Origin of the sequence: Streptomyces scopuliridis RB72, from assembly GCF_000718095.1 — a bacterium.
Taxonomy (GTDB): Bacteria; Actinomycetota; Actinomycetes; order Streptomycetales; family Streptomycetaceae; genus Streptomyces; species Streptomyces scopuliridis.
The window spans coordinates 1-87,510 of sequence record NZ_JOEI01000026.1; the positions used below are offsets into that span (position 1 = coordinate 1).

77 protein-coding genes and 17 pseudogenes are annotated in these 87,510 nt (G+C 68.2%); 49 read left to right on the top strand and 45 right to left on the bottom strand.

Annotation, left to right across the window (positions count from 1 at the left end; translation table 11 throughout):
• Positions 1–94: 94 nt before the first annotated feature.
• Positions 95–583: a hypothetical protein gene (locus IF11_RS0127820; RefSeq protein WP_030354500.1), complete on the bottom strand. Its 489-nt coding sequence runs from the start codon at positions 581–583 to the stop codon at positions 95–97.
• 122 nt (positions 584–705) lie between these two features.
• On the opposite strand from IF11_RS0127820, the gene budC reads away from it, so the two are divergent.
• From budC to IF11_RS0127850, 6 genes and pseudogenes are all read left to right on the top strand, one after another.
• Complete coding sequence (gene budC, locus IF11_RS0127825; protein ID WP_030354501.1) at positions 706–1,482, top strand: meso-2,3-butanediol dehydrogenase; 777 nt, start codon at positions 706–708, stop codon at positions 1,480–1,482.
• Between the two features lie 188 nt (positions 1,483–1,670).
• Positions 1,671–2,734, top strand: a pseudogene (locus IF11_RS37045) (serine hydrolase domain-containing protein).
• A 449-nt stretch (positions 2,735–3,183) separates the two neighbouring features.
• Entirely contained in the window at positions 3,184–3,891 is a 708-nt protein-coding gene (locus IF11_RS42375; protein WP_078490963.1) for a nuclear transport factor 2 family protein, read from the top strand.
• Positions 3,892–4,091: 200 nt separating this feature from the next.
• Positions 4,092–4,463: a nuclear transport factor 2 family protein gene (locus IF11_RS0127840; protein ID WP_030354503.1), complete on the top strand. Its 372-nt coding sequence runs from the start codon at positions 4,092–4,094 to the stop codon at positions 4,461–4,463.
• Positions 4,464–4,549: 86 nt separating this feature from the next.
• Positions 4,550–4,852 carry a putative quinol monooxygenase gene (locus IF11_RS0127845; protein ID WP_063759251.1) on the top strand — a complete coding sequence of 101 codons (303 nt, stop codon included), beginning with the start codon at positions 4,550–4,552 and terminating at the stop codon, positions 4,850–4,852.
• Between the two features lie 460 nt (positions 4,853–5,312).
• Positions 5,313–5,690, top strand: coding sequence for a DoxX family protein (locus IF11_RS0127850; protein ID WP_051746297.1), 378 nt, complete (start codon positions 5,313–5,315; stop codon positions 5,688–5,690).
• A gap of 242 nt (positions 5,691–5,932) precedes the next feature.
• Here IF11_RS0127850 and IF11_RS0127855 read toward each other — a convergent pair whose 3' ends face one another.
• Positions 5,933–6,400 (bottom strand): MarR family winged helix-turn-helix transcriptional regulator, encoded by a 468-nt coding sequence (locus IF11_RS0127855; protein ID WP_030354506.1) that lies wholly within the window; start codon positions 6,398–6,400, stop codon positions 5,933–5,935.
• 530 nt (positions 6,401–6,930) lie between these two features.
• On the opposite strand from IF11_RS0127855, the gene IF11_RS0127860 reads away from it, so the two are divergent.
• From IF11_RS0127860 to IF11_RS42380, 4 genes and pseudogenes are all read left to right on the top strand, one after another.
• Positions 6,931–7,239, top strand: coding sequence for a GNAT family N-acetyltransferase (locus IF11_RS0127860; RefSeq protein WP_030354507.1), 309 nt, complete (start codon positions 6,931–6,933; stop codon positions 7,237–7,239).
• A 31-nt stretch (positions 7,240–7,270) separates the two neighbouring features.
• Positions 7,271–7,681, top strand: coding sequence for a (4Fe-4S)-binding protein (locus IF11_RS0127865; RefSeq protein WP_030354508.1), 411 nt, complete (start codon positions 7,271–7,273; stop codon positions 7,679–7,681).
• Between the two features lie 53 nt (positions 7,682–7,734).
• Positions 7,735–8,655 (top strand): alcohol dehydrogenase catalytic domain-containing protein, encoded by a 921-nt coding sequence (locus IF11_RS0127870; protein WP_030354509.1) that lies wholly within the window; start codon positions 7,735–7,737, stop codon positions 8,653–8,655.
• 456 nt (positions 8,656–9,111) lie between these two features.
• Positions 9,112–9,396: pseudogene (locus tag IF11_RS42380) on the top strand (IS630 family transposase); the annotation flags it as partial.
• Positions 9,397–9,427: 31 nt separating this feature from the next.
• On the opposite strand, the gene IF11_RS0127875 reads toward IF11_RS42380, so the two are convergent.
• Positions 9,428–9,841: a MarR family winged helix-turn-helix transcriptional regulator gene (locus IF11_RS0127875; RefSeq protein ID WP_030354510.1), complete on the bottom strand. Its 414-nt coding sequence runs from the start codon at positions 9,839–9,841 to the stop codon at positions 9,428–9,430.
• A 111-nt stretch (positions 9,842–9,952) separates the two neighbouring features.
• Here IF11_RS0127875 and IF11_RS0127880 point away from each other — a divergent pair, with 111 nt between their 5' ends.
• Entirely contained in the window at positions 9,953–10,867 is a 915-nt protein-coding gene (locus IF11_RS0127880; protein WP_030354511.1) for an alpha/beta hydrolase, read from the top strand.
• A gap of 205 nt (positions 10,868–11,072) precedes the next feature.
• On the opposite strand, the gene IF11_RS43290 is transcribed toward IF11_RS0127880, so the two are convergent.
• Both IF11_RS43290 and IF11_RS43295 read right to left on the bottom strand, forming a co-directional pair.
• Positions 11,073–11,243, bottom strand: coding sequence for a hypothetical protein (locus tag IF11_RS43290; RefSeq protein ID WP_425315199.1), 171 nt, complete (start codon positions 11,241–11,243; stop codon positions 11,073–11,075).
• Between the two features lie 20 nt (positions 11,244–11,263).
• Positions 11,264–11,458, bottom strand: a complete 195-nt coding sequence (locus tag IF11_RS43295; RefSeq protein ID WP_425315200.1) for a MerR family transcriptional regulator — start codon at positions 11,456–11,458, stop codon at positions 11,264–11,266.
• 187 nt (positions 11,459–11,645) lie between these two features.
• On the opposite strand from IF11_RS43295, the gene IF11_RS0127890 reads away from it, so the two are divergent.
• From IF11_RS0127890 to IF11_RS41065, 8 genes and pseudogenes are all read left to right on the top strand, one after another.
• Positions 11,646–12,563, top strand: coding sequence for an NmrA/HSCARG family protein (locus IF11_RS0127890; RefSeq protein WP_030354512.1), 918 nt, complete (start codon positions 11,646–11,648; stop codon positions 12,561–12,563).
• Between the two features lie 621 nt (positions 12,564–13,184).
• Positions 13,185–13,631, top strand: coding sequence for a MarR family winged helix-turn-helix transcriptional regulator (locus IF11_RS0127900; RefSeq protein WP_051746298.1), 447 nt, complete (start codon positions 13,185–13,187; stop codon positions 13,629–13,631).
• Positions 13,632–14,021: 390 nt separating this feature from the next.
• Positions 14,022–14,265: pseudogene (locus IF11_RS39430) on the top strand (hypothetical protein); the annotation flags it as partial.
• Complete coding sequence (locus tag IF11_RS0127905; RefSeq protein WP_030354515.1) at positions 14,262–15,215, top strand: DUF5996 family protein; 954 nt, start codon at positions 14,262–14,264, stop codon at positions 15,213–15,215. The pseudogene IF11_RS39430 and the gene IF11_RS0127905, both read left to right, overlap by 4 nt.
• Positions 15,216–15,321: 106 nt before the next feature.
• Positions 15,322–15,786: pseudogene (locus IF11_RS39435) on the top strand (transposase); the annotation flags it as partial.
• A 404-nt stretch (positions 15,787–16,190) separates the two neighbouring features.
• Entirely contained in the window at positions 16,191–16,916 is a 726-nt protein-coding gene (locus tag IF11_RS0127920; RefSeq protein ID WP_030354517.1) for a flavodoxin family protein, read from the top strand.
• A gap of 464 nt (positions 16,917–17,380) precedes the next feature.
• On the top strand, positions 17,381–20,179 hold the full coding sequence (locus IF11_RS0127925; protein ID WP_244888256.1) for a LuxR C-terminal-related transcriptional regulator: 2,799 nt from the start codon (positions 17,381–17,383) through the stop codon (positions 20,177–20,179).
• Positions 20,180–20,390: 211 nt separating this feature from the next.
• Positions 20,391–20,630 (top strand): hypothetical protein, encoded by a 240-nt coding sequence (locus IF11_RS41065; protein ID WP_030354519.1) that lies wholly within the window; start codon positions 20,391–20,393, stop codon positions 20,628–20,630.
• 494 nt (positions 20,631–21,124) lie between these two features.
• On the opposite strand, the gene IF11_RS0127935 is transcribed toward IF11_RS41065, so the two are convergent.
• The gene (locus tag IF11_RS0127935; RefSeq protein ID WP_030354520.1) at positions 21,125–21,748 is read right to left on the bottom strand and encodes an NADPH-dependent F420 reductase; all 624 of its coding nucleotides are present in this window, start codon (positions 21,746–21,748) and stop codon (positions 21,125–21,127) included.
• A gap of 33 nt (positions 21,749–21,781) precedes the next feature.
• Entirely contained in the window at positions 21,782–22,516 is a 735-nt protein-coding gene (locus tag IF11_RS0127940; RefSeq protein ID WP_030354521.1) for an SDR family NAD(P)-dependent oxidoreductase, read from the bottom strand.
• 144 nt (positions 22,517–22,660) lie between these two features.
• Between IF11_RS0127940 and IF11_RS0127945 the strand changes: the two genes are divergently transcribed.
• On the top strand, positions 22,661–23,272 hold the full coding sequence (locus IF11_RS0127945; protein WP_030354522.1) for a TetR/AcrR family transcriptional regulator: 612 nt from the start codon (positions 22,661–22,663) through the stop codon (positions 23,270–23,272).
• Between the two features lie 815 nt (positions 23,273–24,087).
• On the opposite strand, the gene IF11_RS0127950 is transcribed toward IF11_RS0127945, so the two are convergent.
• Positions 24,088–24,999, bottom strand: coding sequence for a LysR family transcriptional regulator (locus tag IF11_RS0127950; protein WP_030354523.1), 912 nt, complete (start codon positions 24,997–24,999; stop codon positions 24,088–24,090).
• A gap of 181 nt (positions 25,000–25,180) precedes the next feature.
• On the opposite strand from IF11_RS0127950, the gene IF11_RS0127955 reads away from it, so the two are divergent.
• The 3 genes from IF11_RS0127955 to IF11_RS0127965 all read left to right on the top strand — a co-directional run bounded on the left by IF11_RS0127955 (position 25,181) and on the right by IF11_RS0127965 (position 27,577).
• Entirely contained in the window at positions 25,181–25,813 is a 633-nt protein-coding gene (locus IF11_RS0127955; protein WP_030354524.1) for an NADPH-dependent F420 reductase, read from the top strand.
• Between the two features lie 91 nt (positions 25,814–25,904).
• Entirely contained in the window at positions 25,905–26,840 is a 936-nt protein-coding gene (locus IF11_RS0127960) for an SDR family oxidoreductase (protein ID WP_030354525.1), read from the top strand.
• Positions 26,841–26,917: 77 nt separating this feature from the next.
• Positions 26,918–27,577, top strand: a complete 660-nt coding sequence (locus IF11_RS0127965; protein WP_037728786.1) for an NADPH-dependent F420 reductase — start codon at positions 26,918–26,920, stop codon at positions 27,575–27,577.
• 135 nt (positions 27,578–27,712) lie between these two features.
• Here the strand turns inward: IF11_RS0127965 and IF11_RS0127970 are convergent, their stop codons facing one another.
• From IF11_RS0127970 to IF11_RS0127980, 3 genes are all read right to left on the bottom strand, one after another.
• Positions 27,713–27,934, bottom strand: coding sequence for a hypothetical protein (locus tag IF11_RS0127970; RefSeq protein ID WP_030354527.1), 222 nt, complete (start codon positions 27,932–27,934; stop codon positions 27,713–27,715).
• On the bottom strand, positions 27,886–28,407 hold the full coding sequence (locus IF11_RS0127975; protein WP_030354528.1) for a hypothetical protein: 522 nt from the start codon (positions 28,405–28,407) through the stop codon (positions 27,886–27,888). Before IF11_RS0127975 ends, IF11_RS0127970 begins: the two co-directional genes overlap by 49 nt.
• Before the next feature lie 223 nt (positions 28,408–28,630).
• Positions 28,631–29,239, bottom strand: coding sequence for a TetR/AcrR family transcriptional regulator (locus IF11_RS0127980; RefSeq protein ID WP_030354529.1), 609 nt, complete (start codon positions 29,237–29,239; stop codon positions 28,631–28,633).
• A gap of 69 nt (positions 29,240–29,308) precedes the next feature.
• Here IF11_RS0127980 and IF11_RS0127985 point away from each other — a divergent pair, with 69 nt between their 5' ends.
• The gene (locus IF11_RS0127985; protein ID WP_030354530.1) at positions 29,309–30,241 is read left to right on the top strand and encodes a DMT family transporter; all 933 of its coding nucleotides are present in this window, start codon (positions 29,309–29,311) and stop codon (positions 30,239–30,241) included.
• Between the two features lie 13 nt (positions 30,242–30,254).
• Here the strand turns inward: IF11_RS0127985 and IF11_RS39445 are convergent, their stop codons facing one another.
• Together IF11_RS39445 and IF11_RS39450 are read right to left on the bottom strand one after the other, a co-directional pair.
• Positions 30,255–30,470 (bottom strand): hypothetical protein, encoded by a 216-nt coding sequence (locus tag IF11_RS39445; protein WP_157848451.1) that lies wholly within the window; start codon positions 30,468–30,470, stop codon positions 30,255–30,257.
• Between the two features lie 290 nt (positions 30,471–30,760).
• A complete protein-coding gene (locus IF11_RS39450) occupies positions 30,761–31,264 on the bottom strand; it encodes a hypothetical protein (protein ID WP_051746302.1) in 504 nt (167 codons plus the stop codon).
• Between the two features lie 373 nt (positions 31,265–31,637).
• Here IF11_RS39450 and IF11_RS41070 point away from each other — a divergent pair, with 373 nt between their 5' ends.
• From IF11_RS41070 to IF11_RS41075, 3 genes are all read left to right on the top strand, one after another.
• Entirely contained in the window at positions 31,638–32,054 is a 417-nt protein-coding gene (locus tag IF11_RS41070) for a hypothetical protein (protein ID WP_157848452.1), read from the top strand.
• A 510-nt stretch (positions 32,055–32,564) separates the two neighbouring features.
• Positions 32,565–34,295: a pyruvate dehydrogenase gene (locus IF11_RS0127995; protein ID WP_030354531.1), complete on the top strand. Its 1,731-nt coding sequence runs from the start codon at positions 32,565–32,567 to the stop codon at positions 34,293–34,295.
• A gap of 154 nt (positions 34,296–34,449) precedes the next feature.
• Positions 34,450–34,617 (top strand): hypothetical protein, encoded by a 168-nt coding sequence (locus tag IF11_RS41075; RefSeq protein ID WP_157848453.1) that lies wholly within the window; start codon positions 34,450–34,452, stop codon positions 34,615–34,617.
• A gap of 29 nt (positions 34,618–34,646) precedes the next feature.
• Here the strand turns inward: IF11_RS41075 and IF11_RS41670 are convergent.
• The 5 genes and pseudogenes from IF11_RS41670 to IF11_RS43300 form a co-directional block, all read right to left on the bottom strand.
• Positions 34,647–34,836: pseudogene (locus IF11_RS41670) on the bottom strand (IS5/IS1182 family transposase); the annotation flags it as partial.
• Position 34,837: 1 nt separating this feature from the next.
• Positions 34,838–35,161, bottom strand: a complete 324-nt coding sequence (locus IF11_RS0128005; protein WP_030354532.1) for an IS110 family transposase — start codon at positions 35,159–35,161, stop codon at positions 34,838–34,840.
• Positions 35,104–36,333, bottom strand: a complete 1,230-nt coding sequence (locus IF11_RS39455; protein WP_280521090.1) for a DNA methyltransferase — start codon at positions 36,331–36,333, stop codon at positions 35,104–35,106. The genes IF11_RS0128005 and IF11_RS39455 overlap by 58 nt, the downstream gene beginning before the upstream one ends.
• The gene (locus IF11_RS0128015) at positions 36,334–36,570 is read right to left on the bottom strand and encodes a hypothetical protein (RefSeq protein WP_030354533.1); all 237 of its coding nucleotides are present in this window, start codon (positions 36,568–36,570) and stop codon (positions 36,334–36,336) included.
• A gap of 4 nt (positions 36,571–36,574) precedes the next feature.
• Entirely contained in the window at positions 36,575–36,700 is a 126-nt protein-coding gene (locus tag IF11_RS43300) for a hypothetical protein (RefSeq protein WP_425315201.1), read from the bottom strand.
• Positions 36,701–36,813: 113 nt separating this feature from the next.
• Here IF11_RS43300 and IF11_RS0128025 point away from each other — a divergent pair, with 113 nt between their 5' ends.
• A complete protein-coding gene (locus IF11_RS0128025; protein ID WP_030354534.1) occupies positions 36,814–37,764 on the top strand; it encodes an NmrA/HSCARG family protein in 951 nt (316 codons plus the stop codon).
• A 242-nt stretch (positions 37,765–38,006) separates the two neighbouring features.
• On the top strand, positions 38,007–38,474 hold the full coding sequence (locus IF11_RS0128030) for a MarR family winged helix-turn-helix transcriptional regulator (RefSeq protein WP_030354535.1): 468 nt from the start codon (positions 38,007–38,009) through the stop codon (positions 38,472–38,474).
• A 24-nt stretch (positions 38,475–38,498) separates the two neighbouring features.
• Here IF11_RS0128030 and IF11_RS42775 read toward each other — a convergent pair whose 3' ends face one another.
• Together IF11_RS42775 and IF11_RS0128040 are read right to left on the bottom strand one after the other, a co-directional pair.
• Positions 38,499–38,816 carry a DoxX family protein gene (locus tag IF11_RS42775; protein WP_078490968.1) on the bottom strand — a complete coding sequence of 106 codons (318 nt, stop codon included), beginning with the start codon at positions 38,814–38,816 and terminating at the stop codon, positions 38,499–38,501.
• Between the two features lie 147 nt (positions 38,817–38,963).
• Entirely contained in the window at positions 38,964–39,452 is a 489-nt protein-coding gene (locus tag IF11_RS0128040) for a carboxymuconolactone decarboxylase family protein (RefSeq protein WP_030354537.1), read from the bottom strand.
• A gap of 122 nt (positions 39,453–39,574) precedes the next feature.
• On the opposite strand from IF11_RS0128040, the gene IF11_RS0128045 reads away from it, so the two are divergent.
• From IF11_RS0128045 to IF11_RS37075, 4 genes and pseudogenes are all read left to right on the top strand, one after another.
• A complete protein-coding gene (locus IF11_RS0128045) occupies positions 39,575–40,564 on the top strand; it encodes a pirin family protein (RefSeq protein ID WP_030354538.1) in 990 nt (329 codons plus the stop codon).
• A gap of 22 nt (positions 40,565–40,586) precedes the next feature.
• On the top strand, positions 40,587–40,925 hold the full coding sequence (locus IF11_RS0128050; RefSeq protein ID WP_030354539.1) for a GNAT family N-acetyltransferase: 339 nt from the start codon (positions 40,587–40,589) through the stop codon (positions 40,923–40,925).
• A 182-nt stretch (positions 40,926–41,107) separates the two neighbouring features.
• A pseudogene (locus IF11_RS37070) lies at positions 41,108–41,832 on the top strand (RNA-guided endonuclease InsQ/TnpB family protein); the annotation flags it as partial.
• A gap of 436 nt (positions 41,833–42,268) precedes the next feature.
• Positions 42,269–43,445 (top strand): annotated as a pseudogene (locus IF11_RS37075) (IS110 family RNA-guided transposase).
• On the opposite strand, the pseudogene IF11_RS42400 reads toward IF11_RS37075, so the two are convergent.
• Together IF11_RS42400 and IF11_RS0128075 are read right to left on the bottom strand one after the other, a co-directional pair.
• Positions 43,442–44,067, bottom strand: a pseudogene (locus tag IF11_RS42400) (IS5 family transposase); the annotation flags it as partial. The pseudogenes IF11_RS37075 and IF11_RS42400 sit on opposite strands and share 4 nt — an antisense overlap.
• 77 nt (positions 44,068–44,144) lie before the next feature.
• A complete protein-coding gene (locus IF11_RS0128075; protein ID WP_030354542.1) occupies positions 44,145–44,774 on the bottom strand; it encodes a TetR/AcrR family transcriptional regulator in 630 nt (209 codons plus the stop codon).
• Positions 44,775–44,844: 70 nt separating this feature from the next.
• On the opposite strand from IF11_RS0128075, the gene IF11_RS0128080 reads away from it, so the two are divergent.
• Complete coding sequence (locus IF11_RS0128080; RefSeq protein ID WP_030354543.1) at positions 44,845–45,717, top strand: ketopantoate reductase family protein; 873 nt, start codon at positions 44,845–44,847, stop codon at positions 45,715–45,717.
• Positions 45,718–45,952: 235 nt separating this feature from the next.
• Here IF11_RS0128080 and IF11_RS0128085 read toward each other — a convergent pair.
• The 3 genes and pseudogenes from IF11_RS0128085 to IF11_RS0128090 form a co-directional block, all read right to left on the bottom strand.
• Positions 45,953–46,849: pseudogene (locus IF11_RS0128085) on the bottom strand (aldo/keto reductase); the annotation flags it as partial.
• Positions 46,846–46,987 (bottom strand): annotated as a pseudogene (locus IF11_RS41675) (IS5/IS1182 family transposase); the annotation flags it as partial. The pseudogenes IF11_RS0128085 and IF11_RS41675, both read right to left, overlap by 4 nt.
• Before the next feature lie 83 nt (positions 46,988–47,070).
• Positions 47,071–48,000, bottom strand: coding sequence for an SDR family NAD(P)-dependent oxidoreductase (locus IF11_RS0128090; RefSeq protein ID WP_037728769.1), 930 nt, complete (start codon positions 47,998–48,000; stop codon positions 47,071–47,073).
• Between the two features lie 113 nt (positions 48,001–48,113).
• Here IF11_RS0128090 and IF11_RS0128095 point away from each other — a divergent pair, with 113 nt between their 5' ends.
• Positions 48,114–48,809 carry a TetR/AcrR family transcriptional regulator gene (locus tag IF11_RS0128095; protein WP_051746305.1) on the top strand — a complete coding sequence of 232 codons (696 nt, stop codon included), beginning with the start codon at positions 48,114–48,116 and terminating at the stop codon, positions 48,807–48,809.
• A gap of 380 nt (positions 48,810–49,189) precedes the next feature.
• On the opposite strand, the gene IF11_RS0128100 is transcribed toward IF11_RS0128095, so the two are convergent.
• The 10 genes and pseudogenes from IF11_RS0128100 to IF11_RS43305 form a co-directional block, all read right to left on the bottom strand.
• Positions 49,190–50,386, bottom strand: a complete 1,197-nt coding sequence (locus tag IF11_RS0128100) for an ROK family protein (protein ID WP_030354547.1) — start codon at positions 50,384–50,386, stop codon at positions 49,190–49,192.
• A gap of 127 nt (positions 50,387–50,513) precedes the next feature.
• Positions 50,514–53,630: an alpha-mannosidase gene (locus IF11_RS0128105; protein WP_030354548.1), complete on the bottom strand. Its 3,117-nt coding sequence runs from the start codon at positions 53,628–53,630 to the stop codon at positions 50,514–50,516.
• Positions 53,623–55,614, bottom strand: a complete 1,992-nt coding sequence (locus IF11_RS0128110) for a DUF2264 domain-containing protein (RefSeq protein ID WP_030354549.1) — start codon at positions 55,612–55,614, stop codon at positions 53,623–53,625. The genes IF11_RS0128105 and IF11_RS0128110 overlap by 8 nt, the downstream gene beginning before the upstream one ends.
• Complete coding sequence (locus IF11_RS0128115) at positions 55,611–57,242, bottom strand: extracellular solute-binding protein (RefSeq protein ID WP_030354550.1); 1,632 nt, start codon at positions 57,240–57,242, stop codon at positions 55,611–55,613. The genes IF11_RS0128110 and IF11_RS0128115 overlap by 4 nt, the downstream gene beginning before the upstream one ends.
• An 8-nt stretch (positions 57,243–57,250) precedes the next feature.
• Positions 57,251–58,192, bottom strand: coding sequence for a carbohydrate ABC transporter permease (locus IF11_RS0128120; RefSeq protein WP_030354551.1), 942 nt, complete (start codon positions 58,190–58,192; stop codon positions 57,251–57,253).
• The gene (locus IF11_RS0128125) at positions 58,189–59,163 is read right to left on the bottom strand and encodes an ABC transporter permease (RefSeq protein WP_078490969.1); all 975 of its coding nucleotides are present in this window, start codon (positions 59,161–59,163) and stop codon (positions 58,189–58,191) included. The genes IF11_RS0128120 and IF11_RS0128125 overlap by 4 nt, the downstream gene beginning before the upstream one ends.
• Positions 59,164–59,288: 125 nt before the next feature.
• The gene (locus IF11_RS0128130) at positions 59,289–60,245 is read right to left on the bottom strand and encodes a hydroxyacid dehydrogenase (RefSeq protein ID WP_244888258.1); all 957 of its coding nucleotides are present in this window, start codon (positions 60,243–60,245) and stop codon (positions 59,289–59,291) included.
• Positions 60,246–60,380: 135 nt separating this feature from the next.
• The gene (locus IF11_RS0128135; protein WP_030354554.1) at positions 60,381–63,416 is read right to left on the bottom strand and encodes an alpha-mannosidase; all 3,036 of its coding nucleotides are present in this window, start codon (positions 63,414–63,416) and stop codon (positions 60,381–60,383) included.
• 69 nt (positions 63,417–63,485) lie between these two features.
• On the bottom strand, positions 63,486–64,589 hold the full coding sequence (locus IF11_RS0128140) for a Gfo/Idh/MocA family protein (protein WP_030354555.1): 1,104 nt from the start codon (positions 64,587–64,589) through the stop codon (positions 63,486–63,488).
• Between the two features lie 144 nt (positions 64,590–64,733).
• A pseudogene (locus IF11_RS43305) lies at positions 64,734–64,916 on the bottom strand (ThuA domain-containing protein); the annotation flags it as partial.
• Positions 64,917–65,759: 843 nt separating this feature from the next.
• Between IF11_RS43305 and IF11_RS0128145 the strand changes: the two are divergent.
• Entirely contained in the window at positions 65,760–67,550 is a 1,791-nt protein-coding gene (locus tag IF11_RS0128145) for a glycosyl hydrolase family 28-related protein (protein WP_244888259.1), read from the top strand.
• A gap of 191 nt (positions 67,551–67,741) precedes the next feature.
• A pseudogene (locus tag IF11_RS43310) lies at positions 67,742–68,096 on the top strand (transposase); the annotation flags it as partial.
• Positions 68,097–68,289: 193 nt separating this feature from the next.
• On the opposite strand, the gene IF11_RS0128150 reads toward IF11_RS43310, so the two are convergent.
• The 3 genes from IF11_RS0128150 to IF11_RS0128165 all read right to left on the bottom strand — a co-directional run bounded on the left by IF11_RS0128150 (position 68,290) and on the right by IF11_RS0128165 (position 73,303).
• Positions 68,290–69,348 (bottom strand): vWA domain-containing protein, encoded by a 1,059-nt coding sequence (locus IF11_RS0128150; RefSeq protein WP_030354557.1) that lies wholly within the window; start codon positions 69,346–69,348, stop codon positions 68,290–68,292.
• 387 nt (positions 69,349–69,735) lie between these two features.
• Positions 69,736–70,320, bottom strand: coding sequence for a type 2 periplasmic-binding domain-containing protein (locus IF11_RS43025; protein ID WP_051746307.1), 585 nt, complete (start codon positions 70,318–70,320; stop codon positions 69,736–69,738).
• A gap of 250 nt (positions 70,321–70,570) precedes the next feature.
• Positions 70,571–73,303, bottom strand: a complete 2,733-nt coding sequence (locus IF11_RS0128165; protein WP_078490970.1) for a LuxR C-terminal-related transcriptional regulator — start codon at positions 73,301–73,303, stop codon at positions 70,571–70,573.
• A 395-nt stretch (positions 73,304–73,698) separates the two neighbouring features.
• Here IF11_RS0128165 and IF11_RS37955 point away from each other — a divergent pair, with 395 nt between their 5' ends.
• The 6 genes and pseudogenes from IF11_RS37955 to IF11_RS0128195 all read left to right on the top strand — a co-directional run bounded on the left by IF11_RS37955 (position 73,699) and on the right by IF11_RS0128195 (position 78,170).
• Positions 73,699–74,433, top strand: a complete 735-nt coding sequence (locus IF11_RS37955; RefSeq protein ID WP_051746308.1) for a hypothetical protein — start codon at positions 73,699–73,701, stop codon at positions 74,431–74,433.
• Between the two features lie 884 nt (positions 74,434–75,317).
• Positions 75,318–75,728, top strand: coding sequence for an ester cyclase (locus IF11_RS0128175; RefSeq protein WP_030354561.1), 411 nt, complete (start codon positions 75,318–75,320; stop codon positions 75,726–75,728).
• Between the two features lie 283 nt (positions 75,729–76,011).
• Positions 76,012–76,209, top strand: coding sequence for a hypothetical protein (locus IF11_RS0128180; RefSeq protein ID WP_051746309.1), 198 nt, complete (start codon positions 76,012–76,014; stop codon positions 76,207–76,209).
• 104 nt (positions 76,210–76,313) lie between these two features.
• Entirely contained in the window at positions 76,314–76,496 is a 183-nt protein-coding gene (locus tag IF11_RS0128185) for a hypothetical protein (protein ID WP_157848454.1), read from the top strand.
• Positions 76,497–76,976: 480 nt separating this feature from the next.
• Positions 76,977–77,390, top strand: a complete 414-nt coding sequence (locus tag IF11_RS0128190; RefSeq protein WP_030354564.1) for a hypothetical protein — start codon at positions 76,977–76,979, stop codon at positions 77,388–77,390.
• Between the two features lie 296 nt (positions 77,391–77,686).
• Positions 77,687–78,170, top strand: a pseudogene (locus IF11_RS0128195) (helix-turn-helix domain-containing protein).
• 74 nt (positions 78,171–78,244) lie between these two features.
• Here IF11_RS0128195 and IF11_RS0128200 read toward each other — a convergent pair.
• Together IF11_RS0128200 and IF11_RS0128205 are read right to left on the bottom strand one after the other, a co-directional pair.
• Positions 78,245–78,787, bottom strand: a complete 543-nt coding sequence (locus IF11_RS0128200; RefSeq protein ID WP_030354566.1) for a DUF1707 SHOCT-like domain-containing protein — start codon at positions 78,785–78,787, stop codon at positions 78,245–78,247.
• Positions 78,788–78,935: 148 nt separating this feature from the next.
• Positions 78,936–79,466 (bottom strand): helicase associated domain-containing protein, encoded by a 531-nt coding sequence (locus IF11_RS0128205; protein WP_157848455.1) that lies wholly within the window; start codon positions 79,464–79,466, stop codon positions 78,936–78,938.
• On the opposite strand from IF11_RS0128205, the gene IF11_RS37960 reads away from it, so the two are divergent.
• Complete coding sequence (locus tag IF11_RS37960) at positions 79,449–80,078, top strand: hypothetical protein (RefSeq protein WP_051746311.1); 630 nt, start codon at positions 79,449–79,451, stop codon at positions 80,076–80,078. The genes IF11_RS0128205 and IF11_RS37960 overlap by 18 nt on opposite strands.
• Positions 80,079–80,165: 87 nt before the next feature.
• On the opposite strand, the gene IF11_RS0128215 is transcribed toward IF11_RS37960, so the two are convergent.
• Positions 80,166–81,164, bottom strand: a complete 999-nt coding sequence (locus tag IF11_RS0128215) for a helix-turn-helix transcriptional regulator (RefSeq protein WP_030354568.1) — start codon at positions 81,162–81,164, stop codon at positions 80,166–80,168.
• A 62-nt stretch (positions 81,165–81,226) separates the two neighbouring features.
• On the opposite strand from IF11_RS0128215, the gene IF11_RS0128220 reads away from it, so the two are divergent.
• Both IF11_RS0128220 and IF11_RS0128225 read left to right on the top strand, forming a co-directional pair.
• Positions 81,227–81,814, top strand: coding sequence for a DinB family protein (locus IF11_RS0128220; RefSeq protein WP_030354569.1), 588 nt, complete (start codon positions 81,227–81,229; stop codon positions 81,812–81,814).
• Positions 81,811–82,272 (top strand): VOC family protein, encoded by a 462-nt coding sequence (locus IF11_RS0128225; protein WP_030354570.1) that lies wholly within the window; start codon positions 81,811–81,813, stop codon positions 82,270–82,272. Before IF11_RS0128220 ends, IF11_RS0128225 begins: the two co-directional genes overlap by 4 nt.
• Positions 82,273–82,351: 79 nt before the next feature.
• On the opposite strand, the pseudogene IF11_RS43315 reads toward IF11_RS0128225, so the two are convergent.
• Positions 82,352–82,630, bottom strand: a pseudogene (locus IF11_RS43315) (IS5/IS1182 family transposase); the annotation flags it as partial.
• Positions 82,631–82,645: 15 nt separating this feature from the next.
• Positions 82,646–82,894, bottom strand: a pseudogene (locus IF11_RS43320) (transposase); the annotation flags it as partial.
• Between the two features lie 365 nt (positions 82,895–83,259).
• Here IF11_RS43320 and IF11_RS0128240 point away from each other — a divergent pair.
• The 3 genes and pseudogenes from IF11_RS0128240 to IF11_RS0128250 all read left to right on the top strand — a co-directional run bounded on the left by IF11_RS0128240 (position 83,260) and on the right by IF11_RS0128250 (position 86,472).
• Positions 83,260–84,135 (top strand): aminoglycoside phosphotransferase family protein, encoded by an 876-nt coding sequence (locus IF11_RS0128240; protein ID WP_030354572.1) that lies wholly within the window; start codon positions 83,260–83,262, stop codon positions 84,133–84,135.
• 180 nt (positions 84,136–84,315) lie between these two features.
• A pseudogene (locus tag IF11_RS37085) lies at positions 84,316–85,778 on the top strand (NF041680 family putative transposase).
• Between the two features lie 118 nt (positions 85,779–85,896).
• On the top strand, positions 85,897–86,472 hold the full coding sequence (locus tag IF11_RS0128250; RefSeq protein WP_030354573.1) for a hypothetical protein: 576 nt from the start codon (positions 85,897–85,899) through the stop codon (positions 86,470–86,472).
• Here the strand turns inward: IF11_RS0128250 and IF11_RS0128255 are convergent.
• Together IF11_RS0128255 and IF11_RS42780 are read right to left on the bottom strand one after the other, a co-directional pair.
• Complete coding sequence (locus IF11_RS0128255) at positions 86,420–87,214, bottom strand: IS5 family transposase (RefSeq protein WP_030354574.1); 795 nt, start codon at positions 87,212–87,214, stop codon at positions 86,420–86,422. The two genes, IF11_RS0128250 and IF11_RS0128255, sit on opposite strands and share 53 nt — an antisense overlap.
• Before the next feature lie 94 nt (positions 87,215–87,308).
• Positions 87,309–87,510 (bottom strand): annotated as a pseudogene (locus IF11_RS42780) (PEP/pyruvate-binding domain-containing protein); the annotation flags it as partial.

The following is an 87,510-nucleotide window of genomic DNA, read 5'->3' on the forward strand; positions in this document are numbered from 1 at the left end:
GAGAGCTACCTCGCCGGCCTCCACCTCCGCGCCTCCATGATCTGGATCAACGACCTGCTGAAGGCGACTGATTGATCACGACATCACACAGGCCCTAGGAGGCGTACCTCGGCGGCGTCGGCGTGACCGGCGACTTCCCGGCCGCCGAGTAAAAGGAGAAGGGAGCAGCGGGCAATACGATGCACTGCGCACTCGTGTGGGGCGGGAGAGCGAAGTGATGCATCCGCGCGGCATGCCGGAGCAGGAAACGTCCCGCCACCACGGTGTGCTCCACACTGTTTCGCTTGCTGCCCAGTGCCCAGGCTCCGCTGTGCACCAGCCATAGGCGCACCTGATCGGCGTCATGACTCGGTCCGTCCGCCGTCTGCGCTGCCGACGCCCCGTCCACGCTGGTGATCGCCACGTCGCGCACCCTGGTGGCACGGAAGCGTAGCCGGAAGTCGGTCGCTGTCGCCGCGCTGAACCGGGGGAGGGGGAACTCATTTCCGACGTGGGTACGCCAGCTCCGCTCGAAGTCGTCCCGACCGGTCGTGGCTGCACGGCGTGAGTCGAGCGAGAAAGATGCCGTCTTGTTGTCGTCCATAGTCCTACGAGTCTGCTCCCAGGATGTGTGTGTCGCCGATGTTCCGGTCGGTTGTCGCCCTGATACATGCGGAGACTTCCGTGATCTTCCTAGTGTTCGAAGTACCCACACATCAGGAGGACATGGTGAACGACCAGAACAGCCGCGTGGCCGTGATCACCGGTGCCGGGGGCGGCCTAGGCGTCCATATCACGCACCGCTTCGCCGCCGACGGATACACCACAGTACTGGTGGGGCGCACCGAATCGACCTTGCGCCAGGCCATCGAGAGCGGCCCGGACGGGGGCGACATGCACCCGTGGGCCGGCGACGTCTCCGACCTGAGCGCCGTCACCGCACTCATGGACGGGGTGGCCGAGCGGTTCGGGCATCTGGACGTCCTCGTCAACAACGCGGGGCTGGCGCAGCCGGGCACCGTGGAGAGCACTAGCGAGGATGCCTATCGCGCCATGATGAGCGTGAACGTCGACGGCCTGTTCTTTGCCTCCCGCGCCGCCTTGCCCCACCTGCGCGCGGTCCGCGGGTGCATCGTCAACATCGGATCCGTTGGTGGCGTGCGCGGTGACTGGACGCAGGCCGCTTACAACGCGACCAAGGGAGCGGTGGCCAATCTGACCAATGCGATGGCCCTCGACCACGGCCGGGAGATCCGGGTCAACGCGGTCCATCCCGGTGTGACGACCAGCCGCGAGGAGATCCGGATAGCGCTCGCCGAAGGCACGCCGCTGCGCGACCGGTTCGACGACCGCGTGCCCATGGGCCGGCCCGGCGATCCCGCCGAGGTGGCCGCTGTCGTGGCGTTCCTTGCCAGCTCCGGCGCCTCGTACGTCAACGGCGCGCACATCGCCGTCGATGGTGGCCTGACCGCGTCGAACGGCCAAACCAATCTCTTCCGCTGACGCGACGCGACCACGGCTTCAACCTTGCGAGGGGGGCAGCGTCGCCGCGACCGAATCGGCGACCCGCGCCGTCGGCGTGCAGCTGCGACGCCTCGAATCCACACCAGCAGGTCACCACACGCGCGAGGGTGGGAGCCGGTCGACATGAAGGGGAAGTAGTGGTCTTCAAGCTCGATGTACCAGGCCGCATGGTTCGCGGTGACGTGGATGAAGGCTATGGCGCAGTGGCCGACGCCTTTCGCGAGACCTTCGCCGTACGTAACGAGATCGGCGCTGCCTGCGTCGTCTACCACGGCGGGCGGAAGGTCGTCGACCTCTGGGGCGGCTACCGGGGCGGCCGCAACCATGTCCCCTGGGAGGCGGAAACGATGGTGCCGGTCTTCTCGACGTCCAAGGGTGTGGCAGCAGTGGCGCTCGCGGTGTTGCACGCACGTGGTCTGCTCGACCACGATGAGCGTGTGGCGGCCTATTGGCCCGAGTTCGCTGCCGCCGGTAGGGCGATGTCACCGTCCGTCAGCTGCTTGCCCATCAGGCAGGGCTGGCGGTGATCGACCGGCCAGTTGGGCTCGGCGACCTGACTGGCTCCCGCACCCTCGCCACGGCTCTTGCCGAGCAGCGTCCGGCATGGGAGCCGGGCACCCGGCACGGCTACCACGGCCAGTCGTTGGGCTGGTACGAGAGTGAGCTCGTAAGTCGGATCGACCCTGGGAAACGTCGTATCGGCCGGTTCTTCGCCGACGAGGTCGCTACGCCGCTCGGCCTCGACTTCCACTTCGGCCTGCCGCAGGACACTGATCGCGATCGGGTCGCCCGTATCCACGGATTTCGCTCTTGGGAGATGACGCTGCACCTGAGGGCGATGCCGGCATCATTCGTCCGGGCATACGCGAATCCACGGAGCTTGACCTCCAGGGCGTTCGGCAATCCGCGGGTCCTGGGCACCGTGGAGAACTTCAACCGGCCGGATGTGCAGGCCGCGGAGACGAGGTTCTCCCTGGGGTACGTCAAGCCGTTCCCGGCGTTCAGGTTCGGCTCCGAGTCGGACCGGGCCTTCGGGACGATGGGCCTGGGCGGGTCATTCGCCTTCGCAGACCCGGATACCGGTACGGGCTTCGCGTACGCGATGAACCGCACTGGATTCCGGCTTTGGGACGATCCTCGTGAAGTGGCGCTGCGGGAGGCGCTCTTCGCGCGGGTCCTCGGCGAGCGGCCTCAGCGGCCCGACCTGGCCTCCGGGCGTTCTGGCCTCTGATTCGCAGGGTGTGCGCCTACGGCGCGAACAGCGTCTGTCGAAGGGGTGGCCGGAGCCGGTGCGGCACCGGAGGCTCATCTCGTGTTGCCGAAGCGCCCTCCTCAACGGGCAATGCTCGTGCGAGAGAAGCATCGACGGCACGGCAAGTCAATGGGTTTGAGCAGACCTTTGGCAGTCGGCGAAGAGGTGGATGTCACCGCAGGGCCCGCGCAGCGCTCAATCGAGCGGCGTGCATCGCTCAGCGCGGGGGTCGGCAACCTCATGGTGCCTGTGACGGAGGATTGCCAACCAGGTCGAACGCCGCTCGCTGCGGGGGCCACCGTCCGACGCGAGCGGCTCCACAAGCACTTGAGTGTGTTCCACGTCTCAGAGGCTTGCGTAAACACCGACTGCGAGTTGAAACTTCAACTCGTCAGTGAGGATGTGATCCTCTGCCTGAAGGACGTGTCATGACCAGGCAACTAACCGGCCGCAGCTACCGCTTCGACCTCGGTGATCTGAAGGTGCGATTCACGTTCGATTCGCCGACCCAGGGCAGCTTCGTGGTAGTGCACGGTGCGGGGCTCGCCCCTGACGGTCACGCCGAAACGGTGGCTCTGAACCTGCAAGAGATCCGCGAAGGCGTCTATCTGAACTCCTGGACCGAGGCGAGCGGGGCCACGGTGACGCACCTGGAGGACTTCGAAAACGGGACGCTGTACTCCAACGTGACCGTCGACGGCAAGCTCTACCACTTCACCGGAACGATTAAGGAGTTGACCATGACCCAGCACACCGACGCGCAGGACGATCAGGCAAAAGGCAACGTCGACATCGTACTCACCGCGATGCGGGAGTTGTTCGCCGACAAGGACCTCACCGCGATAGATCGATACTGGGCTGAGCCCTACATTCAGCACAGCCCGCAGATGCCCAATGGGCTCGACACCCTGCGCAACGTCGTTCCAAACCTGGAGGGCTTCTCCTGGGAGCCGCAGCGGATCGCCGCCCAGGGCGATCTGGTCTTCACCCACAGCATCGTCCACGGCTGGGCCCCGAACCCCGTGGCCATCGTCGACATCTTCCGGCTGGACAACGGACGCATCGTGGAACACTGGGACGTCGTCCAGGACATCGTCTCTGCCGAAGAATCTGCCAACGGCAACACAATGGTGTAGACCCGGCGGGTGGACATCTCGATCTCATCGTCTCGTAGCACCGGTCCTGCGCTCATCGTTCCAGGACACCGAGCGCCGGTTACGTCCCTAAGCGTCCAGGTGGGGCGGCGCCCGTACGGCGCCTTCTTGCGCCGGCAGCGCCGCCCGACGCCGGCCTTGCCGCCGCCTGCGCGGATAGCGCCAGAGAATGGAGACCTCTTATGTCGGTCAACAGAGAAACCGCGCGCAAGGCCATGGATGAACTACTCAACCAGCGGGACTTGACGGCATTGGATCGTCACTTCGCCGAGAACTACATCCAGCACAACCCGGCGATTGCCGACGGTCGTGAAGGCCTTCGGGCAATCGTGCCAACTCTCCCCGACGACTTCCGCTACACCATGCTGCGAACGTTCGAGGACGGCGACCACGTCATCGCGCTCGCCAGAGTCAGCGGCTTCCTTCCCGAAGGCGATGCCGCTGTGGCAGACGTCTTCCGTTTCGAGAACGGCCGCATAGCCGAGCACTGGGACATCCTTCAGCCGTACGTGCCGGACGGCCAGACCGCCAGCGGGAATCCAATGCTGAGCTGATATGGCTGCTCGGCGAGGACGACGGATCCCTTGCAGCCAGCCCATCGAACCACCAGGCATGCAATGGAGAGACCATAAGCGCAGTCGTGGTTGTTGTAACGATCATTCCCGTCCCGGAACACAGATCAGAAGTGATCGCTGCCCTCGAACGGGCGATCACCCGCGCTCACGTCGAAGATGAGGGCTGTCTCCTCTACGCGCTGCACGAGGGTGACGACCGCCTCGTCGAAATCGAGAAGTGGTCCAGCCCTGAGGCGCTGGACGCGCACCTCAAAGGACCCGCAGTAGGCCAACTTCTGAAGGAGATCGAGGGGAAGATCGTCGGCGAGCTGGACGGGCAGGTCTTGCGACCCCACCCGGCCGGTACGCCGCAGCAGGGAGCGCTCTGATTGTCGTTGACAGCCGAGCATCAACGTGGGTACGTAGCCTGAGGCTGGGGGAGCCGACGCGGTTGGGCTGGACCCTGGCCGGCCTGCCGCCGCCAAGGGCGGCCGACGGGCGCGGTGCTGGCCGCGACCGCCGTCACTACCGATCAACTACGCTGCGGCGTAAGCCAGTTGACGCACCACGGAGGCTGGTAGCCTGGCGATCCTGAACGTGATGGACTCGGGATACGACGTCGCCTACCTCCCCGGCGCCCCTGGTCGGACCAACGATCGTACTGGTCGGGCGCACCCCGTGTGGCTGGTTTGTCAACTCCAACGGTGAACGTGATGCAGGGTGCGGCTACTTCTATCCTGATCATCAGAAGTTGACAAGTCAACCATGTCGCCCTAGGGTTCTGGTTGCAAGCTCAGCTAACCCTGCGCCCTTCCAGTCCTGGCGTGGGAGGAGTGGAGGGAGACCCCCGTGTACATTGCTGCGGCCATCCTCAGTGTGATCCTTGCTCTCGTGAGCCTGGCCGCGGGTGCACCCAAGGCGCTGCTCAAAGGTGATGTCTCCGCCGGGCTGCAGTCCCACATGGGGTTGAGCGCCGGGTTCGTCCGGTTCATCGGGCTAGCCGAGGTCGTCGCCACCGTCGGCCTGGTTGTCGGACTTTTCTGGCAGCCCCTGGGTATTGCCGCTGCTGTCGGTGTGACCGTCACGCTGGCCGGTGCGGTCGTCTTCCATGTCAGGGCGCGGGACTATGCCAACCCCGAAAACAGGGGGAACGCGAGCGCGCCCGTCCTGCTGGCCCTTGTCTCGGTCGCGACCGTCGTGACCCTGACCCTGACCCTGGCCATGTGATCCGGCCCGCCCGGCCTGCGTCCCAAAATCCGCCAGATCGTCTGGAGCGTCTCCATGTCGTGTTCTCCGGCTCGCGCCGACCCGCAGGGCCTCCTGGCCGGCTCTCGGATCCCTGACGGGTAGTTCAGCGGTGAGCGAGTCTGCCGCGAAAATCGGCCGGCGGCCCCGCGCACCAGGACATCCCTCCGGGCTGGCACAGGGCTGACCTCCCGTGATCCAGGCAGTCGCATCCCTTCGCCCGGTCAGTCCGGCTGCTTCTCCATGTGGTCCAGGATGCGCTTGGAGATCCGGCCGAGTGTGCTGAGCTGGTTCGGGGTCAGGGCATCGATGAACAGGCGGCGGACGTGCTCGACGTGCTGGGGTGCGGCCTCTTCGATCGCCTTGTAGCCGGCCGGGGTGGCGACGATGAATGCTCCGCGTCCGTCGTCGGGGCATTCTTCCCTGGCCACGAGCCCGCGTTTCGCCATCCGCGTGACCTGGTGGGACATTCGGCTCTTCTCCCACTCCACGAGTTTGGCCAGATCCAAGAAGCGCATCCGCCCGTCGCCCCTTTCGGTGAGGTTGTGGAGCACGATGTAGTCGGAGGCGGACATTCCGGACTCGGCCTGGACGCGTCGGGATAGCCGTCCGATGAGTGTCTCCTGCATTCGGATGAAGCTGTCCCAGGCGGCCTTCTGTTCTGGGTCGAGCCAGCGTGGCGGTGCGTCCATGAGGGCAGTCTAACGAAATCGTTGACAGCTCATCTACTGGCGGTGGCGGCGATGCGACCCTCGGCGAGGCCGCGTCCGTCGTGACCAAGATGCTTCGGTTCGGACCCGGCCCTGGTGCGCGAGCCGGAAGGTGCCGGGATCGATGCCCGTCGGACGGGTGGAGAACGTACCAAATTTGTCCGGTTTGGGGTCAAGGGTGAGTGGTGCGAGCCGCGTCTCCTGCAGGTCGAGTTCCGGGAAATCGCCGACCGTGAGGTCGGGTGGTGCCAGAACTGGTCACAGCGGATCGTCGTGTCACCACCGGTGTCGTTCCTCCGGAGAACTCGGCTTTCCCTACGTGGAAGCTCTCGCGCCCACCGCGGCCATGCCGGGTCGTGTCGCCGAATTCTCCGGCACCCCGTGCTCGCTCTGCACTACGGATGCCCTCGTCGAGGGTTAAGTTGATGCATCAACCTAGTGGGGCTAGGGTGATGTCCTGGCTGACGGGATTCTGCCGAGTTGAGCGGGATCAGATCCTACAAGGAGGACACATGACCGTCGAAGTGAGCGACGTGCCCGAGGCGAAGCGCTACGAGGCCCGCGTCGATGGAGAGTCCAAGGTGGCGGGCGTCGCGGAATACATCCGTACGACGGAACTCGTCGCGTTCGTACACACCGAGGTCGAGGCGGAGTACGAGGGCGCGGGAGTCGGGTCCGCGCTGGTCCGCACCGCCCTTGACGAGGCACGCGCCGCGAACCTGCGGGTGCTGGCCACCTGTCCCTTCTTCGCGGGCTGGATCAGCCGGCACCCCGAGTACCAGGACCTGCTGTACCAGTCCCGCAGCAAGGTCAGTGACTGAAAAGCAGAGCACGGCAGTGATGGAGGCGGGCATGAGCGGCGAACTTGAGCAGAAGGCATACCAGACGGAGTCGATCACGGTGACCTTCGAGGCCAGGCGCTGCCTCCACGCCGCCGAATGCGTCCATGGCCTGCCCGAGGTGTTCGACACGAGGAAGCGACCGTGGATCCAGCCGGATAAGGCTACGGCCGATCGCCTGGCGGAGGTGGTGCGGCGCTGTCCCTCGGGCGCGCTCCAGTACGAACTCGTGGACGGCGGGACGGAAACCCTTGACCGGCCCACCACGATCACGCGCAGTTCCACCGGGCAGCTGACCGTGCGCGGTGAGCTGAGTGTGGACACGCCGCAAGGCCCGCGCGCCGAGACCAGGGTCGTGCTGTGCGGCTGCGGGAAGAGCCGCCTCCAGCCGTACTGCGACCACGCGGGGCCCTGCGGTCAGTGACGCGGCCGTGCCCGCTTCCCGCATGTAGCACCCAAGATCCTGGAGTCGAGCAAATGTCCCTTGCAGTGCAGTTCTCCGAGTACGGCACCCCTGACGTGCTGCGTATCGTCGATGTTCCGCCGCTCACCGCGGGCCCCGGGCAGGTACGGCTCGCGGTGCGCGCCGCAGGCGTCAATCCGATCGACTGGAAGATCCTGCACGGCTCCATGCGCCAGGTGATGCCCGTCGATCTTCCGGGCGGCCTCGGCTCCGATGTGGCCGGTGTAGTCGACCAGGTCGGCGAGGGCGTGACCGCCTTCAGCGTCGGTGACGAGGTGCTGGGGGCTTCCATTACACCCTCCTACGCACAGTCGGCGCTCGCTGACCCCGCTGCACTGATCGCCAAGCCGGCCTCCGTCCCGTGGGAGGTTGCCGCGACCCTGGCCGGTGCGGGTATCACCGCCTGGGAGGTTCTTAACAAGCTGAAGATCTCTACGGGGGAGACTCTGCTGGTCCATGCCGCAGCCGGTGGCGTGGGCACGTTCGCTGTACAGCTGGCCGTCGCCCGCGGTGCGCGTGTCATCGGCACCGCGAGCGAACGCAACCACGAACAGCTCCGCTCTTTCGGTGTGGAACCGGTCACCTATGGCGAGGGACTGGTCGACCGCGTACGAGCGATTTCCCCCCACGGAGTCGACGCGGTCCTCGACGCCTCCGGTCGCGGTGAAATCCCGGACTCGATCGAACTCGCCGGCGGTCCGACACGCGTCCTCTCACTCGTGGCCTTCGGCGCCGCGGACACCGGAATCCAGATGCACATGGCCGAGCCGGGAGCGGGGGGTCCAGAAGCGCTCGGTGACATCCTCGCCCTCATCGAGGCGGGACGGCTGCAGATGCCTATCGCGGGTACCTACCCCCTCGACGAGATTGCGGCGGCACTGGCAGTGAGCCAGTCCGGGCACCTGAGCGGCAAGCTCGTAGTACTCCCGGCGTAAGGTCACGACCTTTCGCGCGAGTAGCGTGCGTCACAGCCCCGCGGGGACCGTATTCAGTGGCCCTCTCAAGTCTGGACGCGGATCGTCCTGGTGAGCAGGAGGCCCGCCACGTTGTCGGATGACGCCACGACCTGTTGCGGGGTCCCGTGGTTACGATGCGGCCGCCCGTTGGGCCCGCCGTCAGATCCCACGCCAGAGACGTGGACGGCAGTGGCGATGAGGTCGAGGTCGAGGTCGAGGTCGTGGTCGTGGTCGTGGTCGAGAGTTGTGGAGCGCCGTCACACCCATGCACCGTTCGGTCGCACGCATCTCCCGAGGGCACACTGCACGCCGTGGAGTCGCCTCGGCGCGGCGAGTGACCCGGGCTGTCTCGGTGAGGCGCTCGCGCAACGCACGTACGGCGGCCTGGGCCTGCGTAGTCAGACCTCCGCCCAGTCGGCCGAAGGTTCGGCGCGCCTGAACAGAGGTCCAGCCCGGGGCAGCACCAGTTCGGTCGGTACCGGCGCGCGCTGATGTTGCTGGCCTCGGCCGGCGGAAACCGGATCCCGATAGTCGCGAAGCTGGTCCAGGCCGACGAGGACACTGTTCACCCGCTGGTCCCTGCGCAAGCTCGTCACATACCTGCGCCAGGTACACGGCCTGGGCATCCGCATCGGCCGCGAGACGTTACGTGGCCTGCTTGCCCGTCACGGCGTCACGTTCCAGCGCTTCACCCCGACCTTCGCCTCGTGGGTCGATCCAATCGCGGCACACTTCGGACCACTTCGCCATTTCACCCGGGCGAGAGCATCTGCTGAAGGATGCGCTGCAGCTCGGTGCGGTCCTGCGGGGTGATCCTCGCCAGCCTGCGGTCGTACTCCGCCGCGAGGGCTGCAAGTGCACGATCTCGCGCCTCTGCACCCTCAGTGGTCAGTACGAGGCGGTGACGCCGCAGGTCCGCGTCGTCGATCTCGCGCCGGATGAACCCCTTGGCGACGAGGTTGCGGACGTAGACCGTCACGCTCGCTTTGGGCAGCAGCAGTGCCACCGCGATCTCCGCAGGGTACGGCGACGCGGCCACCTCCGCCAGGACGAAGAACTCCTTCGTCTCCAGCCCGAGATCAGCCAGCTCCTCCGTGCAGGCATCCATCACGACGCTCAGCAGCCGCTGGTTCAGCGTCCACAGCTGTGCCCCATCGACTGTCATGCGAGCCCCCATCCAAGTGGTACGGTTCTGTATTAGTTCCAAGCTGTACCAGTATCGGTTTTGTACTGGACGTCCATGGAACAATAACCTCACGAAGGGTGCGTGCCATCCATGCTTCAGCACATCACGATCCCGCGCGGACCGATCGAGCTCGCGGCCGACCTCCACCTGCCCGACAACGCTGACAGCACCGCGCCGCTGCGCGCCGTGGTTCTCTCCACGCCCGGCAGCAGCGTAAAGGAGCAGATCGGCGCCAACTACGCGTCCCGCCTCGCCGCCCGCGGCATCGCAGCGCTCGTCTTCGACCCCGCTCACCAAGGGCAGAGCGGCGGCGAACCCCGCGACCTCGAAGACCCCTACCGCCGCGGTGAGGACATCTCCTACGCCATCGACGCGCTCACCACGACCCCCGGCATCGACCCGCAGCGCATCGGCGTCCTCGGTATCTGCGCCGGCGGCGGCTACGCCGTGCACACCGCCCGCACGGACCACCGCATCAAGGCGGTCGGCACGGTGGTCCCCGGCAACATGGGCACCTCGTTCCGCAGCTTCCAGCCTGACGGCCCGGCCGCCGCACTGGACGCCCTCGCCGACGCGCGCATCGAGGAGTCCCGCTCGGGCGAGCTCACCCGCGTGAACTGGCTGCCCGACACTCTGGAGGACGCCGCAGCAGCCGGTCTGACCGACATCGACACCACCCAGGCGATCACCTTCTACCGCACCGAGCGCGGCGGCAACGAGCACTCCACCAACCGCCGCCTCTCGCGCAGCGACTCCCTCCTGCTGGGCTACGACGCGTTCCACCTGGTCGACCAGCTCATGACCCAGCCACTCCAGGTCATCCTCGCTGGACGCATCGGCAACACCGGCACCTACGACGCCGGCATGCAGCTGTGGAAGCTGGCCCCCAACCCGGTCGACCTCATGGTGATCGAGGGCGCCGGCCACTACGAGATGTACGACGAGCCCGAATACGTCAACGCCGCCGTCGAACGGCTCACCGACTTCTACGTCAACAACCTGTAGGCATCCAAACCGGCGAACCTATGTGATCACAGCGCTAGCGGGCGACCCGGAGACCGGCGTGCGCGGCTGTTGGAAGTCGTCCACCGGAGCCCCGTCGCACCCGTTGATCGCTTCTCCTGAGCCAGTAAGGGAAGTGGTCGCTTCCCGGACACGCCCCTGGCGCCGCCGACGTATCAACTGCCCACTCGGGCCGCCGCCCCCTGCTTCAGGATGAACTTCCTGTTCCGTCATGCTTGCGCGCCTCGGTGATGCAGTCGTGCAGCCGCCTGCGCACGTCCCGCAGGTCCGTCATCTGCCGGTCGAGGCGGTCACGTTCGGCCGCGAGCAGCTCCAGCAGTTCCGGTGACGCCCCACCGGAGTCAGCGAACGGCAGCACCTCGCGAATGGTTCTGCTGGTCAAGCCCACGGGTAGAGCTGTTGGATCAGCCTGACTCGTTCGACGGCACCGTCCGGATACCGGCGCTGGCCACCCGGATTCCGGGAGGAGTGGAGCAAGTCCTGCTGCTCGTAGTAGCGCAGCGACCTGACACTGACGCCCGCCTTCGCGGCGACCTCTCCGATCCGCATCCCGACCTCCTGACTCGACTCCACGTCCCGCTTGCACCTGACGTTGGCGTCAGGTTTTAGCGTAGCGGACACCGGTGCGAACCCTCCCATCCGAATCCTGGAGCACGCCTATGACCAGCACGTCTCCGACTCACTTCTCAAGACCTCAGGGAAAATCAGCAATGTTCATCAGGATCACGGTCATGATCGCCGAGAGCGCAGCGTGGTCGGCATGACCAACATCAACAAAACCGTCGTCGTCCTGGGCGCCACGGGGCAGCAGGGAGGATCGGTCGCCGCGGCGCTGCGGGCCGACGGCTGGGGGGTGCGCGCGGTCGTGAGGGACCCGTCCGGCCACCGGGCCCGGTCCCTCTCCGCCGCCGGCGTCGAAACCGTCCGCGGTGACCTCGGCGATCCGGAGTCGCTCCGCGCTGCCTTCTCCGACGCCCACGGCGTCTTCAGTGTCCAGCCGAACTCCGGCCAGGCCGGCGCCGACGTGACCAACGAGGACGAGGTCCGCTTCGGCGCGGCGGTGGCCGAGATCGCCGAGCGCTGCGGCGTAGCCCACCTCGTCTACAGTTCGGCCGTCACCGCGGGTTCGACAACGGGCGTGGACCATCTCGACACCAAGAGCCGTATCGAGGCCCATGTCCGGAATCTGGACATTGCCAGCACCATCATTCGGCCGGCCACGTTCATGGAGCTCCTGGTGACCCCCGAAATGGGCCTCGACCGGGGACACCTGTCCTTCCTGATGCGCCCGGACCAGGCCATGCAGTTCATCGCAGTACGCGACATCGGCCGCATCGTCGCCGCGGTCTTCGGCTCATCCGATCGCTACGCCAACCGCACCATGGAGATTGCCGGTGACGCTCTCACCGGCAAGGCCCTGGCCGAGGATCTGACCCAGGCCGCTGGCCAGCCGATCAGCTACAGCCGCCTGCCGACGACGCTGCTGGCACAGGACGAGGTCCTCGGCAAGTTGGCAGCACTCGTAGACGACGGCAGGCTGGCGGGAAACGCGAACCTCGACGCGTTGCGCGCGGAGTTTCCCTTCCTGCTGCGCTTCGACCGCTGGCTGGCAGGCCCTGGTGCGGGCCTTCTCGATGAGACACTCCGTTCCTCGGACACGGGCATCGCCCCGCGCTGACGGGGCCCTTCCGGGCGAGCTCGGCCGTGGTGGGCGGACGGTGGCCGTCCGCCCAGTTGGCCGCGACGGCCTCGGCGGCGTCCTGCGACCAGTCGGCCAGGACCTCCCCGAGCAGCCAGGCCAGGTTGTCCAGGTGGTCCTTATCCGCCCGGCGGGGACGGCGCTCGGTGAGGACGTGCAGCCTGCCCTCGGCCCAGTGCGCCTGGTCGAGAAGCCGCAGCACCCCGACGGCGAGGTGTATCGGTGCGCCGTCAGAGGCGCTTTCTCGGACCGATCGTGAGCTATCGCATCGGCGCCCGGATGCAGTACCGCCTCGCTGTGGCCGCTTCGGAGCCCGCCGTCGCCCTCCGTGGTTGGGTGACCCGCGCGGTGCTTTGGGATCGTGGTGCGCGGTTCCGGCCACGGGACAGCTGAGTTGGCATGACTAGACTTCTCTCGGCAGGGCGGTTGCGCTAGTGAGTTGAACCCACAACTCGCTATAGGGCCCACGGTACGAAGGCTTGGCCGTTTGGCGAGCCGGGGGAGGTGGATGACCGATTGTCTGATCTCACATCGCCGCGGCCGAGCGGGCGAGGGCGGGCCCGCTCTCGTGCCGAATCCGTCGAGGTCGCTACGCCCCGGGTGCCGCAGGAGCAGCGGGAGAACTGGCAGTCACTGGTGATTCTCGCGCACTTGGTCGAAGCCGAGCTGGAGCGAAAGACGCAGGACGATGCCGGCATCCCGCACAGCCACTTCAAGATTCTCGCGTTGCTCGCCGGCGCGGATCGGTACACGATGGGCCTCACCCGACTGAGCCGGGCGCTACGGTTCCACAAGAGCCGACTGTCACATGCACTCCGCTCACTTGAGGCCGCCGGATTGCTCCGCCGCGAGGACACTCCTGAAAAGGGCCGTGCCTACCAGGCCGTCCTCACGCGTCGTGGTCTCGACCTCGTGGAGCGAGTGCTGCCGCTGCAGGACGCCTTCGCCCGTGACGCAGTGCTCTCCGGCCTCACCGCGACCGAGGTCACGCAACTGCGCACCATCGCCGAGAGGATCATCGCGAACCTGGATGATCGGGGGGAATGACCCGACCGGTGTCCCCGTCGGTGTCCTCGGGGCGGGGCGCTGTGCCAGTAATATCGTGCGGTCAAGCTGCGGTGTCGCACGGCCCGTGCCGCAGGCGGCAGCGCAGTCGGCGTCGTTCCGGAATTTGTCTAGAAGGCGATCGCGCTGCGGTGTCCGAGTCGATAGCGGCCGTGGCGGGTGCTGTAGCGATGCAGCCAAAGGGCGCGTCGAGGCGGGTCGCGTACTTGCTGGACAGTGCTTGCGGCCTTGGGGTACCTCGCGCTTGAACGTGGCGTTGAAGGACTCGGCGAGCACGGATAGGCGTCTAGTTGACACGTCAAGTTCCGATGCTAATGTAGATAATGCATCATCTACGTGGCAGCGGCGGACGTTACTGTCCCTGTTCGTCGCCCCTCCTGCCTCGACGAGGGTTCTGGCGGTCCCGGACAGCGACTTCGCCGACCGCAACATCTCGTTCATGACCTACAACCTGCTCCACCTCGCGTCGATGATCCGTTGCATCGGTGGCTTCCCGGCCTTTGGCAACCGGCGCTCGGCCTGGGACGCCGGCTGCTGCCCCGGCAACGATCGATATCTACGTGTCTCAGCGACCGACACCCTCTCAAAGCGCTGCCAAGGATGTGAGAAGCGATGACCACACCAGCGACGAACTGGCCGAGCCTCCGGGTCTCGGACTGGACCGCCACCCGCGACACTCTGCACATGTGGACCCAGATCGTGGGCAAGATCCGGATGGCCCACGCACCCCTGATCAATCACTGGTGGCAGGTGACCTTGTACGTCAGCCCCCGCGGGTTGACGACGTCGACCATCCCGTACCGAGCCGGGGCATTCGAGATCGAATTCGACTTTGTCGGCCACCAGCTCGAAGTCCGCAGCAGCGACGGCGGCGCGCGAAGCTTCCGGCTCCGGCCCATGCCAGTCGCCGAGTTCTACACCCGGATCCTGCACACGCTCGATGAGCTCGGGATCGAGGCCCCGATCCATCCGCACCCCAACGAGGTCGAGCCGGCGATCCCCTTTGCCGAGGACCACGACCACGCCTCCTACGACGGCGAAGCGGCTGCCCTGTTCTGGCGACAGCTGCTGCAGGCCAATCGGGTAATGGGCGAGTTCCGGTCGCACTTCGTCGGCAAGGTCAGCCCGGTGCACTTCTTCTGGGGCGCGATGGATCTCGCCTGCACCCGTTTCTCCGGGCGGTCGGCTCCTCCGCACCCCGGCGGCGCACCCAACTGCGGGGACTGGGTCATGGTCGAGGGCTACTCCCGGGAACTGTCCAGCTGCGGGTTCTGGCCTGGCGGTGGAGAGGAAGGTGCCTTCTACGCCTACGCCTACCCCGAACCCGACGGGTTCGCCGATTACCCGGTCGGCCCCAAAGGCGCCTACTTCAGCTCTGAGTTCAAGCAGTTCCTTCTGCCCTACGAGGCCGTCCGCGCCGCGCCCGACCCTGACCGCGCTGTCACCGAGTTTCTCCACACAACCTACGAAGCCGCCGCAGTGCGCGGACAATGGGACCGCTCCGCGCTGGAAGATGACCCCTTCCGGTGGGACGGAACTTCTTCGCCTCGTCGGGCTTCGAAGTAACCAAGATCGAGAAGTTTTCCAGCCTAACTGATCGTTTCAGGATGAGTTGAGCTGTGGGCCTTGCGTTCGGCGATCCTGGTCGGCAGGGTCTCCGGAATGCGTGCCGATCTGGCCGCGCCTGCACGCCACCCTGCTGAGCGAGCTGCGCCGCATGAACGTGCTGGACCTGGACGGCTGCGCCGTGGACAGTGCGCACGTCCGGGCCCCCAAAGGGGGGATCACGTCGGATCCTCGCCCACCGACCGTGCACGCCCCGGCTCTCACCACCACCTGATCGCGACCTTCACGGAACTCCACTCGTCGTCACGCTCCCCGGCGGCAACCGCCACGACATCACCCAGCTCCTGCCACTGCTGGACGCTGTCCCGCCGATCCGGGGCCCGCGAGGTCGCCTCGCCGTCGTCACAAGCCCCGACACCTGTACGCCGACCGGGGCTACGACTTCGACAAGTACCGCCGACTGCTGTGGAATCGCGGCATCAAACCGCCCATAGCCCCGTCCGGAGTCGGCCACGGCTCCGGACCGGGCAAGATGCGCTGGGTCGTAGAGCGCGCATTCGCCTGGCAGCACCGGCTAGCGTGCTCGATCAGAGTAAGGCTGGCTCAGACGCCGTTAGTGCAGGGCCCCGTGGTCGGTGCAAAGGAGTGCTTCGGCGACGCGGGCGCGTTTGGGTGGTCAGAGTGTTGGTGACGGTCGCCCCCCGGTGAGCTCCGGTGGAGTGGATGGATCAACTTCTAGTTGACGTATCAAGCTCTAGTGCTAATGTAGATGACGCGTCATCTACTTATTGAGGCGGGCAGCTACTGGTGCCGCGGGCCGTCTCTGTGCGGTGGCCGCGCCAGTTTGGGGTGCGACGTCAACCGATTCAGCGTGGTGGTTGGCCGGTTCGGCCTCAGGGGTGCCTGCGCGGACGCGTACGGCCGTTTCCCCGGCGTCGAGATCGACGGCGTCCTGTTCTGAAAGCAAGGATCCCCATGAACGTACCCGTGAACGGCAAGCCCGACTTCACCGGGCTGCGCGCGATGTACATCAACTGCACTCTCAAGCGCTCCCCCGACCTCAGTCACACCCAGGGTGTGATCGACCGTAGCGTGGCGATCATGAAGGCGAACGGAGTGAGTGTGGACCAGATCCGCGCCGTCGACCACGACATCGCCACCGGCGTCCGCCCGGACATGACCGAGCATGGATGGGATACCGACGAGTGGCCCGCACTGCTGCCTCGGGTCCTCGCTGCCGACATCCTGGTCATCGGTGGATCCATCTGGCTCGGTGACAACAGCTCAGTGACCCGCCGGGTGATCGAGCGGCTCTACGGCTACTCCGGCGTGCTCAATGAGCAGGGTCAGTACGCCTACTACGGACGCGTCGGTGGCTGCCTGCTCACGGGCAACGAGGACGGCCTCAAGCACTGCGCGATGAGCATCCTCTACAGCCTGCAGCACATCGGTTTCACCGTCCCGCCCCAGTCCGACGCGGGCTGGCTCGGCGAGGTCGGCCCAGGCCCCTCCTACCTCGATGAAGGTTCCGGCGGCCCGGACAACGACTTCGCCAACCGGAACATCTCGTTCATGACCTACAACCTGCTCCACCTCGCGTCGATGATCCGTAGCACTGGTGGCTTCCCAGCCTATGGCAACCAGCGCTCGGCCTGGGACGCCGGTTGCCACCCCGACAACACCAATCCTGAACACCGCTGACCACACGCGGTTCTGGGACAACAATCCCCGGCGCGCGCCGGTTCCGGCCACAAGGTTTTCCGTTGTCCCCAACGGACCGGCGTGCGTCGAACCCGGGGACCGGGTGTTGCCGCTCTCGTTGGGCCAACCGCGCTCGTTGAGGTCGTCGCAGTCGCGGACCTGGTCGGCGTAGTTGCGCACCCCGGCTATCGCGGGTCGCCTCCACGATCGTCGCCGGCGCGGGGCCGCGGGACACAAGACGGTCGGGTATACGGGCACCGCTTGGCTTCTCCGGCGGCAGAGTCGCAGAGTCGCCTGTTCGGGGCGCTATGCAAGCCTTGTCACTCAGCGACAGTCCCAGGTGTCGGCCCCACCGGCCCGGCTGTGCAACACCGGATCGCCGCACTTGAGCTGCTGCACCTCTCCGGGCGTCGTCTCACAGTCGTATCAGACCACTCCTCCACCCCACCAGGGCCGCCGAAATAGTGATCGGCAACACCAAAGGCGCAGAGCAAATGGCACATCTACTGGAACGCGACGACGCGCTTGAGCTACTGGCATCGGAGTTGAGTAGAGCGAGCGGCGGCCGCGGGCGTCTCGTTCGGCTCCGCGGAGCCTCGGGCACCGGCCGCTCCGCCCTCCTGGAGGCCGCCATCGGGCGGGCGGACAGTAGCGGATTCCGTGTGCTGAGTGCGCGCTGCTCGCGCGAAGACTCCACGTCGCCCCTGTCCTCCGCGTTCCGCCTCATGGGTGCTGCCGGAACTTTCCAGGAGAAGGACGGCTCCGCGGAAGAGCGTGAGGACGGACCGCGGTTGTGGCAGGCCCTTCAGGCGACCTCCGCTGAATTCCCCCTGTTGCTGGCCGTGGACGACGCGCACTTCGCCGACCCGGCGTCGCGTAGTTGGCTCATCGAAACCGCCCGGCGCATTGACTGCTTACCGATCCTGCTCGTAGTTACTGAACGTAGCCAATACGACATCCTTCCTCCCGTCCCGGACCTGAGCAGGGCATTGTCAGCGTCCAGCGCGATCGCGCATACACTCGCTCCCCTCAGCGAGGCCGCCTCGGCCGGACTTGTCCGCACGGTCACCCCTTCGGCCACGACCGAGTGGATCGCGGAGTGTGTGCGTGCCTGCGCAGGCAACCCACTTCTGCTGCACGCGCTGCTGGAGGATGTAGGAAACTGTTCCTCCTCCCACCTCCCCGAGACGTCGGCCGCGTTGTATCCCGGGGCATATCCCGCGGCGGTTGACTGGTGGCTGAGCAGCGCCGGAGAAGACACCACGCAGGTGGCACGTGCCCTGGCGGTCGCGGACCAGGACGGGCTGCGGGAGCCGTACAGCGAGTTGGTACGGCTCCTGACAGAGGCGTGCGGTACCGACTCGGCACGCACACTGGGCTGGCTCACCGCCATGACGCGCCTGGGCATGCTCCGCGAAGGGGCTGATGGCTCCCTGCGCTACGCCCACCCCCTACTGCGCGACGCCGTGCTAGGGGATTGGCCGACCGAACGCCGGGAGGCAGTCAGCCGCTCATTTGCCGAGGTGATGCTCCGTCGAGGCGATCATGCCGAAGCGGTCGCCCGACAACTCATGCGCAGTGGGCCCGTCGGGCGGGGCTGGGCCCTGCGGGCACTGGAAGACGCAGCGAGCATCGCCACCCACGCGGACAGACCGCTGGAGGCGATCCAGTACCTTCGCCGGGGACTGGAGGAGTCGGATTCCGACGCATCGCGACAGCGCCTGCTGAACGAGCTGGGCTCGATGGAGTACACGTACGGCAACAGCTCGGCCGGGGTCCAACGGCTCCACGAGGCCCTGATCGTGGCTGCCGGCCCGAATGACCGGGCTCGGACGGCCATCGCGCTCGGTACAGCGCTCACGGGACGAGGGGAAATCCGGGACGCCGTGTGCCTCTTGCGTGAAACAGAGCGGGAGCTCGGCGGACATCCAATGGCGGCCCGGAGCGTCCAAGCCGCCACGGTCCTGCTGACTGATCGGGAGCAAGGCCTGCGCTCGGCGGAATATCGAAGGCTGTTGGACGGAACCGCTCATGGCGTGGAAGCTCTCGGTGCCGCTGGACGGGCTCTCCTCATCCGGCACGCGGCCATAGCCGGGGAAGTCTCTTCTCGCCGGGCGATGACGCAGGTGCGGGGATTGCTGAGCGAACCCGCCGACGAACTTTCGGAGCCCTTCCTTCTAGGCGCTGCTGCCACGGTTGCCCTGTGGGCGGATGCGCTGGAAGAAGCGGAAAGCCTCGCGGAGCGCGGGCTGGCAGAAAGGCACTGGACGCGTCTGCATCCAGTCGCGCAGATGTTGCTCGAAGTGCGGGCAGAGATCGCAGCCCTCCGTGGCGACTACAAGATGCTGCTTGCGGAGCATGTAGCGACCACCACCAATCGACGGCCGGGCCCTGCCGGAATGGACTCCTACGCACTGCACGCGCTCACCGAAATGGGCCGTTTCGAGGAGGCGCGGCGCCTCATGCAAGGCGTGGACCTGAGCGAGGCGACGGATTCCTGGGAACTGAGCCGCTTCCTCTATGCCTGCGGGACCCTGCGAGCCGCTCGGGGAGACGTCGCGGGCGCCCTGCACGACTTCCTCGACTGCGGTCGCCGACTCTCGGCACATGCTGTCATCAGTCCAGTTGTCGTCCCGTGGCGTACGGCTGCAGCCGCATGCCGCCTTGCCATGGGTGACCGTTCGGCGGCACTGGCCTTGGCGCATGAGGAGCTCCGGCTGGCCCGTATATGGAACACCTCCCGGGCTGTTGGCCGTGCGCTCCACGCAGTCGCGGCTGCGACCGGAGGGCAGGACGCACTCGCACTCGGGGCGGAGGCTGTGCGTATGTTGCGACAGTCACCCGACGCCGGGGAGCTCGTCTCTGCGCTGCTCAGTCACGGCCGGCAGCTGGCTTCTTCGGGACAGCGAGCGCATGCGCGAGAGCACTATCAGGAGGCGGCACAGCAGGCGGAGCGGCTCGGCTCCACGCGACTTCGTACTGCCGTGGAAAGAGACCTGCGCACGGTCGGTGCCCGTCGCCCGTACGCGTCCTTTACCGGTTCCGAGGCCCTCACGGGGAGCGAACGCCGGGTCGCCGAACTCGCTGCCGAGGGACGCACGAATACGGAGATATCCAGTTTCCTGCGCGTCACGCGGCGCACCGTCGAAAGCCACCTCACCAGTACCTACCGCAAGCTTGGGATTCACGGCAGGGACGGGCTCGAAGCGGCCCTCGCGGCCGGGAAGGAGCTTCCCATCGAGGTCGTCGAGCAGCCGGGGTGATGGGATGTGAACCTTGGGAGCACTCTCCGTAACGGATCATTGCCCACAGGACATGGAGCCGGTGGGCGAGAGCAATCACGGCCTGCTTGTGTCCCGTTCCCTCACTGCGCTTGCAGTTGTACTACGCCTTCGCGGCTGGACAGCATCGCAAACTGACCATGGCCGACAGGTACATGGCTCGCAGCGGTCTGCCCGGCGGTGCGCGGTCGAGATGCTGCCAGAGAAGGCGGCGAACGCCGTGATCGTGCTGGAAATCCTGACCAAGATGATCCTGTCCGCCCTCGCCGAGAAGATCGCCGAGGGCGGACAGGATGGTTTGCTGGCCGAACACGCCAACCTCGACGATCTGCTGATCGTTCAGCGGCTGCTCGGACACGCCAGCTCCACGATGCGGTCTCTGCGCTACATCCGGCGGACGAACCTGCTGGTTGCGAGGGCGATTGCGGAGTGAAACGACCAGAACAAGACCTACGCCGTCAACGCGAGCCGTCTGGCAGAACGGCAGGCGGTCTGATGCCCGGACGAGGAGAACGCAGGTCCCGGTAGGCGGCGAAGCCGCGTGAGCGGGGCAGGCAGGTGTCCCGGATCGGGACGCGTGAGCTGATCTGCATCAATCCCAAGGGCACAGCCATGCGGCGCGTGATCCGCCCGGAGAACTATCGGTGCTCGCAGTTGGTCGTCCAGCTGGCGCACGCCACCGGGCTACGGCCTTGACGAACAGCCAGACCCAGACGCGCGTGACCAGGCTGCTCGCCGAGTTCACCGACGGCTGGCCGGCGGCCCGGCGGCCCGGGGGCTGGAGGCGGCCGAAGCACGGCTGGACGGATCGGTCATCGACCTGACGGAGTGATCTTCGCCTTCGAGGAGGACGTGCGGGACGGCTACCCCGCCGACTCGCCACGGCCTCACTTGGCGAGTCCTTTCGGTGATCCGTCAACCGTTAACTCAGACGGGAAGTTCGGTGATGCTGAGGGCGAAGTCCAAGTTACCCACCCCGTGGTTGGCGAGGCCCACCGTGACCACGCCCGCTCCTTCCAGCCAGTGCGCCATTTTCAGGCCGCCGACGTCCAGCGGGCGCAGCCCGAGGGTCTCGATGAACGCCTCCACACTTGCCTTGGCCTGCGCATTATCGCCAGCGATGAAGACGTCGGGCCAACCCTTCTCCAGGACATGGCGGAAGATGGTGTTGAACGCCTTCACCACGCTGGCGCTTGCCGGGGCGGCCTTGGCGACTTCCTGCGCGATCGAGGTCTCCTCGCGGTGGGCTAGCCCGTCGAACGTGGAGTTGAAGGGATTGCTGATGTCGACGATGACCTTGCCCGCGAGAGCGTCTCCGTACTGGGCGACGACCGGCACGACGCCGTCGTACAGCAGGGCCACGATGACGATGTCCCCAGCCGGGGCGGTGCCCCATTCTCCCGTCGTGGCGCCGCCGCCGAGAGCCTTGGCCAGGTCAGCGGCCTTGGACTGATCGCGGCCCATGACCTCGACGGTGTTGCCGCCCGCTATCGCCCGCGCGCCGATGGTGCGGGCCATGTTCCCGGTGCCGATGATGCTGATGTTGCTCATGAGATGTCCTGCCCTGATTGTGTGTTGTTCGGTTTAGATGGCGGTGGTGCCGCCGTCGGCGACGAGTTCCATGCCGTTGACGTAGCTGGAGTCGTCGGAGGCGAGGAAGAGGGCGGCGGTGGCGATTTCGTCGGGGCGGCCCATCTGGCCGCGGGGGATGAGGGACTCGAACTGGCGCTTGGTGGCCTCGTCGAAGAGTTCTTCCTGCTTGGCGGTGGCGACCTGGCCGGGGGTCAGGACGTTGACGCGGATGCGGCGGTCCTTGAGCTCGTTGAGCCAGACGCGGGCCCAGGCCTGCTGGACGGCCTTGCTGCCGGCGTAGACGCTCCAGCCGGGGAAGGCGCCGAGGGAGGCGTTGGAGCCGGTCATGAGGATGGAACCGCCGTCGTTGAAGAGCGGAAGGGCCTTCTGGACGGTGAACAGGGTGCCGCGGGCGTTGAGGTAGAACGCGGCGTCGAAGTGGGCCTCGGTGATCTCGCCGAGCGGGGCGGGCTCGCCCCCTCCGGCGCTGGCCCACAGCACGTCGAGGCTTCCCTTCTCCCGCTTGACGGTGTCGTACAGGCGGTCCAGGTCATCCAGGTCGGCGGCGTCGCCCTGGACGCCGGTGACGTTGCGGCCGATCTGCTTCACGGCCTCGTCCAGGGCGTCCTGGCGGCGGCCGGTGATGAAGACGTGCGCTCCCTCGTCGACGAACAGCTTCGCGCCGGCCAGCGCCATGCCGGTGGTGCCGCCGGTGATGACCGCGACCTTGCCGTCAAGCTTTCCCATAGTCGTTCCCTTGAGTCGGTGGTGCCGTGTGCACCTGAGGCGACGGTGTTATGTACACCGCCCTGTGTGCTTACGGTACGGGGCGGGCGGCCGGGGCGCAAACTATGTACACCGGTCGTTACCTAGCTGCGGTACGATGGAGCCATGACGGAGTTGGAGAAGGGCCCCACGGGCCGCCGCCGCGGCCGGGGCGCCCGCGAGCGCATCATCAGCGCGTCCCAGCAACTGTTCCGCGAGCAGGGCATCAACCGCACCGGCATGGACCAGCTTTGCGCGGCGGCCCAGGTGTCCAAGCGCACGGCCTACCAGCACTTCACCGGCAAGGACGAACTCGTCGCCGAGTACCTGCGCCGGTTCGACCCCTCCGTTCTGTCCGGCGTGTTCGACCGCACCGACCTCACGCCCCGCGAACGGCTCCTCGCCGCCTTCGACATCCCCCCCACCACCCCCCTGTGCCCCTACATCGCCGCCGCCGTCGAACTTCACGACCCCCAGCACCCCGCATCCCAGTACGCGCGCGACTACAAGGAAGCCGTCGCCGCGCGGCTCGCCGACACCGCCCGCGAAGCCGGCGCCGCCGACCCTGAACAGCTCGGCGAGCAGCTCGCGCTGCTCATCGACGGCGCCGCGGCCCGCACCCGGGTCCTCAACGCCGACGCTTTCCCCACCGCCGCCGCCATCGCCGCCGTCCTCATCGACAACGCCATCCCCGCCACAGCCAGCGATGACCGACGACGGGAGGAAGTGTCGAGTTAACGTGGCACATCGCGGCCGGGCTGGACGCGCTACCGGTCACGCGGCTGCACCGGCCGGCACGCGATACCAGCCGCCCGGCACCTGGCATCGCAGGCTTTAACGGAACTGGCCGCCCCGCCCGCCTGTTGAAGGCCGCAGCAGAAGCCGCCGGGGAGAATGGCGACCCTCGAAGGTTGCCGGAGTTCGAGGCCGTCGTCTCGGCCCAGGGCGCTGACGCGCCGCCGGTTCGAACAGACGGCTGATCACATACGTCCGTACGCGGTGGCGCATGAAGAACTCGTACGCGGCTGGCAGAGGTTCTGAAGATGCGGGTGGCCCGCCAGCGACGCCGGCGGGCCACCCGCATCTTCAGAACCTCTACGAGCCGGAGACTTGCCACCCCCCTCATCCACTCCACCGCGGCGCTCTCCCGCGGGGCAGCACGGCGTTGACTTCTGGACCGAGCCAGCTGAACCATTCACGCTGATCATCAGTGAGCGGCCCATCTCGGCCACGCCAGCCCGAAACGAAGGCCAACAGGCGGGCAGCCAACACGTCCGGCTGGAACCCGCCGTCGGGTTCTGGATCCCAGGGACCGACTCCCGACGCTACGAACGGCAGACCGTCGGTGAACGGCTCCGCTCCGACGACAGGGCGATCAGCCGACTTGAGCCGCGTCCGCAGCACGTACTTCCAGTCGGTCTCAGGTGCTTCCGGGCCACCTCAGACAACTGCTGGCCGAAGAACGGAACCGTCTCAGAGGTCAGCCGCAACAGCACCACTCCGTCAGGCCATTTCACTCTTCAGCGCATGATGAACGGAGTCAGTCGAACTGCTCAAGCGTGCCTTGTGACGGCATCGCCTCCACGCTGCCACATCTCATAGTTCCCACATTCTGCCGTGATCTCGGCCGTCGACTGAGCCGCAGTGACGAAGTCATCCACTACCAGCGAGGTGTGCGATGCCGCCACCGCGAGGCACACCTGGTCGGGCGCCAGTTCCGGGATGGGCACATAGACGACGTCTGGATGCGAGTAGAACACGGACGCCGAACGGGCCAGGAAGGAGATGCCCCGTCCGGCCGCGACATGCTCAAGCGTCTCGTCCACCCCGCGCACCGGGTACCCGGCATTAGGGTGCGGGCGCTTGGTGGGCTGCGTGCTCGGGTCACCGTGCCAGACCAGCGGTTCGCCGGCCAGGTCGGCCTCGGTGACCTCCTCCTTGTCGGCAAACCGGTGTCCGGCGGGCAGTACCGCTACCCGCGGCTCGGTGTACAGCGGGGTGACGCGCAGGCCGGCCTCGTCGATGGGCAGCCGCACATAGCCGACGTCGACGCGGCCGTCGAGCAGCATCGCAGCCTGGTTGTCCCCTTCGATCCGCTGCACGTCCACGACCACGTCCGGGTGCCGGTCCTCGAACGCCCGCGCCGCCGGCATGACCGGGATGCCGGCCCGGAAACCGACCATCAGCCGCCGGTTGCCGCGGGCGGCCGCGGACACCCGGCGGCGGACCGCGTGGGTTGAGGCGAGCAGCGGACCGGCGTCGGCCAGCAGTTGCCGGCCCGCGTCTGTCAGCTCTACTCCGTGGCGATCCCTGGTGAACAGCGAGGCGCCGAGATCCTGCTCAAGCGCCCGGATCTGCCGGCTGAGCACCGGCTGCGCGATATGGAGCTCATCGGCGGCGCGGCCGAAATGCAGCCGGTCGGCCACGGTGACGAAGTAACGCAGTTTGCGCAGATCCAGATCCATGGCACCTCCCGGCCCGGTGATGCCTTCAGGGTATCACCACAGCTTCAAGAGGTCTTGGACACCCACTCAGACCCGATGGCAGCCTGAAAGCAGGCGCTTAAGGGCGCCGAAGTGAATTCGACCCAAGAATTCGACACTGGAAGTTGACAGCAGGGTCCAAGCCCGGAAAGCAGGAACACCGATGAGCAGCATCAGCATTATCGGACTGGGAAACATGGCCCGTGCTTTGGCCGGCCGGGCGCTCGCCGGCGGTAACGCCGTCGAGATCATCGGCCGCGACCCGGCCAAGGCCAAGGAGTTGGCCGCCACGCTCGGCGGCGCCACGGTCGGGACGGCCGGGGCCGCCCCGGCCGGGGACATCGTTATCCTCGCCGCGCCGTACGCCGGCGCGGCGGCGGTGGTGAGGGAGTACGGGGACGTACTGCGCGGCAAGATTATCGTCGACATCACCAACCCCGTAGCCCCCGACCTGCGGGGCTTCGTCGTCCCCGACGACAGTTCCGGCGCACAGGAGATCGCCAAGGCGGCTCCCGACGACGCGCATGTCGTCAAGGCGTTCAACACTGTGTTCTCTCACATTCTGGCGGCCGGCCCGGCCGAGGGCCGCCCTCTGGACGTGTTCATCGCCGGCGACGACGCGCAGGCGAAGGCACGCGTGTCGGCGTTCGTCGAGAGCCTGGGGCTGCGCCCCTGGGACACCGGGGAGCTGTCCATGGCGCGGGCACTGGAGAACGTCGGCCTGCTGGAGCTGGGCCTCATGAACCACTCCGTCAAGCACGCCAATTTCTCCCTCGGCATCACCCTTCTCGGCTGAGCGCACCCCTACCACTACCTCTCGTGCCGCATTACGCCAGTTCACTTACGGCACGAAAAGACCCTGCACCTACCCTCACAAGGACAGTTAGATGCGCGTATTCGTTGCTGGGGGGACCGGCCATTCCGGTTCGTACATCATCCCCGAGCTCATCGCCGCCGGGCACGAGGTCACCGGCCTGGCCCGGTCGGACGCGGCCGCGGCGGCCGTGTCCGCGCTCGGCGCGAAGGTGCGTCGCGGCGACCTCCAGGATCTCGACGGGCTCAAGGAGGCAGCCGCGGACTCCGATGGCGTCATTCACGTCGCGCACAGGCAGGATCTGCTTCCCTCCGGCGGGCTCGACGCCGTGGCCGCCGCGGAGCTCCCGATCATGCTCGCGTACGGCGAGGCACTCGCGGGAACCGGAAAGCCGCTGGTCACGGCGGGAAGCATCGGCTCGCCCGGGAACCTGGAGCGGCCGGCCACCGAGGAGGACCCGGCCCTCCCCGCCGGCGAGGAGCACAAGGGCACCCTGCGGGTCCGCAACGTCGTGGAAAGGGCCGTTGTCGACCTCGCCGAGCAGGGGGTGCGGTCTTCGGTCGTGCGGATCGCCAACATCGCGCACAGCACGACCGATCGTGCCGGCTTCCTCCCCACGCTGATCGCGCTCGCGAAGGAAAAGGGGTTCGTCGGCTACCACGGCGACGGCGCGAACCTGTGGAACGCCGTGCACATCCGCGATGCCGCCACCTTGTTCCGCCTGGCGCTGGAGAAGGGGCCGGCCGGCAAATACTGGCACGCGGTCGAGGACGGGGGCATCCCGTTCCGCGACATCGCCGAGGCCATCGCCGGCCGCCTGGGCCTGCCCGCCGTGAGCGTTCCCAACGATGCCCTGATGACGCCGGGGTACTTCGGGTTCCTCACGAATATCGTCACGCAGAGCTACCCGGCGTCCAACCTCATCACCCGCCGGACCCTCGGCTGGGAACCCGCCCGGCCCGGCCTGCTCGCCGATCTGGACAACGGCCATTATTTTCCCGCCGGCTGACGGCGGGAACCGGATCGTAACGAGCACGGCAACCGGCAAGTTCGGCTCTTCTGAAGGACGTTGAGATTATGACGACTGTGGGATTCATCGGAAGCGGAAGCATCGGCAGGACCATCGCGCAACTCGCTGTCGGGGCCGGGCACCAGGTGGTGCTCAGCAACTCGCGCGGTCCCGAAACGCTCGTGGACACGGCCGCGGAACTGGGGCCGCGGGCGTCCGCGGCGACGAGCGAAGAGGCCGCAGCGGCCGGTGACATTGTCGTGGTCACGGTGCCGGTCAGCGCCTTCCCCCACGTGCCCGCCGCGCCACTGGCCGGGAAGACGGTCATCGACACCTGCAACTACGGCCCCGAGCGTGACGGGCACATCCCCGAGCTCGACAACAAGTCCCTCACCTCGAGCGAGCTGCTTCTGCGGTACGTCCCGGACGCCCTGCTCGTAAAGGCGTTCAACAACATCTTCTTCAAGCACCTGCTGTCACTCGCACGCCCGGCTGGGGCGGCCGACCGCTCCTACCTGCCGATCGCCGGTGACTCCGCACCGGCGAAGGCGGCGGTAACCGAATTCATCGACTCCATCGGCTACAGCGTGGTGGACGCGGGAACGCTGGCCGACAACTGGCGGCAGGCGACGGGCACGCCGGTGTGGGGAACACCGTACGGGCCGTACTCGAACGAGAAGGGCCAGCCGGTCGGCGAGGACGCCATCCGCGCGGCACTGGCCACCGCAACGCGGTAACCGTCAATTATCGCGGACCGTGATGTGGTCCGGCCGTGCCATGCCCCCGCCCGGTGGACACCGGGCGGGGGCATATTTCGCACGCAAAGGCGTCGAATCCGGCGACGGCTTGCCCCTGCGTCTCGTCGCGCGGAGTCAGGTTCGACGTCGCCGGGTCAGGTCGCGGACTGCTCCCTGGGCGGCCACCTGCCCGCGCAGATTCGTGTTGGCCTCCTTGAGCTGGTGGTTCTCGATCTCCAGGACCTGGACGATCCGGGCCAAGAGCTGCGCCTGGCTACGCAGATCGTCGCGTTCGGCGCGGATGCGGGTCAGGTCCTGCTGCTGATTGTCCGCGCGGGCTCGCGCCGACTCGGGCACGGTCTCCTGACGCTCTCGCCGGCGGCGATGCGCTCGCCTGCCTCGGTGAGCGTCTCGGCCAAGGCAAGGCCCTTCTCCTGGTCCAGGACGTCGAGCATGTCTGCTTGGGAGCGGCCTGCGTAGGACTCGGACATGGCGGTGGCGGCGTGTCCGTACTGCACCGCCAGGGCAATTCGACCGCCGGGCCGGCGGTAGATGAACCAGGCGATGGTGCGGCGAAAGCGGTGCAGGGCAACGGCGCCGTCAGGGTCGTCCGGGATCAGCTCGTGCGGCCGGTCGTGATCCATCGCGAGCTGGTTGGCCCAGGCAGTGAAAGCGCGGATCCTTTCCACGGCGGTGTCGGAGGACAGCCCCGTGCGAGGCATGCAGGTGTCCTTCGCGTGCCGGTGGAGGGTGCGGGTGAACAGTTGCTCGCCGGCTTCAAGTTCTTCGACGACGGCGATGGCGCGCGCGACGGGTCCAGCACAATCCACGGGTCCGCTCGCTCCTCGCCTTCTCCGATCGCGTTGCCGTCCTCGTCAAGGACGCCCTTGAAGTGCCGGCCGCGGATCTCGAACCGGGCGGTTCCGTCGTCCCGCTCCACGCGGGTGCAGCAGCCGCGGCGCAGGGCCAGGACTACTGGCGGAGGGGTGTTATTCCGAACGTGCACTATTCCCCCTCCTTCCGGCTCTTGGAAGCGGTCTTCTGGGTATCTCCTCATCGCTTCGCTGCGGCGCCCCCTGTGGTGGCGAGGAGAGTTTGCGCCTGTTCGCGGGCATGGCTGATGGGGTCCGGGAAGATGTGCAGGCCGTGGGCGACGAGCGCCCCTTCGTGAAGCAGCATGAGCGTCCGTCCCAGTTGGACAGCCCCGCCTGGGGCGATGTCTCCAGCGAGGTCGGTGAATAGGGCGAGCATCCACTCCTTTTGCCCGGTGATGATCGGGTAGGCCGGGTGGGCCGGATCGCTGATCTCGGCGTGAGCGTTGACCATGCTGCACCCCTTGGAACTGTTCTTCGCCGACCACGCGCGTGAGGCATCGAAGACGGCCAGGACGCGCGCTGCCGACACCGGCTGTGCGGCGTCGAGGCACTGGGCGAGGAAGGCCCGCCAGCGTTCATCACGATCCGCGAGGTACTCCACGACGATCTGCTCCTTGGAACCGAACCGGTCGTAGAGGGTCTTCTTCGTCACCCCGGCCTCGGCGGCGATCAGGTCCACCCCGACGGCATGGATGCCGCGCTCGTAGAACAGCCTCGCGGCGGCCTCCAGGACGCGCCGTGCGGCAGGCGTCATCGTGATCCGTCGCGGCCTCTCGGTAGTGCCCATACCTCAGGAGTATACCGATCTGTATAGTGAGCCGATGGGTATACCGATCTGTTTAGTGGAGGGTGAGGCGTGAACTTCCTGCTCTCGATCGCCTTCGTGATCTGCTGGAGTTCCGGGTTCATTGGAGCCAAGCTCGGCGCGGGCAGTGCGTCTGCGGTCACGATCCTGATGTGGCGGTTCCTGCCGCTGGCCGTCATCCTGATCGTCATTGCCACCGTCTCCAGAACGTCGTGGCGGGACCTCGCGGTGCGGGATGTGGCCCGGCAGGCCGTGATCGGCATGCTGTCGCAGAGCGGCTATCTGCTCACCGTCTACTACGCGATCCAACTCGGGGTCTCCAGCGGCACCACAGCCCTGATCGACGGCGTCCAGCCCCTCGTCGCCGGAGCACTTGCCGGACCGTTGTTGCGTCAGCACGTCTCACACAAGCAGTGGCTCGGCTTGTGCCTGGGGGTGAGCGGCGTCGCCATCGTCACCACGGCCGATGCCGCGGTCGGCACCGGTGCGGCCTGGTGGGCCTATCTCATCCCCTTCCTCGGCATGTTCTCGCTGGTAGCGGCCACGTTCCTCGAAAGCCGCTCCCGCGCGCGGGTCGCGCCCGCAGTGTCGCTGACCGTCCACTGCGCCACCAGTGCCGTCATCTTCACGGCACTTGCCGTGAGCGTCGGAGCCGCGAAGCCGCCCGCTGAGTTCTCGTTCTGGGCCGCGATCATCTGGCTCGTAGCCTTGTCGACCTTCGGCGGATACGGGCTGTACTGGCTCATCCTGAGGCGCTCTGGAGTTACGAAGGTCAACACGCTCATGTTCCTCATGGCCCCGGTCACGGCAGTCTGGGGAGCCCTCATGTTCGGCGAAACGTTCGGTCCGCAGACCGCTCTCGGCCTGGCCGTCGGCCTCGTAGCAGTCGTCATCGTCCATCGCGGTGACACCTCATCCACCAGGGTGTGCGCGCGGGATACGGACACGGGCGAGACCGCGAGGCCAGCCAAGTACGGCGCCTGATACCTCTGCCTCGTTAGAGAGGAGGAGTTTCCTCGTCGTCTGCGGCCCGGGCCGCCAGGTATTCGGCCCAGTCGCGTCGGGCGTCGGCGACCCAGCGGAGTGCTGTGTGGCGGTGCATCCCGGTCACGTCGGCGAGGATCGGGCTGGGGAGATCAGCAGCGAGGGCGGCCAGCGCCGCGTTGCGCGCGGTGCGAACCGGGAGGCCGTGCCGGTTGAGTTTCTGGGTCATGCCGTGGGTCGAGATCGGCTTGCCCGGGACCATCCCCGGGAAGAGCCACCTGGGGCCCGCGTGGACTCGCGAGAGCTGCGGCCGTAGCTGGGGCTGTTCGGCAAGGTGGCGAAGGAGCTCGGCGAGTCGTGGAGGCAGCAACACGGGGTGGCGGCCCAGGACGAGGTGGGCGTGCTTGTCGCCGAACTTGAGGTGTTCGGGCGTCAGATGGCAAAGGCGCTCGGTGGACGGACCGAACAGCAGGGTGATCGCGCCGGCAGCCCGGACGTCCGTAGGCAGGACATCGTCAGTCAGACATCGCTGGAGGAGTGGCCATCGGTCGTCCTCATCGAGCAGGTTCTGGGGCTCTGCCTCGGGATAGAGGGGACGGTGAGCTCGCCGGTGAGCCGACGGCTCGTGGTCCACTTCAGGAAGTATCGGATCAGGTAGCGACGTTGGCTGGTGGCTCCGGTGATCCAGTCGTCGATGTGCTCCTGGGCGAGGTCGGCAAGAGCCAAGCCGCGTTGGTCCATCCAGGCCAGGGAGTCCAGGGCGACGCTGACGCGGCGCCGCAGGTCGCGGTCGGCGGAGGCGGGATGGTGGCGGGTGGCGGCCCGCTGGCGTGCTCGCCGAAGCAAGAACCAGTGCAGGAACGGGCGGGCGAGGTTGACGTGCGCGTCCGGCTTGTCCGCGAGTTCGTGCTCCAGCCAGCCGGGGATGCGTTCGAGGTCCTCGTTCCGCTCGTCCAAAATGCCGGTGTGGTCGAGGAGTTGCCGGACGTAGCGCTGGTTCCGGCTGGGCGGCAGCTCGTCCAACAGCTCGTGTGTGAGTGTGTGGCCTTCGGTAACGAGTCGGGCAAGGAGCTTGGTATTCGGGCTCGCCTTGATCCACTGAATCGCGGGGAACGGTGAGGGAGCCGCTGCCAGCGCGGCCGCGAGCGGCTTCAGTTGCGGGGTGACCGTGCCGTCGGCCCCGGCCAGCAGGGCATTGACCCGTTCAGCGAGTACGCAGTGAGCGCATCGGCCGCGGCTCTGAGGTTTTCCGGCCCGGCCGCACTGCTTGCAGGTGTAGTCGGCGGCGAAGCCGACGCATGGGCCGCAGACCTCGGCGCCGTGGTCGTCTCGTGCGATGAGCGGCCGGCCGCTTCCGCCACTCCAACCTCCGTTGCGTTAGACGCATCATTGTGGGGTGACGTCGGTGAAGCGCAAGAGTCACTGGCAGATCGCCTGCGCCGTGCGAGAGGATGGCGGAGCAGAGGCCCATCACCTGCTGATTCGCGCGTATTTGAACCCTGCGGAGTGCTGCATCAGATGCAACTCCGCCCCGTTCTCCTCGGCAGCGCATGCCGGACAGGTAGGCACAGCAGATCAGTGCGGCGGTGGACAGGCGCAGTACCAGCGTGTCCACGTCGTCGAAGCCGATCGACTGCCGCCACGGGCGGTTGCCGGTCCGGGCGGCGAGCGGCACGTCGAGGACCGGGCCGGGACCGAAGTCCTGCGGGGCGAGCTCGTCGAGCAGGATGCTGCGGGCGCGCGCTGGCCGGTGCTGACGCCGTGGGTGGCGGCCAGGAAGGTAATGGCCATCGGCGGCAGCGCGGCGCCGTAGCGAGCGATGACAGCGGTGGCGGCCGGGGTGCCGCTGGCGGGCAGCTTCCTCCCGACCGCGAGCAGGCCGCGCAGGTAGGCCAAGGCGGCCTCGGTGCCGCCGGGTGCGGCTGTCTTTCCCGCAGGGGTAGGGCGCGGCATCCGGCCCGCAGGGTCAGGGCGCGGCATCCGGACGGCCCCGTGCCGAATCTATCCGGCTGCTCACCGCGCTCAACGACGGGGACCGTCCCATGACCGCGCCGCACCGTAGCCGCAGGTCTCCAGGTCGGGCTCGGCCTCCAGGATGTCGGCCGGGCGGGCGGCGCCAGGGCGCGCATGGTCTGGCGCCGCTCCCGCAGGGCGCCGACCAGATTGGTGGTGAGCTGTCCGATTGCGCCGCCGACGGCGCGTCTAAGCCGTCCCCAGTGGCGAGCCTTCGACGCCCATACTTCTAAAGTGGATGCATCAACTATATTGAGGCTGTCGAGAGTCATATGGGACAAGTGTGCAGCCCGAGGGGAGAAGTCCGGCGATGCGGAATCTGACCGTGGCCCAGCAGATGGTGGACGTTCTGCGCCAGGCGGGCGTGCAGCGGATCTACGGTGTGGTGGGTGACAGCCTGAACTCGGTGGTCGACGCGGTGCGCCGTACCGACGGCATCGAGTGGGTGCATGTACGAAACGAGGAGGCCGCCGCCTTCGCTGCGGCAGCAGAGGCACAGCTGACCGGCAGGCTCGCGGTGTGTGCCGGAAGCTGTGGCCCCGGAAACACACATCTGATTCAGGGACTGTACGACGCGCACCGCTCCGGCGCGCCCGTGCTGGCACTCGCCTCGCACATCCCGTCCCACCAGATCGGTACCGGATTCTTCCAAGAGACGCACCCGGAACGGCTGTTCACCGAGTGCAGCGACTACTGCGAGATGATCAGCACCCCCGAGCAGATGCCCCGGGTTCTGCGGATCGCCATGCAGCGGGCGCTTGGCAACAGCGCGGTGTCAGTCCTGGTGATACCGGGCGATGTCGCGCACGACGAGGCGACTCACCCGACGGAAAGCAGCGACCTGGTCACTGAGTACGGCCGCGTCGTCGCGCCGGACATACAGGTTCGGGCGCTGGCCGAGAAGCTGAACGCGGCACGGAAGGTGATGCTGTTCTGCGGTGCGGGAGTGCGGGACGCGCACGCCGAGGTCATGGCGCTCGCCGAGAAGGCTACCGCCCCCATCGGGCACACCCTGCGGGGCAAGGAGTGGATCCAGTTCGACAACCCGTACGACGTGGGCATGAGCGGTCTGCTGGGCTACGGCGCCTGCTTCGACGCGATGCACGAGGCCGACCTGGTCGTCTTGCTCGGCACCGATTTCCCGTACAACGACTTCCTGCCGCAGGCACGGACCGTGCAGATCGACCACGATGCGGGCCGCCTCGGCCGTCGCACTGTGCTAGAACTCGGGGTCCACGGCGACGTCCGGGAGACGCTGCGGGCTGTGCTGCCGTTGGTCAAGGCGAAGCGGGACCGTACCTATCTGGACCGGATGCTGCACAAGCATGCCAAGTCGCTGGAGAAGGTGGTCTCCGCCTACACCCACGACGTTGAGCGGCACACCCCGATCCACCCTGAGTACGCTGCCTCGGTTCTGGACGAACTCGCTGCCGACGACGCAGTGTTCACCGTGGACACCGGCATGTCCAACGTTTGGGCGGCGCGTTATCTGACCCCCAATGGACGGCGCCGGGTGATCGGTTCGTTCCTGCACGCCAACGCGCTGCCGCACGCCATCGGCGCGCAGTTCGCTTACGCCGGCCGCCAGGTGATCTCGATGTCGGGTGACGGCGGACTGGGCATGCTCATGGGCGAGTTGCTCACAGTGAAGCTGCACGATCTGCCGGTGAAGACGATCGTTTTCAACAACTCCTCCCTGGGCATGGTGAAGTTGGAGATGCTCGTCGAGGGGCTGCCGGAGCATGAGACCGACCACGAGCCGGTGGACTACGCGGCGATCGCCCGCAGCGCGGGCATCGAGTCGATCCGCATCGAGCACCCCGGGGATGTTGTCGAGGGACTCAAGCGGGCCCTCACCCACGACGGACCGTTCCTGGTCGACCTGGTGACCGATCCCAACGCGCTGTCGATCCCGCCGCACATCTCGGCCGCCCAGGTCAAGGGATTCGCCTTTGCTGCGGGCCGGACAGTGCTCGACGGCGGCGTCGGCAAGATGCTCGACCTGGCCCGCGCCAACCTGCGAAACATCCCTCGCCCCTGAGATTGACGGCCCGACGCCTGCACGCCACCGATCACCCCTGCGCGGGGTCTACGGAAGGGAATCACCATCCATGAGCGAGGAAACGCCGACTCCTGACCTCCGTCACGGTCCGATCCGGAGAATCGTTGATCTTCTGAGCGCACATCATGAACGGGTGAAGCAGCAGCACCAGGAGGCGGACATAGCCGATGCGATCGCCGCCGCCGCTTTCGACCTGGGGGCCGACATCGGACGCCCAGCCGCTCTTCCGCACGAGCGCGTCGGCTTCGACGCTGAAAGTGATCTCGGGATCGTCAAGCAGCCACCGGAGTGGCGCGGATAGGAAAGCGGCGCCGTGGACCGGACGAGCAAATGAGGGTCGTGTCTCGTTTGGTGGCCATCGACCATCGGCTTCAGCCCTTCGCTGTCGTGGGTGTTGCCGGCGGAGACACCGACGAGGAGGGGCAGGCCGTTCGCGTCCGACATGACGTACATCTTGGAACCCGGCTTGCCCCCTTGGGTTCTAGCGGTCGACGGGGCTCGGACCTGTGTGTTCGCCCCCGTTACCTTCTTCGTGGCCTCGTAAGGAGGCTCCCGGCCTTCGGTCCCGGCATGGCCCGGTTGACCGCCAGGCCGGGCACGTGCACGCAGCGAAAGCCCGCGGCCAGCAGCATGGCGGTCAGCAGTCCCGCGATGCCGCCCATCAGGTCCACTCCGACGGTCAGACCGTCGTGGTCGGCCTGGATGGTGAGTAGTTCGCCGATGGCCTGCTCGATCGATTCCGGGTCGTTGTCGCCCCGGCGGCTGACCAGCGGCCCGCCCCGGTCGTCTATGGCGGCCAGCCAGTGGAAGTCCTTGCCGATATCGGATCCCGCGGTCGCGGCCATGACGCTCCCCTCGCCGTGCAACGTTCGGCGCGACCCCTTACGCCTGTCCTCGCCCTACTGAGCCATGGTCCGCAGAGCCCAATCAGCAGTCCGGAAGAAGTGGCGGGGCAGGGGGAACAGCCTCTCCAGCCATCGACGGCAGCCAGCATGAAAACCATCCCTGCCCCGCTCGCGCGGCCCCATCGTCGCAAACGACCGGGCCATGCCAAAGAAGGTAGGGCGGCATGAAGCCCTCGAACACCGCGGCCGCCATCGCGGCCCGCCGCGCGCAGACCAAAGCGAAACTGGACCGCGTGGCAACAGCCATCGGCCGGCTCCGCCGCGACCGCGGCCGTGTGACTGTCCTCGCCATCGTTCAACGCGCCGACGTTTCCGCCACGTTCCTGCACGAGAACGCAGGCGCGTGGGCACGTGTCCAGAACGCGGTCACCGACAGTCGCACCCGCCGTGATGCCGCCGGCCGGGCCGAACGCGACCATCTGGCTGCGCCAGGCGGCGAGTTGGGTGTACGCGGGTGAGGTGTCCGCGCTGATGCCGACGCGTCCGAGGGCCTTGGCCGCTGCCGCAGTGGTGCCGGTGCCGCCGAAGGGGTCCAGGACGATCCCGAGCGGCGGGGCGTAGCCGAGGATGAGGCGGCGGGGCGGGGCCTCGGGCATGGCTGCGAAGTGCCGGGCGTCCTCCAGTTCGACCGGCACCTTGAGCGGGGTGGTGGGCACGGTCCACACGCTGGGCAGGCGGGCGTGCTCGGGGTCGTGCCAGTACTGCGGATCGCGGGTGAAGTGGAAGACGGTCTCGTGGGCGCGCACGACGTGGTCGGCGACGGACCCGGGCATGGGGTTGGGCTTGTGCCAGATCATCTCGGCGCGGTGGATGAGTCCGAGGCGGTCGACGCAGCCGATCGCGTACCTCCAGGGCATCCCGAACAGTGACTTGTCCGGCACGCTCGTGGTGGCCTTGTGCCGCTTGGGGGCGTACTGGGTGCGGCCGCGCTTGCGGTCGTGCTCGGAGCGCACCCCGCGGGCGCCGCCCTGGACGGCGCCGCCGGGTGCCCCGTGGTACTCGTCGCCGAGCAGCACGAACATCGACCCGGACGGCTTGAGGACGCGGGCCCATTCCGCGGTGCACGCCCACATCGCCTCCAGGTACTCCTCCGGCGAGGCCTCGCAGCCGATCTACCCCGCGAGGTCCTCGCCGTCGCCGCCGTAGGAGCGCTGGGCGAAGTACGGCGGTGAGGTGACGATCAGGTCCACCGACGCGCACCCACCGAGGCCCGCCAGGTACTCAAGCGCCGCCTGTCCAACGTCATCTACCTGATCATGAAATGCGGCCAGTCGCGTCTGCTGATCGCGGCAGCCCGACCGGTGCCAGGCACCACGGCGGACGGCCCGCTGCCTGCGCGCCGGTGCCACGGAGTCACCTCTTGTCCTCCTGGGCGGCCTTCTGGCGGTCATGGCGGCCCTGGACGCCGCCCGCGCGTGCCTCGGGGTGAACTATCCCGCTCTCGCCGAGCTGGGCGTGTGGCCGGTCGCGTTGCGCCACTCAGGTGACTTTCGCAGCGAGCACGGCTCAATCTTGTGCCACAGGTTGATTCGTCAACCGGAATGCGCTTCAGTTGATCCATCAACAATATCTCCTTGGGTAGGGGTAATGGCATGAGTGAGAAGAAGGTCATCGCGGTCGCCGGAGCCACCGGTGCACAGGGAGGCGGCCCCGCGCGGGCGATCCTGGGCGATCCGGACTCGGGGTTCACGGTGCGTGCGCTGACCCGGAACCCCGACTCACCCGCGGCCAAGGAACTCGCGGAGCTCGGTGCGGAGGTCGTACGGACGGACTTCCATGACGAACCGACCGTGCACAAGGCGTTCGAGGGTGCCTACGGCGCCTTCCTCGTCACCAACTTCTGGGCGCACGGTTCGGCGGCCAAGGAGACGGAGGAGATCGAGGTTCTGGTGCGGGCCGCGAAGAATGCCGGACTGCGGCACGTGGTGTGGTCGACGCTGGAGGACACCCGCGAACTGCTGCCGCTGGAGGACGAGCGGATGCCCGTCCTGCAGGAGAAGTACAACGTCCCGCACTTCGACGCCAAGGGCGAGGGCAACGAGCTCTTCCGGCAGGCCGGGTTGCCGACCACCTTCCTGAATACCACCTTCTTCTTCCAGGGCTTCCTGTCGATGATGGGTCCCAAGCGTGCCGAGGACGGCGTACTGACGCTGACCCTGCCGCTTGAGGACGGCAAGCTGCTGGCCGGCGTGGACGTGAACGACATCGGCCGCATGGCGCTCGCCATCCTCAAGGGCAGCGAGCAGTTCATTGGCCAGACCGTCGGCCTCGCCGGCGACCACCTGACCGGCGCCCAGTACGCGCAGAAGCTGGGCGCCGCGATCGGCGAGCCGGTGCGTTTCCAGTCGGTGCCCTACGACGTCTTCCGCTCCCTGGGCGTACCGGCGGGCGACGAGATCGCCAACATGTTCCAGTATTACGGCGACTTCGACCAGGAGTTCACCGGCGCTCGCGACCTGGACCTCCTGCGGGAGATCAACCCGGCACTCAAGAGCTTCGACGACTGGCTCGCCGAGAACGCCGCGAACATCCAGGTGGGCTGACCCGCTACCGCCGGCAGGCCATGCCCCGAGGGTGCCGCTTTTCCGGCGGACACCCTCGGAATGCCGAATGAGGGGAAAGCGTCTTCAGAGGCACGACGGCGTGCCGCTGAAGGGGCAAAGTGGCACCGGGAGCTCCCCCCTCGGCGGGGCCCCTTCGGCTAGGGCGGCATCGCTGGTCGGTCGACTGAGCCAACCGTTGTGGGCCGAGGGCCGGACCGTCAACGAGTGGCCGCGGCCTCTTCATGGAACAGGCGGTGCGTAGGTTGACGGCGGAGGAGCAGCAGGCGTGGCGGAGCTTCGTCCGCATGCATGAGAGGCTCATGGGCCGGTTGTCTCGCTTGCTGCAGACGGAGTCCAACGTGTCGCCCCCGGACTTCGCCGTACTGGTCGAGCTGACGGACGTACCGGACGGGCGGCGGCGATTTCTGGACATTGCCAGGGCGTTGGAGTGGGAGAAGAGCCGGATGTCCCATCACATCGCCCGGATGGTGAAGCGTGGTCTGGTGGTGCGGGACGAGTGTCCCGAGGACGGCCGCGGCACGTTCGTGGTTATCACAGACGAGGGGCGAGCGGTGATCGAAGCTGCCGCCCCGCGCTATGTGGAGGCGGTGCGTGAGCTCTTCCTTGACAACGTCACGCCGTCGGAGCTGCGGTTGCTGGCTCGGATCTCCGAGCGCGTAGTGGAGAAGCTGGACGAGGAACCATCCTGAACAGAACCGGCTGCCCGGCGTGTGTCATGTGGCCGGCGTGAGCGTCGCCGCAGTGGCCGCTGAGAGCGGGACGGGATGAGAATGAAGGGGGCTATGGCGTTCCCCCCGGGTCTCGGGGCTGGCGTAGACGTCGGCGTAGACGTGATAGCCCACGGCGCCGATCACGGTGAGAGCGAAGCCGGTGGCCGCCGCGATACCGAGCGGCTGCCAGAAGAGGCCCACGATCAGGCCCGCCGCCGCCGCGACCTCGGCAGTCCGATGAAACGGACCGTGCCCGCACCCAACCCCATGTGCGACCGCAGCCCCGCGGTGACACCGCCTTGAGCAAAGCCTTGGGTGCACCCGTGTTCAGCGTGACAAATGCGAGAAGCACGCTGAACACGGCGGCGGTGACGTACATCGATCTCATGACGATTTGCGCGACTCGTCAACCAAGTCTCCGCCGCACTGGCTATGCCGAAGGCCGGCGGTGTGGCGGGCCAACCGCCTCTACTTGTCGTGAAGCGGCGGTACCGGGTGCTTGCTCATGATCGACACGCGATTGAACGCGTTGATGGTGACCGCCACCCAGATCGCAGCTGAGATCTGGTCTTCGGAGAGAACCTGTCGGGCGGCCTCGTAGGCGGATGTCTGGGTCGCGGCGTTCACCGGATCGGTTGTGGTCTCGGCCAGCGCCAGGGCGGCGCGCTCCGAGGGGGTGAACAGGCCGGTGTCCCGCCATGCGCTCAGGGTTCCGAGTCTTTGCGGTGATTCACCGGCGCGCAGGGCCGCTCTAGTGTGCGCGTCGAGGCAGTAGGCGCAGCCGTTGAGTTGCGATACGCGGAGGTTGATCAGTTCCACGGTGGTGCGGTCGAGCCCGGCCTCGGAGGCTGTTGCTCGGACCGCCTCCGAGACCTGCAGCAGGGCATGGAAGGCCTTGGGGCTCTGTTTGTCGATGAAGATCCTGCGGGGTGGGGAGCTGTGGGTGTGGTTGCTCATGTCGGGGCCTCCTTCGGGCCACGCTCGAAGTGGCCTGTGTTCGTACGGGTGCTGTGGCCATCGGCCTGCCTCCGTGGCATCATAGTTGACGCGACAACCAGATCGGGTAGGAGGTGCTCTCGGTGAGCAACGCGGAAACCGATGCCGCGGCTCTGCGCTGCGGTGCGCTCGTCGAAGGCGACCGGCCAACCGGAGCCCGCCGGGTCGATGTCCTGTCGGCGCGTGAGGTCCCCCTCGGCGGTCCACGTGCGATGCGCGTGCGGCGGACGCTGCCCCAGCGGGAGCGCACACTCATCGGCGCCTGGTGCTTCGCCGATCACTACGGCCCGCACCAGGTCGCCGCGTCGGGTGGCATGGACCTGCCCCCGCATCCACACACCGGACTGCAGACGGTGAGCTGTCTGTTCAGCGGAGAGGTCGAGCATCGCGACACCCTCGGCACCCACGCCCTGGTCCGGCCCGGCGAGATGAACCTCATGACCGGCGGATATGGCATCGCCCACTCGGAGGTCTCCACCCCGAGCACCACCGTCATCCACGGCGTCCAGTTGTGGGTCGCCCTGCCCGAGGAACACCGCAACACCGCCCGCGACTTCCAGCACTACGTGCCCGAACTCGCGCAGGTCGACGGGGCCGAAATCAGGGTCTTTCTGGGCTCGCTCGTCGGCCGGACCTCCCCGGTCCGGGCCTTCACGCCGCTGCTCGGCGCCGAGATCGTCATCGAACCGCACGTGACGCTTACTCTCGCCGTGGACGCGGCTTTCGAGCACGGCCTCCTCGTGGACAGCGGGGACATCCGCCTGATCGACACTGTGCTGCGGCCTGCCGAACTCGGCTACGTCCCTCGCGGCGCGGACACCCTGACGATCGTGAACGAGACCGACGCCCCGGCGCGGACCATCCTCCTCGGAGGACCTCCCTTCGGGGAGGAGATCGTCATGTGGTGGAACTTCATCGGTCGCAGCCACGAGGACATTGTGAAAGCCCGCGAGGACTGGGAAGCCTCCTCCGATCGCTTCGGCGTCATCGAGGACTTTCCCGGCGGCCGCCTTCCCGCACCGGCCCTGCCGAACGCCGTCATCACACCGCGCCGGAACCCACCGACCCGCTGACCTCCCTTACGAAAGGCACACCATGAGCGAGTCCTCCACCACCACGGTCGTCGAGCGTGTGGACGCCGATCGCCGGTACGAGATCCTGGTCGACGGCCAACGCGCCGGGCTGACCGCCTACCGTGACCGGGGCGTGCAGCGTGTCTTCTTCCACACGGAGATCGACGAGGCCTTCGCAGGCCAGGGGCTGGGCCCACAGCTGGTCCAGCAGGCACTCGTCGACGTGCGCGCATCCGGAATGCGGATCGTCCCGGTCTGCCCCTTCGTCGCCAAGTTCCTCAAGCGGCACGACGAGTTCGCGGACATCACAGACCCGGTCGTACCCGACGTCCTGCGGTGGCTGGAGGCGCAGCTTGGCTGAGTAGTCCACTCTGACTCCTCCCTCTCCTGACGGAGGGGATTCCTGGCTCACTTTGCCTGGCTACTGGCAGGTGGCAGGGCTTACCGGGTTCCTTGCAGAAGGCCCCGGCGTTCGCGCCGGGGATGAATGCGTCTCAAGGCTGCTCTGACGTGCACCTCAGAGTGGACGTCGCTGCTGCTCGATTCTGCCTCCAGGACGACGGCACCGTGTACGTGGCCAAGGTCGGCAACCTCAACGTCAAGTGGTCGCGCCGGCTTCCGGCAGCCCCGACTTCTGTAACCGTCACCATGGACAGCTCGGCCGGTACTTCCTCAGCTTTGTCGTTGACACCGAGCCGGATGTCCTCCCCGAGGCGGAGACCGAAGCCGGTATCGACCTCGGCCTGTCCGCCTTCGCCGTCCTGTCCGACGGCCGGAAGATCAATGGCCCGCGCTTCCTGCGCCGGGCTGAGAAGAAGCTCAAGCGCCTTCAGCGGGAGCTGTCCTGCAAGGCCAAGGGATCGAAGAACCGGGCCAAGGCCCGCATCAAGGTCGCACGCCAGCACGCCAAGGTGGCAAACCGGCGTCGGGACTGGCACCACAAGACATCCACACAGATCATCCGCGACAACCAAGCGGTGTACGTGGAAGACCTCGCGGTGTCCGGTTTCGGACGCACCCGTCTGGCCAAGTCCGTGCACGACGCGGGATGGTCCGCGTCCGTCGGCATGCTGGAGTACAAGGCGGCTCTGCACGGTCGTACCTTCGCCACGGTCGACCGTGCTTTGCCGTCCTCTCAGGTCTGCTCGGCCTGCGGATTCAGGGACGGTCCCAAACCCCTGCATGTCCGTGAGTGGACGTGCGGTGCCTGCGGGACGGTGCACGACCGCGACCACAACGCAGCCCGAGTAGCGGCTCCGTCCGGGCGGTGAGCTCGGTCGGACTGTTCGACTGGAAGTCCGTGACGCCTAGTTGCTTCCTGGCCCTTTGATGCCTTCCGAAAGAACGGCGGGCGGACCCTCGCATCGGGTGGTGGCGGCCGCGCCAGCGCCGGGCGGATGCCTTGGTTCCGGCCATGCAGGCCTCCCGAAAGACCGGCAGCGGCCGGCGTCGCCGCAGCCGCCACCACCCCAGACCGCACTGGTTCGTTGGTGTTCGTGGTGCGAGCCCGCCGCACGGTGACCTCTTATGAGTCACGAGCCACTGAGCTCTGGTGCTGACCGAGGCCCGTGGGGTGCGCTGGTGCCGCGAACGGCTTGTGAGATGTCGGACCGACCCCATGGTTCGAGTCCTTGAATCAGGTCGCCGCGTGGCCCGCATGCGCTCGCAACCAGCGCGAACAGAACGAAGAAGGGGAGGGACGAGTTGATCTACTGCGGGATCGACTGGGCCGAGACGCATCACGACATCGCTCTGATCCACGACACCGGCAAGCTCCTGGCCAAACGTCGCATCATGGACGACGCGGCTGGCTATCAGCTGTTGCTGGACCTGCTCGCCGAGTGCGGCGACACCGAGGACGCCCCGATCCCGGTCGCCATCGAGACCAGCCGCGGCCTGCTTGTCGCGGCCTTGCGGCAGGGCAAACGCAAGGTGTTCGCCGTCAATCCGATGGCCGCCGCCCGCTACCGCGACTGGCATGGCGTCTCGCGCAAGAAGTCCGACCCCGGCGACGCCCTGGTCCTGGCCAACATCCCGCGCACCGACATGGCCATGCACCGGCCACTGCCCTACGACAGCGACCTTGCCCGCGCCATCGCCGTCCTCGCCCGCGCACAACAGGACGCCACCTGGAACCGCCAGCAGATCGCCAACCAGCTGCGCTCCCTGCTGCGCGAGTACTACCCCGCCGCCCTGAAAGCCTTCGCCAACTGGCAAAACGGCTTGTGGTGCCCCGAGGCCCGCGTTCTGCTGGCAGTCGCTCCCGCACCGACGAGGGCGGCGAGTCTGTCCCTGGCCCAGCTCCGCGCCGCCCTCAAGCGAGCGGGACGCCTCCGCGGGATTGAAGCCGAGGCCCAGCGTCTGCGGGAGGTTTTCCGCACCGAGTACGGTCACCAGCCACCGCTGGTCGAAGACGCCTGGGGGCAGCAGGTACTCGCCCTGCTGAGGCAGCTGGACGCCGCCTGCACTGCCACCGACGAACTCGCCGAGGCGGTGCAGGCGGTCTCTTCGACAGCACCCGGACGCTGAGGTCATCCTGAGCTTTCCCGGCCTCGGACCGCAGACCGGCGCTTGGGTGCTCGCCGAGACCGGAGACGACCGCAACCGCTTCATCGACGCCCGCGCCCTCAAGGCATACGCCGGCTCCGCCCCGATCACCCGCGCCTTCGGCAAGAAGCACCACGTCGGACGCCGCATCATCAAAAACAACCGGCTTCACAACACCGGCTGCCTCTGGGCCTTCGCCCCGTTGACGGCCTCGCCCGGCTCGAACGCCCACTACCGCCATCGGCGCGAAGTCGGAGACTGGCATGCCCAGGCCCAACGGCACCTGTTCAACCGCATGCTCGGACAGCTCTTCCACTGCCTTAAGAACTCCTAATAAAGTGACGGGTTCTTCAGCCGTCGCCAGCAGATGATGCCGCTGGCCAGGCTGAGGAAGGCTTCGTGGATGTCGTCGCGGATCTCCCAGCGGATGCGTAGCCGGCGGAACCAGTGCAGCGGCGCGAAGCTCTGCTCAACCATCCATCGGTGCACGGCCAGCCCCGATTCGTGTTGGGTGCTGGGCCGTGCGATGACCGGGGTGATTCCGGCGGCCCGGACCTGCTTGCGGTACTTGTCGTGGTCGTATCCGCGGTCGGCGTAAATGGTGTCCGGCCGTCGGCGGGGCCGTCCGCGTCGGCCCCGCACTGGCGGGACGGCCTCGATCAAGGGCATGAGCTGGGTGAGGTCATTGCGGTTTCCGCCGGTCAGTGACACCGCCGGCGGAATGCCGTGCGCTTCGGTGATCAGATGGTGCTTCTAGCCTGTTCGAGCACGGCCGACCGGGCTCGGTCCGGTTTCGGGCCGCCCTTCATGGCCCGGACATGGGAGCCGTCGATCAGCGCCTTGGACCAGTCCAGCGCGCCGGCGGCGTGCAGCTCGGCCAGCAGCGACTCGTGCAGACGCTGCCAGACTCCCGCGTCGTTCCAGTCGCGCAGGCGACGCCAGCAGGTCATCCCCGAGCCGAAGCCCAGTTCACTGCCCTCGTCCACAGGGCGAACGCCGCCTGACCCGCGCCGCCGGCGTCTGTCTTGGGTCGTCAGGTCCGGGGCGGTGGCGCACTCATCGCTGCCGTCAGGAACGTGATCGCCCATCGCCGGGCCGCCTCGCCCGCTACTGGGGACACGCAGCCAGGGGAGGGCTGCTGGTGGACCTCAAGGCGGTCGACGGCCGTTACGGCAAGGATCCCCCGCATCCGGAACCACAGCTCCTCCGGGGAAAGGCCGGGCAGTACGCGCGCGAAAGCTGCGAAGTAGCGCTCGCGGACCGAGTCCTCGGCCGGGCCGGTCCAGCTGCGTACCTCCTCGGCCGGGTCGCTGAGGATCGTCACGATCAGCCGGGACGTCCGGGCGCCGCCCTCGTCGCCGGCCGACATCTCGTCGAACAGCGGCCCCGCGAATGCCTCCACCAGTTCGCTGACCGGTGGGTCGGGGGTCCGGGCGAGCAGTTTGTCGAGCCCGGCGCACTGGGCAGCGTTGATGGGCTCGACCACGCGGCGAGCGACTGCGGCCATCAGCTCCGCCTTCGAGCCGAAGTGGTAGCCGACGGCGGCCAGGTTCGCTCCGGCGAGTTTGGTGATCGCGCGGACCGAGGTGCCGCGGTATCCATGCTCGGCGAAGAGGCGCTCGGCCGCGTCGAGGATCTGGGTGCGGGTGTCTGAGGTCGCCACGCAAGGAACTATACATATGATTGAATGAAACGAACGTATGAATCAAACGAACGCGTGAATGAGGACTGACATGAAGCTGCTCGTGTACGGCGCCGGAGTACTCGGCAGCCTGTTCGCTGCCCGCATGTATGAGGCCGGTCACGACGTCTCGCTCCTCGCCCGGGGCGAGCGCCTGACCGCTCTGCGCCGGCACGGCGTGCAGCTCGCCGAGGGAGACAGCCCAGCTGGCAGACGGATATCAGTACCGGTGGTCGAGCACCCGGACGGCGGGTACGACCTGATCACCGTCTTCGTCCGCACCCACCAGGTGGACGCGGTGCTGGAGTCACTCGCCCGTGTCGAAGGCGACGTGCTGTTCCTCCACAACTGGGCGGCCGGCGCGCAACCGCTGGGCGCGGTGATCGGCCACGAGCGGGTGCTGCTCGGCTTCCCCACGGCCGCCGGCACGATGGACGGCGACGTGGTTCGCTACCGCAAGATCAGCTTCATGACCCGCCGGGTTGCGATGCCGATCGGCGAGCCCGACGGGCGCACCACCCCCCGACTGGAACGGATCGTGGAGACGTTTCGCACCGCCGGGATCAACACCAAGGCCGAACCGCACATGGATGCCTGGCTCAAGACGCACGCCGCGTTCGAGGTCCCGCTCGGGCAGGCGGTGCACATGGCGGGCGGCCCGGTAGAGCTGGCCGACGATCCCGACGCACTCCGCGGCATGCTCCACCTCATGCGGCAGAACCTCGCCGCCATGGCGACGCCACCAGTACCTCGCGCGTTCGCCGCGTTGCGGACTCTGCCGCAAGGTCTGCTCGTGACCGTGCTCCGGCGCTTCCTGAGGAGCCCGACGGCCGTGCACAGCGGACTCAACGACCCCTCGCCTGCCACGACGGCCGAACTTGAGCGGCTGACCGAACAGCTCCGTGCCCCTGCGGGAGCCCGCTAGGCGCCCCGATCTCCTGTCTTCGACCCACGGTGCCAAGTAGCCGCCGTCAGGCCCCCCATCCAACTCGGACCGGCATCCAACTCGGTGATCGCAAGTAGCGACAGGAGCGTCGCCGTGGTTGCGATCCTGAACTGGCCGCCGACTTCGCCGAGCCAGAAGACTCAGAGGGCGTGAGGGAAACGGCGCAGGCCAGTGCCGCCCTGAATGTGGAACCCGTCCACCGCGATCAGGTCACTCAGGCTGCGGAGCGTTCGGTGACTGGGCGGCGCCGCAAGGCGGTCTCGGTCAGTGACCGCGGGGGGAGTGAGGCTGCGGGGTTGTACCGGTTAGTCCCGGGCGGCACGATTTCGTCGATCCGGTCGAGGGTCGCATCATCGAGGGTGAGCGCGGCGCCCTTGAGCTGACCCTCCAGCTGCTGCATGGTCCGCGGTCCGATGATCGCCGAGGTGACGGCGGGGTGGGCCACGGTGAAGGCTACGGCGAGCTGTGGGAGGGTGCAGCCGATGCTTGCCGAGAGTTCGATGAGCTGTTCCACGGCGTCGAGCTTGGCGGTATTTTCGGCGATCGCGGGATCGAAGAAAGACGGTCGGAGCGCGGCACGGCCGGTTGCCAGGTCGATCGGCTGGTCCTTGCGGTGCTTGCCGGTCAGGAACCCGAAGGCGAGGGGGCTCCAGACCAGTACCCCCATTCCGTAGCGCTCGCAGACGGGCAGGAGCGAGGCCTCGATCCCGCGGGCCAGAATCGAGTAGGGCGGCTGGTCGGTGCGGAAGCGTCCGAGGCCGCGCCGCTCGGAGACGTGGTGTGCCTCGACGATCTCCTCAGCCTGGTAGTTCGAGCAACCGAAGGCGCGGATCTTTCCCTGGTGCACGAGGTCGCTGAGCACCGAGAGCGTCTCCTCGATGTCAGTGGAGTGGTCGGGGAAGTGGACTTGGTAAAGGTCGATCCAGTCAGTGTTCAGGCGCCTGAGGCTGTCCTCGACCGCCTTGAGGATCCAACGCCGCGAGTTGCCACCGCGGTTGCGGCCCTCGCCCATCTGAAAGTGGACCTTGGTGGCGAGTACGACGTCGTCACGGCGCCCCCGCAGCGCCTTGCCCACGATCTCCTCGGACTCACCCTGTCCGTACATGTCGGCGACCTGGTGGTCGCGGGTGGGGACCAGGGTGCCGTCCACGATCAGCACGGCGTCCTTGCGCAACCGCTTGCGTTGCTGGAGCGCGAGCGCCGGCCCGAGGTGATCGATGATGCGGTCGGCGGCCGACTTGGACACCCCGGTCGTGCAGGGCGTTGCTGAGGAGGTCGATGGCGTTGTGTTGGAGGCGGAGCCTACGGCCGACGGCGGACGTCCCGACACACTCAGCCGACACTGGGAGCCGGGTCCATGCCGGTCAGGGCCACGCTGGCCGTCCACAAGCGGCGCGCCGTGTCGGTGTCGGCGACGTGTTCCCGTACCGGCTCGAACCGCGGTCTGCCGCGCAGGCCGAACACGCGGGGGCCGATCAACTGGCCCCCGCGTACGGCCGGGTCGAGGACGGCTCGGACCGCGGGCCGGGCGCCCGCTTCCTTGCCCTGGACCAGGAGTCCCAGCGGCAGACCGCGCAGTCGCTGGGCCGTGGTGCGCACGTGCAGTGGGGGGCGGGAGGGGGTGAGGGCGTCCAGGGCGCCGCCGGGGTGGGACACCACGCTGATGGTGGTGCTGTGTGACGCCCGCAGCCGGCGGTCGAGTTCGATGCCGAACAGCATCTGCGCCAGCTTCGAGCGCCCATAGGTGCGCTTGGGCCGGTAGTCGCGGGTGCTCTGGAGGTCGTCGAGGTCCATCCGTTCGCTTCCGGCGGCGAAGCTGCCCGTGGTGACGACCCGGGCGGCGGGCGCGGCGTGGAGCAGCGGGGCGAGATGGGCGGTCAGGGCGAAGTGTCCCAGGTGGTTGGTGGCGAACATCAGCTCATGGCCGGCGGCGGTCTCGCGGCGCGGTGGACCGTCCAGCAGGACACCGGCGTTCAGGACCACCGCGTCGAGGGCCTGGACATCGAGCGCGTACACGCTCTTCTCGATCGAGGCGGGATCGGCGAGGTCCAGCGGTATGTGGCGCACGAGCGCGCCCGGTACGCGCGAGCGGATCGAGGCCGTCGCCGCTTCGGCTTTCGAGGTGCTGCGGCCGGCGATGACGACCGTGGCGCCGGTCGTGGCGAGCTGCTCCGCGACGAAGTAGCCGATCCCCGCGTTCCCGCCGGTGACCAGGAAGGTCTTGCCCTCGGCCCGCGGCAGGCGGTGTACGTCCCAGGTCATGGACGGGTCTCCTTCGGATGAGGCGGACGATGCCGCGACGAACGGAACGAACGGTGTTCGTCAACGGCAGACTGCCCTTAACGAACGACGTTCGTCAAGCTAGGATGAGGGCCATGCCCGCCCGCCCCCGGACCAGGTCCGCGAAAACCACACTGAGCCTCGACGCGATCGTGGCCGCCACCCTGGCCCTGGTGGACGAGCTGGGGTGCGAGGCGGTGAGCATGCGGCGGGTCTCCCAGGCCGTACAGACGGGACCCGCCTCGCTGTATGTGTACGTGCCCGACCGGGGCACGCTGATGGCCCTCGCCCACGACCTGGCCGCGGCGGATGTCCGACTGCCCACCGAGGCGGACGGGGACTGGCGCGCCCGGCTCGAACTGCTCGTGGACCGCGCGGTGACCGCGCTCGCCGCCCACAACGACATCGCCACCGTCGGTATGACGGGCGCCCTGCCCGGCCCGCACATCCTGCGTATCACCGAGGAACTGCTGCGGCTGCTGCGGAGCGGCGGGATCAGCGACGCCGCCTGCGCCTGGGCCGCGGATCTGATCGGCCAGTACATCGCCTCGTCCGCCCTGGAGGAGGCGATGTGGTCCCGCGCCCGGCAAAGCCAGGAGCGGCCGGGTGGTTCGCCGGCCGAGGCGGAGGAGGCGTTCGCCGCCCGGCTGGACGCCCTCTACCGGTCACTGCCAGCCGAGCGCTACCCCACGATCCGTGCGCTGACCCCACTGCTGACCGGCGGTGACGGAGTGACGCGCGCCGCGTGGAAGCTCCGCGTGCTCATTGACGGACTGCTCGCCGGAGCGTGACGAGCGCCGCCGCTCCTGAACGCCGCGGGTACCGATCCGGATCCACGTCGGCCCGGCCCCAGTTGGCGCGAGTTCCTGACCACCCCAGCCCGAGGGATCATCGCAGCGGACTTCTTCCACGTGGACACCGTGCGCGGAAAGCGCCTGTACGCCATGGCGTTCCTGGAACATGGCACCCGCCAACTGCACATCACGGGCGTCACCGCCAGCCCAGTCGGGTCTGGGCGACGCAACAGGCCCGAGTGCTCGCCGGCCAACTCGACACGCGCGGCACCGCCATCACCGTGCCTGGCCCGGCCCGCAGACGGTGCGGGCCAGGCTGGACAGCGCGCCGGGCGTTGCCGCACCCACCGGCACTGAGCCTTCGGGGCGGCGTGGGTTCACCCCAGCAGCAGAGACCTGGGCTGGGCGGAGAGGGCCTGGTCGAGGACCAGGGACGCCGCTCCCACCGCGGCCACGTTCTCGCCCAGCGTGGTGGAGACGACCGTTGTCGGATGGGTCGCCCTGACGAACGGGGAGCGTGCGACCATCGGTTCGATGGTCGCGAGAAGACGGTGGTCGAGCACGAGCCACGTCGGTCCGCCGAAGACGATGGCGTCGACGTCCAGGAGCGTCGCCGCCGCACAGACTCCCCGGCCGATGCGGATGGCCAGGCGCTCGATGATGCCGTCCGCCTGTGCGTCCCCCTCGGCGGCGAGCCGCGCCAGCCGCTCCAGACCGCGCTGGGCGTCGGCCGGATCCAGCACCGTGTACTCGGCACCAAGAACACCCAGCGCGATGGCCTCGTCGACGAGCGTCCGCGTTGAGCAGGCCGCGCCGAGTCCGCCGACCTCGCCGGCGTTCCCGGAGACGCCGCGCAGCACGGTGTCGTCCACCACCAGCCCCATCCCGGAGCCGGTGCCGAGGTAGAAGAAGAGAAGGTTGCGGCTCTCGGTAGCCGTCCCGGCCCAGCGCTCCGCGACGACCGAGGCCGTGACGTCCTTGTCGAGGAGTGCCGGGAATCCGGTCGCCTCGCTGAGTCGGTCACGTAGCGGGTAGCGGCCCCAGCCGGGCAACTCCGGAGGATCGATCACCCAGCCGGCGGACGCGTCTATGGGCCCCGGCGCGGCGATGCCCAGGCCCAGCACCCGCGCCTCGTCGATCCCCGACTCCGCCACGAGCGAGCGCACCGAGGCGGCCATGTCCGCGACAGTCCCGTCCGTGTCACCGCCGCTCGGGGTCCGCCGGCTGCGATGGCCGACGACCGTGCCGAGAAGATCCACCAGCACGCAGGTGATCACGGCGGGGTCGAGGTGGACTCCTACGGCGTAGCGAGATGTCGGGACGATTTCGAGGAGGGTGCGGGGTTTCCCACTGCCGGTGTTCTGCTTCCCCGATTCACGGGCCACGCCCTGGTCGAGCAGCCGGCGTGTGATATTCGAAACGGTCTGCGCGGACAGGCCGGTGGCCTGCGCGAGTTCGACCCGGCTCAAGCCCGCCGGGTGCCTGCGAATCGCGTCCAGAATCACGGACTCGTTGAAGTCCCCCATGCGCGGCAGATTGGTGCCGCGCCGGATCGTGCGCTTCTCGGGTCTCATCGCGTTGGTGGTCAACGTGCCTCCCCAAGCCTCGGACGAGCGGCGGCTGTGCCGCGCAGCCGCCGCTCCGAAGGCAACAGATCGATGGAATGGTACGACGCGGGGGCGTACGCGGGACGCGCCGTGCTCAGCCGCCCGATGGATCAAGTGACCTCGCCTGTTCCACGGCAGGACGCAGACGCAGGGTGCGGATCTGGAAGGGCCGGAACCTGAGGTCCACGGACCCTTCGTCGGACGCGCGTGCCAGCTCCTGATCCGGCTGCTCCAAAAGGTCGCAGTCGAGGACGGCGGTGAGGGTGAAGCCCGCGGACAGACGCGCCGAGACCGCTCCGCCACACGCTTCGTACAGTCGGACCACGATGTCGCCGCTGCGGTCGTCCGCGAGCTTCACCGACTCCACCACGACGTCGGTGGTGTCGACTTCGACCAGGGACCGGGCGTCGGTCGGGGCGGGGCGCAAGGGCAGGTTCAGCGCGTAGCCACCGGCGATCGCCTCCTCGATCCCCGCCCCGGCCAGCAGCGCGTAGCTGAAGCTGTGCCGGCCGCGGTCGGCCCCCGGGTCGGGGCTGTGCGGGGACCGGAGCAGGGAGAGCCGCACTGTCGTGGTGGTTCCGCCGCCGTCCCGTGTGTCGCGGCGGACGTCGTGCCCGTAGGTGGAGTCGTTGAGCAGGGCGGCGCCCCAGTGCCGCTCGCCGACGTGCACCCAGCGGTGCGCCCACAGTTCGAAGCGTGCCGCGTCCCAGCTCGTGTTCTCGTGTGTGGGCCGCTGCACATGACCGAACTGGATCTCGGCGCTCTCCCGTTCCGCGTGCACGTCGAGCGGCCAGGCCGCCTTCAGTACGGTGTCGCGCTCCTGCCAGTCGATGTCATTGCGGACGGTCACCCGCCGGCTCTCTGCGGCGATCTCGATGTGCTGGACGAACCGGGAGGATCCGTGGGCGCGCTCGACCCGCACCGACGCCAGCAGCGGTCCTTCGTCCACGAGCGTCACCAACTCGGCCTCGTCCAGATCGCGCACGGTGTCGCGGTAGTACGAGTCGATGTTCCACGCCGACCACAGATTGGGGTCGTCGGGGTGCAGCTGGAGGAGGTTGCCCGCGGCGCCGGGAGCGATCGCTTCCCGCTGTGCCGAGTGGTCGTAGACCGAGGTCAGCAGGCCGCGCCGGTCCACGACGACGGTCAGCACCCCGTTGTCGAGGACGAAACCACCGTCCTGGGCCGTGGCCGTGACGGCGCCCCGGGGCGCGTCCGCGGTGCCGCCGGAGGCGAGGGGAGCGACCTCGGCGAGGATCGCCGTGCGCCCGTCCGACAGGCGCTGCCCACCGGCGAACTCGCCGGCGACGACGGCGACCTCGCGGCGTGCGTACGGTCCGGCGTTGAGGAGTGCGGGACCTCCGGGCATGTGGCCGACCGCGTCGGCGATCAGCGATTCGAGTTCGGCGTGGATCTCCGCGTACTCGCTCTCGGCCTGCCGGTGCACCCAGGCGATGGACGAGCCGGGCAGAATGTCGTGGAACTGGTTGAGCAGGACTCGCCGCCACAGCGATTCCAGACGCTCGTACGGGTAGGGCGCGCCGGCCTGGACGGCTGCGGTGGCCGCCCAGAGTTCGGCCTCACGCAGCAGTGCCTCGCCACGTCGGTTGCCGCGCTTGGTGCGGGCCTGGCTGGTGTAGGTGCCGCGATGGTTCTCCAGATACAATTCGCCGCGCCAGACAGGGAGTTGGTCGCGCTCGGCACGGGCCGTCGCGAAGAACGTGTCAGGCGCCTCGATCACGACCTTGGGCGAGCCTTCGAGGTCGCGCAGGCGGCGGGCCTTCTCCAGCATCGAACGGGTGGGCCCGCCACCGCCGTCGCCGTAGCCGAAGGGGACCAGTGAGCGGGTGGCCACCCCCTTGTCCGCGAAGTTGCGCTCGGCATGGGCGAGTTCACCCGCCGTGAGGGACGCGTTGTAGCTGTCGACGGGCGGGAAGTGGGTGAAGATGCGCGTTCCGTCGATGCCCTCCCAGTCGAAGGTGTGGTGCGGGAGCTTGTTCGTCTCGTTCCAGGAGAGCTTCTGGGTGAGGAACCACCGGGCGCCGGCCAGCTTGGCGAGCTGGGGATAGGCGGCGGTGTATCCGAACGAGTCGGGCAGCCATACGCCGTGCTGCTCGACGCCGAACTCCTCTGCGAAGAAGCGCCGTCCGTAGACGAGTTGACGGGCCAGTGCCTCGCCGCCGGGGAGGTTGCCGTCGGCCTCGACCCACATGCCGCCCACAGGTACCCAGTTCCCGTCGGCCGCCGCCTTCTTCATACGGGCGAAGATCTCCGGGCGCTGTTCCTTCATCCACGCGTACTGCTGCGCCGAGGAGCAGGCGAAGACCAGCTCGGGGTACTCGTTCGCCAGCGTGGCCATATTGGTGAACGTACGCGCGCACTTGCGGACGGTCTCCCGGACCGGCCACAGCCAGGCCGAGTCGATGTGGGCGTGGCCGACCGCGGAGAGGGTGTGCGCCGAGGCGTGCGCGGGCCGGGACAGCACATCGGCGAGTCGGCGCCGGGCCTCGGCTGCGGTGTTCGCCACATCGCCCGGGACGATGGCATCGGCGGCGCGGCGCAGGGCGTAGAGGATCTCGTGGCGGCGAGCTGAGCCGACAGGCAGCTCGTGCATCAACTCGTCGAGCACCTCGATGTCGTGGATCAGGTGCCATACATCGTCCTCGCGCACCGCGATCTCGGCCTGTTCGAGCCGGTAGATGTGCGCCGTGCCCGCGGTTTCGAGCGAACCGTGGTGGATGTGCAGGCCGGCGCTGGCGACGATGGGCGGGTTGGCGGCCAGCTCGATCAGCAGGTCGACCCGGTCGCCGGCGGTGGCGGAGTCGGCGAGGAGCACGGTGCGGCTGTACGGATGCAGGCCCTGGAGCGGAGCGCCCTGGGCGTCGTGGACCAGGCCCTCCGCCTGGCCGCCGGGCCCCTTGGTCAGGTCGAACCCGAGGTCGAAGACGGCCTCGACCCGGCGCCCCGACCACTCCTCGGGAATCTCCGCGCTCGCCCGCATCCAGGTCGTCGCCCAGGGGCCGCCCCAGGTGGCGCCGAGCGTGAAGGGCTCGTAGTCGGCGTGCAGGGCGTCGGCCACGGGGACAGGTTCGCCGTCGACGTGCCAGGCGCTCAGGGTGAGGGGATGTGCGGCGCTGTAGAGGGCGGGGCGGATCACCCGGTCGAGGAGCTTGCGGATCCGGGTCTCGATGATCCGGCGGTCGTCATGCACGGTGCTGGTCCTTCCAAAGGCCGTACGCGGCGGGGTACTCGGGGTCGGGAGCGGGGAGCCGGATGGTGTCCCGGGCGCCGTCCGGCCAGGTCACGTCCACGAGCAGGGTGGTGTCCTGGGCGCGGGTGGTGATCTGGGGCAGGGTGCTGGGGTCGGTGCCGCCGAGGTGGACGAGGGCGATGTGAACGATGCCGTGGGCGACGGGTCCTTCGGTCTCCACGACGGGGGTGGCGGACGCGGCGCCGAGGGCATTGCTGTCGGTGCCGACCACCAGAGAGGAACGGGGCAGCCGGTGGGCGCCGACGATGACGGAGACCAGTCCGTCGGCGCCCTCGACCCGGGCTGTTCCACCGTCGACCGGGCCGGGCGCGGGTGCGGACGGTGGATCGACCGCGAGCGCCCAGCCGCCGATACGCAGCACATGTCCGGTCCCGGGATCGCCGTCGACGCGTACGGCCCGTACCTCGACCGAGCCGCGCAACGCGGAACCGACAGTGATCCAAGGGCCGAGTGTGCAGCCGGTGTCGGGGCCACCGAACGGATCCCATGTCGCGTCCTCGGGCCAGTGCGCGCGAGAACGCGAGACGGCCGTGGCACCGTCCACGGAGATCCTGGTCACCGGACGCCGGTGGGAGGCGCGTCCCGCCGCGTCCAGCAGGACGACCGCGTTGTCGAGCGGGTCGGCGTCCACGCAGGCGCCAGGGCCCGCGGTGGGGTCGCCGGGGGTCTCGGGTGCCGTGTGTGTCGAGTAGGCGAACCGCGCGTAGCAGGGGTCGTCCGCGTGCGGGCGGGCCGGGTCGGAGTGGTCGCCGCCGTGGTTGACGACGCGTACGACACCGTCGGACGCCGTGCCGGAGACGAGCCAGCCCGGAGTGGCCAACGCACGGGTGAAATCGGCCTCTTCGACGGCGAGCGAGGTCAACTCCTCGGTCCAGACAGGGTGCTGCGGCGGCAGGGCGAGGCCGATGAAGCCCTTGCTCGCCCAGTACGGCGACCCGGGCCCCGAGTAGACCTGGAGGACGCCGCGGAAGGGCCGGTGCCAGCCGAGGGTGAGCAGGTCCTGGGCGTCGGTGGCGCCGTGGGCGGTGAAGTGGTCGAGCATGCGGTTCGCGATCGCCCGGGTTTCCCCCGCCGCCAGAGGCGTGGCATCGAACAGGGCGCCTGTCCACAGTGACGCGAGTGCGGCGTGCCGGTAGGTGAGGGAGCGCCCCTGGACGAGCGGCGAGCCGTTGGCCCCGACCAGGAGCCGCTGGTCCTCCAGGAAACGGCGGAGCCGGGCACGGTAGCGGTCGAGGAGCCCGCTGGGTGCGGCGTCGCCGAGGATGCGGCAGAACCACAGCGGGTACAGGTGCATGGCCCAGCCGTTGTAGTGGTCGAAGTTGCGGCGTTCACCGCCGGTGAGCCCGTCGGAGTACCAGCCGTCGCCCGCGTACCAGCCGTCGGTCAGTGCGATGACGCGGTCGAGGTCCTGTTGGCGCCACTGCCCCCCGGCGGTGCGGGCGAAGGCTTCGGTGACGCCCTGGAACCAGACCCAGTTGTTGCCGGGCATCGGGTCGCCGACCATCGGGGCGAGCCAGTCGAGGACCTGGCTCCTGACCCGGTCGTCGAGGCGGTCCCAGATCCAGGGCCGCGTCTCGTGCAGCGCGAGGGCGATGGAGGCGGCCTCGACCTTGGCCTGGTTGCACTCCGCGAAGGTGGGCCAGCGTTCCGGGTTCTTCGGGTCGGTGCCGGCGGCCAGGCCCGCCGCGTACCATCCTGCGAGGTCGTGCCGGTCGGCTCCGCCCGCCCCTGCCAGCCGGAAGCCGGCCAGGAGGAAGGTGCGGGCGAAGCCTTCGAGGCCGTCGCTGCGTGCGCCGCTGTGGCTCGGGGTGCCGGGCAGTTGGATCAGGGCGTGCTCGTCGGTGGCGTACGGCCGTACGGCGAGCAGCAGCCGGTCGGCGGTCCGCTCCCAGTGGGCGCGGTCCTCGGTGGGGGAGCGTTTCATGAGGTGCGGGTCTCCCAGGCCTGTTCGTACTCGGCGCGTATCCGGTCGCCGGCTTCCTTGCGCCAGTTCTTCATGGCGTCGTCCCACTCGCTGAGGGGGACCCGGCCCTGCATGATGCCCTTGCGGGTGTCGTCGAGGGCCGTCTGGAGGAGCTTGGACATCTTGGCGTCGGTCGGCGAGTACAGCGGCTCGGCGGAGTTGGGGATCAGCCGCTGGACGGCTTCCTTCTGGAAGGCGTACTGGTCCGGTACGATCTCCGGTTTCGCCGGGTAGTAGAGGGCTCCCGGCGCGTCGGTGGCGAAGATGGTGGGCAGGTACACCTCGGCCTGGCCCTGTGTGGTGAGGACCGGGTCGCTTCCCTTCAGGGTGTGGTCGGGGCCCCGGACGCCGTACTTGCGCAGCAGGTATCCGTCGGTGCCGAAGGGGGAGGCGAGGGCGTTCATGGCGCGCAGGATCTGCTTGATGCGGGCCTTGGGGGCCTTCTTGATGATGAGCGTGGCGTAGTTGGCCGAGCCCTGCCATTGGCCGCCGGTGCCGCCGTTCCAGCCGGGCGCCATCATGTAGCCGACCTCGAAGCCCTTGGCGGCCGCGGCGTACGTGGTGTAGTAGTCGTTCCACGCGACCGGTCCGTCGGGGTTCATGACGGTGCGGCCGGTGCCGAACCACTCCTTGGCCTTACCGAGGACGCTGTAGGTGTCCGGGTGCATGACGCCGGCCTTGGTGAGCCCGCGGACCGCGTCCAGGGCCTGCTTGGCCTCCTCGGTCTCGTACATCCAGGTGAACTTCCCCCCTTCCTCCCGCCACTTGTTGGGGGCCTTCAGCATCTGCATCACGAAGTTCCACGCGGTGACGCTGTCACCGAGGGCGTACTGGTTGTTCTTCGGGTCCGTCACGTCCTTGCACAGCTGGGCGAACTCACGCCAGTTCTTCGGATTAGGGTCGAGCCCCCGCTTGTTGATCAGGTCGAGCCGGGTGTAGGTCGGGGGGCCGCCGGACAGCGGGCGGGGCATCGGCAGCGCGTAGATCCCGCCGTTGCGGACGCAGGGGGCCCAGGAGGCGGTGGGAATGTTGGCGAGGTACGGGTAGTCCCGGATGTTGTCGCCGGCCAGATGCTCGGAGAGATCCTCGAAGAGGGCGTCCAGCATGTCCGGCGTGGCGGCGGCGTTCTGGTCCGCGGGAAGCATCAGCATCGCGTCGGGCAGGTCGCCCCCGGCGATGGTCACGGCGAACTTGTTCGGGTAGTCGCCGACGGGTGTGATCTGGAAGTTGAGGTCGCAGCCGACGCTCTTGTTGAGGGCCTGCCACATGACGTTGCGGTCCACCGGCGGCGGCACCGGGTTGAAGATCAGCGTCATGATGTCGATGGCGTCGCCCTTGGCGGGCGGGCCGTCCGGGAAGGCCTTGACGGGGTCGGCGGGGTAGTGCAGGTATCCCGGGGCGACACCGTCCGCGGTGGCGGGCATCGACGTCGGCACACCCTTGTACGGGATGTACGTGGGCAGCTGGGCCTTCGCGTTGGCGTCGCGCGTCGTGGCGGGCCGGTAGTCCCCGCAGCCGGCCAGGGTCAGCCCGGCCGCGACGCCGACGGCGGACGCGAGGAAGCCGCGGCGGTTCAGTGGTGGATTCATGACAGTTCTCATCCCTTCACCGCTCCGACCATTACGCCCTTGTTCATGTGCCGCTGCAGGAATGGGTAGACGATCACGATGGGCACGATCGACAGCACCAGGATCGCGGCCTGCAGCGACTGGGCCGGTGGCAGGGGCGCACCGGCCGCGATGTCGACCTGGCCGCCGCTGAGCGTCGCGTTGTTGACGACGTAGGTCCGCAGCACGAGCTGCATGGGCCACTTCGCCGCGTCGTTGATGTACAGCAGGGCGTTGAAGAACGCGTTCCAGTACGTCACCGCGTAGAAGAGACCGATGACGGCGACGGACGCCTTGGAGAGGGGGAGCACGATCTTCGTGAGGATCTTCAGTTCGGACACGCCGTCGATGCGGGCCGCGTCGAGGAGCTCCTTGGGCAGATTCATGAAGAAGGAGCGCAGCACGATCACATTGAAGGCGTTGAACATGGTCGGCAGGATCAACGACCAATAGCTGTTGACCAGATGGAGCTGCTTGACCATCAGATAGCTGGGGATGATGCCCGGCGCGAACAGCATGGACATCAGCAGCAGCATGAGCACGGGCTTGTGCCCGAAGGAGCCGGGCCGGCTGAGTCCGTAGGCCAGCATGATGGAGCTGACGAGGCTGAGGGCGGTGCCGACGACGGTGACGCCGATGCTGACGAGCATGGCCTTGGACACCAGGCCGCCCGAGAGCAGGGCCCGGTAGGACGAGAACGTGACGTCGTCGGGCCACAGCACGTAGCCGCCGGCCTTGTTGACCTGGTCGGCGTCGGCGAGCGACGTCGCGATGATCGCGAGGAAGGGGAGGACGACCGCGACCACGCACACCAGCAGAATCAGTGACTTGAGTGCGCGCCAGGGCAGGGATCCGGGGGTCTCGCCGGGGATCGCGCTGTAGGCCTTGCGCGGCCTGCGGCGCACGGGATGCGCGGGTGACAGCGTTGTCATGAGCGATACACACCTTCCTCGCCGAACAAGTGGGCGATCTTGTTGGCGCCCAGGACCAGGGCGACTCCGACGATGCCCTTGACGAGCCCGACGGCGGCGCTCACGCCCCAATCCCCGCCGATCAGACCGTGGTTGAACACATAGGTGTCCATGACTTCGCTGTTCTCCAGGCCGATGCCTTGCTGCTGAAGCAGGATCTGCTCGAAGCCGACGGACAGGGCGTCGCCGAGGCGGAGAATGAGCAGCAGGATCACCAGGCCGCGCAGGGCGGGCAGCGTGACGTGCCAGGTCTGCCGCCAGCGGCTGGCGCCGTCCATGGCGGCGGCCTCGTAGAGGTTGTGGTCGACGCGGGAGAGAGCGGCCAGGAAGAGGATCGTGCCCCAGCCGGTGTCCTTCCAGATGACCTGGGAGGTCAGCAGCGTCTTGAACGTCTCGGGGTTGCCGATGATGCTCCAGTTGCCCATGTCGTGGGCGCTCAGGAACAGGTTGAGCATGCCGTCGTTGCCCAGCATCTGCTGGAAGAGGGAGACGACGACCACCCAGGAAAGGAAGTGCGGCAGGTACAGGACGTTCTGTACCCACTTCTTGATGCGCTCGCTGACCAGGCTGTTCAGCGCGAGGGCCAGGAGGATGGGCGCGGGGAACACGAACACAACCTGGATCAGCGTCAGTTCGAGGGTGTTGACCAGCGCGCGGAGGAACTGCTCGTCGCCGTTGAAGATGACGTCGAAGTTGTCGAGGCCGCTCCACGGGCTGTGCAGGATACCGATGTACGGCTGGTAGTCCTGGAAGGCGATGACGTTTCCGAGCAGCGGAATGTAGTGGAAGAGGAGCAGCACCACGATGCCCGGTATCAGGAACCAGAACAGGGCCATGTCTCGGCGGCGGCGCGGAAGCGGCCGCAGCCGGCCCTTGTCCGCCTGCCCGGCCTTTTCGGCTGGTTGGGCGGCGGGTTGGTCAAGCGTTGTCATGATGTGAAGCCCTTTCACCGGAAGGCGGGCGTCTTCGGCCACTCCCGGGGTTGGCAAGTCATGCGGAAGTTCGAGCGGCGGTCCGGCCTCCTTGTCTGGTCCGGCGTATGTGCTCGCGCTGCCCGTCAGGCGAGGCGTGGGAGCGCTTCCCGGGTGACCTCGCCGAGCAGGGGCTCGCCCGCCACCCACCGGGCGACCTCGGCTACCGCGTACTGCCCGAGCCTTCGTACCTCGCTGCCCTGTGCGCCGGCTATGTGCGGGGTGACCAGCACATTCGGCAGTGACAGCAGCGGGTGGCCGGGCGGCAGGGGTTCGGGGGTCGTCACATCGAGGTACGCCTCCAGCCGGCCGGAGGCACATTCGGCTGTCAGCGCGTCCGTGTCGACGATGGCCCCTCGGGCGGTGTTGACGAGCGCGCCCCCGTCGGGGATGAGCGCGAGCATCGTGGCGTCGAGCAGGCCCGTGGTCTGAGGCAGGAGCGGGGCATGGACGCTGACCACCGCCGACTGTGCGCAGAGACCGGCGAGTTCGACCCGCTCGGCGCCGAGTCGGCGCGCCTCCTCGTCCGTGACATACGGATCGCTCAGCAATACCCGGAAACCCGCGTCGGACCTGACCAGTTCGGCGATGACCCGGCGCCCGACGCGCGAGGCGCCGATGATCCCGACTGTGAGCCCGTCGGCGCCCGAACGGTCGGCGAAGTCCGGCCATCCGTCGGCGTAACCGGCCGCCGTCGTCAGCGCCCGGCGCGCGGCGAGCGTGATGAGGGCGATGGTGCAGGAGGCGACGGGACCAGCGTTGGCGTCGGCCGCCGACGACACGACGATCCCGCGTTCCCAGACCGCCTCGCTGACGATCGGCTTGACCGTGCCGGCGGCATGCATCACGGCGCGCAGGTGGGGTGCCCCCGCCAGGACGTCGGCCGTCAGGCGGGGACAGCCCCAGCCGCTGACCAGGATCTCCGCGTCGGCGAGCGCGGCTCCCAGATCGGTTCCGGACGCGTCGGGGGCGAGTCGGACCAGTGAGGAGAGCCGGGCGCGCTGCTCCTCGGGGAGTACGAGCTCCGCGGTACCGGGGTTCATGACGCATACCGCCCTTGGGCGTTCGGGATATTCGGCTCTGGCTGTCATGAGAGAGGGCCTCCTTCGCTACGTACTGATATCTACTTTTCTGTACTGATACGCGCCGATCGGCCGCTGTCCCGGTGCGGCACATCGTCAGGCGCGCGGCAGGCGCAGGGTCACCATCTGGAACGGGCGCAGGGCGAGTACGACACCGCCGTCGGCCGCCGTCGGCGGCTCGGCGTCCGGGAGCGGCCGTTCCAGCAGATCCGTGGGGACGGCGCGGTCGGTGGCGAAGCCGTGGATACGGACGGTGGCGCGGGCCCGGCCTCCGTGTGCCTCGTAGAGGCGTACCACCAGGTCGCCGCTGCGGTCGTCGGCCAGCTTCACGGCACTGACCACGACGGCGTCATTGTCCACGGTCACCAGTGGCGCGACCGCCGCGGCGGCGGACCCGGTGACCCGGCGCTCGGGCAGGTTGGCCCGGTGGCCCTCGCGGACGGCGTCGCCGATCGTCGCACCCGGCACCAGTGCGTGCCGGAACCGGTGGACGCCCTGGTCGGTCTCGGGATCCGGGTAGCGGGGGGCGCGCAGCAGCGACGCGCGCACGGTGGTCGTCGTGCCCGCGCCGGCGCCGGTGCGTACCGTGCGGGTCACGTCGTGCCCGTAGGTCGCGTCGTTGACGACCGCGACTCCCCAGCCCGGCTCATCGACGTGCACGAAACGGTGGTTGCACGCCTCGAACTTGGCCCACTCCCAGCTTGTGTTCTGGTGGGTGGGCCGGTACACGTGGCCGAACTGCGTCTCGGAGGCGTACCGATCGGCCTTCACGTCCAGCGGGAAGGCCAGCTTCAGGAAACGCTCGGTCTCGTGCCAGTCCACTTCGGTGTCGATGTCGAGCCGCTTGGCGCCCGCCGGAACCGACAGAAGCTGAGTGACACGCGACGCCCCGAAGATCCGCTCGACGCGTACCGAGGTGCCCTCGACACCCAGCTGGGCCACCTCGGTGAGGTCGCTGCCGACGTTCCGGTAGAAGGCGTCGACGTCCCACGCGTCCCACTGGTTGGGGAAGTCGGGATGGAGCTGGAAAAGGTTGGCCGCCTGCCCGGGTGCGATCGCCTCCCGGTCCGCGATGCGGTCGTACGCGGAGACCACGAGGCCGCGTCCGTCGATCTCGACTCGCAGCAGGCCGTTGTCGAGGACGTACCCGCCTCCCTCGCGTGGGACAGGAGGCACCGCGCCGCCCTGCCCGGTCCGGGCCGAGGCGCCCCCGGCCGGGACCGAACAGCGGGTGTGCGGAGCCGAGTTGAACACCAGCTCGTTGCCGCCCGACGCGTCACCGGCGAGCGCACGCTGCGCACCCGCGATGATGCCCTCCAACTCCCCGGCGAGCCGCGCGTACGTCTCGCGTGCCTCACGGTGCACCCAAGCGATCGAAGAGCCGGGCAGGATGTCATGGAACTGGTGCAGGAGCACCGTTTTCCAGATCCGGTCCAACTCCTCATAGGGATACGGCATGTCGGTACGCACCGCCGCTGTGGCGGCCCACAGCTCGGCCTCCGTGAGAAGCGACTCGCTGCGCCGATTGCCGCGCTTGGTCCCCGCCTGGCTGGTGAGCGTGGCGCGGTGCAGTTCGAGGTAGAGCTCTCCGACCCACACGGGCGGGTCGGGGTATTCGGCCTCGGCCTTGGCGAAGAAGTCCGCAGGGGCCTCCCACTCGACGCGCGCCGCGCCCTCCAGACTGCGCATCCGGGCCGCCTTGGCGACCATCTCGCGCGTGGTCCCACCCCCGCCGTCCCCGTAACCGGTCGGCGCGAGGGAGCGGGTGGCGACGCCCTTCTCCTTGAAGTTACGTGCCGCGTGGGCGATCTGGCGGCCCGTCATCTCGCAGTTGTACGAGTCGACGGGCGGGAAGTGGGTGAAGACGCGGGTGCCGTCGATGCCCTCCCAGGAGAACGTGTGGTGCGGGAAGGCGTTGGTCCGGCTCCACGAGATCTTCTGGGTGAGCAGTCGCGTGGCGCCGGCGGCCCTGATGATCTGCGGCAGGCCCGCCGCGAAGCCGAAGGTGTCCGGCAGCCATGCCTCGTCGCTCTCGATGCCGAACTCTTCCAGGAAGAAGCGTTTGCCGTGGACGAACTGACGGGCCATCGCCTCGGACCCCGGCATGTTGGTGTCGGACTCCACCCACATCCCGCCGGCGGGTACGAACCTGCCCTCCGCGACGGCCTTCTTGACCCGGGCGTACACCTCGGGCCGGTGCTCCTTGATCCAGGCGAACTGCTGGGCCTGCGACATGGCGAAGACGAAGTCGGGCTCCTCATCGAGGAGCGCCGTCATGTTCGACGCCGTACGGGCCACCTTGCGGACCGTCTCGCGCAGCGGCCACAGCCAAGCGGAGTCGATGTGGGCATGCCCGACGGCACTGATGCGGTGCGCCGCGGGGGCGGCGGGCGCGGCGAGCGCACCGGCGAGTTCGTCACGCGCCGCCTGGGCCGTGCCGTTCACGTCCTGGAGGTCGACCGCGTCCAGGGCGCGGCCGATCGCGCGCAGGATCTCCCAGCGGCGTGCCCCGTCGAGGGACAGCTCCGCCATGAGCTCGCCGAGGACTTCCAGGTCCATGACCAGGTTCCACACCGTCTCGTCGAAGACGGCCAACCGCATCTCGCCGAGCACGTATTGGGGAGCCTCGCCGGCCGTCGCCTTGTCGCCCATCGGCGTCGGCTGGAACGGCACCCCGTTCGCGTCGAGGTCGGGGTTGGAGGCAGCCTCGATGTGCCAGTGGACCTGCTCCCCGCCGGTCACCGGTGAGCCGACGCGGACGTACGCGTTGCGCGGGTGGAGTCCCTTGACCGGGGTGCCGTCGGGCCGATAGACGAGGCCCTCGCACTGGAAACCCGGGGTCCGCGGGGTGAATCCGAGGTCGAGTACGGCCTCGACGGTACGGCCCGACCACTCGGCGGGAACAGTGCCGGTGACCTTGAACCAGCTGGTCCCCCAGGGCAGGCCCCACGGAGTGCCCGGGGCGACGGGGGTGGTCGGTGCCGCCAACCCCTCGGTTACGGGAACGGGTTCGCCCGCGGTGGACCATATCTCCACGGCCAAGGGTGTCGTGACGGGGTGGACAGCCGGCCGGACGCGTTCCCTGAGAACGCGTTCCAGACGTGCTTCGACCAGCTTCCGGTCGTCATGCATGAAGGGGGTCTCCTGTTGCTGCGAGCGTGTGGGGGCGGTCGAGAGTGGCGTGGTCGGACGCGGTGTTGATCAGTGACCGGCGGGGGCCACCGGGGCGGGGCGCTCGCAGGTGCTTGTCACCGGGAGTGCGCGGCCCTGGTCCGCCGCGTCCATGAGGGTGAGCATGGTGTCCAGGACGTGCGCGGCGAGTTCCGCCGAGGCGCGGTGCGGACGCCCGTCGGACAGGGCCTCGGCCAGATCGGCGAGGCCGGTGCCTCGCCCGGCGCCCGGGTAGCCGGCGGACGGGGGCAGGGTTTCCCAGCCGTCACCGCGGTGGATCTCCACAGCACCGTCGAAATTGTTCGGGTCGGGCACGGACAGCGAGGCAGCGGTGCCGTGCACCTCGATGCGCGGCAGCCGCGCGGCGCGGACGTCGAAGCTCATGACCAGGGTGGACAGGGCGCCTCCGGCGTGCTCCAGGACGCCGGTGATGTGGGTGTCCACCTTCACCGGGAAGGTGTGCCCCGCTCGGGGACCGCTGCCGATGGTCCGCCGCGCACGCGGCCGGGAGGACGCTCCGGTCACCCGGACCACCGGGCCGAGGAGGTGGACCAGGGCCGACAGATAGTACGGCCCCATGTCGAGCAGCGGGCCACCACCTGGCCGGTAGTAGAACTCCGGGTCCGGGTGCCACTTCTCGTGGCCCGCGCCGGTCATGAAGGCGGTGGCCGCCACGGGCGTACCGATCAGGCCGTCGTCCACCGCCTTGCGCGCGGTCTGGGTCCCGGATCCGAGGACGGTGTCGAGCGCGCAGCCGACCCGCAGTCCCGCCTCACGCGCCGCCGCCAGCACGGCATCGGCCTCCTCGCGGTTGGCCGCGAGGGGCTTCTCGCCGTACACGTGCTTGCCCGCACGGAGTGCCGCCAGGGCGACGTTCGCGTGCGCGGCCGGAATCGTGAGGTTGAGAACGGCGTCCACGTCGTCCCTGGCCACCAGGGCGGCCACGGACGGCAGCACGGCGACTTCTTCCCCGGCCTGCGCCTGTTCCGCGACGGCCCGCGCGCGCATTCGGTCGAGGTCGGTGACGGCGGTGAGCCGTACGGACGTCAGACTCCGCAGCGTCGAGAGATAGGCGCCGCTGATCTTTCCCGCGCCCACGATGCCGATGTTCAAAGGCTTCAGCGGCTCGCCCACAGCAGTCCCCTTTCGGTCAGCGTGCGGACTTCCGGCACGTCGGAGTCGTCGGGCTTGTGCCCGATGGTCGAGACGAAGACCCGTCCCGTGCGGGTCGGTGAGCACCCAGTACTGCTCGGTGTGCACGGCGAAGTCGTCGAGCCCCGCGATGACGGGATGGTCGACGCGCTCGGGCAGCAGGTGCACCGTGTGGTCGTGGAAACCTGGCGGGTGCGTCACGAACTTGCCACCCGTCAGCAGGTGGTAACCGTGATCGTGGAAGCAGTCGATGATGCCGCCGTGCCAGCCGGCGAGCCCGGTGCTCCGCTCCCGGGTGATGGTCCCCATGGTCCAGCACTGCACGCTGATGCCCGTCCCATCCACCGCGGACGACGAGTGCTCGCCGGTTGTCGCTGGTCAAGGTGATGCGCGCTCCCAGTCGGCGCCGCACGGCAGAGTGCGGCGATCGGGGTCGGGTGAGGTCGCCCAGCAGGCCGGGGCGAAGCAGCTGACTCTGCTCGGACCGAGTTGAACCGGCTGCGATCTGAACGTATGAACCGGCACCGAAGTTTGTCAATATGTTGGACAAACTTGGGGGAGAGGTGCGTGATGGCCGCCCTTCACGACGAGGCGGCACAGATAGCGATCACCACGAAACCCTCCATACCATCCATAATCAGAGATGCCGCCGTGCCGCCCAGAGTGCGCGCGGAAGACCAATCGGGCCTGCTCCACGGTCCCGCTGCCGGATCGCATGGTGCATCACCGTCCCGCAGGCCTACCTCGACTCCCAGCCCCGAAGCCTGATCGCTCCCAAGGCCCGTTCGATGCGCCTGCGTTCGAGCTGTCGAACGTATTGACTAACGCAACTCGATGGAATTACATGACGACGCGGCCACGCCGTCAGCCGCACCTGCCCCCCCACCTCCGATCACGGTGCCGGCGTGGCCCAGCGTGCCCAGACGTCGCGGGACCTGGCGTGGCGGGCGACTTCGGCTCATTCCAACTGAGCGCATCAGTGCAACTACGCGCCGAGGGTGCGAATTTCGGGCGCCTCGGGCGAACACCTGCTCGCGGCCCGTTGATCCCGCCCTGTCGTCAATCCAATCAAGACCTGTCGTCAATCCATTCAAGAGGTGGCACATGCACCGGAGAATCCGACGAGCCCCAATGTGGCTCTCTGGCATCGCAATGCTGGTCGCCGACGCTCTGTTCGTCATTCCAGGCGCCGAGGTTCACGCGGAAGCGGCAACGGGGGAGGGGGGAGCGGGGGCTGTTGCGAAGGCGGTTGCCTCGGCCGGTGCCACAACGCCCTTCGTGACGGTCGAAGCCGAGTCCGGGAAGCTCGGCGGCGGCGCCGAAGTTCGCTCCATCAAGCCGGGAGACCCGGCGCCGACCGCGGCCTCTTTGGAGACCGAAGCCTCGGGCTACGCGTTTGTCGAGCTGAGTGGCACCGGTGGTTCGGTGACGATACCAAACAACACGGGCAAGAACGCCAATACCCTCGTGGTCCGCGCATCGATTCCTGACGCACCGGAAGGCGGCGGCATCACCGCGTCGCTGAACCTGTATGTGAACGGCACGTTCCGCCAGGCGATCACGCTGAGCTCCCAGCAGGCGTGGAACTATCGCGACGCGACCACGAACCCGGACGACCCCAACGCGGGCGGGAAGCCCTACCACTTCTACAACGAATTCCCCGTCTGGGTCACGGGTGCCCCCATCGCCCCGGGCAGCACCATCATGCTCAGGAAGGACACCGCCAACACGGCTGCCGTCTACGACATCGACTCCGTCGATCTGGAGAACGTCGGCGCCGCACTGGCCTCACCGGCCAATTCGCTTTCCGTCGTGAGTTATGGCGCGGACCCGAACTTCTCGAAGGATTCGACGGTCGCCATCCAGGACACGGTGAACGCAGCCCGGCAGCAGGGGAAGTCGGTGTGGATCCCGCAGGGCAAGTATCTGACGAACAGCCTGGTCTCCAAGCCGCTGGACTTCACCGGCGTGAAGGTGCAGGGAGCCGGCATGTGGTACACCACCCTCTATCGCAAGGTTCCTCTTCCGGCCAACTCATGGCGCTCGCAGATCCTGGTGGGCTCGGGCACCACCGTCACAGATCTACAGATCGATACGAACGCCATCTGGCGCGGAGTCGGTGGCACCGGCGGTTCGGACTACGGAATCAACGCCAGCGGTGCCGGTGGGTGGCAGGTCGACCGGATCTGGACGCGGCACATTGATGCCAATTGGCTGTCGGGCACGGGTGGGACCATTCGAAACAGCCGGACCGCGGACACCTACGGTGACGGGTTCAACATCAACAACGGCAATACGAAGAATCCCGACAAACTCGGCCTCAATATCACGGTCCAGAACAACTTCGCCCGGGGCACCGGCGACGACTCCTTCGCGGTCTACTCCGACTCCGGCGCCGCCGGGACCAACGGCCAGTTGATCGGTGCGAAGGTCCTGAACAACACCGCGATCGCGCCCTGGTGGGCCAACGGCCTCCGGATCGCCGGCGGGAGAAACATCGAGTTGAAGAACAACCTGGTGAACAGTGTGTCGTCGAACAGCGCTCTGGACATCGGCGTGTTCGGCGATACGGGACACCCCTTGGAGTCTGCCACGGTCAGCGGGAACGTCCTGCTCGGCGGAGGCGGCTGGAACGGCGTCCGGCACGGTGTGCGGATCAGCTCTCCCACGAGCACCTCGCTGTATCCGGACGCTTACACGAACGTCACCTTGACCGACAACGTCCTGCGCGGGGCTCTCCGTGCGGGCCTTTACATCGATCGAACGCGTGTCACCGCGACCCTGAAGAACAACACGATCGATGGTCCGGCGACCCGGGGAATCTGGATCACCTCGGGAGTCACCGGCACCGGGTCCTTCACGGATAACCAGGTGCGGAACCTACGCCCGGGGCACGTCGCGACCCAGAACGACTCGGCGTCCACGTTCAAGATCACCGGCTGAGAACCCCCGGCCTGACACCCCGGGGCAGCGCACGGTGGAGTTGCCCGCGGCCGGCCGGTTCTCCCGGCCGGCCGCGGGTATCGCGATGACCGTTCGGCAAGCGCGTTCCGCGGTACACACCGGCGAGGGGCATCCCCTTCGCCAGGGCGTGTTTCGAAAGTCCCGCCTGGCCCGCGCGACGATCTCTTTTCGTGGCGCGTGGAGGTTTAACAGACGGACAATGGGCCGTGCTGGAGCCGTTGTTGCCGAAGGGACGGAGGCTCGGCCGGCCACCGACATGGACCCGGCGGGAGCTGATCGACGGGATACGCTTCCGGGCGCGAACCGGCATCCCGTGGCGGGACGCACCCGTCGAGGGGAGCTGCAAAACCATGTCGATCGTGGTCACCGCGGGGCAGCGTGGTGACTCCCCGCAGTTCGAGGCCGTTCCAGGAAGGCATCAGAGTGCCCCGGTCGGGGCAGGGCCGGCCACGCACCAGGCCGCGACGAGTGCGTGCGGACAAGGCGCGCGCCTCTCGTAGGAACCGCGCCTGCCTACCTCTGCGAGCTGGGTGGACACAATGGGTGGCCCGTTCCGTTGGTGCCGCTCGTGGTGATCGCGGGGATTGCCTTGATCTCCGCCGGGACGGCGGCCAGGCCGTGCACGCCCGTGCTCGCGGAATCGACATCGGGTGTCCATGACTGGCCGGCCCTTCGCAACTGGTCCTGGACCACCCGCTCTACGCCCTTTTCATGAACTTCAGAGCATGATGAGCAGACGCGTCTTCGGCTTGAGCTTTCTGTTCACCGAACGACTCTGCACGTATACCTCCAACTTGGGATTACGTCCCGCCTTCACGGAGACGGTCCCCTGGATACCCGTGCCGAACAGAAGACTGCGCGCCGCGTCCCCCGTGTATGCGCGGTCAGTGTCCTTCTCGACCACGATGACTTCCTTGTCGGGCTGAACCTGAACCCGGGTGCCCAGCTGGTAGTAACACGAACCGCGTTCATACGTCACGCCCGGATGCGAATCAACGAAGGATCGAATCTCGACCTCCGTGTCGACCTTCAGGAGTCGATACTTGTCGGCCGGGACCGGTTCGAGGTTCGCCCGCACGTCGTCGACCGATATGTCCTGGCCGACCGCGAACAGGTTCTTCGTGCCGCGCACGCCCTGCTCGCGGCCACGGAGGAAGCTGGTGGCGGCAGCGCGCACGGTACCGATCGCCTCCTCGACACCCTCCTGGGAATCCGCATCCCAGATGGCGATGTTTCCGGCCGGGAAGCCGTAGTTCTGGGCGGTTCGCTTCGCCAGGGAGTTCGGAACAAGGATCGCGGAAGTCCAGTGGCCCGGAAGCGCACCCATCTTCGCCGCGATCTTGTCGAGCCAGGGGCCGAGGATGGCTATGTCACCGTCGTGCCGCCTGTCGCCGCCGGAGGCGTTCTCCTCGCCGTCCGTCACCACGATCTGGAGGAAGCTGTGCTCGCCGTACGCCTCCCAGATGTGGCCCAAGTCGTCCAGGGACTTCAGAGAGGCCTCGATGAGGGCCGTAGCGCCATTGTTGACCTTGTACAGACCCCGCATGGAAGGCAGATGCTTCACGTCCATGTCCCAGACCAGGTTCTCCACCCTGTGGTCGAAGGAGTAGAGGCTGATCCGGGTCTCATGACCGAGGCTGTCTGACTCGGCCTTCAAGCCCGCCACGAACTCGTCTACGACGCGGATGAGTTGACTCTGGTGCTGATGCATGGAACCCGAACAGTCCACTACCAGCGCGACGTGATTCACCTTGTGCCGGATCTTGTTGGCGGACATGATTCTGCTCCTTCTCACAGGCTCCCCGAGTGATGTCTCCACACTATGGGGAGGCACTGACAACGGAGCTTGACGGACGATCACCCACCTGCCCCGTGGCAGACCCCGGGCGGGAGGCAGCGGTGAGAGTCGGACGCCCGTGTTCCCTCCCGCCTGAGGCGGACCCGAAACACGTTGGCCGGCCGCCGCCGAGCTGCAACAATGCCCCTGTTTCCGCTCTCGGGGCACACGTCGAGCGTCGGCGTTCCGGCTGGGGCCTGGCGGTCGGTGAGGAACAGCGGGTCGCGGGTGCGGCGGGCAATCAGGCGGGGCAGGAGCTGGGCGGTGCCGGCGGCAGACCAGGCACGGACCGTGATCGCGCGTGTATGCGGGCGGAGCCGCCGCAGATCACGTTGTGCGTATCGGTCCAGCCTGGTGGATTCCGCTGAGCAGAGCTTCGGCGTGTTTACGGAACGCGGTGACCAGACGGCTGCGGTCGCCGGTGCGAGTGGCGAGTACGACCTGGCTGGGTTCGACCCCATCCAACGGGATGGTGGTGAGGCTGGGATGCAGGCCGGTCGCGTAGTCGAGGGGCGTCCCGATGGCCACGGCCCGCCCGGCGGCGATGAGTTCGTGTTTGTCCTCAAGGGATTCGACCAGGCGGCCGTCGGGCGCGGGCCGCCCGTCGGGCCGGGGATCGAGCCACCAGATCGAGGTGTTCACCTCGCTGCGGATCTTCGGGGCCATCGCGTCGAAGGTGGAGAACGCCGACGGCTCCAGCCTGGCCTCCGCGACCTTCTCCAGCGCGATGTTGAGCAGGTCGGCCGGGCGGTTCTTCGCCGCGGCCTCCTTGCGGATCGACTCCTCGGCGATCCGGCGGGCCCGAGCCTGGTTGTACGTCGCGCCCACCCGGCGGCGCACCTCCGTACGCTGCCGCTCGGCGGTCCGGCCCGTCGCCCACAAGGACGTGGTGCCCTCCCAGATGCAGCTCATGCGCGGTGATCAGCCGCTTGAACCGGGGGTACGCGGTCCGCTCGATCGAGGTCAAGATCCCCACCCGACGACAGTCCGTCTTCGTGCATGAATCACTCCAGTCGTGCTGGCCGGAATTCGACGTCACGCCCGGTCGCGCATGACAACACGACAACGACCGTAAGAACAATCAGCGCGAACCGCCCGGCGCCCGCGCGGGGAATTGAGCGGCGGAGTCGCAACGTGGTCATGGTCGCCGGCTCGGCCGCTGTCAGCCCTCCACAGCCCCGTCGGAGTCTTGGGGGAGACCCATGGTGAGACCGATGGTGAGAACCTTCCGCAGTTCGCTCCGACCCGTCACACCGGTCTTGCGGTAGACCCGGTAGAGGTGGTTGTCAACGGTACGGACCGTGATACCGAGTTGCCGCGCGATGTACCGACTGCTCTGTCCTGCGGCGGCAAGGCGTGCGATGTCGCGCTCGCGGTCGGTCAGTTCGGGAGTCCAACAGGCGAGAACGGCGGGGGTCATGACGCCCTCGCAGTGTCGCGCGAGTTGATGGCAGCGGTCGGCGGCCTGTTGGGCGTGCGCCGTGTTTCCGTTGCGTGACCACAGGCGCGCCGCGTGTGCGGCGGCCTCGGCGGCGTGCAGGTGCATGCCGGTGGTGTCGAACGCGGCAGAGACCTCCTCCATGGCGGACGCGTCGCGGGCGGCGACAGCGCCGGCGTGTTCGGCGTAGATCCTGATGTGCGGGGTGTCGGACGCGGTGGCGAGTTCGACGAGTCGGCCGGAGACGGCCGCGGACTGGCCGAGGCGTACGGGCATGTGCAGCAACTCCGCCTCCCAGAGCAGGGCCTGCTGGTGCCGGGCGTCCTCGGCCACGCGTAACGCCTGCCGCGCGGCGTCGCGGACGCGGCCCTGAGCGGCCAGGATCCACGGTTGGGCCATCTGAAAGGCCAGGATATGGAGGATACGGTAGGACTCCACACGGGCCAGATGCGCCTGGTCGAGCAGTGTCTGCGCCCTGGCGGCGTTGCCGGCCATTGCCTCGATGGTGGCCCATTCGCCGAGCAGCAGCGCCTGCTGGCCCCAGGTGGCGTCGTCACGCAGTGTGGAGGCCGCTTCCCGCATGTGCCGCTGGGCCGAGCGCAGTCGTCCCCGGCGGGCGGCGATCCTGCCGAGGTAGAACTGCCAGGCGCCCTGGCCGCCCACCCACTTGGAGTCCTGTGCCTGCTGGTACTGGGCGACGGCGGTCGCTTCGGCTTCCCTCAGCCGTCCCGAGAAAGCCTGGGCGTTGGACAGCCAGCTCAGCAGGCCGGCGCGCAGCATGGGTATGTCGTCCTCGCCCGACAGGATCGGCAGTGCCGATTCGATCAGCCGCAACGCGGCCCCTGTCCGACCGTGGCAGAAATGTTCAACGCACTCGGCGTAGCGCATCCTGACCGTCGTCCGTGGCCCCGGCGATGCGCACTGCCGGGCGCGGGTGACGGCCTGTGTGTACGCCGGCCAGTCGGCCTGTGTCGCGAACAGGACGGCCTGCAGCGCGGCCAGTTCCGCACGCGCGGCCGCGTCGGTCATTGTCTGTTCGGTACGGCGCAGCAACTCCAGCGCGTCTGCGGGCCGGTCGAGGGACAGGTACATGTTGGCGGCCCGCAGTTGCACCGACTGCAACTGATCGCGCTCGGGCGTGATCGTCTGCGGCAGGCCGCCGTGGACCTGCTCCGCCCGCACCCCGTGCCCGGTGTAGCCGAGTGCGACGGCCAGCGCTCGCCGGGCCGGGTCACCGCCACCGGCATCGCAGGCCGCTTGGGCCAACCGTGCCGCCAGGGTGAAGTCCATTGTGAGAATGGCATGGTCGGCCGCGGACAGCAGGAACCGTGGATCGCTGAGATCGCCGGCTTCCAGACGCCAGCCGCCGACCCGCGCCAGGTCGTCGCGCCGGCGCATGCCCGTCCGCTGGACCGCCGTGGCCAGATCCCGGCAGTACCGCCGCCGCCGGTGAGGGGGCGTCCGCCGGCGCAGCACCTCGCCGTAGAGGGGATGAGCCAGCCGGATCTGTGTGCGCCGGCCGTTCTCCTCGCTGACGATGAGGTCGCGGCGGTCGAGTTCGTCCATGACGGCGGCGCTGCTGAGGCGTTCGAGGACCGTCACACCGAGGGGTTCCCCCAGCGCCAGTAGTTCCGCGGCGCACTGCACCGGCCAGGAGAGCTGCCCGATGCGCCGGCTGACCAGATCAATCAACTGCGTACTGAGCTGGAACGGTCCCTGCCAGCGCCACACCTCCGCGACGGCCGTCAGCCTCCCGGAGGCGAGTCCCGCGTCGACGAGCTGCTGCAACCAGAGCACATTGCCGCCGCTGCACTGCCACAGCCGGCGCGCGGTCGCGGTCTGCACCTGCCCGCCCAGCGTCCGTTCCAGCAAGCGGCTGACGGAATCCGGACCCAGGGGCGGCAGGTCGATCCGGCCGGCGTAGTTCCCGCGTACCAGTGCCTCGATCGCGTCCGGCATCGGCACACCGGAGCGTGCGGTGAGAACTATCCGTGTGCCGCCGCGTACGGCCAGATGCAACAGCAGGGCGGCCGAGCCGTCGTCGAGCAGATGCACATCGTCGACGAACAGGGTCCGCTGTCCGTCACGTACATCGGTGAGCAGCGCGTCGGCGAGGAGCCGCAGCAGATTGGGACGTCCGTCGGCGGCTGGCAACGTCGCCGGTAACAGGTGTGCCAGAGCGCCGAAAGGGATCGGCGCGACGCTCTCGGTGGCCGATGCCACCAGCACTCGCTCCGGTAACTCGACGGTCCTGGAGAGCAGTTCGCGGGCGAGCCGTGTCTTGCCGACGCCGGCAGGACCCGTGATCAGCAGGGCGGGCCGGGCCGATTGCCCCATCAGCGACGTCAGCTCGCTCAATGTTCCGTCCCGGCCGATGAGCGGCCAGGAGCGAGGAGACAGTTGGGTCCCGCGTTCAGAAGGTCCCGGCGACCCCGGACGTTGCTTCTGGTCCTCCATCGGAAGCCCCTCCGCGCCGATCAGTCCCGCTCACCGGGTCCGCTGCCAATTCCTCAGGGCTGAGTATCACACTACTCACGACATGACAGTGCCCCAAAGGTAGGTTTCACAGTGCCCGCGTACGACGCACGGAAATGATTCCTGGGGACAGCTGCCGGATGTGGCATTCCAGCAGTGCTCCCACACCCGATCAAGGGCGAAAGCGCCGGAGTGATCCACGGCTGTGAATCGCCCTTCGCTGAATTGCGGAACCTGATCGAGCCTCTGAGGCCGACCGGCGCCGAGCAGGATCCGCCGCAGCGAGTTACCACCATTCGCAATGGCTTGTGCGCTGCTTCTGAGGCTCTGCGGCCGGTTCCGGCCGGCCGCGTCGACGAACTGACCGAGGAGGACACATGCATGGCAGAAAAAGCGTCGCGGAGGAAGCCGGCCCCGGCTCCTTGCGGCGCGTACTGGCAGGACTGATCGCGGCGGTGGCGCTGCTGACAGGCCTGGCGGCGACGGGCTCACCGGCCATGGCGGCCGACCTGCCGTACGGGCCGTACACCTGCGCGACGGGCTTCGTGTGGCGGGAGGCGGTCCCGGCCGACCTGGTCTGTGTGACACCGCAGGTCCGCTCCCAGACCACGACCGAGAACTCATTGGGCCCCTCACGGCGGGAGCCGAACGGCGGCATCTACGGGCCGGACACCTGCAAGCAGGGCTATGTCTGGCGCGAAACGCGGCCCTCGGACCATGTCTGCGTGCCGCCGGCCGGCCGTGACCAGGCGCGCAGCGACAACTCCAACGCTCCCTGGCGGCTGGCCGACCCGGGTGCCACACCGCGCGGCGGGGTGTCTCTCTACACCTCGCTCGACGGCACGGGCGGGTACCTGTACGCCACTGGCAGCGGGCTCTCGCCCAACGGCGTGGTGCGGTTCTACGCGGTCGGGATCAACACGGTCGCGCCGTACTCGCTGGGTTATCCGCTGACGGCCCGCGCTGACGGCACCCTGCCGGGGTGGCAGTACATCGGGTACGCCGGCTGCCGAAGCGGACAGACGCAGCCGGCCACCATCGTGGTCCTCGACCAGAGTTCCGGCCTGGTCACCACCGCCGGCACCACGGAGGCGTTCCGACACTGCGGCTGACACTGCGGCAGGCGCGACAGATCGCGCGCCGTGCGTGGACGGGCACGGCACCTTGGACGGTGCCGTGCCCGTCCTCGGCCTGTTTCCGCCCGCGCGGGGCCACATGTGTTTCCGCACGGGTTCGACCTGAGGGCCGTCAGCCCGGAAGCGTTCTGCCGATGCGCTGGGCGGGTGGAGAAGGCGGGCGGTCGCGAAGGGCCGTGTCAACCCGCGGCGGCCGGTGCCGGTCACCCGCCCCGTCACCCCTGCGGTACGCGGCGTGGCCGAAACCGCCGCCCAACTGCACCGCCTGCACGACGCCGCCTCGGAGCTGCGTGCCGAGCCGGGACCCTGTTTCGCCCGGCCGTCTACGCCGTGGTCGTCACGCCCGGCCGCGTGACGGCGTCGGTTCCCGCCGCTTCCGCGGCTCCCGGCGCTTCCGATTCTCCGGAGGAGGCCGACCGCCCGGACGCGAAGGCGGTTCAGGGAAAAAGTTGGTGCAACACCACGAACACTGGCCCAGTCTGCGACCACGTCCGCCGTAGCAGCCGCCCGATCATCAATCACCCAAGGGCCGGATCACATCGCTGCCGCCCGACCCGGTCCGGTGCCCGCTGATCGCGCCGACGGTCCACTGGACCTGGTCCCTGGTTCCGGGTCCCTGGTCTGGCGTCGCGGCGAAGCCCGAGCCGCGGTCCTGGCTGCCTGACGGCGACCCGTACAAGCAGTGGCGTTCCCCGCGTCAGCGGCTGCCCGGACGTTCACGTCAGAGTGCGCGGCCGACTCCAGGCTTCCGTTCCGGCAGGCAGCCAAAGGCCATGACACCTACCGTGGAAAGGAGGAAGGGGCGACTGCGGCGGCCAGGACCGGCATGCGCGCCCGAGATCACAACGCCGAGGAGCGCCATGTCGCGCGACAGCAACCTCGCCATCCTGGAAAAGCTCGGATCGGCGGTCAACAGCAATCATCTCAGCGAGCTGGACGACTATTTCGCGCCCGACTCGGTGGATCACGACCCAGCCCCCGGACAGGTCCCGGGGCCCGAGGGATATGAAGAGATGTTCGCCACGATGAGGCGGGCCTTCCCGGATTTGCACATCGAGGTCGAGCACGTCGTCGCCACCGACGACGAAGTCGCATTCGCGTACACCATCACAGGTACGCATCGCGGTGAGTTGTGGGGGCACAGTGCGACGGGAAAGACGGTGAGCTACCGAGGCATGCAGATCAGCCGGTTCGCCGACGGGAAACTCGTTGAGCGATGGGGCAGCAGCGACGAGCTCGGCATGCTGCGTCAGCTTGGTCTCACGACGTGATGGCCCCCTCCCCGGCCGCGCCGAAGAGCAAGTGACCCGTCAATGTCCAGGTCCGGCACGCGTCCTCGATCTCGTTGCGGCCGGAGCCCGACAAGGGCTGAGCCCCCAACCTGTATCGGAGGTGGGAAGGCTTCGCTGAGTTGTGCTGACGACCCTGGTCGAGCCGCTTGAAGCCCGTGTCACGGAGGCGACCACCCGCAGCCGCGAGCGCGAGGGTTGAAAGGCCGGGTCGAACGCTGTCGGCCGGCACCGCGTCACCCCCCCCCGAGAATCGGCGCCACCGTTGACAACGCCTGGCGCGCGCCCGCTCCCGGCCCGTCGCACGCTGTTCGGCGCGGGCATCGCCGTCGCGTACATGAACGCCGCGGTCGAGGGCATCGACGCACCGTACGGAGCGCTGGTCGATCTTGCACGCGACATCGACACCGTGCACGCCGACGCCTTTGACGCGGCGGACCGTATCCGTTCCTGTCGCATCTGAGTGAGGACTGTCCTCGGCCCGGTCCAATGCTGGGTCGCGCCGAGGAAGCCGAGGCAGAGACCCGCCGGGCGTTCGCGACTGGGCGGAACCGCCGCTGGTCCCGCGTGAACCCGACCGGCGTGGTCGCCGACGCGGTCGCCGTCACGACGAAGGCGACCGACGCCGCCCGGGAGCTCACCACGCGGTACCCGCTGACGGTACGGCTGGTGCAGCTGCGCGAGCACTGCGCACCGCACGCCCGCCGTGGCCCTCCAGCCAGGCTGGGACCGGCAGCACGGCCCGGATGACCTGCCACTCCGCCTCCGTCATGTCGGATACGTAGCACGGGGTGCGGTCCGGCCGGTCTGCCGTGTTGCCGAACCTGCGCGCGAGGCAGTCACACGACAGAGACGGCGCGTTGGACTCACGGACGTGAAAGACTGCGGCAACAGGGCTTCCTGGTGCTCGTCTTGGTTCGCACCCCCGAACTACCAAGAGGCCCTGCTGTCATGCGCCGGCCCTCGCGCGATCGCCCGATCAGGAATCCTGTTCGACCAGGCCAGCCCCGTGATCGATAAGCGGATGGCGTGTGAGACCAGAAGCGAATCGGACCAGGTCACCTGAGACGCGGACCAGATCACCGGAGACGGGACACGGGCAGGCGGCTGTCCTGTCTCATCGGACTTTGACCGGTCTCACTGAAGTTTGACGACCGTCCTGTTCGTCTCATCGAAGTTCGATCACCGTCAGGGGATGTCTTGTGGACCAGGCCACGTACCCTCGACTCCATGCCACGCCATCCGAAGAAGCCCCGCCGGCTGGTCGTCGACGGGCGGGCGTACCTGTGGACGCTCCGCCACAGCCACCGCGTGCTGGACAGCGGCCTATCCGCGGACTGCCGCGAGACGCTCACGCTGTACCCGCAGCCGGCCGGCGCCGGTGGCCCGCTGCGCATTGTCTTCGAGGAGGGCCCGGGCCGATACGTCCCGGGCGGGTTCCCCATGGGCTCCGGGGATGTGGGGTACGTCCGGGGCGGCTCTCTCAACCTGCACGAACCGGGCGCCGTCCGGGCCCTGCTCGATGCGGCGTCGGCCCGCGGGTGGCAGCCGGGGGAGCGGCGGGCGGCGGAGGTCGACGGCTGGCCCCTGCTGGAGGCGGCGGCCGCCACACGAGCCGGGAACGTTGGCTCCGCGGGCTCGTAGGGGGTAACTCCGACCTCCCCCCGGACCGGCCCACCACGTTGCGATCAAATGTCGGTGAGACTGGTCAAACTCCGTTGAGAGGGGACACCTGCGGGGTGAGCCCGAATAACTGACGTCTTTGTCCCGTCTCTGTCGATTCTGTCGATCTGGTCGCTGTCCCAAGTGATCTGGTCCGATTCGTTCGTCGTGTCAGATGATCTGGTTCGCCGCTAGCGCTCTGACCGCATAGGTTCGCCGGGTGGGCCGTCGCGGCGGTTGGATGTGCGGTGACGGCCGATCCGACCGCTGGAGGCGCGGTGGCCGAGCCTGTCCGTGTGCGCAGACTGACCGACCAGGAGGGGCAGAAGCTGCCAGCAGATCGTGCGCCGCGGCAGCACCAGTTCGGTGCGCTACCGGCGCGCGATGATGCTGCTGGCCTCCGCCGACGGGAACCGGGTGCCGGTGATCGCCCAGCTGGTGCGGGCCGACGAGGACACCGTCCGGGACGTGATCCACAAGTTCAACGAGATCGGCCTGCCGAAACTGTGCTTCACCCCAACCTACGCCTCGTGGGCCAACCCGATCGAAGCTCACTTCGGACCGCTGAGGCAGTTCACCCTCGCCAACTCCCACCACCCCCACCACACCGTGCGGACCAGCGCCCCGCACGCCTACCTGCGCCGGCGCAACGCCAACGCCTGCCACCGCCACGTCCTGGTCGCCGAACGCAAGGAACGCGCCCGCATCCGCAGCGACAAAGGCATCCGGTGGGGCGGACGCCCTTTCCGAAGTGCGGCCTGAACAACCCAACCAACCTCTTGGATCACGGCATGGGCGATCGAGCGGGGGCAGGTGGTCCTGATGCCGGATGGGTCTCAACGCCGCGCGTGGCGGATCTTCAACCGTCCGAACCCCATGGTCCCGGAGATCCGGATCCTCGGCCCGCCGGGGCGGGAGCGCCGCCGGGTCTTGTAGACCGTGTCCTTCCACCCGGTGTGCAGATCGTCGAGGTCGACGATCGCGTCACGAGGAACCGTGATCTTGGCCCTGCCGGTGCCGAGTTGCAACTCAATGTCAACCACTGGATGCTCGATGACCGCCCGGGACAGATCCAGGTACACCCTTCCGAATGCGGACGCAACCTTGAGGATCCGAGGTACCCGCCATGCGCCGCGCCGCTTGATCCGTCCGCTGGCGGCGGCAATCGTGGACGCTGTGCCCGCTTTCTCCTCCGGGAGCGAGGCCAGAACCGGCACAAGCTCGCTGTGCGTCTTGGCGGTGAGCACCTGGTGGAGGCGTTCGTCCATCTCCTCGTGCGAGATGTGCCCTTCGGCGTAAGCCTCCTGCACGCGCTGCACGGCCGTGTCCCGGTCGTCTTCGCTGAACAGTGGCGGCGGGTCTTCCGGCAGAGAAGTCACCGTCTCACCCTAGTGCCGTGCCAGCGATGTGGACGGGCCAAGGTCTGTAGCGGTCAAGTCATGTGATGGGGCGGCCGATCGTTCTTCGAAGCCGGCGTCGAAGGACGACCACACCATGCCCAGCATCTCCAACTGCGTGGTGCGCTCGTCATCGAGACCACCGGCGTTGTAGTGCCGACGGCAGTCGGCGACCCACTACCCCGAGCGGGAAGTCACCGGGCGACCAGTCGTCGGGGGTGCGGAAGCCGTACGGCACGCGCAGGTCCTGGTGCTCGGCGGCGTAGCGCTGGGCGGCCTGGATACCGTGCCGCCAGTGCACGCGCTCGGGATTGAGGACACGCATCTCGATGAACGAGGCGAGCTGGCGCGCGTCGCGCGGGGCGGAGAACCGCAGCAGCTCATTCGCGGGCCGGCTGACCGGAGCGGCCACTTCGCCGTCCTGGTCCAGGTCTTCGCCGAAGTCGCCCGCTTGCTCGCGCGGTTGGGGTACGCGGACGGCGGAGCGGCTGGGCTCGGTGAGCATCTCGATCCAGGCGTCGTGAGCACGCAGCGCGGTCAGTAGCTGGGCCAGCCCGGTGTGGCCCGACGTACGCCCGCTCTCTCTTCGCGGGTCTGACCCAGACCGCCGCTGTCCCCTCTGGACCCGGACGAACTTGTTCACATGCCGGCGCTGCGCCATCAAGGCCACGTCTTCTTCGGCGACATTGCGCTGCGCTGCCACAACCACAAGTCGCGCTGGGCGTATGACGAACGGGACATCCGCCGGGCCGGCCGCGTGTTCGCGCAGCTGCGCCTGGACCTGGATGACATGGCGGAAGTGCAACTGCCCGCGTACCACGACGCCGGGGAACGTGATCCGGAGGGCTGGGGCCGTCCCGACTGTCGGCGCCAGCTGGTGTCTTGGATGTTCGGCGAGGCACACCGCAAGGCCCTGGTGGAGCGCCCATATGAGGAGCGCCGCTTCGAGGAGCGGGACGCCTGGAAGGAGAACGGGGAGAACAGGCTGCCCGGCGGGCTGACATGGGACGAGTTCGTCGCGGCCGGCAGCAGGTACCGCCACTCGCAGAACATCGCCGGCACCCGGCCGCTCCCGTTGCTGACGCGGATGACTACCTGTGCCGACTGTGCGGGGAGAACCAGGCGTCGGTGCGGGACCACTGTCACGCCCACGGCTATTCTCAGGGGGAGTTGGCCCGTCGCGGTGTCGTCGAACTCGGATATGTGCAGCTCAACGCTGGTGTTGTCGATCCTAAGAGCGCAACAGATGTTGCGCTATCACCGGTCAGAGTGATTGGGCGAGGCAGTGAGCGGAGGTTCGCCGCCCGGAGGATGCATAGAGGCAGCGGAGGCGCTCAGTTGGCGGTGGCGTGGTCGCGGCTCATGACTCCTCCATGTCCGCCACCGGTGAGATCGTTGCACCGGCCGACAGCAGTCTCTGCGCCAGCGCGCGGCAGCGCCTTCCGAGCTCCGGAGGGTCGAGTATCTCGAAGTCGTGCCCCAGCAGGAGTACGTGCATGAGCACGGCGTCGAGGCTGGCGGCGCCGCTGAGCACCTCGCAGAGCTCGCTCCCGCGCCGTCGTACGACGGCCGCCGACGCCGGAATCTGCGCGCGCACCGTGTCGGCCGGCGCGTGCACGAGGAAGCGCGCCTGGTGCGGGTAGACCCGGCTCGCCACGCCCTCCTGCACGTACGTTGCCGCGTCGGGCGCCGCGCGCGGGCGAAAGCGCCAGGTCCGTGCGGACGCGCCGGTCATCCGGTCGACGCGGAAGCTGCGCCAGTCGTCGCGATCGAGGTCGTAGGCGAGGAGGTACCAGCGCCGGTCGGAGGCGACCAGGCGGTAGGGCTCGACCCGCCGCCGTCGCACCTCGCTCCCGGACGGGTAGTCGAAGCCGGCCTCTACCTCGTCGCGGCAGGCTCTGGCCAGTGTCATGAGCACCTCGGGGTCGACCGGCGTGCGGCCTCCGTCAAAGGACTCCACCGAGCCTGAGAGCGCGCGCACCTCGTGCCGCAGCCGGGTGGGCAGTACCTGGTCGAGCTTGGTCAGTGCCCGGAGCGCGGCGTCGCCGGCGCCGGCGACCGCGCCACCCGCGCCGGCGAGCAGCGAGACCGCGGTGGCGATCGCCTCCTGGTCGTCGAGAAGCAGCGGCGGCAGGTCCTGCCCCGGACCGAGTTGGTAGCCGCCGCCGACACCCTGGCTGGCATGCACCGGATAGCCGAGCGTGCGCAGCCGCTCGACATCACGCCGTACCGTGCGCGGCGTGACCCCGAGCCGGTCGGCGAGCTCGGGGCCGGTCCAGACCTGGCGCTGCTGCAGCAGCCCGAGCAGGGTGAGCACCCGCTCCGTCGTACCCCGCTCGTCACCGCTTGCCACATCCATGTCGCCCACCCTGCCAGAGATAGCGGACCGATCCTGTCCGCTAGCGGTGTCAGGGTGACTCCATGGACGCAAACGAACCCGACTTGAACCGGACGCTGCGCGAGCAGTGGGAGTTCCACTGGAACCACCAGGTCCGAGCCCGGCTGGAGGGCCTGACCGACGACGAGTACTTCTGGGCGCCGGTGCCGGACGCCTGGAGCGTGCGGCCGCGCGGCAGCTCGACGGCGCCCGTGCAGTTCGGTGCCGGGGACTTCACGCTGGACTACACCTCCCCCCAGCCGGTCCCCGCGGCCTTCACCACGATCGCCTGGCGACTCGGTCACGTCATCGTCGGCGTGCTCGCCGCGCGCAACGCGGCGCACTTCGGCGCGCCGGTGGCGTCGTACGAGACCTGGGAGTACGCCGGCAGCGCGGCCACGGCGCTCGACCAGCTCAAGGCCCAGCTCGACGTCTGGCTGGCCGGGGTGCGCGGCCTCGGCGACGCCGGGCTCCGGGTCCCGGTCGGAGCGAAGGAGCCCTTCCCCGAGATGCCCATGGCCGATCTGGTGCTGCACATCCACCGCGAGCTGATCCACCACCTGTCCGAGGTCTGCCTGCTGCGCGACCTCTACCTGCACACGAAACCCGCTACGAACGGAGCAACCCGATGAGCCGCCACATCCAGGTCACCATCGACGCCCACGACCCGCGGGCACTGTCGTCCTTCTGGCGCGACGTACTGGGCTACGTTCACCCGGGTCCGCCCGGAGTCGACCTGCCCGAGGACGCCGACCCGCTGGCCGCTTGGGACGACTTCCTCGCGCGAGTCGGCGTACCGGAGGAACAGCGCAACACGAGATCGGCCATCGAAGACCCGGACGGGCACGGCCCACGGCTGTTCTTCCAGCAGGTACCGGAGGACAAGGTCGCCAAGAACCGCGTCCACCTCGACGTCCGCGCGGCTCCCGGACTGCAGGGAGAGGAGAGGATGGCGGCGCTGGAGGTTGAGTGCGACCGGCTCGTCGCGCTGGGAGCGACGCGGGCACGTCGCTACGAGCCCGCTCCGCCGATGGGCGCCGGCTTCATCGTGATGACCGACCCGGAGGGCAACGAGTTCTGCCTGGACTGACGCAGCTCAGCTGTAGTCGCTCCCACCCATAGACGGCGTTGGGGACCAGCGGTACAGCCGTTGGTGCTAAGACCGTGTCCTATGTGGTGAGTTTGCGGCGGTGTTTGTAGCAGCAGAGTGTGGCGGCGAGGCCGAGGAAGGCCGGGTAGTTGCGGGGTTGGCGTTCGTAGCGGTGGTTGAGTCTGCGGTAGCCGGTCAGCCACGGCATGGTCCGTTCGATGCCCCATCCGCGGCGGCCTGATCGCTCGCTGGATTCGATGCCTTTGCGGGCGATGTGGACGCCGATGCGTTTGCCGCGGGGCCATCGTCGCAGGTCGGGCTGGTCGTGTGCTTTGTCGGCGTGGAGTTTGCGAGGCTTGTAGTTCCAGCCGTGCCACACACCAGCCCTCGACCAGATCACGAACCGCCCGTGAGCCGTCGACTTCGATATCCCGAAGCACGGCGGCAGAGCCCGCCAGGCACACCCGCTCACCAGCACATAGATGATCGCGGCGAACAGCGTCTCATCAGGCGTGTCCTGCGTACCGCCACCCTGCGGCCGGACTCTCGACGCAGGAATCAACGGCTCAGCGATCTCCCACAAGCCGTCCGGAACAATCCAACTCCACGTACCCCGCCCCATACACAGCCCGACGAGCCATCTCCACATAGGACACGGTCCAAGGCTTTCGCCGAGCTCAAGGCCGCGGGGATGAACGGCATATATCTCACTGCCCAGGCTCTCCACCAGACGGCGTTGCTCGTCTCCGTGCTGCTGATCATCGTGGTGTGACATAAGCGGCGGGGCAGGGGGACGACGCCTTGAGCTTGTTGTTTAACGTCCGCCGATCTGTCTCAGCGAAGGCTGAGCGATTCTCACCAAAGGTTAGGGGGACTGCTCTGGTCCGATTCGCTCGTCGGCTCGCGTTCACAGCGAGCGGTGGAAAAGCGGTGGACAAAGATCGCGCGAGCGGCACACTGACCCGTGTGAAACGACTGCTGGTGGATGTGGAGAGCGTCACTACGCGATTGGTACGTCGATTCGGTCCCCAGGTTGCCGAATGGTGCGCTGACACGCCGGATCTCATCGCGCGGCTGACGTCCCAGTGGGGACTTTCGCTCGGTGAGTCCCTCCCGGACGGTGCTTCGTCGGTCGCGTTGCGGTGCCGTTGGCCCGACGGCACGCCCGCGGTGTTGAAGATCAGTCCGGAGCGGGCCCTTATGGCCGAACAGGTCGAAATGCTGGGGTGGTTCTCCGCCTCGGGCCGGGTGCCCTCTGTGCTGGCCGTCGACGAGGAGGCAGGCGCAATGGTGCTGGAGGAGATCGTGCCCGGAACGCCGGCGGAGGACATGCCCGCCGCTCCGCTTCCGGGACAGTGGTCGGAGCTGCTCGCCGCCTTGCACGGGGCCGCTCCGCCTCCGCTGCCGACGCGCGTGCTGCGTGGGCGGTGCGAGGAGGCCTTCGCCCGGGTCGGCAGGCGGCTGTCCGAGCCTACGATCAGTGCACAGATGGATGTCACCGCGTGGGACAGGGCCATCCAGCGGTGCGAGCGGCTGCTGGACACGGAAGCGACAACCGTGTTGCTCCACGGTGACCTGCACCTGGGCAACGTCCTCGACGGCGGCGCGGAGCGCGGCCTCATGGCCATCGACCCGAAAGCCTGCGTCGGTGATCCGTGCTTCGACGCTGTGGACTACGTCGTAGCCGGCGCCGGGCTGGAGGGCGTCGAGACCCGCTGCGCGCGCGTGGCAACGGCGTGCGGACTCGATGGCGACCGGCTCCTCGCCTGGAGCCAGGTGATCGCACCGTTCGCGGCCATCGCCCACCTCGGTAGCGGTGGTGAGAAGCCGGTGATCGATGAACTGCTCGCGTTGACCCAGTGAGCACACCCGGTATTCCCGATCGCCTCGTGCCCCCGCGCTCCGCTGGGGGCGGCGGACGGTCGAGCGCGATGGCCAGTCGGGTGTCCGTCGGCCGGTGGTGGCTGGTGTGACAGTGGTGGTGCGGCCTTGGTGTGATCATGTGCGTTGTCGAGACGCTGTTGATCATGCCAGGCCGCGAGGGTGAGTCTGCTGCACGACGCTGTCCGCGTCGAGTCCCTGACCGTGTTGTCCCGGTTCCGGACTGACTTCTACGACTGCCTGACCGCCCGCCCCGACGCCCTGTTCGAGCTGACGGACGCGGTGCTGTGCACGGATGGGCCGGTGCGGTCGCTGGTCGAGCTGGCTCTCGCTCCGGAACACCGCCGTGGCCACGGATCTCTCTACGGCGGGTTGAACCAAGGCCGGATCGACGTGGGCCGACTGCGCCGGGCGCTGGCCGGGCTGCGGCTGCCGAAGGCGGCAGACGGCCGGCTGGTCCTGGCGGTGGACGTCTCGCCGTGGCTGCGGCCGGACGCCGCCACGGTCCAGGACCGCTCGTTCTGCCACACCTACGGCCGTGGCGAGGCCAAGCATCAGATGATGCCCGGCTGGCCGTAGTCGATCGTGGCCGCGTTGGAGACCGGCCGCACCTCCTGGACCGCGGTCCTGGACGCGGTCCGCCTCCAGCCCGGAGCCGACCTGGCCGCGCTCACCACCGTGCAGATCCGCGAGGTGGTCGAGCGTCTGATCGAGGCCGGGCAGTGGACGGAGGGCGACCCGCAGATCCTGGTCGTGCTGGACTACGGATACGAAGCCCCGCGCATCGCTCACCTCTTGGCTGGCCTGCCGGTGCAGATCCTCGGTCGGCTCCGCTCCGACCGCGTGATGCGCCGGCCGACACCGCCACGGGTCTACGATGCCAAGGGCGGCCGACCGCCCAAGCACGGCGGCGAGTTCGTCTTCGGCGACCCCGTCACCTGGGGAATCGAGCAGGCCATCACGGTCACCGGCATCCGCCTCTACGGGAAGGCGACCGCGCAGGCGTGGGACCGGCTGCACCCCAGGCTGACCCGGCGGGCCGCCTGGCTCGACCACGACGGACCGTTACCCCTCATCGAGGGCACCGTGATCCGTCTGGCCGTCGAGCACCTGCCCTCCGACGGGGTCAACAAGCCGGTCTGGCTGTGGTGGTCGGGCACCGGCGCCACCACGGCGGACGTCGACCGATGCTGGCAGTCCTTCCTCCGCCGCTCGACCTCGAACACACCTTCCGCGTGCTGAAGCAGACCCTCGGCTGGACCAGACCACGGCTTCGCACGTCGGCCGCGGCGGACCGCTGGACCTGGCTGGTGATCGCCGCCCACACCCAGCTCCGGCTCGCCCGCCCGCTGGCCACCGATCTCCGTCGGCCGTGGGAAAAGCCGGTCCAGCCGGGCAAGCTCACCCCCGCACGGGTCCGACGCGGGTTCAGGAACCTCCGCACGACAGCGGGTTCTCCAGCCGGTGCACCGAAACCCACCCGCCCCGGCCCCGGACGCCCGCCCGGCTCGAAGAACCGTCGCCCCGCCACCCGCCACGACGTGGGCAGAATCCTCGCCACCGGCCAGGCATACGCCCGTCCCGCTCACCACAAGGTCGGCACCAAACCCCGGCGAATCAGTTAAAGAACAAGTTGAGCACCTGTTTTCGAAGCCCTGGCAGGTCTGAGAAGCCGTATCTCAACCGAACGTGATCCCTTGATTTCTGCTGGTCAGGCATTATTTCGCTCGGGTTGAGGGAGGCATGGCGACGTCTTGTGTCCGCTTCATGACCGAGGGGTGCGCGGTGGCGTCGGTGCTGGGAATGCTGGAGGAGCGGGAGGCGGCTGCCCGCGTGCGGGTGGAGGGCTTGCGGGAGGAAGTCGCCCGGTTGGCTGAGGTGTTGGAGGCCGCGGAGATCGAGCTGGATCGGCGGGTGATCGCGCGGGAGGAACTGGTCGAGGCCCTGGCAGTCTCTGCGGCGGAGTCCACTGCCGTGACCACGAACGAGGCGGCGGAGGAAGCGGCGCCGTCGCTCGCGCCGGTGCCGGGCTCGACGGTGCCGCCCTGGCGGGAAGGGCTGCCGGTGACGGTTCTGGCGCCGGACTATCAGCGGATTCTGGGCGTGCTGGAACAGCAGCGATCCACGGGTCACGGGCCGCTTCGGGCCAAGGAGATCGCGGTGGAGCTGGGTCTTGGGGCGACGCCGGCGAAGGTCGAGGGGTTGCGGTCGAAAGCCCGGCGCCTGGCGGAGCGCGGGTGGCTCCTCCTGGAGGCGTCGGGGGCATTCAGTGCCGGCCGGCGGCCTGTGGCCGCGCCAGACGCCGGCTCATCCGCGTGATCATCGACCACCGGATCATCGCCTCGCTGGTGGCGGGCAGGGGCTCGTAGTCCCGGGCCAGACGGCGGGAGTTCATCAGCCACGCGAACGTGCGCTCTGCCACCCACCGTCTCGGCAGCACCACGAACCCCTCCACGTCGTCGGTGCGCTTGACGATCTCCAAGGCCAGGGCGAGTTTGTCCCGGCACCAGCCGACGAGGCCGCCGGTGTAGCCGCCGTCGGCCCAGACGAGGGTGATGTCGCGGTGCATGCGGCGCAGCCGGGTCAGCAGAACCGCCGCGGCGTACCGGTCGCCGATGTTCGCGGCGGTGACCGGGACGACCAGGAGCAGACCGAGGGTGTCGGTCACGATGTGCCGTTTGCGGCCCGGCACCTTCTTCCCGCCGTCGTAGCCGCGTGAGGCGGCCGGCACTGTCGCGGCAGCCCGCACCGACTGCGCGTCGATGATCCCCGCCGTGGGCTCGGCCTCACGGCCCTCACGTTCACGGACCTTCCCGCGCAGCCGGTCGTGGAACTCGTCGATCAGCCCATGCTCGCGCCATCGACGGAAGAAGGCGTAAACCCGGCCCCAGCCGGGGAAGTCCGCGGGCAGCGCCCGCCACGAGATCCCGCCCGCGACCAGATAACGGATCGCGTCCAGCAGCTGCCGGTGACAGTAGCCCTCGGGCCGTCCGCCCCGCCCCTGAAGCCAGGCCGGCACCGGCAACAACGGCCGAACCTCCGCCCACTCCGCGTCCGTCATGTCCGACGGATACCGGCGCACCCGGTCGGGACGGTCGGCCGCGTTGCCGTACACGTGCCCGAGGCAATCGCACAACACGGCGGGCGAGTTGAAGTAAACCGGCTCGGGCGCGTACGACAACGACAACGGGCCTCCGGGAACCGCTCGGAATGGGATCGCACCCCCGAGCTACCAGGAGGCCCTGACTTCGCTGCACGACCACGGCCATGTGGACCGTACGGTGGTCGATGCCGTTCCGCCGGCGGTAGGTCACGGCCCGCTCGGTGAACAGCGAGGCCCAGCACCGGCTGACGTGC

Bases quoted from the DNA above. Each gene is read 5' to 3' on its own strand.
- IF11_RS0127820 (WP_030354500.1), bottom strand. From the start codon at position 583: ATGGACGACAACAAGACGGCATCTTTCTCGCTCGACTCACGCCGTGCA.
- budC (WP_030354501.1), top strand. From the start codon at position 706: ATGGTGAACGACCAGAACAGCCGCGTGGCCGTGATCACCGGTGCCGGG.
- IF11_RS42375 (WP_078490963.1), top strand. From the start codon at position 3,184: ATGACCAGGCAACTAACCGGCCGCAGCTACCGCTTCGACCTCGGTGAT.
- IF11_RS0127840 (WP_030354503.1), top strand. From the start codon at position 4,092: ATGTCGGTCAACAGAGAAACCGCGCGCAAGGCCATGGATGAACTACTC.
- IF11_RS0127855 (WP_030354506.1), bottom strand. From the start codon at position 6,400: ATGGACGCACCGCCACGCTGGCTCGACCCAGAACAGAAGGCCGCCTGG.
- IF11_RS0127860 (WP_030354507.1), top strand. From the start codon at position 6,931: ATGACCGTCGAAGTGAGCGACGTGCCCGAGGCGAAGCGCTACGAGGCC.
- IF11_RS0127865 (WP_030354508.1), top strand. From the start codon at position 7,271: ATGAGCGGCGAACTTGAGCAGAAGGCATACCAGACGGAGTCGATCACG.
- IF11_RS0127870 (WP_030354509.1), top strand. From the start codon at position 7,735: ATGTCCCTTGCAGTGCAGTTCTCCGAGTACGGCACCCCTGACGTGCTG.
- IF11_RS0127875 (WP_030354510.1), bottom strand. From the start codon at position 9,841: ATGACAGTCGATGGGGCACAGCTGTGGACGCTGAACCAGCGGCTGCTG.
- IF11_RS0127880 (WP_030354511.1), top strand. From the start codon at position 9,953: ATGCTTCAGCACATCACGATCCCGCGCGGACCGATCGAGCTCGCGGCC.
- IF11_RS0127890 (WP_030354512.1), top strand. From the start codon at position 11,646: ATGACCAACATCAACAAAACCGTCGTCGTCCTGGGCGCCACGGGGCAG.
- IF11_RS0127905 (WP_030354515.1), top strand. From the start codon at position 14,262: ATGACCACACCAGCGACGAACTGGCCGAGCCTCCGGGTCTCGGACTGG.
- IF11_RS0127920 (WP_030354517.1), top strand. From the start codon at position 16,191: ATGAACGTACCCGTGAACGGCAAGCCCGACTTCACCGGGCTGCGCGCG.
- IF11_RS41065 (WP_030354519.1), top strand. From the start codon at position 20,391: ATGCTGCCAGAGAAGGCGGCGAACGCCGTGATCGTGCTGGAAATCCTG.
- IF11_RS0127935 (WP_030354520.1), bottom strand. From the start codon at position 21,748: ATGAGCAACATCAGCATCATCGGCACCGGGAACATGGCCCGCACCATC.
- IF11_RS0127940 (WP_030354521.1), bottom strand. From the start codon at position 22,516: ATGGGAAAGCTTGACGGCAAGGTCGCGGTCATCACCGGCGGCACCACC.
- IF11_RS0127945 (WP_030354522.1), top strand. From the start codon at position 22,661: ATGACGGAGTTGGAGAAGGGCCCCACGGGCCGCCGCCGCGGCCGGGGC.
- IF11_RS0127950 (WP_030354523.1), bottom strand. From the start codon at position 24,999: ATGGATCTGGATCTGCGCAAACTGCGTTACTTCGTCACCGTGGCCGAC.
- IF11_RS0127955 (WP_030354524.1), top strand. From the start codon at position 25,181: ATGAGCAGCATCAGCATTATCGGACTGGGAAACATGGCCCGTGCTTTG.
- IF11_RS0127960 (WP_030354525.1), top strand. From the start codon at position 25,905: ATGCGCGTATTCGTTGCTGGGGGGACCGGCCATTCCGGTTCGTACATC.
- IF11_RS0127980 (WP_030354529.1), bottom strand. From the start codon at position 29,239: ATGGGCACTACCGAGAGGCCGCGACGGATCACGATGACGCCTGCCGCA.
- IF11_RS39445 (WP_157848451.1), bottom strand. From the start codon at position 30,470: ATGACCCAGAAACTCAACCGGCACGGCCTCCCGGTTCGCACCGCGCGC.
- IF11_RS0127995 (WP_030354531.1), top strand. From the start codon at position 32,565: ATGCGGAATCTGACCGTGGCCCAGCAGATGGTGGACGTTCTGCGCCAG.
- IF11_RS0128005 (WP_030354532.1), bottom strand. From the start codon at position 35,161: ATGGCCGCGACCGCGGGATCCGATATCGGCAAGGACTTCCACTGGCTG.
- IF11_RS0128025 (WP_030354534.1), top strand. From the start codon at position 36,814: ATGAGTGAGAAGAAGGTCATCGCGGTCGCCGGAGCCACCGGTGCACAG.
- IF11_RS0128030 (WP_030354535.1), top strand. From the start codon at position 38,007: ATGGAACAGGCGGTGCGTAGGTTGACGGCGGAGGAGCAGCAGGCGTGG.
- IF11_RS0128040 (WP_030354537.1), bottom strand. From the start codon at position 39,452: ATGAGCAACCACACCCACAGCTCCCCACCCCGCAGGATCTTCATCGAC.
- IF11_RS0128050 (WP_030354539.1), top strand. From the start codon at position 40,587: ATGAGCGAGTCCTCCACCACCACGGTCGTCGAGCGTGTGGACGCCGAT.
- IF11_RS0128080 (WP_030354543.1), top strand. From the start codon at position 44,845: ATGAAGCTGCTCGTGTACGGCGCCGGAGTACTCGGCAGCCTGTTCGCT.
- IF11_RS0128090 (WP_037728769.1), bottom strand. From the start codon at position 48,000: ATGACCTGGGACGTACACCGCCTGCCGCGGGCCGAGGGCAAGACCTTC.
- IF11_RS0128095 (WP_051746305.1), top strand. From the start codon at position 48,114: ATGCCCGCCCGCCCCCGGACCAGGTCCGCGAAAACCACACTGAGCCTC.
- IF11_RS0128100 (WP_030354547.1), bottom strand. From the start codon at position 50,386: ATGAGACCCGAGAAGCGCACGATCCGGCGCGGCACCAATCTGCCGCGC.
- IF11_RS0128110 (WP_030354549.1), bottom strand. From the start codon at position 55,614: ATGAAACGCTCCCCCACCGAGGACCGCGCCCACTGGGAGCGGACCGCC.
- IF11_RS0128115 (WP_030354550.1), bottom strand. From the start codon at position 57,242: ATGAATCCACCACTGAACCGCCGCGGCTTCCTCGCGTCCGCCGTCGGC.
- IF11_RS0128120 (WP_030354551.1), bottom strand. From the start codon at position 58,192: ATGACAACGCTGTCACCCGCGCATCCCGTGCGCCGCAGGCCGCGCAAG.
- IF11_RS0128125 (WP_078490969.1), bottom strand. From the start codon at position 59,163: ATGACAACGCTTGACCAACCCGCCGCCCAACCAGCCGAAAAGGCCGGG.
- IF11_RS0128130 (WP_244888258.1), bottom strand. From the start codon at position 60,245: ATGAACCCCGGTACCGCGGAGCTCGTACTCCCCGAGGAGCAGCGCGCC.
- IF11_RS0128135 (WP_030354554.1), bottom strand. From the start codon at position 63,416: ATGCATGACGACCGGAAGCTGGTCGAAGCACGTCTGGAACGCGTTCTC.
- IF11_RS0128145 (WP_244888259.1), top strand. From the start codon at position 65,760: ATGCTGGTCGCCGACGCTCTGTTCGTCATTCCAGGCGCCGAGGTTCAC.
- IF11_RS0128150 (WP_030354557.1), bottom strand. From the start codon at position 69,348: ATGTCCGCCAACAAGATCCGGCACAAGGTGAATCACGTCGCGCTGGTA.
- IF11_RS43025 (WP_051746307.1), bottom strand. From the start codon at position 70,320: ATGAGCTGCATCTGGGAGGGCACCACGTCCTTGTGGGCGACGGGCCGG.
- IF11_RS0128165 (WP_078490970.1), bottom strand. From the start codon at position 73,303: ATGGAGGACCAGAAGCAACGTCCGGGGTCGCCGGGACCTTCTGAACGC.
- IF11_RS37955 (WP_051746308.1), top strand. From the start codon at position 73,699: ATGCATGGCAGAAAAAGCGTCGCGGAGGAAGCCGGCCCCGGCTCCTTG.
- IF11_RS0128175 (WP_030354561.1), top strand. From the start codon at position 75,318: ATGTCGCGCGACAGCAACCTCGCCATCCTGGAAAAGCTCGGATCGGCG.
- IF11_RS0128190 (WP_030354564.1), top strand. From the start codon at position 76,977: ATGCCACGCCATCCGAAGAAGCCCCGCCGGCTGGTCGTCGACGGGCGG.
- IF11_RS37960 (WP_051746311.1), top strand. From the start codon at position 79,449: ATGCCGGCGCTGCGCCATCAAGGCCACGTCTTCTTCGGCGACATTGCG.
- IF11_RS0128205 (WP_157848455.1), bottom strand. From the start codon at position 79,466: ATGGCGCAGCGCCGGCATGTGAACAAGTTCGTCCGGGTCCAGAGGGGA.
- IF11_RS0128215 (WP_030354568.1), bottom strand. From the start codon at position 81,164: ATGGATGTGGCAAGCGGTGACGAGCGGGGTACGACGGAGCGGGTGCTC.
- IF11_RS0128220 (WP_030354569.1), top strand. From the start codon at position 81,227: ATGGACGCAAACGAACCCGACTTGAACCGGACGCTGCGCGAGCAGTGG.
- IF11_RS0128225 (WP_030354570.1), top strand. From the start codon at position 81,811: ATGAGCCGCCACATCCAGGTCACCATCGACGCCCACGACCCGCGGGCA.
- IF11_RS0128250 (WP_030354573.1), top strand. From the start codon at position 85,897: ATGGCGACGTCTTGTGTCCGCTTCATGACCGAGGGGTGCGCGGTGGCG.
- IF11_RS0128255 (WP_030354574.1), bottom strand. From the start codon at position 87,214: ATGACGGACGCGGAGTGGGCGGAGGTTCGGCCGTTGTTGCCGGTGCCG.